General features: G+C 62.5%; 104 protein-coding genes, 3 pseudogenes and 1 riboswitch (1 of these 108 only partly in view). Of the genes and pseudogenes, 48 read left to right on the top strand and 59 right to left on the bottom strand.

Annotated elements, in window-relative coordinates:
- The 3 genes from NKI47_RS04100 to NKI47_RS04090 all read right to left on the bottom strand — a co-directional run.
- A protein-coding gene (locus NKI47_RS04100; protein WP_023676490.1) for an aspartate aminotransferase family protein crosses the window boundary here: on the bottom strand, window positions 1-275 show its 5' portion. It extends 1,105 nt beyond the left edge of the window; the window shows 275 of its 1,380 coding nt (coding positions 1-275); its start codon is at window positions 273-275; its stop codon lies off the left edge, out of view.
- Between the two features lie 240 nt (window positions 276-515).
- Entirely contained in the window at window positions 516-2,585 is a 2,070-nt protein-coding gene (locus NKI47_RS04095) for a prolyl oligopeptidase family serine peptidase (protein WP_352587681.1), read from the bottom strand.
- Window positions 2,586-2,680: 95 nt separating this feature from the next.
- Complete coding sequence (locus NKI47_RS04090) at window positions 2,681-3,841, bottom strand: MFS transporter (protein WP_352587678.1); 1,161 nt, start codon at window positions 3,839-3,841, stop codon at window positions 2,681-2,683.
- 208 nt (window positions 3,842-4,049) lie between these two features.
- Here NKI47_RS04090 and NKI47_RS04085 point away from each other — a divergent pair, with 208 nt between their 5' ends.
- The 4 genes from NKI47_RS04085 to NKI47_RS04070 all read left to right on the top strand — a co-directional run bounded on the left by NKI47_RS04085 (window position 4,050) and on the right by NKI47_RS04070 (window position 11,359).
- Window positions 4,050-5,627 (top strand): trimethylamine methyltransferase family protein, encoded by a 1,578-nt coding sequence (locus tag NKI47_RS04085; protein ID WP_352587675.1) that lies wholly within the window; start codon window positions 4,050-4,052, stop codon window positions 5,625-5,627.
- 132 nt (window positions 5,628-5,759) lie between these two features.
- Entirely contained in the window at window positions 5,760-8,357 is a 2,598-nt protein-coding gene (locus NKI47_RS04080) for a GcvT family protein (protein WP_352587672.1), read from the top strand.
- A gap of 85 nt (window positions 8,358-8,442) precedes the next feature.
- Window positions 8,443-10,020 (top strand): ArnT family glycosyltransferase, encoded by a 1,578-nt coding sequence (locus NKI47_RS04075; RefSeq protein ID WP_352587669.1) that lies wholly within the window; start codon window positions 8,443-8,445, stop codon window positions 10,018-10,020.
- Between the two features lie 25 nt (window positions 10,021-10,045).
- Window positions 10,046-11,359, top strand: coding sequence for a M24 family metallopeptidase (locus NKI47_RS04070; RefSeq protein WP_352588009.1), 1,314 nt, complete (start codon window positions 10,046-10,048; stop codon window positions 11,357-11,359).
- Between the two features lie 108 nt (window positions 11,360-11,467).
- Here NKI47_RS04070 and NKI47_RS04065 read toward each other — a convergent pair whose 3' ends face one another.
- On the bottom strand, window positions 11,468-12,268 hold the full coding sequence (locus NKI47_RS04065) for a phosphate/phosphite/phosphonate ABC transporter substrate-binding protein (RefSeq protein ID WP_023676497.1): 801 nt from the start codon (window positions 12,266-12,268) through the stop codon (window positions 11,468-11,470).
- Window positions 12,269-12,351: 83 nt separating this feature from the next.
- Window positions 12,352-13,362, bottom strand: coding sequence for a fatty acid desaturase (locus NKI47_RS04060; protein ID WP_031211723.1), 1,011 nt, complete (start codon window positions 13,360-13,362; stop codon window positions 12,352-12,354).
- 228 nt (window positions 13,363-13,590) lie between these two features.
- On the opposite strand from NKI47_RS04060, the gene NKI47_RS04055 reads away from it, so the two are divergent.
- Together NKI47_RS04055 and bmt are read left to right on the top strand one after the other, a co-directional pair.
- Window positions 13,591-14,433, top strand: coding sequence for a helix-turn-helix domain-containing protein (locus tag NKI47_RS04055; protein WP_023676499.1), 843 nt, complete (start codon window positions 13,591-13,593; stop codon window positions 14,431-14,433).
- 89 nt (window positions 14,434-14,522) lie between these two features.
- A complete protein-coding gene (gene bmt / locus NKI47_RS04050) occupies window positions 14,523-15,539 on the top strand; it encodes a betaine--homocysteine S-methyltransferase (RefSeq protein ID WP_352454606.1) in 1,017 nt (338 codons plus the stop codon).
- A 148-nt stretch (window positions 15,540-15,687) separates the two neighbouring features.
- Here the strand turns inward: bmt and NKI47_RS04045 are convergent, their stop codons facing one another.
- From NKI47_RS04045 to NKI47_RS04025, 5 genes and pseudogenes are all read right to left on the bottom strand, one after another.
- A complete protein-coding gene (locus tag NKI47_RS04045) occupies window positions 15,688-17,805 on the bottom strand; it encodes a vWA domain-containing protein (RefSeq protein ID WP_023676501.1) in 2,118 nt (705 codons plus the stop codon).
- A 2-nt stretch (window positions 17,806-17,807) separates the two neighbouring features.
- Window positions 17,808-18,368, bottom strand: coding sequence for an RNA polymerase sigma factor (locus NKI47_RS04040; protein WP_023676502.1), 561 nt, complete (start codon window positions 18,366-18,368; stop codon window positions 17,808-17,810).
- 68 nt (window positions 18,369-18,436) lie between these two features.
- A pseudogene (locus NKI47_RS04035) lies at window positions 18,437-19,193 on the bottom strand (dienelactone hydrolase family protein).
- 104 nt (window positions 19,194-19,297) lie between these two features.
- Window positions 19,298-19,927 (bottom strand): hypothetical protein, encoded by a 630-nt coding sequence (locus tag NKI47_RS04030; RefSeq protein ID WP_352587665.1) that lies wholly within the window; start codon window positions 19,925-19,927, stop codon window positions 19,298-19,300.
- A 148-nt stretch (window positions 19,928-20,075) separates the two neighbouring features.
- On the bottom strand, window positions 20,076-21,650 hold the full coding sequence (locus NKI47_RS04025; protein ID WP_352587662.1) for a trimethylamine methyltransferase family protein: 1,575 nt from the start codon (window positions 21,648-21,650) through the stop codon (window positions 20,076-20,078).
- Window positions 21,651-21,958: 308 nt separating this feature from the next.
- Here NKI47_RS04025 and NKI47_RS04020 point away from each other — a divergent pair, with 308 nt between their 5' ends.
- On the top strand, window positions 21,959-22,657 hold the full coding sequence (locus NKI47_RS04020; RefSeq protein ID WP_023676506.1) for a cobalamin B12-binding domain-containing protein: 699 nt from the start codon (window positions 21,959-21,961) through the stop codon (window positions 22,655-22,657).
- An 81-nt stretch (window positions 22,658-22,738) separates the two neighbouring features.
- Here the strand turns inward: NKI47_RS04020 and NKI47_RS04015 are convergent, their stop codons facing one another.
- The gene (locus NKI47_RS04015; protein WP_023676507.1) at window positions 22,739-22,879 is read right to left on the bottom strand and encodes an entericidin A/B family lipoprotein; all 141 of its coding nucleotides are present in this window, start codon (window positions 22,877-22,879) and stop codon (window positions 22,739-22,741) included.
- Window positions 22,880-22,943: 64 nt separating this feature from the next.
- On the opposite strand from NKI47_RS04015, the gene NKI47_RS04010 reads away from it, so the two are divergent.
- On the top strand, window positions 22,944-23,585 hold the full coding sequence (locus tag NKI47_RS04010) for a DUF1638 domain-containing protein (protein ID WP_023676508.1): 642 nt from the start codon (window positions 22,944-22,946) through the stop codon (window positions 23,583-23,585).
- A gap of 15 nt (window positions 23,586-23,600) precedes the next feature.
- Here the strand turns inward: NKI47_RS04010 and NKI47_RS04005 are convergent, their stop codons facing one another.
- Together NKI47_RS04005 and NKI47_RS04000 are read right to left on the bottom strand one after the other, a co-directional pair.
- On the bottom strand, window positions 23,601-24,134 hold the full coding sequence (locus NKI47_RS04005; protein WP_023676509.1) for a hypothetical protein: 534 nt from the start codon (window positions 24,132-24,134) through the stop codon (window positions 23,601-23,603).
- A gap of 41 nt (window positions 24,135-24,175) precedes the next feature.
- A complete protein-coding gene (locus tag NKI47_RS04000; protein ID WP_352587659.1) occupies window positions 24,176-25,087 on the bottom strand; it encodes an NAD-dependent epimerase/dehydratase family protein in 912 nt (303 codons plus the stop codon).
- Window positions 25,088-25,209: 122 nt separating this feature from the next.
- Between NKI47_RS04000 and NKI47_RS03995 the strand changes: the two genes are divergently transcribed.
- From NKI47_RS03995 to NKI47_RS03950, 10 genes are all read left to right on the top strand, one after another.
- Window positions 25,210-25,785 carry a DUF4893 domain-containing protein gene (locus tag NKI47_RS03995; protein ID WP_023676510.1) on the top strand — a complete coding sequence of 192 codons (576 nt, stop codon included), beginning with the start codon at window positions 25,210-25,212 and terminating at the stop codon, window positions 25,783-25,785.
- Between the two features lie 82 nt (window positions 25,786-25,867).
- A complete protein-coding gene (locus NKI47_RS03990; protein WP_352587656.1) occupies window positions 25,868-26,650 on the top strand; it encodes a formyl transferase in 783 nt (260 codons plus the stop codon).
- A gap of 43 nt (window positions 26,651-26,693) precedes the next feature.
- Window positions 26,694-27,605: a fatty acid desaturase gene (locus NKI47_RS03985; RefSeq protein ID WP_352587653.1), complete on the top strand. Its 912-nt coding sequence runs from the start codon at window positions 26,694-26,696 to the stop codon at window positions 27,603-27,605.
- 235 nt (window positions 27,606-27,840) lie between these two features.
- The gene (locus tag NKI47_RS03980; RefSeq protein ID WP_352452105.1) at window positions 27,841-28,143 is read left to right on the top strand and encodes a virulence factor; all 303 of its coding nucleotides are present in this window, start codon (window positions 27,841-27,843) and stop codon (window positions 28,141-28,143) included.
- Window positions 28,136-28,759, top strand: coding sequence for a methylenetetrahydrofolate reductase C-terminal domain-containing protein (locus NKI47_RS03975; protein WP_352454616.1), 624 nt, complete (start codon window positions 28,136-28,138; stop codon window positions 28,757-28,759). Before NKI47_RS03980 ends, NKI47_RS03975 begins: the two co-directional genes overlap by 8 nt.
- Window positions 28,756-29,847, top strand: a complete 1,092-nt coding sequence (locus NKI47_RS03970; RefSeq protein WP_023676515.1) for a methylenetetrahydrofolate reductase — start codon at window positions 28,756-28,758, stop codon at window positions 29,845-29,847. The genes NKI47_RS03975 and NKI47_RS03970 overlap by 4 nt, the downstream gene beginning before the upstream one ends.
- An 80-nt stretch (window positions 29,848-29,927) precedes the next feature.
- Window positions 29,928-30,902: a methyltetrahydrofolate cobalamin methyltransferase gene (locus NKI47_RS03965; protein ID WP_023676516.1), complete on the top strand. Its 975-nt coding sequence runs from the start codon at window positions 29,928-29,930 to the stop codon at window positions 30,900-30,902.
- Between the two features lie 113 nt (window positions 30,903-31,015).
- Window positions 31,016-33,085, top strand: coding sequence for an ASKHA domain-containing protein (locus NKI47_RS03960; protein ID WP_352452107.1), 2,070 nt, complete (start codon window positions 31,016-31,018; stop codon window positions 33,083-33,085).
- A 187-nt stretch (window positions 33,086-33,272) separates the two neighbouring features.
- A complete protein-coding gene (locus NKI47_RS03955; RefSeq protein WP_352587649.1) occupies window positions 33,273-33,455 on the top strand; it encodes a hypothetical protein in 183 nt (60 codons plus the stop codon).
- A 268-nt stretch (window positions 33,456-33,723) separates the two neighbouring features.
- Window positions 33,724-34,707 (top strand): alpha/beta hydrolase, encoded by a 984-nt coding sequence (locus tag NKI47_RS03950; protein WP_352587646.1) that lies wholly within the window; start codon window positions 33,724-33,726, stop codon window positions 34,705-34,707.
- A gap of 6 nt (window positions 34,708-34,713) precedes the next feature.
- Here the strand turns inward: NKI47_RS03950 and NKI47_RS03945 are convergent, their stop codons facing one another.
- Complete coding sequence (locus NKI47_RS03945; protein WP_023676521.1) at window positions 34,714-35,613, bottom strand: LysR substrate-binding domain-containing protein; 900 nt, start codon at window positions 35,611-35,613, stop codon at window positions 34,714-34,716.
- Window positions 35,614-35,842: 229 nt separating this feature from the next.
- Between NKI47_RS03945 and NKI47_RS03940 the strand changes: the two genes are divergently transcribed.
- The 5 genes from NKI47_RS03940 to NKI47_RS03920 all read left to right on the top strand — a co-directional run bounded on the left by NKI47_RS03940 (window position 35,843) and on the right by NKI47_RS03920 (window position 38,647).
- Window positions 35,843-36,028 carry a hypothetical protein gene (locus NKI47_RS03940; protein ID WP_023676522.1) on the top strand — a complete coding sequence of 62 codons (186 nt, stop codon included), beginning with the start codon at window positions 35,843-35,845 and terminating at the stop codon, window positions 36,026-36,028.
- A gap of 335 nt (window positions 36,029-36,363) precedes the next feature.
- Window positions 36,364-36,498: a hypothetical protein gene (locus NKI47_RS03935; protein WP_013894968.1), complete on the top strand. Its 135-nt coding sequence runs from the start codon at window positions 36,364-36,366 to the stop codon at window positions 36,496-36,498.
- Between the two features lie 350 nt (window positions 36,499-36,848).
- Complete coding sequence (locus NKI47_RS03930; protein WP_348625928.1) at window positions 36,849-37,787, top strand: GlxA family transcriptional regulator; 939 nt, start codon at window positions 36,849-36,851, stop codon at window positions 37,785-37,787.
- 81 nt (window positions 37,788-37,868) lie between these two features.
- Entirely contained in the window at window positions 37,869-38,159 is a 291-nt protein-coding gene (locus NKI47_RS03925) for a type II toxin-antitoxin system TacA family antitoxin (RefSeq protein WP_352477597.1), read from the top strand.
- Window positions 38,156-38,647: a GNAT family N-acetyltransferase gene (locus tag NKI47_RS03920; protein ID WP_352568952.1), complete on the top strand. Its 492-nt coding sequence runs from the start codon at window positions 38,156-38,158 to the stop codon at window positions 38,645-38,647. Before NKI47_RS03925 ends, NKI47_RS03920 begins: the two co-directional genes overlap by 4 nt.
- Window positions 38,648-38,673: 26 nt before the next feature.
- Here NKI47_RS03920 and NKI47_RS03915 read toward each other — a convergent pair whose 3' ends face one another.
- The 8 genes from NKI47_RS03915 to NKI47_RS03880 form a co-directional block, all read right to left on the bottom strand.
- Complete coding sequence (locus NKI47_RS03915; RefSeq protein ID WP_352452112.1) at window positions 38,674-39,456, bottom strand: ABC transporter ATP-binding protein; 783 nt, start codon at window positions 39,454-39,456, stop codon at window positions 38,674-38,676.
- A complete protein-coding gene (locus NKI47_RS03910) occupies window positions 39,453-40,229 on the bottom strand; it encodes an ABC transporter permease (protein WP_352587642.1) in 777 nt (258 codons plus the stop codon). Before NKI47_RS03910 ends, NKI47_RS03915 begins: the two co-directional genes overlap by 4 nt.
- Before the next feature lie 71 nt (window positions 40,230-40,300).
- Window positions 40,301-41,251, bottom strand: coding sequence for an ABC transporter substrate-binding protein (locus tag NKI47_RS03905; protein ID WP_352452114.1), 951 nt, complete (start codon window positions 41,249-41,251; stop codon window positions 40,301-40,303).
- A 114-nt stretch (window positions 41,252-41,365) separates the two neighbouring features.
- On the bottom strand, window positions 41,366-42,214 hold the full coding sequence (locus tag NKI47_RS03900; RefSeq protein WP_352587639.1) for a DUF1194 domain-containing protein: 849 nt from the start codon (window positions 42,212-42,214) through the stop codon (window positions 41,366-41,368).
- Between the two features lie 100 nt (window positions 42,215-42,314).
- Window positions 42,315-43,277 (bottom strand): site-2 protease family protein, encoded by a 963-nt coding sequence (locus tag NKI47_RS03895; protein ID WP_352587636.1) that lies wholly within the window; start codon window positions 43,275-43,277, stop codon window positions 42,315-42,317.
- Between the two features lie 7 nt (window positions 43,278-43,284).
- Window positions 43,285-45,846, bottom strand: coding sequence for a GcvT family protein (locus tag NKI47_RS03890; RefSeq protein ID WP_352587633.1), 2,562 nt, complete (start codon window positions 45,844-45,846; stop codon window positions 43,285-43,287).
- 268 nt (window positions 45,847-46,114) lie between these two features.
- The gene (locus NKI47_RS03885; protein WP_023676533.1) at window positions 46,115-46,378 is read right to left on the bottom strand and encodes a hypothetical protein; all 264 of its coding nucleotides are present in this window, start codon (window positions 46,376-46,378) and stop codon (window positions 46,115-46,117) included.
- Window positions 46,379-46,534: 156 nt separating this feature from the next.
- Window positions 46,535-49,024, bottom strand: a complete 2,490-nt coding sequence (locus NKI47_RS03880) for a mechanosensitive ion channel family protein (RefSeq protein ID WP_352587630.1) — start codon at window positions 49,022-49,024, stop codon at window positions 46,535-46,537.
- A 269-nt stretch (window positions 49,025-49,293) separates the two neighbouring features.
- Here NKI47_RS03880 and NKI47_RS03875 point away from each other — a divergent pair, with 269 nt between their 5' ends.
- The 4 genes from NKI47_RS03875 to NKI47_RS03860 are packed head-to-tail and all read left to right on the top strand — an operon-like array spanning window position 49,294 to window position 54,434.
- Window positions 49,294-50,553 carry a sarcosine oxidase subunit beta gene (locus tag NKI47_RS03875; RefSeq protein ID WP_352588006.1) on the top strand — a complete coding sequence of 420 codons (1,260 nt, stop codon included), beginning with the start codon at window positions 49,294-49,296 and terminating at the stop codon, window positions 50,551-50,553.
- A gap of 11 nt (window positions 50,554-50,564) precedes the next feature.
- Complete coding sequence (locus NKI47_RS03870; protein ID WP_023676536.1) at window positions 50,565-50,861, top strand: sarcosine oxidase subunit delta; 297 nt, start codon at window positions 50,565-50,567, stop codon at window positions 50,859-50,861.
- Window positions 50,858-53,854 (top strand): sarcosine oxidase subunit alpha, encoded by a 2,997-nt coding sequence (locus NKI47_RS03865; RefSeq protein ID WP_352587627.1) that lies wholly within the window; start codon window positions 50,858-50,860, stop codon window positions 53,852-53,854. The genes NKI47_RS03870 and NKI47_RS03865 overlap by 4 nt, the downstream gene beginning before the upstream one ends.
- A complete protein-coding gene (locus NKI47_RS03860) occupies window positions 53,847-54,434 on the top strand; it encodes a sarcosine oxidase subunit gamma (RefSeq protein WP_352587624.1) in 588 nt (195 codons plus the stop codon). Before NKI47_RS03865 ends, NKI47_RS03860 begins: the two co-directional genes overlap by 8 nt.
- Window positions 54,435-54,453: 19 nt before the next feature.
- Here NKI47_RS03860 and NKI47_RS03855 read toward each other — a convergent pair whose 3' ends face one another.
- Window positions 54,454-55,152 carry a nitroreductase gene (locus NKI47_RS03855; RefSeq protein WP_023676539.1) on the bottom strand — a complete coding sequence of 233 codons (699 nt, stop codon included), beginning with the start codon at window positions 55,150-55,152 and terminating at the stop codon, window positions 54,454-54,456.
- A 267-nt stretch (window positions 55,153-55,419) separates the two neighbouring features.
- Here NKI47_RS03855 and NKI47_RS03850 point away from each other — a divergent pair, with 267 nt between their 5' ends.
- The 5 genes from NKI47_RS03850 (at window position 55,420) to NKI47_RS03830 (ending at window position 63,095) form a co-directional block, all read left to right on the top strand.
- Window positions 55,420-56,013, top strand: a complete 594-nt coding sequence (locus tag NKI47_RS03850) for a helix-turn-helix domain-containing protein (protein ID WP_031211731.1) — start codon at window positions 55,420-55,422, stop codon at window positions 56,011-56,013.
- A 77-nt stretch (window positions 56,014-56,090) separates the two neighbouring features.
- Window positions 56,091-58,547 (top strand): GcvT family protein, encoded by a 2,457-nt coding sequence (locus NKI47_RS03845; protein WP_352587621.1) that lies wholly within the window; start codon window positions 56,091-56,093, stop codon window positions 58,545-58,547.
- Window positions 58,544-59,443, top strand: coding sequence for a homocysteine S-methyltransferase family protein (locus NKI47_RS03840; protein ID WP_023676541.1), 900 nt, complete (start codon window positions 58,544-58,546; stop codon window positions 59,441-59,443). The genes NKI47_RS03845 and NKI47_RS03840 overlap by 4 nt, the downstream gene beginning before the upstream one ends.
- A complete protein-coding gene (locus NKI47_RS03835) occupies window positions 59,443-60,624 on the top strand; it encodes a pyridoxal phosphate-dependent aminotransferase (RefSeq protein ID WP_352587618.1) in 1,182 nt (393 codons plus the stop codon). Before NKI47_RS03840 ends, NKI47_RS03835 begins: the two co-directional genes overlap by 1 nt.
- Window positions 60,621-63,095 carry a GcvT family protein gene (locus NKI47_RS03830; protein ID WP_352587615.1) on the top strand — a complete coding sequence of 825 codons (2,475 nt, stop codon included), beginning with the start codon at window positions 60,621-60,623 and terminating at the stop codon, window positions 63,093-63,095. Before NKI47_RS03835 ends, NKI47_RS03830 begins: the two co-directional genes overlap by 4 nt.
- A gap of 214 nt (window positions 63,096-63,309) precedes the next feature.
- On the opposite strand, the gene NKI47_RS03825 is transcribed toward NKI47_RS03830, so the two are convergent.
- The 6 genes from NKI47_RS03825 to NKI47_RS03800 all read right to left on the bottom strand — a co-directional run bounded on the left by NKI47_RS03825 (window position 63,310) and on the right by NKI47_RS03800 (window position 69,697).
- A complete protein-coding gene (locus NKI47_RS03825) occupies window positions 63,310-63,891 on the bottom strand; it encodes an NAD(P)H-dependent oxidoreductase (protein WP_352587613.1) in 582 nt (193 codons plus the stop codon).
- 225 nt (window positions 63,892-64,116) lie between these two features.
- Window positions 64,117-65,514, bottom strand: a complete 1,398-nt coding sequence (locus NKI47_RS03820) for an FAD-binding oxidoreductase (RefSeq protein ID WP_352588003.1) — start codon at window positions 65,512-65,514, stop codon at window positions 64,117-64,119.
- Complete coding sequence (locus tag NKI47_RS03815) at window positions 65,514-66,815, bottom strand: cytosine deaminase (RefSeq protein WP_352587610.1); 1,302 nt, start codon at window positions 66,813-66,815, stop codon at window positions 65,514-65,516. Before NKI47_RS03815 ends, NKI47_RS03820 begins: the two co-directional genes overlap by 1 nt.
- Window positions 66,816-67,008: 193 nt before the next feature.
- Window positions 67,009-67,860 (bottom strand): ABC transporter permease, encoded by an 852-nt coding sequence (locus NKI47_RS03810; RefSeq protein ID WP_352587607.1) that lies wholly within the window; start codon window positions 67,858-67,860, stop codon window positions 67,009-67,011.
- Window positions 67,847-68,689 carry an ABC transporter ATP-binding protein gene (locus NKI47_RS03805; protein WP_352587604.1) on the bottom strand — a complete coding sequence of 281 codons (843 nt, stop codon included), beginning with the start codon at window positions 68,687-68,689 and terminating at the stop codon, window positions 67,847-67,849. Before NKI47_RS03805 ends, NKI47_RS03810 begins: the two co-directional genes overlap by 14 nt.
- Window positions 68,690-68,692: 3 nt before the next feature.
- Complete coding sequence (locus NKI47_RS03800; RefSeq protein ID WP_352568967.1) at window positions 68,693-69,697, bottom strand: ABC transporter substrate-binding protein; 1,005 nt, start codon at window positions 69,695-69,697, stop codon at window positions 68,693-68,695.
- Window positions 69,698-69,973: 276 nt separating this feature from the next.
- Here NKI47_RS03800 and NKI47_RS03795 point away from each other — a divergent pair, with 276 nt between their 5' ends.
- A complete protein-coding gene (locus tag NKI47_RS03795; protein WP_352454641.1) occupies window positions 69,974-70,357 on the top strand; it encodes a RidA family protein in 384 nt (127 codons plus the stop codon).
- A 57-nt stretch (window positions 70,358-70,414) separates the two neighbouring features.
- The gene (locus NKI47_RS03790; protein WP_352587601.1) at window positions 70,415-71,218 is read left to right on the top strand and encodes a creatininase family protein; all 804 of its coding nucleotides are present in this window, start codon (window positions 70,415-70,417) and stop codon (window positions 71,216-71,218) included.
- A 156-nt stretch (window positions 71,219-71,374) separates the two neighbouring features.
- Here the strand turns inward: NKI47_RS03790 and NKI47_RS03785 are convergent, their stop codons facing one another.
- Both NKI47_RS03785 and cobD read right to left on the bottom strand, forming a co-directional pair.
- Window positions 71,375-71,884: a tyrosine phosphatase family protein gene (locus NKI47_RS03785; protein WP_352587598.1), complete on the bottom strand. Its 510-nt coding sequence runs from the start codon at window positions 71,882-71,884 to the stop codon at window positions 71,375-71,377.
- A complete protein-coding gene (cobD, locus tag NKI47_RS03780; protein WP_352587595.1) occupies window positions 71,881-72,939 on the bottom strand; it encodes a threonine-phosphate decarboxylase CobD in 1,059 nt (352 codons plus the stop codon). Before cobD ends, NKI47_RS03785 begins: the two co-directional genes overlap by 4 nt.
- Between cobD and cbiB the strand changes: the two genes are divergently transcribed.
- Window positions 72,938-73,909: an adenosylcobinamide-phosphate synthase CbiB gene (gene cbiB, locus NKI47_RS03775; protein ID WP_352587592.1), complete on the top strand. Its 972-nt coding sequence runs from the start codon at window positions 72,938-72,940 to the stop codon at window positions 73,907-73,909. The two genes, cobD and cbiB, sit on opposite strands and share 2 nt — an antisense overlap.
- Window positions 73,910-73,936: 27 nt before the next feature.
- Here the strand turns inward: cbiB and NKI47_RS03770 are convergent, their stop codons facing one another.
- From NKI47_RS03770 to NKI47_RS03750, 5 genes are all read right to left on the bottom strand, one after another.
- A complete protein-coding gene (locus NKI47_RS03770; RefSeq protein WP_051406122.1) occupies window positions 73,937-74,251 on the bottom strand; it encodes a hypothetical protein in 315 nt (104 codons plus the stop codon).
- A gap of 474 nt (window positions 74,252-74,725) precedes the next feature.
- Window positions 74,726-75,343 carry a cob(I)yrinic acid a,c-diamide adenosyltransferase gene (gene cobO / locus NKI47_RS03765; RefSeq protein ID WP_352587588.1) on the bottom strand — a complete coding sequence of 206 codons (618 nt, stop codon included), beginning with the start codon at window positions 75,341-75,343 and terminating at the stop codon, window positions 74,726-74,728.
- Window position 75,344: 1 nt separating this feature from the next.
- A complete protein-coding gene (cobU, locus tag NKI47_RS03760) occupies window positions 75,345-75,866 on the bottom strand; it encodes a bifunctional adenosylcobinamide kinase/adenosylcobinamide-phosphate guanylyltransferase (protein ID WP_352539634.1) in 522 nt (173 codons plus the stop codon).
- Window positions 75,859-76,641: a CbtA family protein gene (locus NKI47_RS03755; protein ID WP_352577104.1), complete on the bottom strand. Its 783-nt coding sequence runs from the start codon at window positions 76,639-76,641 to the stop codon at window positions 75,859-75,861. The genes cobU and NKI47_RS03755 overlap by 8 nt, the downstream gene beginning before the upstream one ends.
- A gap of 15 nt (window positions 76,642-76,656) precedes the next feature.
- Entirely contained in the window at window positions 76,657-76,836 is a 180-nt protein-coding gene (locus NKI47_RS03750) for a CbtB domain-containing protein (RefSeq protein WP_023676561.1), read from the bottom strand.
- A 36-nt stretch (window positions 76,837-76,872) separates the two neighbouring features.
- Window positions 76,873-77,069, bottom strand: a riboswitch (cobalamin riboswitch).
- 141 nt (window positions 77,070-77,210) lie between these two features.
- Between NKI47_RS03750 and NKI47_RS03745 the strand changes: the two genes are divergently transcribed.
- The 3 genes from NKI47_RS03745 to NKI47_RS03735 all read left to right on the top strand — a co-directional run bounded on the left by NKI47_RS03745 (window position 77,211) and on the right by NKI47_RS03735 (window position 80,144).
- Window positions 77,211-78,404, top strand: a complete 1,194-nt coding sequence (locus NKI47_RS03745) for an aromatic ring-hydroxylating oxygenase subunit alpha (protein WP_352587584.1) — start codon at window positions 77,211-77,213, stop codon at window positions 78,402-78,404.
- A 218-nt stretch (window positions 78,405-78,622) separates the two neighbouring features.
- The gene (locus tag NKI47_RS03740) at window positions 78,623-79,621 is read left to right on the top strand and encodes a heparan-alpha-glucosaminide N-acetyltransferase (RefSeq protein WP_352587581.1); all 999 of its coding nucleotides are present in this window, start codon (window positions 78,623-78,625) and stop codon (window positions 79,619-79,621) included.
- A 16-nt stretch (window positions 79,622-79,637) separates the two neighbouring features.
- Window positions 79,638-80,144: a methyltransferase family protein gene (locus NKI47_RS03735; RefSeq protein WP_352587579.1), complete on the top strand. Its 507-nt coding sequence runs from the start codon at window positions 79,638-79,640 to the stop codon at window positions 80,142-80,144.
- A 19-nt stretch (window positions 80,145-80,163) separates the two neighbouring features.
- Here NKI47_RS03735 and NKI47_RS03730 read toward each other — a convergent pair whose 3' ends face one another.
- The 4 genes from NKI47_RS03730 to NKI47_RS03715 all read right to left on the bottom strand — a co-directional run bounded on the left by NKI47_RS03730 (window position 80,164) and on the right by NKI47_RS03715 (window position 83,228).
- Window positions 80,164-80,550: a MerR family transcriptional regulator gene (locus NKI47_RS03730; RefSeq protein WP_023676566.1), complete on the bottom strand. Its 387-nt coding sequence runs from the start codon at window positions 80,548-80,550 to the stop codon at window positions 80,164-80,166.
- Between the two features lie 138 nt (window positions 80,551-80,688).
- Window positions 80,689-82,086, bottom strand: coding sequence for a magnesium transporter (gene mgtE, locus NKI47_RS03725; RefSeq protein ID WP_502894205.1), 1,398 nt, complete (start codon window positions 82,084-82,086; stop codon window positions 80,689-80,691).
- Between the two features lie 345 nt (window positions 82,087-82,431).
- The gene (locus NKI47_RS03720; RefSeq protein WP_254818127.1) at window positions 82,432-82,914 is read right to left on the bottom strand and encodes an SRPBCC family protein; all 483 of its coding nucleotides are present in this window, start codon (window positions 82,912-82,914) and stop codon (window positions 82,432-82,434) included.
- On the bottom strand, window positions 82,911-83,228 hold the full coding sequence (locus NKI47_RS03715; protein ID WP_023720727.1) for an ArsR/SmtB family transcription factor: 318 nt from the start codon (window positions 83,226-83,228) through the stop codon (window positions 82,911-82,913). Before NKI47_RS03715 ends, NKI47_RS03720 begins: the two co-directional genes overlap by 4 nt.
- Before the next feature lie 341 nt (window positions 83,229-83,569).
- Here NKI47_RS03715 and NKI47_RS03710 point away from each other — a divergent pair, with 341 nt between their 5' ends.
- Entirely contained in the window at window positions 83,570-84,499 is a 930-nt protein-coding gene (locus NKI47_RS03710; RefSeq protein ID WP_352588000.1) for a phosphatase PAP2 family protein, read from the top strand.
- 379 nt (window positions 84,500-84,878) lie between these two features.
- On the opposite strand, the gene NKI47_RS03705 is transcribed toward NKI47_RS03710, so the two are convergent.
- The 6 genes and pseudogenes from NKI47_RS03705 to NKI47_RS03680 form a co-directional block, all read right to left on the bottom strand.
- Window positions 84,879-85,946 carry a cyclic nucleotide-gated potassium channel gene (locus NKI47_RS03705; protein ID WP_352587576.1) on the bottom strand — a complete coding sequence of 356 codons (1,068 nt, stop codon included), beginning with the start codon at window positions 85,944-85,946 and terminating at the stop codon, window positions 84,879-84,881.
- A gap of 191 nt (window positions 85,947-86,137) precedes the next feature.
- Window positions 86,138-86,503 carry a 4a-hydroxytetrahydrobiopterin dehydratase gene (locus NKI47_RS03700; protein ID WP_023676573.1) on the bottom strand — a complete coding sequence of 122 codons (366 nt, stop codon included), beginning with the start codon at window positions 86,501-86,503 and terminating at the stop codon, window positions 86,138-86,140.
- A 49-nt stretch (window positions 86,504-86,552) separates the two neighbouring features.
- Window positions 86,553-86,627: pseudogene (locus tag NKI47_RS03695) on the bottom strand (NADH-quinone oxidoreductase subunit D-related protein); the annotation flags it as partial.
- A 42-nt stretch (window positions 86,628-86,669) separates the two neighbouring features.
- Window positions 86,670-88,313: a chaperonin GroEL gene (gene groL / locus NKI47_RS03690; RefSeq protein ID WP_023676574.1), complete on the bottom strand. Its 1,644-nt coding sequence runs from the start codon at window positions 88,311-88,313 to the stop codon at window positions 86,670-86,672.
- A gap of 50 nt (window positions 88,314-88,363) precedes the next feature.
- Window positions 88,364-88,678, bottom strand: a complete 315-nt coding sequence (locus tag NKI47_RS03685) for a co-chaperone GroES (protein ID WP_023676575.1) — start codon at window positions 88,676-88,678, stop codon at window positions 88,364-88,366.
- A gap of 640 nt (window positions 88,679-89,318) precedes the next feature.
- Window positions 89,319-89,756, bottom strand: coding sequence for a hypothetical protein (locus tag NKI47_RS03680; RefSeq protein WP_352587573.1), 438 nt, complete (start codon window positions 89,754-89,756; stop codon window positions 89,319-89,321).
- Between the two features lie 411 nt (window positions 89,757-90,167).
- Between NKI47_RS03680 and NKI47_RS03675 the strand changes: the two genes are divergently transcribed.
- The 6 genes from NKI47_RS03675 (at window position 90,168) to NKI47_RS03650 (ending at window position 96,547) form a co-directional block, all read left to right on the top strand.
- The gene (locus NKI47_RS03675) at window positions 90,168-90,542 is read left to right on the top strand and encodes a DUF1488 family protein (protein ID WP_023676577.1); all 375 of its coding nucleotides are present in this window, start codon (window positions 90,168-90,170) and stop codon (window positions 90,540-90,542) included.
- Between the two features lie 50 nt (window positions 90,543-90,592).
- Entirely contained in the window at window positions 90,593-90,778 is a 186-nt protein-coding gene (locus NKI47_RS03670; RefSeq protein ID WP_023676578.1) for a DUF3606 domain-containing protein, read from the top strand.
- 371 nt (window positions 90,779-91,149) lie between these two features.
- Window positions 91,150-91,806, top strand: a complete 657-nt coding sequence (locus NKI47_RS03665; RefSeq protein WP_031211739.1) for an ABC transporter ATP-binding protein — start codon at window positions 91,150-91,152, stop codon at window positions 91,804-91,806.
- Window positions 91,806-94,214, top strand: coding sequence for an ABC transporter permease (locus NKI47_RS03660; RefSeq protein WP_352587997.1), 2,409 nt, complete (start codon window positions 91,806-91,808; stop codon window positions 94,212-94,214). The genes NKI47_RS03665 and NKI47_RS03660 overlap by 1 nt, the downstream gene beginning before the upstream one ends.
- Window positions 94,204-95,259: a lipocalin-like domain-containing protein gene (locus tag NKI47_RS03655; RefSeq protein ID WP_352587570.1), complete on the top strand. Its 1,056-nt coding sequence runs from the start codon at window positions 94,204-94,206 to the stop codon at window positions 95,257-95,259. Before NKI47_RS03660 ends, NKI47_RS03655 begins: the two co-directional genes overlap by 11 nt.
- A 1,027-nt stretch (window positions 95,260-96,286) precedes the next feature.
- A complete protein-coding gene (locus NKI47_RS03650) occupies window positions 96,287-96,547 on the top strand; it encodes a pyocin activator PrtN family protein (protein WP_352587567.1) in 261 nt (86 codons plus the stop codon).
- A gap of 682 nt (window positions 96,548-97,229) precedes the next feature.
- Here the strand turns inward: NKI47_RS03650 and NKI47_RS03645 are convergent.
- The 11 genes and pseudogenes from NKI47_RS03645 to iolG form a co-directional block, all read right to left on the bottom strand.
- A complete protein-coding gene (locus NKI47_RS03645) occupies window positions 97,230-97,373 on the bottom strand; it encodes a transposase domain-containing protein (RefSeq protein WP_301942484.1) in 144 nt (47 codons plus the stop codon).
- Between the two features lie 847 nt (window positions 97,374-98,220).
- Window positions 98,221-98,713 (bottom strand): annotated as a pseudogene (locus tag NKI47_RS35110) (IS66 family transposase); the annotation flags it as partial.
- Window positions 98,714-99,019: 306 nt separating this feature from the next.
- Window positions 99,020-100,072 carry a Gfo/Idh/MocA family protein gene (locus NKI47_RS03625; RefSeq protein ID WP_352587563.1) on the bottom strand — a complete coding sequence of 351 codons (1,053 nt, stop codon included), beginning with the start codon at window positions 100,070-100,072 and terminating at the stop codon, window positions 99,020-99,022.
- Between the two features lie 210 nt (window positions 100,073-100,282).
- Window positions 100,283-101,287, bottom strand: a complete 1,005-nt coding sequence (locus tag NKI47_RS03620; RefSeq protein ID WP_023676588.1) for a substrate-binding domain-containing protein — start codon at window positions 101,285-101,287, stop codon at window positions 100,283-100,285.
- A gap of 58 nt (window positions 101,288-101,345) precedes the next feature.
- Entirely contained in the window at window positions 101,346-102,446 is a 1,101-nt protein-coding gene (locus NKI47_RS03615; RefSeq protein ID WP_352587994.1) for an ABC transporter permease, read from the bottom strand.
- Window positions 102,439-103,179: an ATP-binding cassette domain-containing protein gene (locus NKI47_RS03610; RefSeq protein WP_023676590.1), complete on the bottom strand. Its 741-nt coding sequence runs from the start codon at window positions 103,177-103,179 to the stop codon at window positions 102,439-102,441. The genes NKI47_RS03615 and NKI47_RS03610 overlap by 8 nt, the downstream gene beginning before the upstream one ends.
- 137 nt (window positions 103,180-103,316) lie before the next feature.
- Window positions 103,317-104,441: a Gfo/Idh/MocA family protein gene (locus tag NKI47_RS03605; RefSeq protein WP_352458349.1), complete on the bottom strand. Its 1,125-nt coding sequence runs from the start codon at window positions 104,439-104,441 to the stop codon at window positions 103,317-103,319.
- Entirely contained in the window at window positions 104,431-105,396 is a 966-nt protein-coding gene (locus tag NKI47_RS03600) for a hydroxyacid dehydrogenase (protein WP_352587560.1), read from the bottom strand. The genes NKI47_RS03605 and NKI47_RS03600 overlap by 11 nt, the downstream gene beginning before the upstream one ends.
- Window positions 105,396-106,211, bottom strand: a complete 816-nt coding sequence (locus tag NKI47_RS03595) for an HpcH/HpaI aldolase family protein (RefSeq protein ID WP_023676593.1) — start codon at window positions 106,209-106,211, stop codon at window positions 105,396-105,398. Before NKI47_RS03595 ends, NKI47_RS03600 begins: the two co-directional genes overlap by 1 nt.
- A gap of 10 nt (window positions 106,212-106,221) precedes the next feature.
- Window positions 106,222-107,658 (bottom strand): NAD-dependent succinate-semialdehyde dehydrogenase, encoded by a 1,437-nt coding sequence (locus NKI47_RS03590; RefSeq protein ID WP_352587557.1) that lies wholly within the window; start codon window positions 107,656-107,658, stop codon window positions 106,222-106,224.
- Window positions 107,659-107,661: 3 nt separating this feature from the next.
- Complete coding sequence (iolG, locus tag NKI47_RS03585) at window positions 107,662-108,669, bottom strand: inositol 2-dehydrogenase (protein WP_352587554.1); 1,008 nt, start codon at window positions 108,667-108,669, stop codon at window positions 107,662-107,664.
- 107 nt (window positions 108,670-108,776) lie between these two features.
- Between iolG and iolD the strand changes: the two genes are divergently transcribed.
- The 3 genes from iolD to NKI47_RS03570 all read left to right on the top strand — a co-directional run bounded on the left by iolD (window position 108,777) and on the right by NKI47_RS03570 (window position 112,487).
- A complete protein-coding gene (gene iolD / locus NKI47_RS03580) occupies window positions 108,777-110,624 on the top strand; it encodes a 3D-(3,5/4)-trihydroxycyclohexane-1,2-dione acylhydrolase (decyclizing) (protein WP_352587551.1) in 1,848 nt (615 codons plus the stop codon).
- Between the two features lie 126 nt (window positions 110,625-110,750).
- A complete protein-coding gene (iolE, locus tag NKI47_RS03575) occupies window positions 110,751-111,650 on the top strand; it encodes a myo-inosose-2 dehydratase (RefSeq protein ID WP_352587548.1) in 900 nt (299 codons plus the stop codon).
- Window positions 111,651-111,653: 3 nt separating this feature from the next.
- Entirely contained in the window at window positions 111,654-112,487 is an 834-nt protein-coding gene (locus NKI47_RS03570) for an SDR family oxidoreductase (RefSeq protein ID WP_023676598.1), read from the top strand.
- A 61-nt stretch (window positions 112,488-112,548) separates the two neighbouring features.
- On the opposite strand, the gene NKI47_RS03565 is transcribed toward NKI47_RS03570, so the two are convergent.
- Entirely contained in the window at window positions 112,549-113,424 is an 876-nt protein-coding gene (locus NKI47_RS03565) for a MurR/RpiR family transcriptional regulator (protein ID WP_245274693.1), read from the bottom strand.
- A 453-nt stretch (window positions 113,425-113,877) separates the two neighbouring features.
- A partial coding sequence (locus tag NKI47_RS03560; protein ID WP_352587545.1) for a hypothetical protein occupies window positions 113,878-114,114 on the bottom strand: 237 nt, incomplete at its 5' end.

Genomic DNA, 114,114 nt, shown 5'->3' with positions numbered 1-114,114 from the left:
CATTTGAAGAAAGAGTTGTAGTAGGGCAATTCCTTCATCTGGGCGTAGGCGGCGTCGGCCAGCTCGTCGCGGCCATAGCCGACATTGACGCACCACAGCCCAGCCATGCCGTCGAGGATTTCCGTCCCTTCGGCATCATAGATGAACGGCCCGTTGGCGTGGGTGATGATGCGCGAGCCGGTCTCGCGCATCTCTTTGTGGTCGGTGAACGGATGAAGGTGATGCGCGGCATCGATCTGCTGAAGCTGCTTCAGCGAATAATTCTGGTAGGTCATGTCTGGTCTTTCCTCTTGAACCAATCCGGCAGCTTTCGCGCCGGGGCGGATTCGTCAGAGGACAGCGGGCGGCGAATAGCCGATGCGAGCGCAGAGCCGCAACAGCTCGGCGCGTAGCGTGCGCGACGACGGCGTCACCGCCACCCCAAATGCGCAACCCGATTTCGCCAGCCGAGCCATGCATGCACCTTAGGCTGCCTCGAGCCCTCAGTTCAAGCCGTGCCGGTCAAGCGACGCCGGTCAATTGGTGCCAGTCAGGGCCCGCTGCAGGAAGACGTACTTCATCGCCGCCTGTGCGGCCTGCGGCCGCCGGTCGCCGCGTCCGCCATGGCCGCCCTCGGTCTCCTCGAAGAACAGCGTCTTGCCGTGGCCGGCCGCCTGCAGCCGTGCCGCCATCTTGCGGGCATGCCCGGGATGGACGCGATCGTCGGCGGTCGAGGTCGTCAGCAACACCGGCGGATAGGCTGCATCCGTGTCTACATGCTGATAGGGCGAATAGGCGGCGAGCCAGGCTGCCTCTTCCGGCTTCGCCGGATCGCCATACTCGGCCATCCATGACGCGCCGGGCGGCAGCTCGGTGTAGCGCAGCATATCGAGCAGCGGCACGTCGATGATCACTGCACCGAACAATTCCGGGTGCTGGGTCAGCGAGACGCCGGTCAGCAAGCCACCATTCGATCCGCCCTGGATGCCCAGTGTGGCGGGCGTAGCGATGCCGCGTTTGACCAGATCTTGCGCGACGGCAGCGAAATCGTCGAAGGCATTCTGGCGATTGGCCTTGAGCGCCGCCTGGTGCCAGTTCGGGCCGAACTCGCCGCCGCCGCGGATGTTGGCCTGCACATAGGCATTGCCCTTCTCCAGCCACAGCCTGCCGCGTACGCCGGCATAGCCGGGCAGCAGCGGCACTTCGAAGCCGCCATAGCCGTAAAGCAATGTCGGCACGGGTCCATGCAAGTCGCGCCTCCTGACGACGAAGTACGGGATCATCGTGCCATCCTTCGAGCGCGCCTCGAACTGTTCGGAGAGCAGGGACGACGCGTCGAAACGCGCCGGCTGCGACTTCACCGTTGCCAGCCCCGCGGCGTTGTCGTCCGACCAGATGATCGAGCTCGGCGTCAGGAAATCGGTGAAGGAGAAGGAGACGCTGGAACCGAAATGCTCGGCATGGCTGATGCCGACATTGCCGTTTTCGGGCAACGCCACGGGCTTGAACTCCCAGCCGCTGTCGCTGCGCTTGCCGGCGACGACCTTGCCGCGCACATTGTCCATCAAATTGATGAACAGCCGGTCCTGCGTGCGGGCAATGCCGGCGATCGAGACGCGGTGCGCCGGCTCGAGCACGGTATCGAGGGATCCGAATAGCCCGGTTTCGATCCAGCGCTCGAAATCGAGTGAATAGAGTCCGTCGGGCTTACACAGCGTGCCGTCCGGCGCAGTCCACGGGGTACGCACGCCAAAGACGAGCTGGCCTTTGAACAGCGCCGTATCGGTGACGTCGTCCGGCAACGGGATGCGCCTGTTTCCGCCGGAAGGCAGCCGCAGGAAGCTGTGCGAGGCGAAGAAGTCGATGGTCCGGGCGAGGAAGACATGACGCTTGTCGCCGTCGAATTCGACGGACCCGCCGGCGGCAAGATCCTGCTTCAGCGCCTCGAAGATCGGCATCGCCGCTTCCAGTGGCGTGCCGCGCCGCCAAAGCTTGACCACGCGCGGATAACCGGACTGGGTCTTGTCGTCCTCCTCGAAGGCGGCGGAAACGATAACCGTGTCCTCGTCCAGCCAGCTAAAGCTCGATTTCGAGGCAGGAGCGCGAAAGCCGCCATCGACGAACGATCTGCTTTCGATATCGAATTCGCGCATCTCGCTGGCATCGCCGCCATCCGGCGACAGGTTGAGCAGGCAGCGGCTGAAGTCGGGGTAGAGCCGGCTGGCGCCGCTGAACACCCATTTCACCCCCTCTTTCGCCGCCAGACTGTCGAAGTCGATGATCGTCTGCCATTCCGGCTTGTCGGTCTTGTAGGAGGCGACGGTGGTGCGCCGCCAGAGGCCGAGTACGTTCGTCCGGTCCTGCCAGAAATTATAGACATAGCCGTTGATAGCGGCCCCGACGGCGATGTTATCCTCGGCTGTCATCAGGTCGAGCGCCGTCTCGAACGACGTCTGATAGGACGGATCACCCTGCAGCTCCCCGACCGTAACTGCATTTTGGTGATGCACCCAGTCGAGCGCCTGCTTGCCCCTCCTGTCCTCAAGCCAGAGAAACGGGTCTTCGGCCGCCGAACCCGGCTGGCCCTTGGTATTCGATTTGGTCATGAGGTCTCCGGTTGAGTCGGGTGGCGACATAGCCAAGATCGACATGGGGCCGCTTACATTCAAGCCATTCGTCAGAAACGGCGGCTTTCTGGCATTCACACCATCCGTCTTCGAATGACCGTTACAACTGCCAGCGCCAGGCAAATGGCACCGAGCGTCATTGGCAGGCCGCCGGCGCCAACAACATCCATGGCGCTGCCCGCCAGCGGCGGCACGGCGATGCCGCCGACGCCCCACATCAGCGAGAAGGCGGCGTTGCCGGCGACCAGTGCCGAGCCGGTGAACCGCTCGCCGAGTTCAATGATCGACATCGTGTAAATGCCGTAGGAAACCGCGCCCCAGATGAAGACGCACGGCCAGATCAGCGGCGTCTCGATGAGAACCGGCAACAGAACGCATCCCAGCACCGTCATCGAAACACAGATGAACCGCACCAGCCGCGCCGTCAGTCGTTCCGCCAGCAGGCCGAGCGGCACCTGCATAGCGATGTTGCCGGCGATCATCACCGACAGCAGCGCCGACATGCGCGCTTCGGCGATGCCGTAATGCGTTCCATAGACCGGCAGCAAGGCGAGCACCGCCTGTTCGAAACCGGCGGCCACGATCACCGCCGATAACAGCAGCCACGCCTGCGGCACGAACCCCAGCACCGAAACGCGGTGCCCGCTCTCGTCGACCTTGGGCAGCCGTGCCAGCACCGAGGCGAGGCAGGCGCCGCAAAACAGGAATGCGGCGATGCCGACCAGAAACGGCGGCCATCCCTCGGTGCCGACCGCAAGCAGGCACAGCGGCCCCGCCGCAAAGCCCGCCGAAATGATCGTCGAATAGATGCCCATGACGCGGCCGCGGCGTGCCGGCGGCGCCAGTGCGATCACCCAGACTTCGCTCAGCACGTAGAGCGGGTTGGTGACGGCGCCGATCAAAAAGCGCAGCGGAAACCACAGATAGACACTTTGCGTCCAGCCGATCAGCGCCAGCACCAGCGCGGAAAGTGCCGCGCAAGTAAGCGCGGTGCGCCCTGCCCCGAAACGCCGCGCCAGCGCCGGAACCAGCGGCGACGAGACGATGAAGCCGATCGGCGTCATTGCCGCCGATAGGCCGATCATGGCCGGCGAGACGCCCTGGCGCTGCAGGATGAAGCTCAACAGCGGATAGCTCAGCCCTTGCGCGATGGCGAACACCGAGACGGTGGCGATCACGCCGGTGATCGCCGCCCATTGCACTGTCTCGCCGCTGTCCTGTTCCGCCCGGTCCATGATGCAGGACTAGCGTTTCGCTTTCATCGCGGTAAGCACCGGCAACGAAAACCGCTTGCGCCAGCCGGAAGAGATAAGAGCCTGACGATCCCTCCGGCTGCCCTTCAGGCATGTCGCTTCCCTCGTCCTAGTGGTCGCCGCCTCCGCAATGGCTGGTCGGCCGGCAGTCCATTATGCCGCCGCATTGCCGCAGCGTACGAGGACTATCATGACCGCCGCCCTTCAGCCCGCCGAACCCGCATTGGCAAACGACCGCGCCCGTCGCGGCGGCCGCGCGGGAAAGCGTGCCGGCGGATCGGCGGCGTTCGAGCAGCCGCCGTTTCGGCAGTTGAAGAACCCGCTGGCGCCGACCCGGCTGGTTTCCGACGACGAGCTGGAATCTATCCACCTCGCCTCTCTGCGCGTGCTGCGGGAAATCGGCGTCGACGTGCTGCATGACGAAGCCCGGCGCATTATGAAGGCGCATGGCGCCGATGTCCGCGAAGGCAGCGAGCGGGTGCGCTTCGACAGTGACATGATCCTGGAACTGGTTGCGCACTGCCCGCCGGAATTCACCATCCACGCCCGCAACCCGGCGCACAACGTGCGCTTCGGCGGCGATAATCTGATCATCTCGATGATGGCGTCGGCGCCCAATTGCTCCGACGTCGACCGCGGCCGCCGGCCGGGCAACCAGCAGGACTACCGCAACTTCCTCAAGCTTGCGCAGATGCACAACATATTGAACTGCACGGGCGGTTATCCGGTCGAGCCGATCGACATCCATCCGTCCGTCCGCCACCTCGAATGCATCCGTGACCTCGCCACGCTGACCGACAAGATGTTCCACATCTATTCGCTCGGCAAGGAGCGCAACGTCGACGGCATCGAGATCACCAGGATCGCGCGTGGCATCAGCCATGAGCAGTTGCTTTCAGAGCCGTCGGTATTCACCATCATCAACACCAATTCGCCGCTCAAGCTCGACGTGCCGATGATGGAAGGCATCATCCAGATGTCGAGCAAGGGCCAGGTGGTCATCGTGACGCCGTTCACCCTGTCCGGCGCCATGGCGCCGGTGACGATTGCCGGCGCGCTGGTGCAGCAGAATGCCGAGGCGCTGTCCGGCATCGCCTTCGCGCAGATGGTGCGCAAGGGCGCGCCTGTCGGCTATGGCGGCTTCACCTCGAATGTCGACATGAAGTCCGGCGCGCCGGCCTTCGGCACGCCGGAATACATGAAGGCCCAGCTGGTCGGCGGCCAACTCGCCCGCCGCTACAACATCCCCTACCGCACCTCCAACACCTGCGCCGCCAACACGGTCGACGCGCAAGCCGCCTATGAAAGCGTGTTCTCGCTTTGGGGCGCCATCCAGGGCGGCGGCAATCTGATGATGCATGCCGCCGGCTGGCTCGAAGGCGGCCTGCGCTGCTCCTACGAGAAGACCATCCTCGATATAGACCTGTTGCAGATGGTCGCCGAGTTCCTGACGCCGCTCGATCTTTCCGAGGAAGCACTCGGTTTCGACGCCATACAGTCCGTCGGCCCCGGCGGCCATTTCTTCGGCACCCAGCACACGCAGGACCGCTACAAGACCGCGTTCTATGCGCCTATTATCTCGGACTGGCGCAATTTCGAGACTTGGGCGGAGGCCGGGTCGCCGACGGCACTCGAAAAGGCCAATCGCGTCTGGAAGGAACGGCTGGCGTCCTATGAAGAGCCTTACATGGATCCGGCAATCCGGGAGGAGCTCAACGCTTTCGTCGACAAGCGCCGGGCCGAAGGCGGCGCGCCGACCGATTTCTGATCATCTGATGAGTAGTCGACCCCCACTCCGTCTTGATGGCAGGCTGGCCGGAAACATCGCTGTATCCGATCTCCGCTTTGTTTTCGCGCCCCGCTCACTCGATTCAATCTCTTCAAAAACGGATCTATCTTCATGAAATCTCATGCAAAAGCGGTTGTCATCGGCGGCGGGGTCGTTGGCTGCTCGGTGCTCTATCATCTGGCCAAGGCCGGCTGGACCGACATCATGCTGATCGAGCGTTCGGAGCTCACTTCCGGCTCGTCCTGGCATGCGGCGGGCGGCTTCCATACGCTGAACGGCGATCCCAACGTCGCCAAGCTGCAGGCCTATACGGTGCAGCTTTACAAAGAGATCGAGGAGATTTCCGGCCAATCCTGCTCGCTGCACCTGACCGGCGGCGTGATGATGGCCGACACGCCCGAGCGCATGGACTTCTTGCGGCTCGCCCACGCCAAGGGCCGCTATCTCGGCATGGACACCGAACTGATCACGCCGTCCGAAGCCAAGGCGATGTTCCCGCTGATGGACGAGACGAATTTCGTCGGCGCCATGTGGGATCCAGTCGAGGGCCATCTCGACCCTTCCGGCACCACCCATGCGTATGCCAAGGCCGCCAGGAAGCTAGGCGCCGAGATCGTACTGCGCAACCGCGTCGTGGAACTGACGCAGGAGGTCGACGGCACCTGGAACGTCGTCACTGAGCAAGGCACAGTCAAAGCCGAGCATGTGGTCAACTGCGGCGGCCTGTGGGCGCGCGAGATCGGTCGCATGGTCGGCGTCGAACTGCCGGTGCTGGCCATGGAGCACATGTATCTGCTAACCGAGCCGATGCCGGAGGTCGAGGAATTCAACAAGTCGACCGGCCGCGAGATGATTGGCGTGCTCGATTTCAAGGGCGAGATCTATACCCGCCAGGAACGCAACGGCATCCTGCTCGGCACCTATGAAAAAGCCTGCAAGCCGTGGTCGCCGGTCAACACGCCGTGGGATTTCGGCCACGAGCTGCTGCAGCCCGACATCGACCGCATCGCGCCGTCGCTCGAGATCGGCTTCAAGCATTTCCCCGGCATCGAAAAGGCCGGCATCAAGCAGATCATCAACGGCCCCTTCACCTTCGCGCTGGACGGCAACCCGCTGGTCGGCCCGGTGCAGGGCCTGACCAATTTCTGGTGCGCCTGCGCCGTCATGGCCGGCTTCAGCCAGGGCGGCGGCGTCGGCCTGGCGCTGTCGAACTGGATGGTCCATGGCGACCCCGGCTTCGACGTCTGGGGCATGGACGTTGCACGCTTCGGCGAATGGGCAACGCTGCGGTATACCAACGCAAAGGTCCGCGAAAATTATTCGCGCCGCTTCTCCATCCGCTTTCCCAACGAGGAATTACCGGCGGCAAGACCAGCGCAGACGACCCCGCTTTACGACACCATGCTCGCCAACAACGCCGTCATGGGCGACAGCTGGGGTCTCGAAACCCCACTCTGGTTCGCGCCGAAAGGCTCGGAGCCGAAGGACGTCGTGTCCTTCCACCGCTCCAATGATTTCCGCCCGATCGGCGAGGAAGTGCGCGCCACTCGCGAGAGGGTCGGCGTCACCGAGATCGCCAACTTCGCCAAATACGAAGTCTCCGGGCCAGGGGCCGAGGACTTCCTCAACCGCCTGATGACCAATCGCATGCCGAAGACCGGCCGCATCGTGCTGACGCCCATGCTGAACGAGTTCGGCCGGCTGATCGGGGACTTCACCATTGCCAAGGCGGGCCCAAGGGGTGGGGAAGACCGCTTCATGATATGGGGTTCTTCGGCAGCGCAAAAATACCACATGCGCTGGTTCGAGAAGCATCTGCCGAAGGACGGTCCAAGGGCGTCAGAGGTGCGCATCCACCGCTTCGACCAGACGCTGGTCGGGTTGTCGATCGCCGGGCCGAAATCCCGCGACCTGCTGCAGAAACTGGTCGATGTCGACATCTCGACCAAGGCCTTCCGCTTCATGGATTTCCGCGAGATGGCGGTCGGCGGAGCGCCCTGCATGGTCAACCGGATCACCTACACCGGCGACCTCGGCTATGAGATCTGGATGGCGCCTGCCTACCAGCGCCTGGTCTACAAGGCGATCAAGGAGGCTGGCGAAGAGTTTGGCCTTGTCGATTTCGGCATGCGGGCTTTGCTCTCGATGCGCCTTGAGAAGAACTTCCCGACCTGGTTCCGCGAGTTACGTCCGATCTACGGACCGTTCGAAGGCTCGATGGACCGCTTCATCAAGCTAGAGAAGAACGACTTCATCGGCCGGGAAGCAGCGGCCAAGGAACAGGCAGAAGGGCCGAAACTGCGCCGTGTCTCCTTCATCGTCGATGCCGCGGATGCAGACGTCATGGGCGACGAGCCGATCTGGGCCAAGGTCGGCGGCAAGGATTACGGCACCGTGGAAAAGCCGCATGGCTATGGCGCGCCGCGCTTCGACGCGGGCGGCAAGGAAGTGCGCGGCTCGAACGCCGCCGAAGGCGCGTCTGCCGTGCGCGGCATTGTCGACGGCGACTGGCGCGTGGTCGGCTGGGTCACCTCCGGCGGCTATGCGCATTATGTCGAGAAGTCGATGGCGCAAGGCTATGTACCGGTAGCGCTTGCCGAGAACGAGAGCGCCGGCCTGTTCGAGATCGAAATCCTCGGGCACCGGCGTCCCGCACGCATCAATGTCGAACCGCCCTTCGACCCGAGCGGCGAAAAGATGAGGACGTAGGCGCAGCCAGCCGGTCGCATTGTGCGGAGCATACTCTTCATGCTAGCGCAGCCGGCAACACTCTGCTGGCAACGATGAGATTTCATTGAAGTACAATCTGAGATGGGCCGAGTGGCTGACCGAGGGACGGATCGGCCCCTTCCCGGCAGCGATCGTCATGGTCGCGGCTTATTTTGCCTTGCAGACCATCATACTGTCCCTGTTGAGCTCTTGGGCGGGAACCGGCGTCGGCATCGATGATGCGGAGCAACTGATCTATGTTCCGTATCTCTGGGCTGGATATGGCGGCTCGCAACCACCTCTCTACACCTGGATCAACTGGCTGGCCGCGCATGTTTTCGGCACCAGTATCTTCACGCTGAAGCTCGTCAAATACTCCGTGCTGTTCCTTGCCGCCTGCAGCGTGTTCGCCGCCATGCGGCGGTTCGGCTACACCAAAGCGACAGCGGCGGCGGCCATGTTCGGCCTGTTTACGATCCCGCAGATCGTCTGGGAATCGCAGCGCGCCTTGTCGCATTCCGTCGCCGTCGTCGGCTTCTGCTCGCTGCTCCTGCTGGCCATGGCCTATCTTCTCGAGCGGCGAAGCATGATCGCCTATGCGGCGTTTGGCCTGGCCACGGCGGCGGCAATTCTTGCCAAATATAATGATGTCTTCCTCGTGGTGGCCCTTGTTGCGGCCGTGCTGTCGCTGCGCGAATGGCGCGGCGCGATCCTCGATCCGAAGTTCGCCATCAGCATAGCAGTCGCGATATTGGTGCTGGCGCCAACCACCTATTGGAGCCTCATGCATCCCGCCGATTTATTGTCGAGAGGCGAGAAGTTCGGAATAGACGCGCAACAAGGGCGCGTGGCGGCGGCCTTTGTCGGCGCCGGCAAGTTTATCATGGGCACCTTCAATTTCGCGGTCTTGCCCGTTCTCGTTTCCGCCCTCACTTTCTGGCTGGCGAAGTTCCGTTTCTCCGAGCGGCACCCGAAAGGTCCGGCAAGGGAAATTCTGTTGTGGCGTACTTTGGCGCTCGGCTTGGCCATGCTGGCAATACTTGTACTTGCCACCGGCGTGACGGTGGTCAAGGACCGCTGGCTGCTGCCCGTCCTGTTCATCTTGCCGCTGGCCATCGTCGCTACAATGGAACGGCTGGCGCCGCGGGGCAGGAATGCGCAGCTTCTGGTGATCGCGGCTGGAGCGATCATCGCCGTGCTGCTCGCGCCCGCCACCTGGTACGTCCAGATAAACGGGACCAGTGGCCTCTCGCGGATGATCCGCGTGGATTACCCCGCCCTCTATCGCCAGCTGACTGCGGACGGACCGGTCAAAACCGCAATATCTGATGGTGCATGGGTCGGAAACCTGCGGTTGGTCGACGAAAAACTGGTCGCACTTGACCAGGAAGTGCCTAATTTCGAAACGCTGATGCAGGAGCCAGCCGTACTCGTCTGGCTTGACCGAGACGATCCGCGTCCGGTCATTTTGGAGCAGCTCAAAGCGGCCGGCTATGAGCCGGACGGCCAACCACGGCAAATGATGGTTCCGCTGTTGCGCGGCACCGGCAAGTCCGCCCGGGCCGGCGCCTATGTAAGATTGAAGAGAATGGCGGTGGGAGAAGCCACGGCGCCCAAGGAAGGCGTTAGCGGAGGAGCCGAGGGTGGACAGGAACCCGACTGACCGGCCCCGTCATCACCGCAAGATCATGCCGTTCGAGCCCGACGGCTCGAATGATGTGCTGCACAAAAAATCGCGGCTGAAGGCCGCTGAACTCAACCAGCATGCGCTGGGCTATGGAGCGCTGGCGGAAGCCGAATGGCAGGCGGCGGGCATTGCTGCTCCTGACCTGCCCGCCATGCGCCGATACCGGCTCGAGCGCATCCGCGCCGAGCTGAAGCGCCGCGACTATGCGGGAGCCCTGCTCTACGATCCGGTCAACATCCGCTACGCAACGGATGCGACCAACATGCAGCTCTGGGTCTCACACAATCGGACCAGGCATTGTTTCGTTGCCACCGATGGCCCGGTGGTGCTGTTCGACTATTTCTCCTGCGAGCACCTTTCCGATCATTCCGGCGTCGTCGACGAGGTGCGGCCGGCGGTGTCGTGGGCTTATCTGTACAGCGGCGAGCTGACCGGTCAAAAAGTCCGCCGCTGGGCAGCCGGCATCGCCGAGCTGGTATTGGAACATGGTGGCGACAATCGCCGTATCGCCGTCGACCATATCAATCCCGAGGGCATCGAAGAGCTCGCCCGCCTCGGCATCTCGACCGGCAATGGCGAGGCGGTGATGGAAAATGCGCGGCTGATAAAATCACCCGACGAGATCCTTGCCATGCGCCGGGCGATCGCCGCTTGCGAGGCGGCAATGGGCGAGATGGAGAAGGCGCTGAGGCCTGGCATCTCCGAGAACGAATTGTGGGCCGAACTCCATCGCGGCAACATCGCGCGCGGCGGCGAATGGATCGAAACCCGGCTCCTGTCGTCGGGTCCGCGCACCAATCCATGGTTCCAGGAGTGTTCGTCGCGGGCGATCGAGGCCGGCGAGCTCGTCGCTTTCGACACCGACCTGATCGGTCCTTACGGCTTCTGCGCCGACCTTTCGCGCACCTGGCTTTGCGGTGACGCGCCGCGGTCGCAGGAGCAGCGCGACCTGTTCCGCATCGCCGCCGACCAGATCGCCCACAACACGGAGCTGATGCGGCCGGGCATATCGTTCCGCGACCTCGTCGAGGGCTCGTCAGTGCCACCGGGAGACTGCTTCCCGGCCCGTTACGGGGTGCTCTATCACGGCGTCGGCCTTGCCGACGAATACCCGACTTTGCCGCATGCTAGCGACTGGACCGACGACACACCGGACGGAGTGCTCGAACCTGGCATGGTGCTGTGCGTCGAGAGCTATATCGGTCGGCTTGGCGGCTACGAAGGCGTCAAGATCGAAGAACAGATCCTGATCACTGAAACCGGCAACGAGAAGCTTTCGACCTACCCGCTCGACAATCGGCTACTTGGCGGCTGAGCGACGCTAATGCATGTCGCGCAAAGTGTGCAGCGGCTTTGCGATAACGACATGCATAAAACAAGAATTTAAAGCGCGTCGCATGAGGCCGACCGAACGCGACGCGCTTTACGTGAGCGCTGCGATCGCCTCGCGCATCGCGGCGACGATCGTTTCCGGCGTCGTCCTGGCGGTGATGAACGGCAAGCCTTTGCGCCGCCTTGTCCAGCCGACGACCGTCACCTTCTGCGCCGCCGGCTCGAAACGCTGCGCCAGCGCCCAGCTCTCGCAATCGATCGCCGCGACGTCCGCCCTGCCCTCGGCAACGGCAACGATCGAAGCACGGTGCCCACAGCTTTCGCTCAGCGCGGAAAAGATATCCAAACTCTCGCCCAATGCTTGCAGGTCGCGGGCTGGCGCGATGATGCCCGACATGGAATCGAGGCTGTTGAAGGTGAAGCGCTTGCTGCGAAGCTGATCGAGCGGAATGACGGCACCGCCGTCGGCCGGCGCCCTTGCCGGCGGTGCCTCGCCCGCCCTCATGACGATGGCGCTCGAATAGAGTTCGCCCTGTCCACCCTCGAAGGCGTCGTAACGCGGCTGGCCGACGAGCTGGACACGCTGCGACAGGCCGAGTTCCATCGGTCCCCAGCAGGTTTGCGCAAAGAGCAGCGCCGGATGCAGCCAGAGCTGGTGAAAATCCAGTTCGTCCGGCGGCAATGTCGCCGGATCGGGCGCGATGGGTTTTCCCTGATCATCGCGAATACCGCCAGGCACGGGGGGCAAATCGCCGGTGCGGCGGATGATCGTCTCCGGCGCATCGATGCCTTTTTGTCTGAAAGCATCGCGCAGCCGCGCCCATTGCGCGTCGACATCGTCCCGCGCTTCCGGCCAGTCGTACATCGGCAAAGCCGCAATGAATTCGCTCATGCCGGGATTTGACCGTTATGCGGGGAAATTGACAAGGTCAGGAAAGCGTCGTCCGCGCGGCACCGCCTGCAACAACGCAAGAATCATTCTTTCGGCGGCTCGGCGGGTACCGGTGCGCTGCCAAGCCCATTGAGGCTGCGTGCCCTGACGCGCGGCTTGAATGCGCGTCCTGGTTCCGGCATGCGCCGCAGCACGGGATGGACGACCGGCTCCTTCGCCTTGAAGGCATAGGCCTTGAGCAGCGCGAAATAGTTCGGATAGGCGTAGCCATTGTTCATCCGCAGCCATTCGTCACGGCGGTCGCGAAACACCTTCGGCAGCCTGTACCAGGCCACCGTCGGGCTCTTGTGATGGACGAAATGCAGATTGTTGTTGAGGAACAGGAAGGACAGCGGCGAGCGCTCGACGATGATCGTGCGGCCTTCCGGATGTTCAGACCATTGGTGCTCGGCGTAGGTGCGGATCGAAATCAGCGATTGTCCCAGCCATACCGGCACCAGAACGTAAAGCCACAACGGCATGCCGAAGCCGAACTGCACGATGGGCAGCACCACGACGAGGCCGATCGCATGCAGCAGCCATGCCTTGCGGATGGAATTGTCGCCCGCGGCAACCTGCCTGGCGTCGTCGATGAAAAAGCCGATGCAGGAAAGCCACGGGCCTAGCACCAAACGCCCGATCATCGTGTTGTTGACCTTCAGCAGGAATTTCATCGCCGACGGCAGCTCCTCGTGCTGCCAGAGAGCCTTGTAATAGCTTTCGGGATCGTCGAGCGGATCGGTCAGGCGCTCGTCTGCATGGTGGCGCAGATGAATGGTCTTGAATCGGCGAAACGGCCAGACAAGGCCAATCGGCAGGAACACAAAGGCTTCGTTGAGCCGCGCATTCCGGGTTGGGTGGCCGTGCAGGACCTCGTGCATCAGCGAGGATTGCAGCGCCGCAATCAGGGTCAGAAAGGCGAGTGCCAGCAGCGGGTAGGATGGCCAGAGCAGGAAGCCGGTAGCGAGCCAGCCGCCGTAGCAGAGAAGTGCGAGAAATACGGTCGGCCATTCGATGCCCGCTGCGCCGTGTCGCCTGTTGCCCATGCTCGTCATGCTATCGACCACTGCCTTCCAGTCGCCGGAACCCGTTTGATTCCTGACAGCATTGTGTCAGGAGCGTTGCATCGCTGCAACGCGATAAAGCGCACAAACTGTTGCGATTGCGCATTTTCAGCTGCAGATGTTATCTATTGTAAACAAGCTCGTAGATTCATTTGCGCTCGAAACGCCATGTAGAGCGCTTCGGCGCAAAATTTTGCTCACGTCAGGGAGAGTAGAGATTTGGACAAGCGCGACCTGTCGACGATCTTTCGCGAGCGCCTGAAAATGCTCTTGACAAGGTCCGATTTGAACCAGTCGGCCTTCGCCGCCGCGGTTGGCATCGACCGTTCGGCACTGTCGCAGCTGCTCTCCGGCGCCTCGACCCGCCTTCCCCGCGCCGAAACGCTGCTCAACATCGCCGCCGAATTCAAAGTCTCGCTCGACTGGTTGCTCGGCCTCAGCCACGACGAGGGTGTTACCGGCGAAATCCGCGAGAGCCTTGAGATCGAGGAGGCGCCGGACGGCTTCGACCGCACGCTGCTGGCTCGCTGGCATGCCGAGGCGGCGGGAACGAAAATCCGCTACGTGCCGGCCGGCATTCCCGATCTTCTGCGCACCGAGGCGCTTGTCGACTACGAAGCCGTCATCGCCAACAAGAGCCGCGAGGCACAGGCCGGCGAAACGCAGTACCGCATCGACTACAACCGACGGCCCGAAACCGACATGGAAGTCTGTATGCCGCGCCACACGCTGGAGATCTTCGCGCGTGGGCTGGGCGTGTGGGACCGCTTTCCGGAGGCCGACCGCCACCAGCAGCTCCTCCATATGGCGACGCTGCTCGACGACCTCTATCCCACCTTCCGCCTGTTTCTCTATGACGGGCGGATGCGCTATTCGATCCCCTACACCATCTTCGGGCCCTATCGCGCCGCCATTTACGTCGGCGACATGTATCTGGTGCTGAACGCCACGCAGCCGATCCGCACCCTGACCAGCCATTTCGACAATCTGATCCGTGCCGCGGACGTCAACGCGCATGAAGCGGCCAGCTTCACACGAAAGCTGGCGGAGATGCAATTTTGACCGGTTGCTCTACGTGCCGACATTGACGGCACATAAAGAATTCTTTATATCCTTATCTCAGTTATTCTTCCGGGAAGGCGTATTTTCACATGACCAATCCGATCGACGCTCTGCTTGCCGAAAAGGGCGTCCTGCTCGCCGATGGCGCCACCGGCACCAATCTGTTCGCCATGGGCCTTGAGGCCGGAGAGGCTCCCGAGCTCTTGAACGAGACCGCGCCCGACACCATCACCAGCCTGCACCAGAACTTTGTCGATGCCGGCGCCGACATCATCCTGACCAACTCTTTTGGCGGCACCCGCCATCGGCTCAAGCTGCACCACGCGCAGGACCGCGTCTATGCGCTGAACAAGCGCGCGGCCGAGATCGCAAGCGCCGTCGCCGGCAACGCTGGCCGCAAGGTGATCGTGGCCGGCTCCGTTGGCCCGACCGGCGAGCTGCTGGTGCCGCTCGGCGCCATGACCTATGACGAGGCGGTCGAAGCCTTTGCCGAGCAGATTGAGGGGCTGAAGGCCGGCGGCGCCGAAGTCGCCTGGATCGAAACCATGTCGGCGCCTGACGAAATCCGCGCCGCCGCCGAAGCCGCCATCCGCGTCGGCCTGCCCTATACCTATACCGGCTCCTTCGACACCGCCGGCCGCACCATGATGGGACTGCTGCCGAAGGACATCCACGGCGTCGTCGACGGCCTGTCGCAGACACCGCTCGGTGTCGGCGCCAATTGCGGTGTCGGCGCCTCCGACATTCTCGCTTCGCTGCTCGACATGACCGAGGCGAAGCCGGAAGCAACGGTGATCGTCAAGGGCAATTGCGGCATTCCCGAATTTCGCGGTGCCGAGATCTACTATTCCGGCACACCCGAGCTGATGGCCGACTATGTGCGCCTCGCCGTCGATGCCGGCGCCAAAATCGTCGGCGGCTGCTGCGGCACCTCGTTCCAGCACCTCGCCGCCATGCGCAAGGCGCTCGATGCGCACACCAAGTCGGATCGCCCGACCGTCGAGCAGATCGTCGAACGCATCGGCCCGATGCGCAACAAGCAGGCTACGGTCAACGTCGCCGAGACCAGCGAAGCCCGCCGCGAGCGGCGCCGCGGACGCGCCTGACGCTTTCGTCTGCGACATGGTCCGCGCGAAGCAGTGCGGCCGCGAAAAAAGGCCGGCAAGGTTTCCCTCGCCGGCCTGCCTCACCCGCCCGTAGGCCGGCTCCCCCTATCAGAACGATCCCATCTGAAGAAACCGGCCGTCATTGCCACTACCGGTTACCGCCGAGCGCCGAGGCAAGGCGCACAAGCGAGAGGAACTCGGACCGGTATCCAAACGGGTCGGCTCCTCTGGCGGCGGTGGCAATCTGCATGATCTTGTCGTAGCCGAACTTCGCGGTCGCATCCTCGTCGCGCAGCTTCTGGCCGAAGGCAGCAACGGCAACGGAGAAACGCTGGTCGGTGCTGGCCTGGTCGAACGACGCCACCTCGTTGGTTGACGTTACCGGCGTGGTGATCAGCTTCGAGGTGTCCTCGTTCGGCAGCTTGTAACGGATCTTGACGAAAGCATATTCGTCGGCATTGGCGACACCGCCATTGTTCACCGAGGCCTGGCCGTAGCGCAGCTGGTCGATCTGTTCGCCGCCGCTGCCCTTAGGCGTGATCTCGTAGATCGCGGTGACTGAATGACCTGAGCCGATCTCGCCGGCATCGACCCGGTCATTGTTGAAATCCTCTCGGTTCAAGGCGCGGGTTTCGTAGCCAATCAGCCGGTACTCCGAGACCTTGTTCGGGTTGAACTCGACCTGGATCTTCACGTCCTTGGCGATGGTGAACAGTGTCGAGGAGGCATCCTCGACCAGCACCTTCTCGGCCTCCGCCAACGTATCGATGTAGGCAGCAGTGCCATTGCCGTTCTGGGCGATGGTCTGCATCATCTGGTCGTTCAGATTGTCGCGGCCGAAGCCGAACACCGACAGGAATACGCCTGTCTTGCGCTCCTTTTCGATCAGCCGCTTCAGGTCGTCGTCGTCGGTCTGGCCGACATTGAAGTCGCCATCGGTGGCGAGCATCACCCGATTGATGCCGTCCTTGACGAAGGATTTCTGCGCCAGCCTGTAGGCTTCCTTGATGCCGGCCTCGCCTGCCGTCGAGCCGCCGGATGTCAGATTGTCGATGGCAGCGAGGATCTTGTCCTTTTCCGAAGCCTTGGTGGGCTCCAGCACGGTACCGGCATCGCCCGCATAGGTGACGATCGAGACGGTGTCGTCAGGTCTCAGCTTGTTGACAAGCAGCCGGAAGGCCGACTGCAGGAGCGGCAGCTTGTCCTGCTCGTTCATCGAGCCCGACACATCGATCAGGAAGACCAGATTGGCCCTGGGCTGCTCGGCCGGCTTCACGTCGAAACCCTTGATTGCGACATGCATCAGCCTGGTGTGCTCGTTCCACGGCGTCGGCATGACGCTGACGGTCGAGTGGAACGGCGTCGAGGCGGAGTCCGGTCCCTTCCAGGCATAAGGGAAGTAGTTGATCATCTCCTCGACGCGAACCGTGTCGGCCTGCGGGATAAAGCCTTCCTTCAGCGAGCGCCGGACGAAGGAATAGGAAGCGGTGTCGACATCGATCGAGAAGGTCGAGACCGGGTCTTCAAGTGCGGCATGCACCGGGTTGGTCTTGAAATTCTCGACGCGGTCGCGGTTTTCCTCTTGCGGCAGCATCTGGTCGGCCGGCGCAGCGGCGGGCTGCTGTGCCATCAGCTTGGGCTCGGCAACCGTGCCAGGCACGCGTCCGACCCGCGCGCCGCCATCGACTGCCGGAGCCGCGGAGCTTGCACCCCCATCCAACGCGAACTCGCCGCTCTGCGCCGGTTCGGGTGCATTGCGGCTGAGCACATCCTGCTGCGTCAGCCCGCCGACCGCGGTCGATTCCGCCTTCGGCGGCGATGTCGGCGCCACAAGCGCCTCGCCGGTGTCGCGGCTTTCACTGTCGGCGTCCGCCTTCTTCTGCTTGTCCGCTTCGGCAACGACCGGCGGTTTGACGGTCGCCGGTTTGTCAGCCAGCGTTTCGGTGATCTTATCCCCGCCGAATTCGGGCCCGCCGAATTTGGATTCCCCCAGCATATAAATGGTAGCGTATCCGGCGATCGGCAGGGCAACGAGCCCGGCAATGGCCGGCGTGGCGAAGAGTTTCTTTTGCATGATTTCGCTCCAGAGCCTTTGTGCTCGCTCTGTGAGACGAAGCCCGCTCACCGATCCTTGGGCGCCCGGCAAAGTTTTTTCTTCCATGTCATAGGCGCGCAGCGCGGCCTGGAGGGCACGCGCCTTTGCGTCCGCGTCCGGCGCCGGTGCTGCGATGTCGCGCAGTCTGTTCAGTTCGTTGTCGTCGACCATGGTCACACTTCCCCGGCTGAACGCATCAGCGTCTTCAGCCGTTTCTTCGCTTCATGGATGTGCCAGGAAACCGTCGTCTCCGAGATCGCCATCGCCTCGGCGGCGGCGGCGTGGCTCAGCCCTTCGCCATAAACCAGCAGCACCGCATCGCGCTGCTTGTCCGGCAGCTTGCGCACCGCTGCCCAGAGCGTCTCGGCCGGGTCTTCCGGCTCAGCCGAGATTTCCCCCGAAATCAGCGCATAGGCGCCATAGGCCTCGGTCTTGACCGTCTCGCGGGCGGTCTTGCGCATCATGTCGCGCGCCGCATTCAGCGTCATGGTGTAGAGCCACGTCGTGAAGGCACCGCTGCCGTGATAGTCGCGGATCGCCCGCCCGAGCCGGACGCAGACTTCCTGGGCGATGTCCTCGGCGTCGGCCTTTTTCCCGCACCAACGATAGGCGGCGCGATAGACGAAACCATAGTGCCTTTCGAGCAACTTGCCGAAAGCACCCCGGTCTCCGCCCTTCGCCCGTCCGATCAGTTCGGCGTCGGAGGCTTCGCTTTCGTCCAGCATCATCGCCATCATTTGCCTGTTGGACGAAGGCTAATGGCGGTTCCTTGGGGCGATGGAAAGAATTTTTTGGCGGGCGGTCACGTCGTAATGGTTGGCGTGCCTTGGCCGAGCGTCTCCGCAAACAGCGTCGTCAGCCGCTTCCAGTGGCGTTCGGCGCCGGCTGCATCGAAGGCACTATGGTCCGGCATGCACCAGCCATGCGCCATGCCGGCATAGTTCTCTATGACATGATCGACCTCGGCGGCGCGCAGTGTTTCGGCCAGCCGCGCCGATTGCTCCGGCGGAAAGCTGCGGTCCACACCGGCAGTGCCGATATAGACCCTTGCCTTGACCGAGGCGGCCTTCCGATGCGGACTGTCGGCTGCGTCACCAGCCAGATTGCCGCCGTGAAAAGTGGCCGCGGCGGCGATGCGATCGGGATTAGCTGGCCGCCGCGTTCAGCGCCCGCGCTCCGCCCATGCAATAGCCGACAATGCCGACCGGCCCGGTTAGGCCCTGGGCAGCGAGCACATCGAGGAAAGCGCCGCTGTCGCGGATCGTCATCTCCTGGGTCGTGCCGCCCAGGAGACCTGTGATGGCGGCCTTGCTCCTCTCGTCGCCGAACGCAGTCTTGGGATCGAACGGACCGTAGGGCGCATTGCGGTAAAAAAGGTCCGGCACAAGCACCGCATAGCCCTCGCCCGTAAGCCGCTCCGCCATCTGATCAAGCGCCGGTCGCGGACCGAAAACGTCCATGTAGAGGATGATCGCTGCCTTGGCTGGGGCCGCCGAACGGTACAGCCGGGCCTTGGCAATGCCGTCGCTTGTCTTGATCTGCATCGCTTGCGTGGCCATCATCCGCTCCGTTGATCTGACGTGCGATAGATACCCGCGGTGACCGTCGCGGCAAGCTGTAATGAGGCGATCTGCTTCAAGATTTCGTGCGGCATTCGGCGACGCTACAGACGCGCGAATGCTGCCATGTGAAAGGCCTGAACCTCGGCCGGATAGCGATAATCGGTAGCGTAAGGACAGGCGTTGCGTTCGAGGCAGCCGCCGGTCCGGCAGGGCGCGCCGTTTTGCCCGCGCACATGGGCCAGACAGGTTTCATGTGCAAAACCATTCGCAGAATAAGCCTCGACCGGACAGGATTTCAGGCAAGGTTTTTCCAAACATGTATCGCAAAGGTGAATCACGTCGTGGGGTTCTTGGAGCGCAATCTCATTTTCGAACAGCAGCGCGCCGCGATAGGCATGCCAGAGCCCGTATTTCGGATGCATGAGAATGCCGAGCGGCGACGGCTTCAGCCCCTCCGCACGCATCGCCCATTGCTGGAACGGCAGATAAGGCCTGTCGGACGGTGACACGGCGCGCGCCCCGAATTTTCCGGCCACCGCGCCGATCACTTCGCGCGACCATCTGTCGAGCGGATCGTCGATCGGCTGTGACTGTTTCTCCAACCAGCGCAGGAAGTGCGGCCAAGGTGCGGCACCCGCCTGCCCCACCAGCAGCACGGATTTGGCGGCGACGCCGGAGAGACCGGAGGGTGTTTCTTCACCACCTGCAAAATTGAAGCCGCCGCGAAGCATGAGGCCGGAGGCGGAAAGCGCTGCCGCGATGGTTTCAGTCATGCCGCGCTCGGGATCACCCCTTCTTGTCCGGGTCGGAGAAGGCACTCCGCCAGACTTCCTTGTGGATGATGTTGGCGACTTTAGCCCCGCCTGATTCGGGCTCCTTTCAGGTGAAGGCGTCGGCCATCGACGACTTCTTCCTGGCGATGAAGTCCTTCAGCCCATCGTCGATGCCCGGATCGAGATACGGCGCCTCGTAGCTTTCGAGCCAGCGGCGCGCGAGCTCGTTGGCGCGCTGCGGCGCGGTTTTTTCGCCTTCGGCCAGCCACTGCTCGTAGGAATTGTTATCGGCGATGTTGGAGCGGTAGAACGCGGTCTGGAAATTGGCCTGGGTGTGATCGCAGCCGAGATAGTGGCTGCCTGGGCCGACCTGGCGGATGGCATCCATCGCCTGGCCGTTTTCCGACAGGTCGACACCCTCGGAGAACTTCTGCGTCATGCCGAGCTGGTCGATGTCCATCATGAATTTTTCGTAGCAGGAGGCGAGACCGCCCTCGAGCCAGCCGGCCGAATGCAGCACGAAGTTGGTGCCGGCGAGGATCGTCGAGTTGAGCGTGTTGGCGCTCTCGTAGGCGGCCTGCGCATCGGGGATTTTTGAAGCACAGAGCGAACCGCCGGTGCGAAACGGCAGGCCGAGCCGACGGGCAAGCTGTGCGGCGCCATACGAGACAAGCGACGGCTCCGGCGTGCCGAAGGTCGGCGCGCCAGACTGCATTGAGATCGACGAGGCGAAGGTGCCGAACAGCACCGGCGCACCCGGCCGGATCAGCTGTGTGAACGACGCCCCGGCCAGAACCTCGGCCAAAACCTGGGTCAGCGTGCCGGCGACCGTCACCGGGCTCATCGCACCGGCAAGGATGAACGGCGTGACGATGCAGGCCTGATTGTGGCGCGAATAGACCTTCAGCGCTCCCAGCATGGTCTCGTCGAAGACCATCGGCGAGTTGGCATTGATCAGGCTGGTCAGCACCGTGTTGTTCTCGACGAAATCGTCACCAAACACGATCTTGGCCATCGCCACCGTATCTTCAGCGCGCTCGGGCGCGGTCACCGAGCCCATGAACGGCTTGTCCGAATATTTGATATGGCTGTAGACCATGTCGAGATGCCGTTTGTTGACCGGCACGTCGACCGGCTCGCAAACCGTGCCGCCCGAATGATGGATCGACGGCGCCATATAGGCGAGTTTCACGAAATTCCGGAAATCCTCGATCGTCGCATAGCGCCTGACGCCGTCGAGATCGCGCACGAAGGGCGGTCCATAGACCGGCGCGAACACTGTCGCGTTGCCGCCGATCTGCACCGAGCGCTCGCCGTTGCGGGCGTGCTGGGTATAGACGGACGGAGCGGTCTTCAACAGCGAGCGGCAGAGGCCCTTGGGGAAATGCACCCGCTCGCCCTTGACGTCGGCGCCCGCCTCTTTCCAAAGCTGCAGCGCCTCGGCGTCGTCGCGGAAGATGATGCCGATCTCCTCCAGCACCGTGTCGGTGTTCTTTTCGATCAGCGCCAGCCCTTCCTCGTCCAGCACTTCATAGACGTTGATCTTGCGCTTGATATAGGTGAGCTGTGTGCCGGGGCCGCCGCCCGAACGTGCAGCCCGTCGGGCTGCGGCGCCACCGCTGGCAGCGCGCCCGCGCCGTGCGTTTGACGCTTCCTGATCGACCGGCGCGTTCTCACTCATAATCGTTCTTCCCTGGCTTTCGTTCTGGCCTGATTTACTCCGGCCGGGCTCTTGCACCGGCCTGAAATCCGTTTGCGGCCGCATATTGCGGTCTCTGGCCGGATCGTAGCCATGCACCCTATTCGAAACGGCCCGCCAGCGCCAACGCCTGTCGCAAAATCGACAAGAATTCCAAGAGATTTACGGTCGCTTTCGTTTTGCGGGAAGTCGCAAATCAGCTATGGACAACCGGCCCGTGCGGGTTAGGTATTGACGCGATATTTTTAAGCTGCCGCAACAGTTGTAGCCGGCAAGGAGCCTGAGAAAAAATGGCCGACGACGAGATCATCCTTTCGGAACTCTCCGACGACGAGTTGGTGCAGCAGATGCACGACGATCTTTATGACGGGTTGAAGGAAGAAATCGAGGAAGGCACCAATATCCTTCTCGAGCGCGGCTGGGCGCCTTACAAGGTGTTAACCGAGGCTCTGGTCGAGGGCATGCGCATCGTCGGCGAGGACTTCCGCGACGGCATCCTGTTCGTTCCCGAAGTGCTGCTGTCGGCCAACGCGATGAAGGCCGGCATGTTCATCCTGCGTCCGCTGCTTGTCGCCACCGGCGCGCCGAAGCAGGGTAAGATGGTGATCGGCACCGTCAAGGGCGACATCCATGACATCGGCAAGAATCTGGTCGGCATGATGATGGAAGGCGCCGGCTTCGATGTCATTGACCTCGGCATCAACAATGCGGTCGAAAAATATCTCGATGCCATCGAAAAGCACCAGCCCGACATCATCGGCATGTCGGCGCTGCTGACGACGACCATGCCTTACATGAAAGTCGTCATCGATACGATGAAGGAAAAGGGCATTCGCGATGACTATGTCGTGCTGGTCGGCGGCGCACCGCTCAACGAGGAATTCGGCAAAGCCGTCGGCGCCGACGCCTATTGCCGCGACGCCGCGGTGGCGGTCGAGACCGCCAAGGACTTCATGAAGCGCAAGCACAACGTCCGCGCTTCGGCCTGAGCCAATAAGTCCGGCACCGACGAGAAAAGCCGCGCCTTGCAGTGCGGCTTTTTTATTCCCAAATATTTAGAGCCGTGCGGATCAGGGTTTCTTGACGGTATCGTCAACAGCCTTCGCAGTGGATTTGATATCCTTACCGACGCCGCGCACCGTGTTGGCGCAGGCCGAAACAGCCAAGGCGCAGGCGAGAATAGCGATTGGCGCGACGCGGAACAATTTCATGAATGGTGTCTCCCTCAGGATATAAATTCGCTGGACAGCAACGAAGATGGATTAGACTGGTTCCATGACTACCGCGCGAAAACAACAATCCGATCAAGGCGACAGGCTGCTCGTCATCGCCTGCGGGATGATTGCGCGCGAAGTTTTGGCGGTCAAGGAGCAGCTCGGGCTCGACCATCTCGACCTGACCTGCTTGCCGGCGGAGTTCCATTTCTATCCGGACCGCATCGCGCCGGCCATGGACAAGGCTATCGAGAAGGCCAAGACCGACGGCTACAGACACATATTCGTCGGCTATGCCGATTGCGGCACGGGTGGCCTGCTCGACCGGATCTGCGAGAAGCACGGCGTCGAGCGTATGGCCGGGCCGCATTGCTTTGCCTTCTACCAGGGCATGGATGCCTATGCGAAGGTCGCCGATGACGACATGATGTCGTTCTACATGACCGATTTCCTCTGCCGGCAATTCGATGCCTTCTTCATGAAGCCGCTCGGTCTGGACAAGCACCCGGAGCTGATCAAGGACTATTTCGGCAATTACGAGAAGCTGATCTATATCGCCCAGACCGACGACCCGGAACTCGACAAAGTCGCCGAAAAGGCGGCGAAAATGCTCGGCCTCGCTTATGAGCGGCGCTCGACCGGCTATGGTGACCTGACGGGCGAACTTAAGCGGGTGGCCTCACATCCGGAGGACGTCCGTTAGACGCCCCGCTTCGGATTATTTGCTCGCCGGTTGCGGATCCGACACGAAATCGACAACGCGGCCGTTTTCTAACCGGATCGGTCCCCTTGCAGTTGGATCCTTGCGCAACGCCTCTGCAATCAGGGCTTCGACGGTGTCGAGGTTGACTTGCAGAATTGAGGAGTCGCCCAGTTCCCAGTACTCGCCTTCATCAAAGACATCGAGCTTGTCGAAAAGAGGAGCAACTTTGCGGAGCAGCTCGATGATTTCGATATGCGCGTCCGACCCGGCAAACTGGGTCTTACAAAATTGCTGCATGAAGAGGTGCCTGTCGAACTCGAACCGAAGGGGCTCCGACTTGGGATGCGGCAGAAGCTCTATTCCTATAACCGGGCCGAGATAGTCCACGCTGCGTTCATCAACGACCCGATGGAGAACCATTTCGGCTTCGTCTATTTTCCGAAACGGCCAGCCTCGAGTGACAGCAAACGCCTCCACTTCCCGCAATAGCACAGCGTAGTGCTCGTCTTCGCGCAGCTGTCCCTCAAAATGGATCGTCACCCCCAACATGCACCTCCCCGCGCAAACGTTTTGCGATGATAGCCGCGCTTCTATTCGATCGCCAGGGCGGCAAGCACATCGGCAAAGCTCGTCTTGCAGACGAAACCCAGCCGCTTCCTCGCCCGCGACGCATCGTAGACCCGGTCGATCGACGAAAACATCGTCCAGCCTTTCTTCGTGTAGAGTGCCGGATAATCCGGAAAATAGCGCGCGACGACCGACGGCGCGTCGGCGATCAAGGCCGCGCAATCTTCGGGCTGGAAAGGCGTCGGTGCCGAGATGATGAAAGTGTCGAAGCCCAATTGCGGCGCTTTCTCCAGGGCAGCGATGTGGGCGTCGGCTGCGTCCTCCACCGTCAGCCGGCGGAACAACAGCTCATTGGCCTTGGTGTTGGCATCCGACTGTTCGATCACGTGCGCCATGTCGTCCGCCTCGGGAAAAAACCGGGCGGTGCGCAACACGATCACCGGCAGGCCGAACTGCAAATGATAGAGCCGGCAGAGCTGTTCGGCTGAAAGCTTGGTGACGCCATAGATGTTGCGCGGTTCAGGCGACATGTCTTCCGTCAGCCATGCCGCCTTGCGCGCCCCGCCGGTGAAGCCGGTGCGTATGGACTCGGAAATCATCAGCGATGTCGTCGACGTAAACACGAAGCGCTGAACGCCAAAAGCTGCTGCCGCATCGAGCAGGTTGAGCGTGCCGCGCACATTCGTCTCGACGAAATCCTCGTTGCGATGACGTTCGATGTCAGGCTTGTGCAGCGCGCCGCTATGGATGATGGCCTCGATGCGGTTCTCCTCGACCGCCCTCATGACCAGGTCGCGATCGGCGACTGAGCCGACGATTCGCGTTTCCGAGGATGGGACGGGATCGAGGCCGGTGACGTCATGACCAAGAGCCCGCAGGCGCGGCGCCAAGGCGCTGCCCAGCCAACCGGACGATCCCGTCAGCAAGATCCACATTCTTTTGCACCTCGTTTCTGCTGTCGATGCTCAGGCACGGATGACAGAACGCGGCGAAACATTAAGGTATGCGCCAGACAAGAAAACAGCCTGCTCCAGCCAACAAAAGGGAAACGCCACCGATGATCGCTCGCCTCATGTTTGCCGCAGCAACTGTCCTCTGCTTGACCATGCCCGCGTTGGCCGATGGCGAGGTGCAGAAGCTGATAACGGCTGCCGACAAGGCGCGGCTCAACAAATATGGCGAGACGCGCAAGGCAGCGCTTGACGAGGCGAAGGCCGGCGATCCCGCCGAGGTCAAGCAGCTCGACGCTTTGCTGGCAAAGCCGCTGGTTCCCTTCTCTGACAGGGACCTGACCGGCAAATGGCAATGCCGCACCATCAAGGCCGGCGGATTGAGCCCGCTCGTCATCTATGGCTGGTTCAAATGCAAGGTGAGTGACGACGGCTCCGGCTGGAGACTGGAAAAGATCACCGGCTCGCAGCGCACCAAGGGCCGCTTCTTCGACGATGGCGAGAAACGCGCGATCTATCTCGGTTCCTTCCACGTCAACGACGATCCGGCAAAGCCCTACGGCAGCGGCCCGGAAAGCGATCAGGTCGGCTATGCCTTCCGCAACAGCGCCAGTGAATGGCGCATCGAGTTCCCGGCGCCCTATTACGAATCGAAGCTCGATATCCTCGAATTCAAGCGCTGAGCCCCGATCACCAGGGGTTAACCCGGTCAGCCTAGCATTCGCGCGCAAAGAACAGGTTCTTTGCGGGGGGGGGTCGCAGAGCATGGCACTGTCGAAAACAAACCAACGGCCGATCGTCGTCGTCACCGAAGGCGGCCCGCATATCTGGGCGATCGTCAACGCCGTCGCCGATCAACTCGGCCCGGTCAGCGTCATCCTCGAAGCTCCTGAATCCAAAAAGCAATTGCTTCTCGCGCGGGCGCGGCGGCAAGGCTGGACCTCGGCCATCGGTCAACTCGGCACGATGGTGCTGACGCGCCTCGGCAAGCGCTTCTTCGCCGGCCACGCAGCACGGCTTGCCGCCGGGCAGAAGCTGCAAACCGAACCGAAGCCTGGGCAAAAGATCATTTATGTCTCGTCGGCCAACGCGCCGGAGTGCCTGCAGGCGATCGCGGAAATCCAGCCGGGTGTGGTGCTGCTCGCCGGCTGCCGCTTGCTGTCGCGGCAGACGCTGGCGAAAATCCCTTGCCCGGTCCTCAACTACCACGCCGGCATCGCCCCGAAATATCGCGGCATGAACGGCGGCTACTGGGCGCTGGCTTCAGGCGATGCGGAGAACTTCGGCACCACCGTACATCTGGTCGACGCCGGCGTCGACACTGGCGGCGTGCTGCGGCAGACGCGTGGCAAACCGCAGCCGGGCGACACAATTTCAAGCTACGCGTTGCGGCAGGCGGCCTTCTCGCGCGACATCTGCGTCGAAGCGGTCAGGGATGCGCTGGCCGGCAAGGTCGGCACGGTGGATCCCGGCCTGCCTTCGAAACAATGGTATCATCCGACGGTATGGTTTTATCTCTGGACGGGGATAAGGAACGGCGTCTGGTGACGCGCCGATTTACCGGACAGCCACCCGCCACTAACATTGCATCATGAGCGACATCGACCACCGCACCATCATTGCCGGCCTTTCGGTCGAGGACCGTCGCGACCTCACCGCCAGGGTTGACCGGCCAGGCATTGTCCGGCTGGCGGTCCATGCCGGGCTGGTTATCCTGCTAGGCGCGCTGATCGCCGCCCGCATCCCGTTCTGGCCGCTGCTCGTCTTGCCGCAGGGAATCCTGATCGTCTTCTTCTTCACGCTGTTGCACGAGACCATCCATGAAACGGCGTTCAGGACGGCGTGGCTCAATCGCGCTGTTGCCGCCGTGGCCGGCTTCCTGATCCTGCTGCCGCCGGAATGGTTCCGCTATTTCCATTTCGCCCATCACCGCCATACGCACGACCCGGACAACGACCCCGAACTGATGGCCCCGAAGCCGGAGACCATCAGCCAATATCTGCGCTATCTGTCAGGCGGCCCCTATTGGATCGCCATGGGCCGTGTGATCGCAACCAATGCGGCGGGCCGCAACCGCGACGGCTTTGTGCCGGAAAAGGGCCGCGGCAAGGTGGTTGCCGAAGCACGGCTGTTCCTGATCGGCCATGCGGCATTGCTGGCCGCATCGCTCGCCGCGCAGTCGGCGCTGCTGTTGTGGGTCTGGATCTTGCCGGTGCTGGTCGGACAGCCGTTTTTGCGTGCCTACCTGCTGGCCGAGCACGCGTTGTGCCCGCATGTCGCCAACATGCTCGAGAACACCCGCACCACCTTCACCACAAGGCTGGTGCGCTTCGTGGCTTGGAACATGCCGTACCATTCCGAGCACCATTCCTATCCGGCCGTTCCCTTCCACCGCCTGCCGCGCTTCCATGACATCGTCGCGGAGCATTTACGCACGACCGAACGAGGTTACGTGCGCTTCCACAGGAAGCTGGTCGGCAGCTACGATGGCCGCGCCGGCTGACCAGTGCTGGAAGAAACTCCGCTTTCAACCGCGGCCGTCGATTGCGTCGCTTTTGAAGGCCCCCGCGTCGTCCCATAACAAGCAGCCCAACAGCGCTTCCGGCAATGCTCGAAACCACTGCATTGGCCAAAAGATCGGAATCGATCTTCGGAGAGCACGATGCAGCGGAGTTAAATGGTAGAGCATCGTTTGTGCGTCCGATTGGACGCACGGCGCTCTGCAGGAGCAGGAAATTATGGCCGATCTGATCGTCGTCTACTGGCGCGACATCCCCGCCCAGGTCATCGTCAAGAAGGGCCGGCAGAACGCCAAGCGCGAACTGCCGCTGCGCTTCACCGAGGCGATCGACATGTGCGCCATGCGCACCGGCGCTGGCGGCACCGACGACTATCTTGCCGAATGGCGCAAGGCAGAACCCCTCCCGGTCAGTGACGATCTTGAAGCCGAGGCCGAGAAGGCTCTTCAGGAACTTGATGCGAAATACGACCGTGAGCGGCTGGTCGCTCTGGTCAAGGCGGGGGGCAAAGAAAATGTCTGATCCCCAATCAATGCCGGCGACGACGGCTCAAGCCGGCGTGACCCAGGCGACCATCGTCAAGAAGGCGGCGCCGAAATCCGACTACAAGCCGGCCGACGTGTCGCCACAGCGGCGTGTGCAGCGCTCTTTCGCGGTGCGCCTTTGGTCTGTGCGGCATTCGCGGCTGCTCGAATGGTTCTATGGCAAATTCGCCGACATGTTCCTGCTCCTCCATCCGCTGTGGAAGGGCATCGGCTACAGCCGTGTCGAAGGGCCTGTGAAATTCGTCGAAAAGCGCGTCAAGGGTTTCATGTTCGACTGCCGCATGTGCGGCCAGTGCATCCTTTCCTCGACCGGCATGTCGTGCCCAATGAACTGCCCCAAGCAATTGCGCAACGGCCCTTGCGGCGGTGTCCGCGCCAACGGCAATTGCGAGGTCGAGCCTGACATGCCTTGCGTCTGGGTCAAAGCCTGGGAAGGTTCGCGGAACATGGTGCATGGCGACAAGATTTTGGAAGTGCAGAAGCCGGTGGATCAGTCCTTGCGCGAAACCTCCGCGTGGCTGCGGGTCACCGCGCAGGCCGCGGCCGCCCGCAATGCGGCCCGGAATACTACGAAGACCGGAGCGTCGGCATGATCGGCCGTCAGCCAGACGAGAATCCGGCCGGCATCCATTTGCCGCTCGATCCCCTGCCCGGCCACACCTCGCGTGGCCGGCTGGAACGCGTCCTCAGGCGCGGCGAGTTCGCAGTGACGACCGAGCTCAATCCGCCTGACAGCGCCGATCCGGAAGACGTCTACAACCGCGCCAGGATTTTCGACGGTTGGGTCGACGCCATCAATGCCGTCGACGCTTCCGGCGCCAACTGCCACATGTCGTCGGTCGGCATCTGCGCGCTGCTGACCCGCATGGGCTATGCCCCGATCATGCAGATCGCCTGCCGCGACCGGAACCGCATCGCCATCCAGGGCGACGTGCTTGGGGGTGCTGCGATGGGCGTCGCCAACATGCTGTGCCTGACCGGCGACGGCGTGCAGGCCGGCGACCAGCCCGGCGCCAAGCCGGTGTTCGATCTCGACTGCATGTCGCTGCTCGAAACCTGCCGCGTTATGCGCGATAACGGCAAATTCCTGTCCGGCCGAAAACTCACGACGCCGCCGCAGCTTTTCCTTGGCGCGGCCATCAACCCGTTCGCGCCGCCGATCGATTTCCGGCCCTATCGGCTGGGCAAGAAGATCGCCGCCGGGGCACAGTTCGTGCAGAGCCAGTACTGCTTCGACGTACCGATGTTCCGCACCTACATGCAGAAGGTCCGCGATCTCGGCTATACCGAGAAATGTTTCATCCTGTGCGGCGTCGGGCCGCTGGCCTCGGCCAAGACGGCCAAATGGATCCGCTCCAACGTACCGGGCATTCACATTCCCGATCAGATCGTCAAGCGCCTGGAAGGCGCCCAGGATCAGAAGAAGGAAGGCAAGCAGCTCTGCATCGACATCATCAATGAGGTGAAGGAAATTCCCGGTGTATCCGGCGTCCATGTGATGGCCTACCGCCAGGAAGAATACGTCGCCGAGATCGTCGACGAATCCGGCGTGCTGAAGGGTCGCCGGCCGTGGAAACGCGAAATCCGCCGCGACGACCAGCTCGTTGCCGACCGGCTCGACCACATACTGCATGACGACCTCACTGAAACCCAGGTCGACATGGTCAAGACCGCGCATTGACAGCGCGAATCGTCAGCATTCGCTTGATCAGAAACAGATAACGATATAAAGAACTCTTTATATCACGATGGAGAGATTTCATGACCCGGACCATCGTCGCCTCGGCGACACGAGAAATCATCATCGGCTTCGATCAGCCCTTCTGCGTGATCGGCGAGCGCATCAACCCGACCGGCCGTAAGAAACTGGCCGCCGAAATGATCGCCGGCAATTTTGAGACCGTCATCAAGGATGCGCTGGAGCAGGCCGCCTGTGGGGCGACCATGCTCGACGTCAATGCCGGCGTCACTGCAGTCGATCCCAACGCCACCGAGCCGGCGCTGCTGGTGCAGACGCTGGAGATCGTGCAAGGCCTGGTCGACCTGCCGTTGTCGATCGACTCCTCCGTGACTGCGGCAATCGAAGCGGCGCTGAAGGTCGCCAAGGGCCGGCCGCTGGTCAATTCCGTCACCGGCGAGGAGGAAAAGCTCGAAGCCATCCTGCCGTTGATCAAGAAATACAACGTTCCCGTCGTCGCCATTTCCAACGACGAGACCGGTATTTCGATGGACCCCGATGTGCGCTTCGCCGTCGCCAAGAAGATCGTTCAGCGCTGTGCCGACTTCGGCATTCCGGCGCATGATGTGGTCGTCGACCCGCTGGTCATGCCGATCGGCGCGCTGGGCGATGCCGGCCGCCAGGTATTTGCCCTGCTACGCCGGCTGCGCGAGGAGCTCAAGGTCAACACCACCTGCGGCCTCTCCAACATCTCGTTCGGCCTGCCGCACCGTCATGGCATCAACGCCGCCTTCATCCCGATGGTGATCGGCGCCGGCATGACCTCGGCGATCATGAACCCGGTGCGGCCGCAGGAAATGGAAGCGGTGCGCGGCGCCAACGTGCTGAACGGCACCGACGAGAACTGCACCAACTGGATCAGGACCTACAAGGACTACAAGCCTGCTGAAGGCGGCCAGGCCGTTGCCGCCCGGACGCAGGTCAACGCGCCGGGCGATGGCAATGGCAATGGCGGACGCAGGCGCGGCGGCCGCGAAGCGCGTATGGCGCGGGGTTGAGCCAGGTCTTGGCCGACACGATATGGGGCCTAGGACTGGGGAGGAACCGAGACACAGCGGCATCGCTGCCGTGGCCAAGACCCGAGCTGCGTAGAAAGTAAAGTCTGGAACGTATGAACTCTCCCGTCAACATCACCGATCCGCTCGTGCTGTTCATGCCGTCGGGCAAGCGCGGGCGGTTTCCGGTCGGCACGCCGGTTCTGGATGCCGCGCGCCAGCTCGGTGTCTATGTCGAGAGCGTGTGCGGCGGGCGTGCCACTTGCGGGCGTTGCCAGATCGAGGTGCAGGAAGGCAATTTCGCCAAGCACAAGATCGTTTCCTCCAACGATCACCTCTCGCCCAAGGGCGCCAAGGAAGAGCGCTACGAGCGCGTACGCGGCCTGCCCGAGCGCCGCCGGCTGTCCTGCTCGGCGCAGATTCTCGGCGATCTTGTCGTCGACGTGCCGCAGGACACCGTCATCAACGCGCAGACCATCCGCAAGGACGCCGACACCAGGGTCATCGCCCGCGATGCGGCAATCCGCATGTGCTATGTCGAGATCGAAGAACCCGACATGCACAAGCCGCTCGGCGACCTCGACCGTCTGAAGATCGCGCTGATGAAGGACTGGGGCCTCAAGAGCCTCGATTTCGACTTCCATCTGTTGCCGCAGGTGCAAGGTATTTTGCGCAAAGGCAACTGGACCGCGACCGCCGCCATCCACAAGGACACCGACAGCGAGACCGCACGGGTCATCGCTTTGTGGCCCGGCCTCAAGAACGAGGCGTACGGACTTGCCTGCGATATCGGCTCGACCACGATCGCCATGCATCTGGTGTCGTTGCTGTCGGGCCGCGTCGCCGCCTCGTCGGGCACATCCAATCCGCAGATCCGCTTCGGCGAGGATCTGATGAGCCGTGTCTCGTACGTGATGATGAACCCGGACGGCCGTGAAGGTATGACGGTCGCCGTGCGCGAGGCCATTTCGGGGCTTGTGGACAAAGTCTGCACCGAAGGCAACGTCCAACGCAACGACATCCTGGATTCCGTGTTCGTCGGCAATCCGATCATGCACCATCTGTTCCTCGGCATCGATCCGACCGAGCTCGGCGGCGCCCCCTTCGCGCTAGCCGTCTCCGGCGCCGTGCACATCAAGGCATCGGATATCGGTTTGAAGCTCAACCAGGGCGCCAGGCTCTATATGCTTCCTTGCATTGCCGGCCATGTCGGCGCGGACGCTGCCGCAGTGACGCTGTCGGAAGGGCCGCACCGCCAGGACGAGATGATGCTGATCGTCGATGTCGGCACCAATGCCGAGATCGTGCTCGGCAATCGCCACCGGGTCGTGGCGGCCTCATCGCCAACTGGCCCGGCCTTCGAAGGTGCGGAAATCTCCGGTGGCCAGCGCGCCGCACCGGGTGCCATCGAGCGCGTCCGCATCGATCCTGAAACGCTGGAACCGAAATACCGCGTCATCGGCTCGGAACTCTGGTCCGACGAGCCGGGCTTCCTCGACAGCGTGCAGGCGACCGGCGTCACCGGTATTTGCGGCTCCGGCATCATCGAGGTGGTCGCCGAGATGTATCTCGCCGGCATCATCTCCGAGGACGGCGTCGTCGATGGATCGCTGAGCGGCCACTCGCCTCGCGTCGTCGCCAATGGCCGCACCTTCTCGTATGTGCTGAAGGAAGGCGAGCCCAAGATCACCATCACCCAGACTGATGTGCGCGCTATCCAGCTTGCCAAGGCCGCCCTTTATGCCGGCACCAAGCTTTTGATGGAAAAGCAGCACACCGATCATGTCGACCGCATCCACTTCGCCGGCGCATTCGGCTCGTTCATCGACCCGAAATACGCAATGGTGCTGGGCCTGATTCCGGATTGCGACCTCGACAAGGTCTCAGCCGTTGGCAATGCGGCCGGCGCCGGCGCCCGCATGGCGCTGTTGAACCGTGGCTATCGCCGCGAGATCGAGGAAACCGTCAGCAAGATCGAGAAGATCGAGACGGCGCTGGAGCCGAAATTCCAGGAGCACTTCGTCTATGCCATGGCGCTGCCGAATAAGATCGACCCGTTCCCCAAGCTCTCGGCGGCGGTGAAACTGCCGCCGCGCAAGACGGTGAGCGAAGACGGCATTGCCGGCGACGCCGCTCCGCGGCGGCGTTCGCGCGAAGGCCACGCCGCGCGGCGCGGGCGGGGATGACTCGCCTCCGATAGGCCGTCAGACCTTCCATTTTTCATTTGTATGCAAATGTTTCCAGATCGCGCCGATCTGGAAACGAAATCGCGTTTTCGTGAAATCCGCCAGATACATAGGCGGAGCATTTAACCGGCATCGAACGGCAGGCGGAAACAGTTTTCGGCCACCGCAACGCTCCAAGGAGATCAAGATGTCGATGTTCGAAAGCTTCGGCCGCTATGGTGCGGCCTTCAAGAAAACACGCGAAGCGCGCAAGTCGCTGCGCATCCTCAACAGCTTGCCGCCTGAGATCCAAAAGGACATTGGCTGGCCGGTGTCGCCGCGTTCGAGCGAAAGGCAGCTTTCGGTCGGATGGGGCATGCAGCGCGGATGAAATTCATCGACAATGCAAGCTGCTCGGTATTCGCCGGAGCCGCAATGCGGCTCCGGCTGCACCCAGCAATTGGCTGCGCGCCGCGTTGCTGCCGCGGCGTTGAGCTGCGCCGGTAGGCCAGAGACTTCATGGCCGGACGCTTTGTCGACAGCTGGGATCAAACGACCGTGTTGAGATTGCATCAATCTTGACTTTTTTGGTGGCGACACAATCTTCGAAATAGTCGGGGGGTTCTCTTAGTCGGCTCAGCCGAAGTCCGTGTATCTGCATGCCCAGTCTCAAAAGCCATGTCGTGTCGTTCGTCCTCAGGTACAGCCGCAAGAAGGCGTTTTCCAGCCCCGAGAACCTGCAGCGCTGGATCGCCTATGCGCGCAAGACGGAAAACCATCAGCCGCCTGCGTCGCTGCGGTCACGCCTGGAGATCACAACCCGCACGATCAACGGCTTTCCCGTCTACGAGATCGCGCCCAAGGCTGGCGAGCGGAAGCGGATTCTCTACCTGCACGGCGGCGCTTACGTCTTCGAAATCACCCCCTATCATTGGCGGCTGATCGCCGACATGGCCGACCGTCTCGGGTTCGGTATCACTGTGCCGATCTATCCCATTGCTCCCGAACACGATTTCCACGCCATGTTTGGTATGGTCGGCGCTGTCTACCGCCTGATGTTCGGCGAAACCAGCGCGAATGACATCATCTTCATGGGCGATTCCGCCGGCGGAAACATGGCCGTCGTGCTGACGATGATGGCTGCGCAAAATGGCCTGCCCTTGCCATCACGCCACGTGCTGATTTCGCCCGGTCTCGACGTGTCGCTCGCCAACCCAGAAATGTATGAGGCCGAACGCAACGATCCGTGGCTGGGCATTGCCGGCGGCCGCGAGGCGATCCGACTTTACAGCGCCGGCATAGATCCCACCGACTGGCGGATCAGCCCGGTTTACGGCGACCTGTCGGTGCTGCCCAAAACGCTGCTGCTGACCGGTTCACGCGATCTGCTCACCCCCGACAATCTGATCTTCGCGGAAAAGGCGCGCGCGGCCGGCGTCGAAATTGAGATCGTCCACGAGCAAGGCATGTTCCATGTCTGGCCGTTGATCGACATGCCGGAGGCGCGACGCGCGCGGGACAGTATAGTGGCCTTCTTGACCAACGAAACTGACAGTTACCATGCCAAGGCAGGAGAGTTGTCGCTGCAGAGGACAGGCCGCGACGGAACCCCTCGCGATCTGGTTGCGCCGCTCAGGTCGTAGTTTGGGTCAGAACTTCCCAGTTTCCCTGAACATCTCAAACGTCGCGCGGATATGGTCGGCGACTGCCTTCACCGGCGCGCTGGCGTCCGGCGTCACCACCATGGCGAGGTTGTAGGTGCCGATGTCAGGCATGCCGTCCTTCGGGCACAGCTCGACCATGTCGCTGCCGAGGAAGGATTTCGGCAGCGGCGCCACCGCAAGATCCGCCATGATCGCGGCGCGCTGGCCGGCCGTGTGCGCGCTCATATAGGCGATACGGTAATTGCGGCCCTCGCGGCCAAGCGCCTCCAATGCCCCTGCCCGCCAGGCACAGCCCTCTTCCCACAATGAGACCGGCAGCGGCTCGCGCAGATGCGCGCAACCGCCCTTGGCACCGGCCCAGACGATCGGCTCTGTGAGCAGCACTTCGGCGCCGATCGCGCTGGTCTTGTAGGAGTTGGTGAGCAGCGTGATGTCGAGCGCCCGGTCGTCCATGCGCCGGCGCAGATTGACGCTCTGGTCGATGGTGACGTCGACCGCGATCGATGGATGCGACTGTGCGAACCGCTTCAGCACATGCGGCAGCACACGTTCGCCGTAATCGTCCGGCGAGCCGAGCCGCACCACCCCGACAATGTCTGGAATGATGAACTTCGACACCACCTCGCGATTGATCGACAGCAGCCGGCGCGCATAGCCGAGCAGCATCTCGCCATCGGTGGTCAGCGTCACCGAACGGGCGTCGCGCGCGAACACCGAGCGGCCGAGAATGTCCTCCAGCTTCTTGATCTGCATGGAGACGGCCGACGGCGTGCGGAAGACCGCATTGGCCGCAGTGGTGAAGCTGCCGGTCTCGGCGATCGCGACGAAAGTGCGCAGAACATCCAGATCGAGCAGCGGCAGCGGATGATTGAGTGGGGCGTTCATGGCAAGCGACCTTCAATTTTTCTGATGCAAACCATCATTCCATTTCGTTTGATTGAACATCAGTTTGGGAGGATAGTCAACTCCATCGAAGGCAGGACGCATCGAAGTGGTCCCGAAACAACCATGACACGGACCTGCAATCGACACGAAATGAAGCTGAAACAAACCCGGTGTACCGCCTGACGCTGCAAGCGCCGGGACAACCCGGCCCAACGCGAAGGAGAATGAGATGTCTATCCTGTTATCCATCGGTCGGATCGCGACCGAGTTCAGCGAGGCCCGTGCCCGCTACCAGACGGAACGCGCCATCCGCGCGCTGCCGATTGAACTGCAGAAGGATATCGGCTGGCCTGAAGCTGCCGATGCCAAGGCCGGCACTCGCCATGGTGTGGGATCCTGGGCTGGAGCAAAGTAAACCGTGTGTATCAACAGCTGAAGGCCTGCCGCGCAGATCAGCCCGGCAGGCCTTTTTGTTTGTACTCCAATGATTTTCCCGAGCCATGTCGCCGTCGCATGCCGCATATGAGCAAGTCGCATAGCAGCCCGCACTGGCAATCAACACATTGTAAATAATCGAAAATCCGGGGCAGAATGCCCAAATTTGTCGCATTCCGTGTCGCTTTTCATATCAAGTGCTTCGCTTTTGCGATTTAGTTTCCCCTCACGTAAGCCTATATCATCATCAACAAACGAGCTGCCCCACTCCATCAAGCGAAGGCGACCCGTCTGAGCAACCGAATGGAGATGATCATGAAGCTTTTTGCCCGCCTCTTTGCCCGTCGCGAAATGAACCTGACGACCGCGCTCGAGCGCCAGCGCCTGGCCAACACCATGCCTGGCCAGACCGGTGCCATGGCTGCCGCGCGCCTCGGCTTCGTCGCCTGAGACGCGGCAATCCCGGCGGAAGCAGCCTAGCGCTGCTTCGAAGTCGATCCAGCGCCGCTTCGGTTTTGCCGAGGCGGCGTTTTCGTGTGCGCAGACTGCGTAGGCTCGTTTGGTCGATCCGGCGGCATGTCGCGTCCTTCGCCGCATAGCGATTGCCCATTTGCGACCCGTGTCGCAAATAAAGTCGCTCCGTTGCCATCTAGCCAATTGACAGGAAACGTCTTTCCTGATGTCGCTATGCTAATCGCGACATCCTGTTCGCGCCATTGCAGCGTGAGGATCTACCCGTGAACGTCGTAAAGCACCCGATCCGGCGATCGTTCGTATTCTTCCTGGTCCCCGATTTCACCATGATCGCCTTCGCGACGGCGCTCGATCCATTGCGTTCGGCCAACCGCATGCTCGGCTATGAAGCCTATCGCTGGCGGCTCGCCAGCATCGACGGCAAGCCGGTGCGCGCCTCGAACGGCGTCGAATGCGCCGTCAACACCTCGCTGGAGGAAGAGCGCAAGAAAATGTCCGGACCGGACCGGCCGAACATGGCCATCGTCTGCAGCGGCATCAATGTCGAGCGCTACCAGAACAAATCGGCCTTTGCCTGGTTGCGCGAGGAGTACAATCGCGGCGTTGCCGTCGGCGGCCTGTGCACCGGCGCGCATATCCTGGCCGCCGCAGGCCTGCTGTCCAACAAGCGCTGCGCCATCCATTGGGAGAACCTGCCAGGCTTTTCCGAGGCGTTCCCCAAGGCCAATGTCTTCGCCGACCTCTTCGAGATCGACCAGAACATCTACACCTGCGCCGGCGGCACCGCCGCGCTCGACATGATGCTGAAGCTGATCGGCGACGATTTCGACGAAAGCCTCGTCAACCGCGTCTGCGAGCAGGTGCTGACCGATCGCGTGCGCAGCCCGACCGACCGCCAGCGCCTGCCGCTGCGCGCCCGCCTTGGCGTGCAGAATTCCAAGGTTCTGACCATTATCGAGCTGATGGAAGCCAATCTCTCCGAGCCGCTCTCGCTGATCGAGGTCGCCGACCATGTCGACCTGTCGCGCCGGCAGATTGAGCGCCTGTTCCGCACCGAGATGGGGCGCTCCCCTGCCCGTTACTATCTGGAGATCCGCCTCGACCGCGCCCGGCACCTGCTGATCCAGTCGTCGTTGCCGGTGGTCGAAGTGGCGGTCGCCTGCGGCTTTGTTTCCGCCTCGCATTTCTCCAAATGCTATCGCGAGTTGTACGCCCGCTCGCCGCAACAGGAACGCGTCGACCGCAAGCAGCTTCTGGCGGCTTGATCCAGCACGTTTCGCGGGCGCGGCCGAAATTGTCATGACATTGTCTGGCGAAATGTGGTATCCCTCAATCGAGAGGTACCAATGACGACCAGAACCACCAGATCGGAAAAACTGGACTTGCGCCTTACCCCCCAGGCAAAGCGTACACTCGCAACCGCCGCCGCGACTGAACGCCGTTCGCTCAGCGATTTCGTGCTTGAAAGCGCGCTTGCACGAGCCGAAGAAACATTAGCCGACCGGCGCAGCTTCCATCTCGACGCCGAAAAATGGGTCGCGTTCATGGCAGCGCTCGACGCGCCAACGCGTGATCTCCCCCGCCTCAAGCGCCTATTGAACGAACCAAGCATCTTTTCCGGTCGCGATCCAGCGTGAGCGAATTCCAGATCGAGAAACTGGCCCGCAAGCATTTGGTGGACATGTTCGACTGCGGTGAAGAACCGCTCAATCGCTTTCTCGTACGCTATGCATTCCAAAACCAGCAAGCCAATGCTTCGCAGACCTACATTGGTCTCTCTGGCGAAGATGTGATCGGCTTTTATACCCTGGTCGTTGGTGAAGTTAAATATGAGGGTGCGCCCGAGCGATTGACGAAAGGTCTCGCACGCCATCCGGTGCCTGTAATGCTGCTGGCGCGTCTTGCGGTCAGTCTGGACTGGCAAGGCAAAGGCGTCGGCGGCGGACTGTTGCGCGATGCCGTCCTGCGCAGTTTGCAGGCGGCCGATATTGCAGGTATCCGCGCGGTCGTCGTCCACGCCAAGAACGACGGCGCCCGCACGTTTTACGAGCGCTACGGATTCGCGCAATCGCCGACGGACCCGCTGCATCTTTACGTGCTTATCAAGGACTTACGAAGTCTCTGAGCCGTTCAGGCGCCTTGCTGACCCGACTATATCTGCGCCGTGCGCATCGCCTCGACGCGGATATCTTCTGTCAGCCGCGCCTTCAGTGCCGAAAACTCCGGGCTGGTCTTCAGCGTGTAGTGGCGCGGATGCGGCAGGTCGACGGCAACGTCCGATTTGATGCGGCCCGGCCGTGCCGTCATCACGACCACGCGCGACGCCATGAAGATCGCCTCCTCGATGTCGTGGGTGACGAACAGCACCGTTTTTTGCCGGCGCTCCCAGATGCCGAGAAGCAGTTCCTGCATCAGCCCGCGGGTCTGGTTGTCGAGTGCGCCGAACGGCTCGTCGAGCAGCAGAATCTCCGGATCGTTGGCCAGTGCCCGGGCAATCGCGGTGCGCTGCTGCATGCCGCCGGAAAGCTGCTTCGGCCAATGGTTTTCAAAACCTCTCAGCCCGACGAGATCGACGTAAGAAGCGACGATTTCGCTGCGCTCGTGCTCGGCCATTCCACGTTCGCGCAGGCCGAAGGCGATGTTCTCGGCGACCGTCAGCCACGGAAACAGCGTATAGGACTGGAAAACCATGCCGCGGTCTGGACCGGGCCGGTCCACCACCCTGCCGTCGAGCAGAACACGTCCCCCACTCGGCGCTTCGAGGCCGGCGACGATCCTGAGCAGCGTCGACTTTCCACAGCCGGATGGCCCCAGGATGGTGATGAAGTCGTTGGCGGCGACCGCCAGATCGATCGGCATCAGCGCCTTGACCGGCTGCCCACCGCCGACACCGGCGAAGGTGCGCGAGACGCCTTCGATGAGCAGCTTGCTCACGCCAGGCTCCATGGAAACAGCCAACGGTTAAGCGCCTTGAAGGCGAAATCGGACAACAGCCCGATCAGGCCGATGACGATGATGCCGAAGATGATCTGCCCTGTCGCCAGCCGCGACTGGCTGTTGATGATCATGTAGCCGATGCCCGACGACGAGCCGATCAGCTCGGCGACGATGACATAGGTCCAGGCCCAGCCGAGCACCAGCCGCAGGGTCTCGGCAATCTCCGGCGCATTGGCCGGAATGATCACGCGCCGCACGATGCCGTTGTCGGACGAGCCAAGCGTGTAGGCCGCCTCGACCAGGTCGCGCCGTGTGCCGCCGACCTTGACCGCGATGATCAGGATGATCTGGAACACCGAGCCGACGAAGATCACCAGCAGTTTTTCGAGCTCGCCAACGCCCGCCCACAGGATGAGCAGCGGGATGAAGGCCGATGCCGGCAGATAGCGGGCGAAGGAGACGAACGGCTCCAGGAACGCCTCCACGGGCTTCCAGGCACCCATCACGATGCCGAGCGGCACGGCAACGATGGCCGCCATCAGGAACCCGCCGAAGACGCGCCAGATGGTGATAAGGATGTCGAGCCAGAAGCGGTCCTCGACCAGCAGCCGCCAACCGTCTCTCACCATCGACAGCGGATCGGCAAGGAAAATGCGATTGACGTGGCCGCCAAGCGTGATCCACGCCCAGAACGCCACGAACAGCACGAAGAACGAAATGCCGAGCACGGTTCGAATGCCCGGCGAGACCGGATGCAAGGGGCGCGGCATCTTCGACCGTCCTCTGATCTGAATGAAAAAGCGGCGGCGCACGCGCCGCCGCCGGGCGACAATCCTGCCGGTTAGTCGGCGACGGCGCTGGTGTCGGCCAATGTCGAGACGTCAGGCGCTTCCTTGATCAAACCCATCTGCAGCAGAAGCTCGCCGGCGGTCTTGGAAAAGTCCTGGAATTCCTTGGTGAAGAACTGCTTGTTTTCAGCCTTGTCGGCCCATTTCAGGTATTTGGCCGACTCTTCGAATTCCTTGGCCGACTGCTTCACGTCGGCACCCATCGTCTCATAGGATTTCGCCGGATCGCTCTTGATCAGGTCGAGTGCCTCGAAATAGCTGTCGGCAAGCGCCTTGCCCGCATCCGGATTGGCCTTGAGGAACTCCGGCGTGCAGCCGACCGTATCGAGCACCATCGGATAGTCGAGAGTGGTCACAAGGATATGGCCCTGGTCGGACTTTTCGCGCACCGCCGAGATGAACGGCTCATAGGTGACCGCCGCATCGTTCTGGCCGGCGAGAAACGCCTGCGCCGCCGCATCCGGCTCCAGGTTGACGACCGTCACGTCCTTGGTCGACATGCCGTTCTTGTTGAGCACCCAGGCCAGCATGAAATAGGGCGAGGTGCCCGGCGCCGAAGACGCGACCGACTTACCTTTGAGATCGGCGACGGTCTTGATGTCGTTGCGGGCGACGATGCCGTCGGCGCCGTAGGATTTGTCGAGCTGGAATATCTGCTTGGTCGTCACGCCATTGGCGTTCCAGACCAGCCAGGTCTCGACCGTGGTGGCGGCGCATTGCAGGTCGCCGCTGGCGATGGCGAGCGGCCGGCTGGCTTGCGGCACCTTCTTCAAGGTGACGTCGAGGCCGTGCTTTTCGAAGATGCCGGCCTGCTTGGCGAGCGTCAGCGGCGCAAAGCCGGTCCATCCACTGATGCCGATGCTGACCGATGTGGCGGCCATCGCCGGCGCGGACAATCCGACGGCAAGCGTCAAGCTTGCGGCAAGAATTCCGATCCTGTTCATGTCGGTTCCCCTTTTATGTGTTCGGATGGGGAATTGTGTCACAGACGCCCGCAGGCTTGTCAATGAAGCAGATGCTGCACTGCGGTATGTCACCATCGACAGCAAACTCCGCCATCAGCGGCTGTTGTACATCCAGCTGCGGTCGCGCCACATTTTTTCGCCGACCAGGCAGTCGGTGACGGGGATGTCCTGTGCCAGCACCAATGGCGGATGCGCCGCCTCTTCCGCCGCTCGCTGCGGCGAGGCCGGACCGGCAAGCTCCAGCACCAGCTTGCGGCGGATGGCCTCCGGAAACTGCGTCCAGTCATTGACCGGGATCATGAAGGAGCCCGGCCCGCCGATGACGCAGTCGCTGTAGTAGCGGTCGAGATTGTTGACATCGTAAGCGCTGCTGAACCCGCCCCTGGTCATCAGCGGCAGGCCGTTGACGGTGATGCCTTGCTTGATCACGGCGTCGCGGGTGATATCGACAGGTGCGCCCTGGTTGTTGGGGCCGTCACCCGAAATGTCGATCACCCGCTTGACGCCCTGGAAGCCGCTTTCAGCAAAGAGATCGCTGGCGAATTCCAGCGCGCCGGAGATCGAGGTGCGCCTGGCACTGGCCGGCGGATGAGCGGAAAGCTGCGCTGCCAGCCGCTCGGCGTCGGCACGATTGGCGATCACCGTCCACGGCACGACGACCTGCTGCCAGGTCGCGCCAGCCCATTCGACATAGGTGACGGCAATCTTGCCATGAGCGCCTTCGCCGATTGCCTGCAGGACATCGTCATGCGTCAGCGCCGCCGCATAGCCATGACGCTGGATTTCGAGCTCGTCCGGCGACATGGACAGCGAAACGTCGACTGCCAGTACCAGTTCGATGTCGACCGGCTCGGCGGCGCGGGAGTTTGCAGTCAGCCATAGCACCGACGCCAGCGCGGCGGCACCCGAGACGAGATGTCTTGCACGGGCAAAACCAGACACGCCGCACGGTAAGCGAAAATCGCCGATCGACAAAGAGAAAAGCCCGGTGGAGAGCCGGGCTCATCCGGTCACATTTTTGCGAACCGCCGGAAAACGAATTTCATTTGTGGATGCGGTGCCCGCCCCGTCCCCGCCACTCCACGGCCTTCTCGACATCCGTCTCGGAGGATGGGTCCGGCTTCGGTTTTCTAGCACCGACCCCGCGCGCTGCCCTCCAGTTCGGCTTGAATGACGGCGGAAGCCACAACAGAATACCTGCAACCGCGGCAGGCAAGATGATCGCAAAACGCAGAATTGAAAGTACGATGCCGCAGATGCCGACGATCTGCGCGGCCCGGCGGACGCCGAAGCGTCTCAGGAACAAATGTCTTGCAATCACGCCGCCATCCAGATCGTAGGCGGGCAGGATGTTGAGAATGATAAGTGACACGTTCAACAATGCGCCAATCCAAAGCGTCCATTCCAGAGGACCGGCCGATCTTGACGGCAGCCACCCGAATGGCCTTTCGGGCGCAACTGGGATGAGTTCTCCAAAAACCAGATAATAGGCCGCATCGAAAAACGCGGCGAGCGCGACGTTCGCCAGGGGACCCGCTATCGCAATCCGCGCCCAGGCAGGCGATGGCGCTGCGGCGCGTTTGAAACGCGTGAGCCCGCCGAAGAGATATAATTCTATCATGTCGGTGGCGACGCCTTGTCGGCGTCCGATCCAGGCGTGCGCCAGTTCGTGCAGAAATATCGACGCAAACAGAAGCGCTGCAAAGATAGAGGTATGGATCAGTGCATCCTTGGGTCGGCTCGCCCACTCGTTCAGGAAGGGCAGCACAATGGGAATTGCGAAGGTCCAGCTGACGCGAACCGGGATATTCCGGTTCAGCTGAAACACAAGCGCATCGTTTTTTCTGTCCCAGCCGATCCGCCGCAAAGGCACCCCCCAATCGCAGCGCGACGGAAAGCGAGAATCATCGCTCCACAAAGCGAAAAGCCCGACGATGAATCGGGCTTCTGCATTCAGGTCCTGCTGGCACTGCTCGGCTTGCCTGTGTGGAGAATCGGCAGGCAAGCAACGCTTAGCTGCGCGGATTGAGGTTCTCCGGGTCGTAGAGCGGCCTGTAGCCGACGGCGGCCACTTCGACCGGGTACTTCTCGCCGAAATATTCGACGCTCAGCTTGCGGCCCTCCTGGCAATACGCCCAGGGCAGGTAGGCGAGCGCGATGTTCTTGCCGAGGGTCGGACCATAGGCCACCGAGGTCGTGAAGGAGCGGCGGCCGAGCTCGTCGACGAGCGTCTCACCGGTTTGCGGGTCCATCACCGGCATCGTGCCAACCGGATAGCGGGGAACACCATTCGAATCTGTATTGTCCGTCATGATAAGCGTGCAAAGCATGGCCGGCTGATGCACCCGGGCGCGATATTCCAGATGCTTTGCCTTGCCGCAGAAATCGGCCTCCTTGACTTTCGGACGGGCAAGGTCGGCTTCCAGCAGATTGTATTCGGTCAAGAGGTCCGCGTTTTGCAGGCGCAGGCTCTTCTCCATGCGGCGGCTGTTGGCATAGGTCTCGACGCCAAAGGCCATCACGCCGGTCGACCGCAGCGCGTCCCAGACAGCCAGGCCGTCCTCGTAGCGCATGTGCAGTTCCCAGCCTTGCTCGCCGACATAGGAGATGCGGAAGGCGGTCACGTCCTTGCCGGCGATCCTGACCGGCTTGATCGCGGCAAAGGGAAAATTCTCAGGCGTCAGTCCGTCGAGGTTTTCCACGACCTTGCCCAATGTTGCCCGCGCGTTCGGACCCCAGATGCCGACGGTCACATATCTCTCGGTCACATCGGTGACGGTAACGTCGAAGCCTTTGTCCTCTGCCGTCCGGCGCATGTACTGGAAGTCGCGCGGCCCGGCATCGGCGCCGTCGATGACGCGGCAGCGGTCGGCCATGCGGATGACGGTCAGGTCGGCGCGCACCATGCCTTCCTCGTCGAGGAAATGGGTATAGATGCCCTTGCCGATATTGCCGTCACCGCCGATCTTTGCCGCGCACAGCCATTCCATCAGCGCGACATGGTCCGTGCCTTCCACGTCGTACATGGCGAAATGCGACAGATTGACGATGCCGCAATCCTCGCTCATCGCGAGATGCTCGGCGTTCGAGACGCGCCAGAAGTGGCGGTTATCCCATTCGTTTTGGCGCACCGGCACCCGGTTGCCGTATTTCTCGAGCAGATGCTCGTTGGCGGCGTAGCCATGGGCGCGCTCCCAGCCGCCGAGCTCCATGAAATAGCCGCCGAGTTCCTTCTCGCGCTCCCAGAAGGGCGAGCGGCGGACATTGCGAGCCTTGGAGAAGGGCTCGCGCGGATGGACCGCCGGGTTGTAGACCTTCATCGCGGTTTCGATGCAGCGATCCCAGATGAACTGTTCTTTCGTCTGGTGCGGATAGAAACGCGAATAGTCGATGGCGTGGTGGTCGATCGCCGTGCGGCCGTCCGTCATCCAGTCGGCGATGAGCTTGCCCATGCCGGGGCCGTCCTTGACCCAGATCGCCACGGCATACCAGAGGCCCCTGACCTTCTGGCTTTCGCCCATCGAGGGGCCGCCGTCCGCCGTCACCTGCAATAGGCCGTTGAAGGAATGGCTCTCATTGTAGCCCAGCTCGCCCAGGATCGGCGTCAGTTCCATGGCGCGCTCGAGCGGCGCCAGGATCTGCTCCATGTCGAGATCGCGTTGCGACGGCGAAAGCCGCGCCTCGTTTTTCTCGAGAATATCGCGCGGATGGCAAAGGCGCGGATTGGTCTCTTCGTAATAACCCCATTCGATCTGCCCGCCTTCGGCGGTCTTGGGATCGCCGGTATCGCGCATGTAAGCCGAGTTGCCCTGGTCGCGCAGCAGCGGCCAGCCGATCTCCTTGCCGGTGCCGGCGAACTCGGTGTACGGCCCGAAGAAGGTAAGCGGATGGTCGATCGGCATGACCGGCAGGTCCTCGCCCGCCATTTCCGCGATCAGTCGTCCCCAGATGCCGGTGCAGACCACGACATAGTCGGCCTCGATGGTGCCGCGGTCGGTCACCACGCCCTTGATGCGGCCGTTCTCGATGACGAGCGACCTGGCGGACGTATTGGCAAACGCCCTGAGTTTGCCGGAAGCTTCCGCCTGATCGACAAGCTTGCCGGCGACGGTCTGCGAGCGCGGGATGACGAGGCCGGCGTCGGGATCCCACAGGCCGCCCTGTACCATCTGTTCTTCGATCAGCGGGAATTTTTCCTTGATCTCGGCGGGATCGATCAGGCGGGCGCGTGTGCCGAAGGCCTTCGCCGAGGCGATCTTGCGCTTGATCTCCGCCATGCGGGCGTCGTCGCCGACGCGGGCAACCTCGAGGCCGCCGATGCGCGCGTAGTGACCCATCTTTTCGTAGAAATCGATGGAATAGAGCGTCGTCCAGCACGACAGGAAATCATGGCTGGTCGTGTAGCAGAAGTCGGAGGCATGCGCCGTCGAGCCGATATCCGTCGGGATGCCCGATTTGTCGATGCCGACTATATCGTCCCATCCGCGCTCGATCAGGTGATGGGCGACCGATGCGCCGACGATGCCGCCCAGCCCGACGATGACGACCTTCGCCTTTTCCGGAAACCCTGCCATTGCCCGCGACTCCAAGATGCCATTGCGAGCAGACTATAGGGCGGCGCGGCGCCGCGCTTGCAGCCTGTTTGCGACATCGTCAAAAAAGCCCGCGCCACCAGCCCGTCGAATGCAGTTAGACCTACGCCTTCGCCCTGCTCGGTATGAAGGCGCTGCTAGAGCCCGTCCTGCGCAGCTTCGAAGAAAAGTGCATACCTTCATCGCCGATTACCGGAAGCAAATAAAAGGCCGGGCGTTTGCCCGGCCTTCAAAAATCATGGCGTCGACTTTACTTGATGCGCGCGACGCCGCCCGAGATCTCAATCGTCTCCGAACCGGTCAGCGCCTCGAGGTCGCCATTCGGCAAGGTAACAAAACAGCCGCTCGGGCAAAATTCCACGGTTTCGCCAGCGGCCAGCGCCAGCTCGGTCTTGCCGCCGCCTTCCGTCACGATCAGCGTGCGGGTCTCGGCGTCCTTGTTGACCGCGCTGGCGGCATGGGCCGAACCGCCCACGGCCAGAAAAGCGATGGCGGCGACGAGAGACTTCCACATTTTGCAGTATCGGTGTTGCCACCGCCTCTGTTGCATTTCGCAAGGCATTCTCGCCGTTTGCAGGTGAGCTTATATGCAATGCAAGCTGAACGGCAACTGAATGCCGCATTCATGCCGCAATTGGTTTCCGAGGGCTTGAAGGCAAGCTCCAATCAGCTAGTCAGGATCGGGCTTCCGCACCTTGCGTGCTGATTTGGCGAGACGTTTCGCCTCGGCCACTGCCAAGGCTTTTGCTTGCGCTCGCTCGGCGAATTCGACTTCGATCTTGTCGTCGTCGATCGGCCACGCTTCGTGCTTCTTGGTCTCGACGACGGCGCGCGGCGTCGACGGAATTTCGATATGCTGGTCGGCGAACACATCGAAGATTGCAAAGCGGATGTCGTTCTGGACGATATTGCCACTAAGAACGTCTGCCAGGAACACGCGAATCTCGAATTCGAGCGCGGCGGGGCCGAAATTGGAAAACAGCACGAAGGGTTCGGGGTTTTTCAGCACCAACGGATGACTGCGCGCGATCTCCAACAGGACGCCATGCACGTGCTTGATGTCGCTGCCATAGGCAACGCCGACCTTGATATCGATGCGGCCGAGCTTGTTGCGGTGCGTCCAGTTGCCGACCGCATTGTTGATCAGGTTCGAATTGGGCAGGATCACCGACTGCCGCTGGAACGTTTCGATCTCGGTGGCGCGTACACTGATCTTCTTGACCGTGCCGCTGATGTCACCGGCGACGATCCAGTCGCCGACCTTGAACGGCCGCTCGGCCAAAAGGATCAGGCCCGAGACGAAGTTGGAGACGACATTCTGCAGGCCGAAACCGATGCCGAGAGACAGGGCGCCGGCGACCAGCGCGAGATTGGAGAGGTCGATACCGGCCGCCGAGATGCCGACCAGTGCCGCGACCGCGACGCCGGCATAGCCGACCGCCAGCCGGATCGAATTGCGCACACCGGTGTCGACCCGGCCGCGCGCCATCACCGAACCGTCGAGCCAGCCCTGGAACCAGCGCGTCAGGAAATAGCCGATGATGAAGACGACGACGCCAGTGAGGATGCCGGTGACCGAGATCGTCACCGAGCCTATGGTGAGGCCCGTCGCCAATTTGTAGGCCCAGGCCTGGATGTCGCCGGGCTGGAAGCCCCACATCAACAGGATCAGCGGCAGGAACACCAGCACGATCATGATGTTTATGGCGGCGCTGACGACAAGCCCGAGCTGGTCGAGCGCGGTCTCTTCGTAGCTTGAATTGGCCGCTAGCCAGCGCCCGATCGAAGTGTTGGCGAAACCACCTTCCATGCCGATCGCCCGCGCCGACAGGAAGCCGATATAGGCGGTGACCAGGATAGTGCCGGTAACCACGACCTGCACCGAGACGAAAATAGCAAGGCCGATAAAGCCGAGCAGCGCCGACGCTATGGTGAATAGCCCTAGCGCGACGGCGGTGTAGCGCAGCCATGCCGGCCACGGGCGCCAGCTCCCGTCGGCAGCCTTGAACGGCTTCAGCAGCCCCATCAGGATCAGGATGACGCCGACGCTGATGGTGGCGACAAAGCTTCTGGCGATGGTCAGCGATAGCGGCGAGCCCATCTTGTCGTTGACGACCGACAGGAAATAATTGATGCCGATGGCGACGGCCATGGCAGTCGTCAGCCGCACCAGCCAGCGCGCCGGGCCGGTTTCGACAGGGATCAGACGCCAGTTCGGCAATCGCGGTTCCAGCGCCGCATTGGTCAGCCGGTTGACGCAGAACACCACCGCGATAACGGCAACCAACGAATTCAGGAAGATGCCGATGTCGCCGCGCAAGACATTGTAATAATTGAAGAAGAAGACCGTCGAGATAAGGAAGGCGCCAACCGCCAGCGACGGCAGCAATGTCGACCAGAACGCCACCGACAGGCGGCTGAGATAGGATGGATCTTCGATGGAAGGATCGGCTTCGAAGACGCGGCCGAACAGGCGCCGCCCGCCGACAAAAAGCACGGCGGCCAGCGCAAGCGCCATCAACGTCGCGGCAAGAATTGCCTGGAACTTGAACTTGAAGGCGAAGCTCAGCCAGGACGACACCGCTTTGTAGAAACTGGTAAATTCGTCGTTGGCATCGGAGATGACCTCCGGGCTCAATGCATCGGACAGCACGTAGCGCTTGGTGAGCTGATTGCGGAACAGCTCGCTGCGCATGTTGCCGATCTTCTCGATCAGCCCGCTGATGCGGATCGACAGGTTCTGCGCGCTGGCAATGACGGCGTTGATCTCGGCTTTTTCGGAAGCCAGCGCCTGGCGTTCACCGGTCACGATGTCGGGCTCGGTCGGCTGGCCCGCGGCCGGCGGAGGTCCCAGCGTCTCGATCCGATCGTTGATATCGCCGAGACGCGAGCGGAACGCCAGCGCGCTGGTGAGCGCCGCCCGCGACAGATCCTCCAATTGCAGGCGGATTTCCACGAGGGTGGCATCGTCTTGGCCATCCTGCTGTATCTTCTTCTCGAGATCGTCGGTTTTGGCCGTCAGGCTCTGGATGACCTTCTGCTGGTCTGTAACCAGCCCGGCGGCACCCTGCCCGAGCGCCTGCGCCATCGCGTCGAACGACGGCGGCGCCAAGACAACAAGCGCAACGATCAGGACCAGGCGGAGTAAACGAAAGAACATGATTTTTCTGGCGACTCGCGGGCGGCATCGGCAGTTTTGAAGCACGTCCTTGATAAAGACGCTCATATCACGGGGCAAGTCATGCCAGGCGGCTCGTTTTCGAAGTCCGCCAATCGAAGTCGGCCAATCCAATCGAAGTCGGCCAATCCAATCGAAGTCGGCCAATCCAGTCGAAGTCGGGGAGTCGAAAAGCGATGGCGCAATCTTGGCTTTGCGTTGGCGGCCTGCTCTATAGTCTGCCGCAAAGCCTGAAATGGATGACAATAAGAATGGCGGAATATTCGGCCTTTTCGCTTCTCAAGAACGCGCTGACCGGAAACAAGGACTGGAGGCCGGCCTGGCGCAAGCCCGACCCGAAGGCGTCCTACGACGTGATCGTCATCGGCGGCGGCGGCCATGGCCTGTCGACCGCCTACTACCTAGCCAAGGAGCACGGCATCACCAATGTCGCGGTGCTGGAGAAGGGCTGGCTCGGTTCCGGCAATGTCGGCCGCAACACCACGGCGGTCCGTTCCAACTATCTCCTGCCGGCCAACACGCGCTTTTACGAGCATTCGATGAAGCTGTGGGAGAACCTGGCCCATGACCTCAACTACAACGTCATGTTCTCGCAGCGCGGCTGCCTGAACCTCGCCCACACACCTGCTCAGCTCGACGACTATGCCCGGCGCGGCAACGCCATGCGCCATCTCGGCGTTGACGCCGAACTGATGACCACGGCCGAAATCGCGCGCCTGGTGCCGGCGCTCGACGTCTCAGCCACCGCGCGTTTCCCGATCGTCGGCGGCCTGATGCAGCGGCGCGCCGGCACCGCCCGCCACGACGCCGTCGCCTGGGGCTATGCGCGCGGCGCAGATCGCCGCGGCGTCGACATCATCGAAAATTGTGAGGTCACCGGCTTCCTGCGCGACGGCGACCGCATCACCGGCATCACGACAACGCGCGGCGAAATCCGCGCAAAAAAGGTAGCGGTCGCGGTTGCCGGCAGCACCGGGCGGGTCATGCGGCTTGCCGGCATCGAGACGATGCCGATCGAGAGCCACGTGCTGCAGGCCTTCGTCACGGAATCGCTAAAACCGTTCATCGATACGGTCCTGACCTTCGGCATGGGCCATTTCTATATGTCGCAATCGGACAAGGGCGGCCTTGTCTATGGCGGCGATCTCGACGGCTACAACAGCTACGCCCAACGCGGCAGCCTGCCGATCGTCGATGAGGTGATGAGCGAGATGCTGGCGCTGTTCCCTGGGCTGGCCCGTGTCCGCATGCTGCGCTCATGGGGCGGCGTCTGCGACATGTCGATGGACGGCTCGCCAATCATCACCACCGGTCCGCTGCCGGGCATGTATCTCAACTGCGGCTGGTGCTATGGCGGCTTCAAGGCGACGCCGGCTTCCGGCTGGTGCTTTGCCTGGACCATTGCCAAGGACGAGCCGCACGGTCTCAACGCGGCCTTCACGCTCGACCGCTTCTACCGTGGCCTGGTGATCGACGACAAGGGCCAGGGCGCCACGCCCCGGCTGCATTAGGTTAGAGATCCATGCTCATCACCTGCCCCTATTGCGGCCCGCGCGACGTGATCGAATTCACCTATCAGGGCGACGGCAATCGCCAGCGCCCACAGCCCGCCTCGCAGAACCTCGACGCCTGGAACGCCTATGTCTACGACCGGCTTAATCCAGCCGGCGACCACAATGAGATCTGGCAGCATTCCGGCGGCTGCCGCGCCCATCTCAGGGTCGTGCGCAACACGCTGACGCACGAGATCTCCAGCACCGCGTTCGCGCGCGGCGACCACAACTCGGTTGCGCGGCACCGGGCCGAGGACAAGCCATGAGCCCGCGCCGTACAGAGGCCGGGGGCCGCATCGACCGGCTGCGGACCATCCGTTTCACCTTCGACGGCGCGCCTTATACCGGCCATGCCGGCGACACGCTGGCTTCGGCGCTGCTGGCCAACGGCGTCACCCTGTTTGGGCGTTCGTTCAAATATCACCGCCCGCGCGGCGTGCTGACCGCCAGCGTCGAGGAACCGAACGCGCTGGTCACAGTGTTGAGGGGCGAGGTTCGCGAGCCGAACATCCCCGCCACAACGGTCGAGATTTATGACGGACTGGCCGCAATCAGCCAGAACCGCTTCCCTTCGCTTGCCTGGGACGTCAGTGCCGTGAACCAGCTCGGCGGCAAGCTTTTGTCGGCCGGCTTCTACTACAAGACCTTCATGGGACCGGTGATCGGTCCGCTGAAGGGCACTCGCTTCTGGATGTTCTGTGAGCATTTCATCCGCCGTGCCGCCGGCCTGGGCAAGGCAGGCACGGCTCCCGATACGGCGCGCTACGAACGCATGAACGCGTTCTGCGATGTGCTGGTAGTCGGCTCCGGCCCGGCGGGGCTGATGGCCGCCAGGGCGGCTGCCGATCAGGGTGCACGCGTCATCCTGGCCGAGCTCGAGCCGCATTTCGGCGGCTCGGCCAATTGGTCGGGCGAGACGATCGATGGCATGCCGGCCGCCGACTGGGCAGCGCGCGCCGCCGGCCAGCTCGAAGGCCGTGACAATGTCCGCCTGCTGCCGCGCACCACCGTCTGGGGCTATTATGACGGCAACACGCTTGCCGCGCTCGAACGTGTCACCGACCACAAGGAAACGCCCGGCAAGGGCGAATCGCGCCATCGCTACTGGACGATCCGCGCCAAGTCGGTGGTGCTGGCCACCGGATCCCTGGAGCGTCCGCTGGTCTTTCCAGGCAATGATCGGCCAGGCGTAATGCTGGCGCATGCTGCCGAGCGTTATGCCATTGAATATGGCGTGCTGCCCGGCGACAGGATCGGGCTGTTCACCAACAATGACAGCGCCTATCGCGCGGCCCTGGCGCTGAAGAAGGCCGGCGCCGTGGTCGTCGCCATCATCGACGTGCGCCCTGAGCTTTCGAGCGAAATGCGCAAGCTGGCCGGCGAGACCGAGGCCGAGATCCTTTCTGGCCACGCGGTGATCGCCACCGAGGGCGGCAAGGCGCTTTCCGGCTTCAAGGTGCAGCGCTTCGACATGGTCAACGGCGCGCTTTCCGGCGATGCGCGCAGCATCCACGCCGATTGCCTATTGATGTCGGGCGGCTGGTCGCCGACCATTCATCTGGCCAGCCAGGCCGGAGCCAAAGCGGAATGGAACGAAGCATTGCAAGCGTTCCTGCCGCCCAAGCCGACGACACAGCAATGGATCGGCGCCGGCGCCTTCACCGGCAGTTTCTCCACCGCCGAGGCGATCGCCGAAGGTCGCGCCGCCGGTCTTTCCGCTGCGGGCGCAACCGCCACGCCGGCGGCCTTGCCTGCCGTCGAGGCAGCACCTGGCGATCCCGATCCGGCGCCGGTGTTCGAGATCAAGGCCGAAGGAAAAAGCTTCGTCGACTTCCAGCATGACGTGACGGCGGATGACGTGCGGCTGGCGCATCGCGAAGGCTTCGTCTCGGTCGAGCATCTGAAGCGCTACACCACGCTCGGCATGGCAACCGACCAGGGCAAGAGCTCCAACATACCCGGCCTGGCCATAATGGCCGAGGCGCTGGGCAAGCCGATCCCGCAGGTCGGCACGACGCGCTTTCGCCCGCCCTTTTCGGCGGTGTCGATCGGCTCGCTAGCCGCCGAACGCTTCGGCGATCTGAAGCCCGAGCGGCTGACGCCGATGCATGACTGGCACGTCGCCAACGGCGCCACCATGTATTCCGCCGGCCTGTGGTATCGGCCGATGATCTACGGCCATCCCGGCGAGACGATCGAGCAGGCCTATGTCCGCGAAGCGAGAGGCACGCGCGAGAGCGCCGGCATCGTCGATGTCTCGACACTGGGCAAGATCGCGGTGCAAGGCCCCGACGCGGCGGAATTCCTCGACCGCCTATACACCAACATGTTTTCGACGCTGGCCGTCGGCAAGGCGCGCTACGGGCTGATGCTGCGCGAGGACGGTCTCGCCTTTGACGACGGCACCACGTGGCGCCTCGGCGAGCAGGATTTCCTGATGACCACCACCACCGCCAATGCCGGCAAGGTGATGCAGCATCTGGAATATTTCCTCGACGTGATCTGGCCGGCGCTGAAGGTCCACGTCACCTCGGTGACCGACCAATGGGCCGGTGCCGCCATCGGCGGGCCGAAGGCAAGGCAGATACTGGCTGCTTGCGTCAGCGGCACTGCCGTCGACAATGCCGCCCTGCCCTTCATGGGCATCGTCCACGGCGAAATCGCCGGCGTGCCGGTGATGATCTGCCGGCTGTCCTTCTCCGGCGAAATGGCCTTCGAGGTCTATTCCGGCGCCGGCTACGGCACCCATGTCTGGGAGGCGCTGATCGAAGCCGGCAAGCCGTTCGGGCTGGTGACCTACGGGCTGGAGGCGCTGGGCACCATGCGCATCGAGAAAGGCCACGTCACCGGTGCCGAGATCGACGGCCGTACCACGGCACGCGACCTGCATCTCGACTGGATGCTGTCGAAGAAGAAGCCGTTCATCGGTTCGGCGATGATGGACCGCGAGGGGCTGATCGCGCCCGACCGCCTGGAACTCGTCGGTATTGTTTCGCTCGACAACCAGCCGCTCAATGGCGGCGCACACATCGTCGAGGAGCTTGACGAAGCCAATCCGCACGGCTCGCTTGGCCACATCACCGCTTGCTGCTATTCGCCGGCGCTGGGTAAATATATCGCGCTTGCCCTGGTCAAGGGCGGCAAGGCGCGGCGCGGCACGCGCGCTTATGTCTCCGACCCGCTGCGCAACCGGTTCGGGCCGGTCGAGATCGTCTCCAACCATTTCTTCGATCCGGACGGGAGCCGCATGCATGGTTGAACGCCAATCGCCGCTTGAGCCGGTGCTGCATCCGGGCTCGCATGGCAATTTCGAGCATGGTGTCGAAATCATCCTCTCCGAAACCAGGCCGGGTTCGATCCTGCAGCTCGCCGCCTGGCCCGGCGAGGAGAAGAAGTTGATGGCCGGCATCCATGCGGTCACCGGCCTGGCTTTGCCCGACGGCGCCGGTGGCGGTGTGACGAACGGCGCCAGGTCGGTGTTCGGCTTTGCGCCGGGAAAGTTCACTGTGGTCGATGAAGCCGAGGGATTGGCGCCGGCCTTTGCCAGTGTCGTCACTTCGGCCATCGGTACGGTGACCGACCTTTCGCACGGCCGCACCGCGATCCGTATCGCCGGGCCGAAGGCCGAGTGGGTGCTGGCGAAATTCTTCGCCATCGACTTCGCGCTGCCGGCCTTCCCGATCCGCGCCGGCCGCTCGACCATGCATCACGACATCTTCGCGCAGATCCAGCGCACCGGCGCCGATCAGTTCGACATCTATGTGTTCCGCTCGTTTGCCCGCTCGTTCTGGAAAGCGCTCTGCCATGCGAGCGAGGAAGTCGGCTACGAAGTGCAGTAGAGCCGGACGGCGCTTCACGTCACTCCGCGAACGTCACCCACTCTTCCAGCGGCGCGCGGTCGGTGCGGAAGGCATTTTCGGGCTTGGACGTATCCTCATGGCCGAGCGCCATGCCGCAGACGATGATCTCCTCGTCGGGAATGTTGAGCACCGGCCTGATCTGCCGGTGATAGGGCGCGAAGGCGGCTTGCGGACAGGTGTGCAGGCTCCTGCCCCGCGCGGCGACCATGATGTTTTGCAGGAACATGCCGTAGTCGATCCACGACCCCTTGTTCAGCCGCCGGTCGACGGTGAAGATCATGCCGACCGGCGCGTCGAAGAAGACGAAGTTGCGGTCGTGCTGCGCACGCATCCTGTCGACCTCGCGCCGGCCGATGCCGAGCACGCCGTAGAGGCCGAAACCGTTGGCCCGCCGTCGCGTCAGATAGGGTTCGAAGAACTGGTCGGGATAGTAGCGATACTCGTCCCACTCGGCCTTTTCGGCGCGGATGCCCGAGCTGAGGATGGCGTCGGTGATGCGCTGCTTGACCTCGCCCTTGGTCACATAGACTTTCCAGGGTTGCATATTGGTGCCTGAGGGCGCGCGCGCGGCAACGGCGAGAATATCGCGGATGGTCTCGTCGTCGACCATATCGGGCAAGAAGGCGCGTACCGACCGCCGCGAGGTGATCGCGTCATCGACGATCGCCGCCGCAATCCGGGAGTTGTTTTCCAGCATGGGCCGTCCTTTTGCGTATGATCCCGAACCGATTTTCCGGAAGGATCATGCGCCGACTAGAAGTGATGGAGCATCCTTGCGCGTCTTTTTGAACGCCCGATAGCCTACCCGCCTCGACCGGACGCCCCACTCGCCGCTTGCGCCGAGCCTTTGCCCGAACCGTCAAAATGGCGCAAGTAAATCTTGTGGTTGCGTGAAAATCCTCTTGATTTTTTCATGAACCCGCCATCAAATGAAATTTGCTGAGAATTTTTCACCAAGACAGGGATGGCTTTGCCCTCAACCGCCGCCAGATCGGAACAGGACAGCGGCGAACGGCTGCTGGCCGGCGACATTCGCGCGTTGCGCAAGGCGCGCGGCTTGACGCTTGCTGAAATCGCACTGAAGCTCGGCCGTTCCGTCGGCTGGGTCAGCCAGGTCGAGCGCGGTCTGTCGGTCCCGTCGCTCGGCGATCTCAGGGCCTTCGCCGAATTGTTCGGCGTGCCGGTCAGCCTGTTCTTCAGCCATGACGTGCCTGTCGAGACCGAGCGCGGCGTGGTCGTGCGCGCCGGCAACCGGCGCACGCTTGGCACAAGCGATTCCGGCCTGGTGGAGGAGCTTCTGTCGCCCGATCTCGGCGGTAGCTTCGAGATGCTGCGTTCGGTCTTCGCTCCGGGTGCCGAGATGAAGGCCGAGGCGCGCCGGCCGACCGAGGAAGCCGGCTACGTCGCTTCGGGCAGTTTCGACATCGAAATTGCTGGCATCTGGCACCGGCTTGGCGAAGGCGACTCCTTCCGCTTCGACGGCAAGCCGTTCCGATGGCGCAATCCTGGAGCCGAGCCGGCTGTCGTCATCTGGGTGGTTTCGCCGCCTGTCTATTGAACGAATGCATGTCGCCCAAAAGTGCGTGGCGGTTTTGGGACAACGACATGCATCAAAACAAATAGTCGGAGAAGAACATGGCCGGTTTGCCGACCACGGCACGCGTTGTGATCATCGGAGGTGGTGCCGTCGGCGCCTCCTCGCTCTACCATCTCGCCAAGGCGGGCTGGACCGACTGCGTGCTTCTGGAGAAGAACGAGCTGACCTCCGGCTCGACCTGGCATGCCGCCGGCAACGTGCCGACTTTCTCCTCGTCATGGTCGCTGATGAACATGCAGCGTTATTCGACCGAGCTCTATCGCCGGCTGGCCGACGAGGTCCGCTATCCCATGAACTACCACGTCACCGGCTCGCTCAGGCTGGCCCATAGCGCGGAGCGCATGCAGGAATTCCAGCGCGCCAAGGGCATGGGCCGCTACCAGGGCATGGATATCGACGTGGTCGGGCTCGACGAGATTAAGCGCCGTTACCCCTTCATCGAGACGCATGAGCTGAAAGGCGCGCTCTACGATCCGAATGATGGCGATATCGACCCCGCGCAGCTGACCCAGGCACTGGCCAAGGGCGCGCGCGACATGGGCGCGAAGATCATCCGCTTCTGTCCGGTCACCGGCGTGAGCCGAGACAATCACGAGTGGGTGGTCGAGACGGCGCAAGGCAAGATCCGCTGCGAGATCGTCGTCAACGCCGCCGGCTACCGCGCCGCCGAAGTCGGCAGGATGTTCGGCCGCGAGGTGCCGATGATGGTGATGAGCCATCAATATATCCTGTTCGAGGAAATCCCCGAACTGGCGGCGTGGTCGAAGGAACAGGGCAAGAAGCTGCCGCTGCTGCGCGACGTCGATACGTCCTATTATCTGCGCCAGGAAAAGAACGGCATGAATCTCGGCCCCTATGAGCGCAATTGCCGCGCCCACTGGGTCGGCCACAACGACCCGATGCCCGACGACTTTTCCTTCCAGCTGTTTCCCGACGATCTCGATCGGCTGGAACATTACCTGGCCGATGCTGTCGCCCGCGTGCCGATCCTCGGCACCGCCGGCCTTTCAAAGGTCATCAACGGGCCGATCCCCTATGCGCCGGACGGCAACCCTCTGATCGGGCCGATGCCCGGCGTGCCCAACGCCTTCGAGGCCTGCGTCTTCACCTTCGGCATCGCCCAGGGCGGCGGCGCCGGCAAGGTGCTGGCCGAGTGGGTGACCGAAGGCCAGACCGAATGGGACATGTGGTCCTGCGATCCACGCCGTTTCACCGCCTTTGCCTCGGCCCCGGATTATTGCGTCGCCAAGGGCATGGAGATCTACGGCAACGAATATGCCATCCAGTTCCCGCGCCATGCCTGGCCGGCCGGGCGCGACCGCAAGCTGTCGCCGCTCCACGACCGCATCAAGGCACTCGGCGCCCGGTTCGATGCTTATAATGGCTGGGAACGCGCCACCTGGTATACGAACGCAGGCGACGACATCTCCGAAGAATCCACGCTGACCTTCCGCCGCGACGGGCCGTGGCAGCATCGTGTGCGCGAGGAATGCCTCGCCGTCCGCGATGCCGCCGGCATTCTGGACCTGCCGGGGTTCTCCCGTTTCAATCTCGACGGTCCGGGTGCCGCCGAATGGCTGAGCCTCCAGGTGACCGGCCTGGTGCCGAAACCCGGCCGCATCGGCCTCGTCTATTTTGCCGACGACAAGGGCCGCATCGTCACCGAAATGTCGGTGGTCCGCCACGACGAGAACCTGATGACGCTGATCACCGCCGCCGCTGTGGCTCAGTGGCATGATTTCGAATGGCTGAAGTCGCGCATCCCGAAGGACGCCACATTCAAGCTGATCGACAGGACGGAGGAATACTCCACCCAGATCCTCGCCGGCCCCAACTCGCGAAAAATCCTCGCCGAACTCTGCGCAGCCGACCTCACCCTGCCCTGGCTGACGCATCAGGAAACCAGTATCGCCGGACGTTGGGCAAAGCTGGTGCGCGTGTCCTTCGCCGGCGAGCTCGGCTGGGAAATCCACAGCAAGGTCGACGATACCGCAGCCATCTTCGACGCCGTCTGGGCGGCCGGGAAGAGGCATAGACTAAAACCGTTCGGCATGTACGCGCTGGATTCGCTGCGGCTCGAAAAAGGCTACCGTACCTGGAAGGGCGACCTGTCGACCGACTACTCGATCCTGCAGGGCGGGCTGGAGCGATTCGTCAGATGGGATAAGCCCGACTTCCGCGGCAAGACGGCGCTGCAAAACGAGAAGCAGCAGGGCATCAAGAAGCGCTTCGTCACGCTGGTTGTCGAAAACCCCGGCGACTGCGATGCGCCCACCATGTCGACGCTGTGGCATGACGGCCGGATCGTCGGCGAGACGACATCCGGCGGCTGGGGTCATCGCATCGACAGGTCGATCGCGCTCGGCATGCTGCGCGCCGACCTCACCGAGCCGGGAACCGCGGTCGAGATCGAGATCTTCGGCGAACGTTTTCGGGCGGTCGTGCAGAAGGATGAGCCGTTATGGGATCCAAAGAACGAGAGGCTCAGAGCATGAAGAAAGTGATCCTCACCGATGGCGGCATGGGCCAGGAGCTGGTCCGCCGTAGCAGTTCCGAGCCGACGCCGCTGTGGTCTGCCAGGGTGCTGATCGACGAACCGGATCTGGTGCGCGACCTGCATGCGGAATTCATCCGCGCCGGCGCCCGCGTCATCACCATCAACACCTATTCAGCCACGCCGGAGCGGCTGGCACGCGAAGGCGCGGAAGAGCTGTTCAAGCCGCTGCAGAAGCGCGGCATCGAACTGGCAAGGCAAGCCCGCGACCAGGCCGGCGACGCGGCGATCGCCGGCTGCCTGTCGCCGCTGTTCGGCAGCTATGCGCCGGCGCTGACGATATCCTTCCAGGATACGCTCGACATCTATCGCCGTATCGTTGCCGAGCAGGCGGACGGCGTCGATCTGTTTCTGTGCGAAACCATGGCGTCGGCCGAAGAGGCGCGCGCCGCCGTCACCGCGGCGTCGGAAAGCGGCAAGCCCCTATGGGTGTCGTGGACGCTTGCCGACCACGGCACGCCGCGCCTGCGCAGCGGCGAAGCCATTGCGGCGGCGTCGGGCGCTCTTGCCGGCCTGCCCGTCGCGGCCCGGCTGATCAATTGCTGCCGGCCCGAAGCGATCGCTGCAGCGCTGCCCGAACTGATCGCTCTCGGCGGTCCGGTCGGCGCTTATGCCAACGGCTTCACCTCGATTGAGGCGCTCAAGCATGGCGGTACCGTGGAAGTGCTGCACGCCCGCCACGACCTTGATCCGGATGCCTATGCCGGCCAGGCGGTCGGTTGGGTCGAGGCCGGCGCCGGCATCGTCGGCGGCTGCTGCGAAGTCGGACCGGCCCACATCGCCGCGCTGCGCGACCGGCTCGAACAGGCCGGTTATGAAATTTCGGGAGCAGCATAATGCCCAGGCCATCATCGCGCATTTCCGGCATCGTGCCTTCGGGCAAGGATGGCTGGGAGGTTCATTCCGCTACCTGGGCGCGCAAGCAGGCCGGCGAGGACATCATCATGCTGTCGGTCGGCGACCACGATTTCGACACGCCGAGCGAGACGATCGAAGCCTGCGTGACGGCGGTTCGCGCCAGCAATCACCACTACACGCCGCTTGCCGGCGTTCCACGCCTGCGCAAGGCGATGGCGGCGGCCTCGATGCGGTGCACCGGCGTTGCGACAAATCCCGACCAGGTCATCGCCACGCCGGGCGGGCAGGCCGCGCTTTACGCGGCCATTCAAGCGGTTCTCGACCAGGGCGACCATGCCATCGTCGTCGCGCCCTATTACGCCACCTATCCCAACACCTTCAGTGCGGCGGGCGCCGAGTTCAGCGTCGTCGAGACCCCCGCCGAGGATGGCTTTCAGCCGCGCGCCGCCGACATTCGCGCCGCCCTTCGGCCGAACACCCGCGCCATCCTGATCAACACGCCCAACAACCCCACGGGCGCCGTCTATTCGCGAGAGCGCCTGGAGGATCTGGCGCAGATCTGCCGCGAGCATGACCTATGGCTGCTGTCGGACGAGGTCTACTGGACGCTGGGCGGCGGCGAGCACGTCTCACCACGCTCGCTGCCCGGCATGGCGGAACGCACGCTGGTCATCAATTCGATGTCGAAGAGCCACGGCATGACCGGCTGGCGCATGGGCTGGCTGACCGGGCCCGAGGAGATGGTCTCGCTGCTGACCGACCTCAATCTGGTGATGACCTACGGCCTGCCGGCCTTCATCAGCCTCGCCTGCGCTGAGGCGCTCGAAAATGATTACGGCGTCAAGGAGATCGCCGAGCGCTATTCCGCAAGGCGCGCCGTCGTTCTCGATGCCATGCGCGGTATGAACAACATCACCGTGCGCGGCTCCGAAGGCGGCATGTACGTCATGCTCGACATATCGGCGATCGAGCCGGACGACGAAAAATTCGCCTGGGCCTTCCTCGACCAGGAGAAGGTCGGCGTCATGCCCGGCTCGAGCTTCGGCCAGGCTGCAGCCGGCCACATCCGCTTCAGCCTCTGCCAGCCTGAGCCGGTGCTGATGGAGGCCGCCACACGCCTGCGCCGCTTCGCCTCCTTCTATCGCCGTGAGGCCGCATGAGCGCCTCACCCACCAAAACCATTCCGACCAAGGCCATTCCTCCCAAAGCGAGGGCGGTCATCATCGGCGGCGGCGTCTCCGGCTGCTCGGTCGCCTATCATCTGGCCAAGCTCGGCTGGACCGATATCGTGCTGCTCGAGCGCAAGCAGCTGACGTCGGGCACGACATGGCACGCCGCCGGCCTGATCGGCCAGCTGCGCGGCTCACAGAACATGACGCGGCTGGCGAAATACTCGGCCGACCTCTACGTCAAGCTGGAGGCCGAGACCGATGTCGGCACCGGCATGCGCCAGGTCGGCTCGATCACGGTGGCGCTTACCGAGGAGCGCAAGCACGAGATCTATCGGCAGGCGTCTCTCGCCCGCGCCTTCGATGTCGATGTGCGCGAGATTTCGCCTCGTGAAGTCAAGCAGATGTACCCGCATCTCAATGTGTCAGATGTGGTCGGCGCCGTGCACCTGCCGCTCGACGGCCAGTGCGACCCGGCCAATATCGCCATGGCGTTGGCCAAGGGCGCGCGCCAGCGCGGTGCGACGATCGTCGAGAATGTGAAGGTGACCAAGGTCCACACCAAGGCCGGCCGTGTCGCCGGGGTGTCCTGGGCACAAGGCGACGAGCAGGGCGCGATCGAAGCCGATATCGTCGTCAACTGCGCCGGCATGTGGGCACGCGAACTTGGCGCCCAGAACGGCGTCACCATCCCGCTGCACGCCTGCGAACATTTCTATCTCGTCACCGAGCCGATCGCCGGGCTGGCACGCCTGCCGGTGCTGCGCGTGCCGGACGAGTGCGCCTACTACAAGGAAGATGCCGGCAAGATGATGCTCGGCGCTTTCGAGCCGGTGGCGAAGCCTTGGGGCATGAACGGCATAAGCGAGGATTTCTGCTTCGACCAGTTGCCGGAGGACATGGACCATTTCGAGCCGATCCTCGAAATGGGCGTCAACCGCATGCCGATGCTGGCCACCGCCGGCATTCACACCTTCTTCAACGGTCCCGAGAGTTTTACGCCCGACGACCGCTACTATCTCGGCGAGGCGCCGGAGCTTTCCGGCTACTGGATGGCGACCGGCTACAATTCGATCGGCATCGTCTCCTCCGGCGGCGCCGGCATGGCGCTGGCGCAATGGATCAATGACGGCGAGGCGCCTTTCGACCTCTGGGAGGTCGACATCCGCCGCGCCCAGCCGTTCCAGAAGAACCGCCGCTATCTCAAGGAGCGCGTCTCCGAAACGCTCGGCCTGCTCTACGCCGATCATTTCCCCTACCGGCAGATGGCGACCTCGCGGAACATAAGGCGCTCGCCGCTGCACGAACACCTGAAGGCGCGCGGCGCCGTGTTCGGCGAGGTCGCCGGCTGGGAGCGCGCCAACTGGTTCGCTAGGCCCGGCCAGGAGCGCGAATACCGCTATTCCTGGAAACGGCAGAACTGGTTCGACAACCAGCGCGAGGAGCATCTTGCGGTCAGGAACGGCGTCGGCCTGTTCGACATGACTTCGTTCGGCAATATCCGCGTCGAAGGCCGCGACGCCTGCGCTTTCCTGCAAAGGCTCTGCGCCAACGACATGGACGTGGCGCCGGGCAAGATCGTCTACACCCAGATGCTCAACCAGCGCGGCGGCATCGAGAGCGACCTCACCGTCTCGCGATTGTCCGAAACAGCCTTCTTGCTCGTCGTGCCCGGCGCCACGCTGCAGCGCGACCTGGCCTGGCTGAGAAAACATCTTGCCGACGAGTTCGTCGTCATCACCGATGTGACGGCAGCCGAAGCCGTGCTTTGCCTGATGGGCCCGGATTCGAGAAAGCTGATCCAAAAGCTGAGCCCGAACGATTTCTCCAACGAGAACAACCCGTTCGGGACGTTTCAGGAGATCGAAATCGGCATGGGGCTGGCCCGCGCCCACCGCGTCACCTATGTCGGCGAGCTCGGCTGGGAGCTTTATGTCTCGACCGACCAGGCTGCCCATGTCTTCGAGGCGATCGCGGAGGCAGGCACCGATGTCGGGCTAAAACTATGCGGCCTGCACACACTGGATTCCTGCCGCATCGAAAAGGCCTTCAGGCATTTCGGCCACGACATCACCGACGAAGACAATGTGCTGGAGGCCGGCCTCGGCTTCGCCGTGAAGACTGCCAAAGGAGACTTCCTCGGTCGCGAAGCGGTGCTGAAGAAGAAAGAAACCGGCCTGTCACGCCGGCTGGTGCAGTTCCGTCTGAAAGACACGCAACCCCTGCTCTTCCACAATGAGGCGATCCTGCGCGACGGCACGATCGTCGGTCCGATCACCTCGGGCAATTACGGCCATCATCTCGGCGGCGCGATCGGGCTTGGCTACGTGCCGTGCCAGGGCGAGAGCGAGGCGGACGTGCTGGCGTCGTCCTACGAAATCGAGATCGCCGGCGAGCGCTTTGCGGCGGAAGCGTCGCTTAAGCCGATGTACGATCCGAAATCTGAGCGGGTGCGGATGTAACTCTTTTCTTTCTCCCCTTGTGGGAGAAGGTGGCCGAGCGAAGCTCGGTCGGATGAGGGGTGTTGGAAGGATCGCTACCTCAACGGAATTAGCGTTTAGCGCTCCCGTCCCAATCGTCCCACGCCGCGTTTCTTCCAGCACCCCTCATCCGGCTCGGCGCTACGCGCCGATCCAGCTTCTCCCACAAGGGGAGAAGGAAAAGTCCCCTCCCGCATCAGAACGCGTCCATCCTGGCCGCGACCTTCGCGATGAACCTCGTCCGCGTCTCGTCCGTCGACAGGTTCATCGAGTAATGCGCGAGATAGGAGACCGACCCGCCGGGTTTGATGGTGGCGCGCAGCACCCGATTGACCAGCTTGCGCGGCGGGTCGCCCATCAGCATGGCGCGGAATCGGCTGCCGCCATAGGTGGTGACCGCCGCGACCTTGTGAATGTTGTGCAGCGACGGCTGCACCTTGCCGTTGACCAGCTTGAACGACACGCCGGGCAGGAAGACGCGATCGAAAAAGCCTTTCAAAATGGCCGGATAGCCGAAGTTCCACACCGGAAACGACAGCACCAGCGCCTCGGCCCGCAGTAAGCGCTCGACATAGGCTGACGCCGGATCGCCGTCGCTGCGTTCGTCGTGATAGGACAGCCGTTCGGCCCGCGTCAGCCTGGGATCGAAACCCTCCGCATAGAGATCGCAGTCGTCGACGACATGGCCGGCGGCCTTCAGCCGCTCGATGATCGTCCGGTGCAGATCGGCGTTGAAGCTGGTCTCCACAGGATGAGCGTAGAGGACGAAGACGTTCACAGGAGAACATCTCGCAAGTCGGCACCAAGCACCCCCCTCTGCCCTGCCGGGCATCTCCCCCTCAAGTGGGGAGATCGGCTGTCAGTATCGCTTTCGCCAGTTGACGACGTTGGAAGATGGTCGAGACGATGGAACTGCCAATCTCCCCCCTTGAGGGGGAGATGCCAAGTGGTGGCAAAGAGGGCAGGCCAGAGGGGGGTACAGCGCCACACGCCCGTCATCGTCTCAACCTGTCTTCTCCAGCCCCTTGAACAGGAACGACTTGCCCGAGCGATAATCATAGTCCGGGTTCTCCCAGGCGATCATCTTGCCGGGATTGAGCAGCCCTTGCGGGTCGGTCTCGCGCTTGAAGGCGAGCTGCACCTCGTCGGTGCGCTTCATGCCGCCTTCTTCCAGCGTGTAGCGGTGCGGGTTGAAGATCCAGCAGCCATTGTCCTCGTGGATGCGGATGATCTCGTCGAGCCGCTCCGCCGTGGTGAAGCGGACCAGCGGCAGCCCTGCGATGCCGATGGCGCCGTCGAAGCGGATGAATTCGAGATGTGCCGGCACCTCGTCGCCGAAGCGGTCGACCATCGCCTTGACGTGGCCGAGGTGGTCCGGCGACGGATAGCGGGTCTGCAGATAGGTGATCGTCGGATCGACCCGGATGGCACGCAGCGTCGTGTGGTTCCAGGTCAGCTCATAGGCCGGCGGCAGCCCCTTGAGATCGGCCTCCTTGTCGGCGCGAAAGACGATCTCGCCCTTACTGCGCGCCGTGAAGGCGAGGAAGGCATCCATCGCATGCGGCGCGATCATCAGGACGACGATGCTTTGGCCGCGCCGGAAAAACCGCTGGTGGCGCTTGAAGTAATCGTAGGGGATGGGTGCTGCGATCGGTGTGATCAGTTTCGCCAGGATGCCGTCCTGGATGGCGAGATCGTTGCCGAAGCCGGCCGCATCCATGAAATCGTCGAAGCCGACGATGACGTCGATCCAGTCATAGCTGGCGGTCAGCGGCATCTCGACTTCGGTGATGATGCCGTTGGTGCCGTAGGCGTGCATCACCTTCAGCACGTCCTCGCCGGTGAGCTCCATGACCCGCGGCTCAGCCTCCATCGTCACGGTCCTCAGCCGGATGACGTTGCCGAGGTCGCGCAGTCCGCCCCAGCGGATCGAACCGATGCCGCCGGAGCCGCCGGCGACGAAGCCGCCGATCGATGCGGTGTTGTAGGTCGACGGCGACATGCGGAGCTCCTGGCCGGAATGCGCCCGCGTCGCTCGGTCGATGTCGGCGAGCACGGCGCCGGGGCCGGTGACGACACGGCCCGGCGCGATCATCTTGACCGCGTTCATCTCGGCGAGATTGAGCACCACGCCGCCGGACAGCGGCATCGCCTGCCCGTAATTGCCGGTGCCACTGCCGCGCGGCGTCACCGGGACGCCGTGCCGGTGGCAGGCGGCGAGAATGCGGACGACCTCGTCTTCGGTTTTCGGCGTCACGATCAGGTCACCGGTGACGTGCTCGAGCTGCTGCTTCAGCACCGGGCTGTACCAGTAGAAGTCGCGGCTCTTCTGCTGGACGATGGCCGGATGGTCATCGACCTTGAGGCCGTCCAGGTCGCACTTGAGCGCCACAATATCCATCATTCCACCATCAGATCATCGAGTTCGGCATAATCGGGCAACTGGCGCTCGATCGCCTGGCCGTCGCGCACCACGATGCGGTCCGATTCTGGTCGCGACAGCAATTCCGTCCAGCTTCGCCCCCTGAAGACGACGAAATCGGCCGGCGCTCCGGCGGCAAGCGTGCCGAAACCATCGAGCCGCATCACCTTGGCCGGCGTTGCGGTGACAGCTTGCGGCCAGTCCGCGACGGGATGGTCGAGATGCAGGATGCGCGTCGCCATGCGATAGACCTCCAGCATATCGAGATCGCCATAGGCATAGAACGGGTCGCGCGTATTGTCGGAGGCGACGGCGACGGCAATGCCGCGCGCCTTCATCTCGTGCAGCAGCGTCACCCCGCGCCAGCGCGGCGTTGTCCTGTCGCCTCGCCGGTCCTGCAGATAGAGATTGCACATCGGCAGCGACACCACCGCCAAGCCGGCCTTGGCGACCTTATCCAGCGTGTCGAGCACGTCGAGGTCGGGCTGGCGCGCCAGCGAGCAGCAATGGCCGACCAGGATGTTCCCGTCAAAACCGTTCCAAAGGGCTGCTTCGGCGATTTTCTTCAGCGAGATCGCCGAGACATCGTCGGTCTCGTCGGCGTGGAAATCGAGGTCGAGGCCATGCTTGATCGCCTGCGCAAACACCTGGTCGAGCAGTTCTTCGAGATCCGGCACCATGTAGGTGACGACGCCGAGGACACCCTTGGCGGCAGCCACCCGTTTGGCCAGCCTCTCGAACCATTTCCTGTCGCGCACGCCTTCGATGCCGAGCAGGCAGGCCGCCTGCAGCTCGATGCGGCCGCGCCATTTCTCCCGCATCGCCTCGAACACCGGCCAGGAGATCTCTTCCTGCGGCGCGACGCTGTCGAGATGCGTGCGCAGCGCCCTGGTGCCGTGCGCGTAGGCGCAGCGCAGCGAAAAATCCATGCGGCGGGCAACGTCGTCGGCGCTCCAGCGCGCCGCGCGGTCGGCACCGGTGGCGTTCAAAGCGCCCATGAAGGTGCCGTCCGGGTTGGGCTTTCGGGGCCAGATATGGCCCTTGTCGATATGGGTGTGGCAGTCGACGAAGCACGGCAGCACGATGCGGCCGCCGAGGTCGAGGGCGGCTGCCGGTGCTGCCGATCGCCGATGCGCCGCAATGCTGGAAATCCTGCCGTCGGCGACGGCGATGTCGGCGAGTGCAAAACCGTCGGCGTCGGAAGGAGCGGCAAGGCCGAGCGTCAGGGAGGCATGAAGCCGGACCTTGGAGAGATAGTAGGAACCAGAAGCCGGTATCAAGGCGTACCCCCCTCTGTCCTGCCCTCTTTACCACTACTTGGCATCTCCCCCTCAAGGGGGGAGATTGGCAGCCTCGCCCATGGCGCTCGTCTTGCAACGTTGGCGATTAGCGAAATCCTGGATAGCATCCAATCTCCCCCCTTGAGGGGGAGATGTCCGGCAGGACAGAGGGGGGTGCTGGCGCTGCTCACCATCACCGCTCCTGCCTCAGTGCGCTCTCGTGCCAGCGCCGCAAAATGAGATGCGAAATCAGCGACAGCACCAGGAAGATCAGGATGCCGGTGAGCGAGATCAGGATCAGCGCCGCGAACAGCCTTGGCGCGTTGAGCCGGTAGCCGGCCTCGATGATGCGCGAGGCGAGGCCGGACGACTGGCCGGTGGCGCCGGCGACGAACTCGGCCACCACCGCGCCGATCAGCGACAGGCCGCCGGCGATCTTCAGCCCGCCGAGGAAATAAGGCATCGCCGCCGGCAGCCGCAGATAGCGCAATTGCTGCCAGCGGGTCGCACCGTTGAGCTTGAACATGTCGCGCAGATTGCGGTCGACGGAATTGAGGCCGAGCGTGGTGTTGGAGAGGATCGGGAAGAAGGCGACGATCCAGGCGCAAAGCAAAAGCTTCGTCGTCTGGTTGTCGACATAGATATTGATCAGCGGAAAGATCGCGACGATCGGCGTCACCTGCAGCACGATGGCGAAGGGAAAGAACGACATCTCCACCCATTTCGACTGAGCGAACAGCACTGCCAGCCCGACACCGCCGACCACGGCGAGAAGCAGGCTCAAGAAGGTGATCCTGAGTGTCACCAGCAGCGAGGAGAACAGCAGCCCGGCATCGTCGTGCAGGGTTTGCAGCACCACGCCGGGGCGCGGCAGTATGTATTTCGGAATGTCGTTCCAAACACAGATGCGGTCCCACAGCCAGATGGCCAGGATCATGATCGCCAGCGGCAGCAGCCATCTGCCGATGCGCTCGAAGCGCTCCTGGCGGACGCGGCGCGCCTCCTCCGGGTCGAGCGCCGGGATCTGTTCTTCAATGGCCGTCATGATGCGGTCCGGCAGTTGAGTTGATAGCGCCGATCAGCACGTCGGATGCCTGGCGGCAGAGCGCGGCATAGTCGGGCGAGGTGCGAAACGCCTCGTCGCGCGGATAGGATGCATCGACGGCAAGCTCGGCAAACACCCGGCCCGGCCGCGCCGCCATGACGACGATGCGGTTGGAGAGGAATACGCTTTCGAAGACGCTGTGGGTGACGAAAACGACGGTGAAACGCTCATCCTGCCATAGCTCGAGAAGGTCGTTGTTGAGCTTGAAGCGGGTGATCTCGTCGAGTGCGGCGAACGGCTCGTCCATCAACAGAATGCGCGGCTTGGTTACCATGGCGCGGGCGATAGAGACGCGCATCTTCATGCCGCCCGACAGTTCGCGCGGCACCGCCTTCTCGAAGCCGGTCAGGTGAACCCGCGCCAGCATCTCCATCACCGCCGGCGCCGCCTTGGCACGCGACACGCCCTTCAGCCGCAGCGGCAGCCAGACATTGTCGAAGACGTCGGCCCAGGGCAGCAGCGTCGGCTCCTGGAAGACGAAGCCGATATTTGAACGGTCGCCGATATTCGAACGCTCGAGGGCGCCGCTGCCGCGCCAGTCGAGCACGCCCGAGGTCGGCGTCGACAGGCCGGCAATCAGCCGCAGCGCCGTCGACTTGCCGCAGCCCGACGGCCCGAGCAGGCTGAGGAAATCGCCTTCCCGGATCGTCAGCTCGACATTGCTGAGCGCGGTGACGCCGTTGGAAAACACCTTGCCGACACCGCGCAGCGCCAACAGCGTCGGCCCTGGTACACTTCCTGGCTGTTGCGCCACTTTCTCCAGCTTCACGGCCTACTTCTTCAGGTCGAGCCCGACGCTCTTGTTGACGAAGGCCAGCGTGTAGGCCTTCTTGATGTCGATGCCCGCCGGCGTGACCTTGGCCTTGACCATCTTGTCGTAAAAACTCTGGATGCGCGCATCGGTCATGGCGCCGATGCCGAGCTTTTCGCTGTCGCCGGAATCGACCACGCCGAACTTCTTCAGCTGCTCGATCGAGAAAGCGATCTGCTCATCCGTCATATCCGGATTTTCCTTCTTGATCATCTCGTTGGCGGCCTTGTTGTCGCCGTAGAGATAATTGTACCAGCCCTTGGCCGAGCCATCGACGAAGCACTGGACCACCTCGGGCCGCTTGTCGACCGTCTCCTGCATGGTCTCGACCGTCGTTGCATATGTGTCCCAGCCATAGTCGGCCAGCAGGAACTGGTTCGGCGTGAAACCGCCCTGCTTCTGGACGGCGAATGGCTCCGAGGTGACGTAACCCTGCTGGATCGACTTCTTGTTGGCGATGAACGGCGCCGGATTGAAGGTGTAGGGCGCGCGCTTGGCGGCATCGAAGCCGAGGTCGGTGACCATCCACTGGAAGAAGGTCTGCGCACCTTCGTCGCCAAGGATGTACTGCTCGGCGTTCTTCAGGTCTTCCCATTTGTCCAGCCCCTGCCCGGGATGGGACATGATGACCTGCGGGTCCTTCTGGAAGTCGGCCGCCACGACGCGCATCGGTATGCCTTGCTGCACGGCATCGAAGGCCGACAGCAGATTGCCGCCCATGTAAAAATCGATCTTGCCGGCCAGCAGCAGCGGCCGGCCGCTGACCTGTGGGCCGCCCTGCATGATCGTCACGTCGATGCCGCAGGCGGCATAGGTGCCGTCCACCACGGCCTGGTAGTAACCCCCATGCTCCGGCTCAGCCAGCCAGTTGGTGCCGAAGGTGACTTTTTCGTTCGCTGCCGCGGCAAGCGTGCCTGCGCCAAGCAGCACGATCGCGCCCGCCGAAATCTTGAGTTTTCCGTACATCCACACCACCCTTTGTTCGCTCCGGCGCGTCACGCGCCGGGCTCGACACCATTGTTTCAAGAAGCAAGACACATGCCACCGGCGCGTTGCGCCGGGACCGCCCGCTTGTGCAATGCCCGCCTGAGCAATGGCGGCGCGAAGGCCGGACGGGTCATGCTGTACGAAAGGCATCGTGCCTATTTTTTGATCGCCTGTCCACAATCGCCCTCGTGACATGCACCGCCATCTTGATGCCCGCATCGATCCCGCTTTAGGCTGCCGTGAACGGAGATTGCCATGTTCAAATTTCTCACGCCGAAGTCGATCAAGCCGCCCTTCGCCCGCTACAGCCATGGCGTCGAACTGCCGCCCGGCAAGCGGCTGGTGCTGTGTTCGGGCCAGGTCGCAATCACCCCGGACGACCAGATCCCCGAAGAGGCCGGCGCACAGGCCGAGCTCTGTTTCCAGAACATATCGGCGATTCTCGGCGAGGCCGGGCTCAGCCTGTCCGACATCGTCCGCATCAACGCCTACGTCACCGACCGCGCCTTCCTGCGCCCCTATATGGAGGTTCGCGACCGGCTGTTCGCCAGCCCTGCGCCGGCCTCGACGCTGATGATCGTTTCTGGTTTTGCCCGGCCGGAATTCAAGATCGAGATCGAGGTCATCGCGGCGGGATGATCGACAGCCGATCGTTCCCGCGTTAGGTCTGGGCTTGTCGGTTCAAGAGGGCATGACATGACCGCTGCAAAAAAACGCGTATGGTGGGGTGACTACCGGACCACCGAATACGCGACCGTCGATCCTGAGGCGACCATTGCCGTTCTGCCGCTGGCGGCGATTGAGCAGCACGGCCCGCATCTGCCGGTCTCGACCGACACCTCGATCATGAACGGCATGCTGGAAACGGTGATCGCGCGCCTGCCCGGCGATCTCGACATCCGCATCCTGCCGGTCCAGGCGGTGGGCAAGTCGAACGAACATTTGCACGCACCGGGCACCCTCACCCTGCCGGCGACGACCTTGGTCGAGGCGTGGACCGAACTTGGCCTGTCGGTCGCGCGCGCCGGCGTCCGAAAACTGATTGTCGTGAACTCGCATGGCGGCAATGAAGAGATCATGGGCATCGTCACCCGCGAGTTGCGCGTGCGGGCAAAGATGCTGGCGGTAAAGACCAGTTGGCAGCGTTTTGGCCGGCCGGCCGGCATGTACACCGAGCTCGAGGACCGCCACGGCATTCATGGCGGCGACGTCGAGACCTCGCTGATGCTGCATTTCCGGCCCGACCTCGTCGATATGGGGAAGGCCGACAATTTCGTGTCCAAGGTCGCCCGCGCCGAAAAGGAATTTTCGCTGCTGCGCCACACCGGAACGCACGCCTTCGCCTGGATCTCCAGCGACCTCAACCCGAATGGCGTGGTCGGCGACGCCAGCATTGCCACCGCCGAAAAAGGCCGGCTGACCGCCGAGCATCAGGCCGACGGCTTCATCGGCCTGCTGAGGGACGTGGGCAAGGCAAAGCTGGCGGATTGGTTGGCGTAGGGTTGTGTTGATATTCAGCGAAGGCTTGGACGCTCAGATGTAACGGCATAGATCCTAGGGTCTCCGCTACGTCGCGGAGACCCTAGGATCTATGCCGTTACCGTGGCCGAAGAGTGCGGCGATCCACGATTGCCGCGCCGTCTCGATGGGCCGATTCTAGCCATCGATCCCCAAGGCAAACGGCGTGCCTTCGAAAGCATCTGCGCCGCGCCCGATCGCCTGGATCGCTTCGATCATCCGGCCCCTGCGATCGAGCAGCGTGTCGGCAATTGCGATCAGCCGCGGATTGGGTGTCGCCGTGGGCGACAGCGCGCGCAGCGTCTCGGCCAACTCGGCCTCGTCGCGCTTCGGCGCCAGCGCTGCCGCGATGATGTAGGCCGAGGCGGTCGAGCGGCTGATGCCGGCATAGCAATGCACCACCAGCGGCCGCGAGCGATTCCATTGCCGTGCGAAATCGAGCAGGTTCAGAACATGCTCCTCGCCCGGCATCGTCATGCCCTCTTGCGCCACCGCAATGTCATGCATGACCAGATGCAGATGGTTTTCCCTGGTGATCGAGGCCGGTCGCATCACCTCCGTTCCGGCGGCAAGCAGCGAAAGCAGCCGGCCGGCCCCGGTCTTCGTTACCGTTTCCTCGACTTTGGACAGCGAGCAGACATGGATCATTGGGTCGTTTCTCCCTTGGCATTATCGTCGCGCCGCGAGGCCCAGCCGGCAAGTGCGGATTCGAGCCGCCGCCATTCTTCGTCGGCTCCCGGCAGGCCGGCGCGCAGCACATCCGGACGATCGGCGAAATGCCGAAGCAGGATGCCGCGCTGGCCAAGCGCCGAAAACAGGCCGGCAGCGTTCGCCAGCCTGATATAGCGGAACAGCGCGGTGCCACCGGCGACAGGCACGCCGAAGCGGCCGAACAGCGTATCGAGCCGTGCGGCATCCTCGGCCAGACGGCGCCGCATCCCGGCCTGCCAGCCGGTATCGGCAAGCGCCCTTATGCCATATTCGAGCGCCGGCCCGGCAACCGCCCATGGCCCGAATTGCGCCTCCAGCCGCTCGACCGTCAGCGCATCGGCCAGTGCAAAGCCAAGCCGCAGGCCGGCCAGGCCGAAGAACTTGCCGAACGAACGCAGCACGACGATGCCGCCCTGGTCGACGTCGCCGGCCAGGCTTTCGCTGCGCGGGCCGACATCCATGAAAGCCTCGTCGACCACCAGCAGCCCACCTCTGGCTCGTAATGTCCCGGCAAGTCGAAGCAATCTTTCGCGCTCGACGACACGCCCGTCCGGGTTGTTGGGATTGACGACGACGGCAAGGTCGGCCGCCGCCAGGGCTTCGAAATCATCGACTTCAGCCGCCGCATGGCCGGCGATCGCCGCTGCCCGCCGATGCTCGGCATAAGTCGGCCCGAGCACCAGCGCCGTGCCCGGGCTGACCAGGGAAGCGACGCGCGGCAACAAGATCTGCGTGCCGGGCGCCGCTGCGACATTCGCCGCCGACGGGGCGCCATAGGCGCTTGCCGCGCGTTCAGCCAAGTCGCGGCCGCGCGCTGTTTCCGGCAATCGCGACAGGGCGGTGGCGGGCAAATCGAAAAGCGGGTAGGAGTGCGGATTAATCCCGGTCGAGAGGTCGACGAAAGGCAGCGGCGCGTGAGGGAAAAGCGCCCTCGCCCGGCCAAGGCTTCCGCCGTGGTCCACTGCCGCCGTCACTCCATCAAGAGCCTTCATGCCGATCCTGATCACTTTCCTGTCGCTGGCCATCGAACTTGTACTCGGCTACCCGGCCCGGCTCTTCGATGCCATTGGCCATCCCGTCACCTGGTTCGGCAGGCTGATATCCTTTCTCGACCGCAGGCTCAACCGCGCCACTGATTCCGACGCCCACCGTCGCGGCTGGGGCGTCGTCACGCTGCTGGTGATCGTGCTGGTGCCGGCCGCCCTCGCCCTCTGGCTCGAAACCTTGCTTTGGAGCATTCCCCTCGGCTTGTTGGTTACCGCAATCCTGGCGACGTCGCTGCTGTCGCAGAAGAGCCTGGCCGAGCATGTCGAAGCCGTCGCCGACGCCCTCGACAGCGGCGGACTGGATATGGGCCGCATTGCCGTCTCGCGGATCGTCGGTCGCGACCCGGAAAAGCTCGACAGGGCCGCTGTCTGCCGCGCCGCGATCGAAAGCCTGGCCGAGAATTTCTCCGACGGCGTCGTCGCTCCGGCCTTCTGGCTCGGTATCGGCGGGCTCGCCGGCGGCGTCGCCTACAAGGCCGCCAACACCGCCGATTCGATGATCGGCCATCGCACCCCCCGCCACGAAGCCTTCGGCTGGGCGGCTGCGCGCTTCGACGATTGGATCAATCTGCCGGCGTCGCGGCTGACGGCGCTGCTGATCGTACTCGCCGCTTTTCTGGTCAAGGGCGCCGACGCCAAGGGCGCCTGGCACGCCGTGCGGCGCGATGCGAAAAAACACCGCTCGCCCAATGCCGGCTGGCCGGAAGCAGCGATGGCCGGCGCGCTCGGCCTGGCGCTCGCCGGCCCCCGTTCCTATGACGGCGTCATGGTCGAAGACGCATTGATGGGCGAAGGCGGCCGGCGCGATGATGTCGAGAGCACCGACATCCGACGGGCGCTGAAACTCTACCGCGTCGCCGACTTACTGCTGATCGCGCTGTTCGGCGTGGTCGCGGTGATCGTCATCGCCGCGTGAACGTCCGAATGGGTCGGCAAACCCGACCTACCAGGTAACACGGACTTCCTTTGCGCTCGGATCGGCTTCCACGCCAAACCTTTTGATCGCGTACCCACCGGCAGCTACGGGAGAAGATTTCAATAAGGGTTCGACTACGACAAAAAGTCGTTCAGCGTTTGGCCCATACATGTAGAGGATGCATTCGCCTTCACCAAACAAGTCACCGTCAAACTCGCCGACCGATGCATCCTCGATAGCTTTCTCTAGCCGATTCTCGAGCGCATAAATGGATTCGCGTTCGTCAGCGGCACCAAACTGACCATCATTGAGAATAAGATAGACGATTACCGCCTGGTCCACGAACAATCTCCAGCTTCGCAAGCGACCAGAACTCTATCCCTGACATCCGGCGGCACTGAAACTCTACCGGATCGCCGACTTTCTGCTGATCGCACTGTTTGGGGTAATCTCGACGGTCGTAATTCTGTTGTGATCTTCGCCCGATCCCAGGCGAAACAAAAACCCACCATGCGGCGGGTCGTTGGAGCCAATTAGCACCATACCGAAATTAGTAGCATAGCTGCCGGCACAAAGCAAGAACAAAATAGGGCGCCTTCAGCCTTGAAGGTTCGCAGCTTAGTTCCAGCTTGGGTTCCTCGCCCCACGAAAGTGGGGAGAGGTGGCTCGGCGAAGCCGAGACGGAGAGGGGAACCGCGCTCTACGAAAGCCCCTCTCCGGCCGCTTCGCGACCACCTCTCCCCCGCTTCGCGGCGGGCGAGGAACCCAAATCTTGAGAGGTCGAGACACCGCGCCTCTGCCTCCCCAGCAACCCCCTCAGAACTCGATCCCCTGCTGCGCCTTCACGCCGGCGGAGAAGTGGTGCTTAGTCACGCCCATCTCGGTGACCAGATCGGCCGCCTCGACCAATACCGGTTTGGCGTTGCGGCCGGTGACGACGACATGCAGGCCTTCGCGACGCGCCTTCAGCGCCGCGACCACCTTTTCGAGATCGAGGTAGTCGTAGCGCAGCGCGATGTTCAGCTCGTCGAGCACCACGAGGCTGATCGACGGCTCGGCCATCAGCTCCAGCGCTTTCGCCCAGGCAGCCTCGGCCGCCGCGATGTCGCGCTTCAGATCCTGTGTCTCCCAGGTAAAGCCCTCGCCCATGGCGTGCCAGACGACACGGTCGCCGAAGGCGGCAAAGGCGTCTTTCTCGCCGGTGTGCCATTTGCCCTTGATGAACTGAACGACGCCGACGCGCTTGCCATAGCCGAGCATCCTGAGCGCCAGCCCAAAGGCGGCCGTGGTCTTGCCCTTGCCCGGTCCGGTGTTGACGATCAGCAGTCCCTTCTCGACCGTCTTGGCCGCGACCTCGGCGTCCTGCACCGTTTTGCGCTTGGCCATCTTGGCGCGGTGGCGTTCCTCGTCCTTGGGATCGATAGTATCAGCCATGTCATTTCACCTTGAGCGGCAGCCCCGCCACCATCAAAAGCACGGTGCCGGCAACAGCTGCGACGTCCTGGTTCAGCCGGCCGGCGGCGTCGCGAAACCGTCTTGCCAGCGCATTGTCCGGCACGATGCCCTGGCCGACCTCGTTGGACACCACGAACCACGGCCCACGCGGCCGCGACAGCACATCGGCCAGCCTCCGGCATTCGGCCTCGACATCATGGTCGGCCAGCATATGGTTGGTCAGCCACAGCGTCAGGCAGTCGATCAGCACCGGCTGGCCGTCAGGCAGCGCTCCGATCGCGCCGGCAAGGTCGAGCGGCGCATCGATGGTCGTCCAGCCGGCGCCGCGGCGCGAGCGGTGCAGCGCGATGCGCTGGCGCATCTCGTCGTCATAGGCTTGCGCCGTGGCGATATAGCTCCAAGGCGGCGGGCCGACCGTCACCAGGCTCTCGGCATGCGCGCTCTTGCCGGAGCGCGCACCGCCGATGACCAGGGTCAGTGCCCCGGCAGCGCGGTCAGGCAAAGCTGTCGCGCAGGCTGGTCGCCGTGCCGGTGAAGCGTCCGCGCACCACGCCGACGACCGCGCCGAGCACCAGCCAGAACACCAGATTGGTCAGCGTCACCGCCACCACGAACTGGTGGTGCAGGCCTTCCGGGATCGCCGTCTCGAAGCTATCGGGCTGCGGCGCGCCGACGATATGCGGCGCAACGATCAACGCCACGGCAAGAGCCACCAGCGGCAGCGATCTGCGGAAGACTATAAGGCCGAGACCGGCCGCTGTCGCCACCACTGTTGCCCACCACCAGATCTGGCGTTGGACAAGGTCGGCCGCCGGCATCGCCGGCAGTTCCGGCGGCAGGCCGAGGCCCGGCGCCAGCGTGAACGCGGCAAAGCCGGCCAGCCCCCAGAACAGGCCCTGGCGCCAATTGCCGATGCCGCCGGCGAATTCCGAAACCGCAACCAGGACCAGCGCAAAGCCGATGCCGGTGACGATATTGGCAACGACGCTGAAGCCGAAGCGTTCGAAACCGTCGGCCGGCGCCCAGCCTTCGTCTTCCGCCGGAGCCATTGCTTCAGCCGGTGCCGGCGCGGCGCTGCTCATAGCCGTCATGCCCGCGGCGTTTTCAGCCGGTGTCGCAGGTGCCGCGGCATGGTCATGGCCGCCGCCGGCCTGTTCGTAGACTTCCGCCTTTAGGATGAGCGGCACCGTGGCATAGGCTTGCATGCAGGCGAGAGCCACGCCGGCCACAAGCCCTGCGATCGCCGCGATGAACACGACGTTGCGAAACAGTGTCATGATGTCAGCCCCTTGTTAGTGGCAGGGAAAGCCCATCGAATGGCGATAGTCGTGCGCGGCATTGTGGACCGCATCGATATGCGAGAAGCCGACAAAGCCCATGACGAAAATGCCGAGGAATGCAGCAAGCGCCAGCTGCATGAGACGCGACTGCGAGGAGGCGGAAGCGCCGAGCGAAACGGAAGCGGTATTCATGTCTTGTCCTTTCGCCCTCCACCCGAGGGCATAGAAGTCAGTTTCCTGTCGCCGGCAGGTCTCCTGGCTCGCGGATCAGCGCCCTTCCCCACCTTCCCGAAGGCGAACCTTCAGTGGCATATGGAGAGGACTACCGCACACAGTTGCGGGGGCAGCCACGGCATTGGGCAAACAACTTGCCCTCACCGCATTCCCTCTTGGTTCCAAACGGAACCGACGACATCAGTGACTATAGGCAGAATCGCCGCGCCCGGCAAACCAAATTCCGCCGGATCGTGTGGCGAATGCGCCGCCTCGCCAAGCCCGGTCGGCCGGCGCCGCGATTGACAATTTTCGCAGCCGGGTGTCGGCTGGCGGATGGGGAGGAAGCCGGCATGCAACCCAGCCCGAATGAGCGCGGTCCCTACAACGGCCTGACGCGGGCCGAGCCGACGCTGCCGTCATCAGCCTATTGGGACATCGCGGCCTATCAGCGCGATCTCGAGGCCATCTGGTATCGCAACTGGCTGCTCGTCTGCCGCGAGGCCGACCTTGCCCAGCCGCTGGCTTTCAGGACGTTCCGCATAGGCACGCAGGAGGTCGTCGTGCTGCGCGACGAGACCGGCGAGTTGCGCGCCTTCCACAACACCTGCCGGCATCGCGGCTCGCAGCTTTGCCAGCAGAGCGAAGGACGGCTGAAGGCGCGGCTCATCACCTGCCCATACCATGCCTGGTCCTATTCGCTGCACGGCGATCTGGTGCGCGTGCCGTCGAAATCGCTGCCGGACGGCTTCGACAAGGCCGATCATCCGCTCTACCGGGTCGCGCTTTCGGTGTGGCGCGGTTTTGTCTTCGTCAATCTGGCGGAAGACGCTGCCGGCTCGGCTGAAACATCCTTCGATCCGGCATCCGGCAGCCTCGCCAACTGGCCGTTGGAAACGCTGCTGAGCGGCCATGTGCTGCGCAAGGTGATAAACTGCAACTGGAAGGTATTTTGGGAAAATTTCAACGAGTGCCTGCACTGCCCCGGCGTCCACAAGGACCTGTCGCGGCTGGTGCCGATCTATGGCCGCGGCCTGATGGGCCGGCACGACGACCCCGAATGGGCGCGCCACGCCGACAATGACGCGCCGGAATTTGCCGGCGGCTTGCGGGCCGGGGCCGAAACTTGGTCGCGCGACGGGCGCGTCCACGGCTCGGTCTTTTCCGGCCTGACGCCGGGCGAGCGTGCCGCCGGGCAGACCTATGCCACCAGCATGCCGTCGATGTTCGTCGTCGGCCATGTCGACTATGTCAGGACCGTGCGGCTGGTGCCGCTTGGGCCGGAGCAGACCGAACTTACCGCCGAATGGCTTTTTTCGCCCGAAGCGCTCGCCGATCCGGCCGCGGATATCGACAACATCGTCGCCTTCGGTACCCAGGTGCTGGAGGAGGATGCTGATATCTGCGAGGTCAACCAGATGGGCCTGCGCTCGATGCGCCACAAGGCCGGCGTACTGATGCCCGAGGAATACGACTTGCACCGCTTCCACAACTGGGTGCGCGAGCGCCATGCGGCGCTCGAACATCAAAGCGATTTGGGCAGATAGCGCCAGGTGACGAAGCCGCAGGCCGCCGCCAGCAGGCCGAGTGTCGCGAAAACCGCGCCCAGTCCGAAAAACGCCAGCACGCCGGCCAAAGGCTTTCCGGCTTTGGCCTAAAGCAGCTCTGATGCCGACCGGTACCAACGCGACGCAAGGCCCTGCTTCTTTTGACGGTGGCAACCGTGATAGTCGTCTTGCCGGGGCTGAACCAAGACAGCGAGACCATGAGCATCGACACGCCGACCGCAGCCGTTCAGGATCAACCGAAGTCGAAGCGCATCGCCGCTATCGACATTGCACGCGGCATCGCTTTGCTTGCCATGGCGAGCTATCATTTCACCTGGGACCTCGAATTCTTCGGCTACACCGATCCCGGCCTCACCGCCTTCGGCTGGTGGAAAATCTACGCGCGCTGCATCGCCTCGAGCTTCCTGTTCCTGGTCGGCATCAGCCTCTATCTCGCCCATGGCAAGAAAATCCGCTGGACCGGCTTCTGGAAGCGCTTCGCCATGGTTGCCGGGGCAGCGCTCGCAATATCGCTGGTCACCCGCATCGCCACGCCCGACGGCTTCATCTTCTTCGGCATATTGCACGAGATCGCGCTCGCCAGCCTGCTCGGCCTGGCGTTCCTGCGCCTCCCGGCGCTGCTGACGCTTGCCGTGGCGGCCCTCGTTATCGCTGCGCCTTTCTACCTGCGATCCGAGCTTTTCGATCATCCGGCTTTGTGGTGGGTCGGCCTGTCGGCGACCAACCCGCGCTCCAACGACTACGTTCCGCTGCTGCCCTGGTTCGGCGCCGTACTTGCCGGCATCGCGGTTACCAAGCTCGCCGCCACCTCCGGCGCGCTGACGCGGCTGTCGGCCTTGGCGCCCGGCCGCTGGGCAAATCCGCTGGTCTTCATCGGCCGGCACAGCCTTGCCTTCTATCTGATCCATCAGCCGGTGCTGATCGGCTCGGTCTGGCTGTTTTCGCAATTCATGCCGGCGCAGGCCGAAACCAGGGAGGTGAGTTTTCTGAAATCCTGCCAGATATCCTGCGAGCAGGCACGCGACACCGAGTTCTGCTCCAGCTATTGTGCCTGCATGCTGGACACTCTCCAGGGCGAAGCCTCGCTTGACCGGCTCTACAGCAACGACCAGTCCCCGGAGTGGAAGGCGCATATTGGCGAGCTCGCCGGCACCTGCACCGCCCAAACCGAGGCGGCGGAACCGGGAACGCGCTAATCGAGGGAGGACAATAATGAGCGACAGTCACCCGAAACCCGTGCAGCAAAATCCTGGGCAGCCGAGGCTGGGGCACATCCCATGGCCGCCGCTGATCTATATCGCCGCCATCATCGTCAGCGTCGCGCTAGGGCTGTTCTATCCGCTACCGTGGATCGGCGATCTTCTCGGCGACATCCTGTTCGCCGCCGGCCTTGTGGGGTTGGTGGCGGTTGCCGCGCTCTGGTTCACGGCAATCCGCACCATGATCCGCGCCAAGACGACGCTCAACCCGAACGGCGTGCCTGACCATCTGGTGACTACCGGACCCTTCGCCGTCAGCCGCAACCCGATCTACCTCGCCAACACGCTGCTGCTGGTCAGCCTCGCCTTTGTCACTGGGATCGCCTGGTTCCTGCCGCTGGCGGTCATCGCGGCGTTCCTGACGCAGAAGCTGACGATCGAGAGCGAGGAGAAGGTGCTGACGGCCAAATTCGGCAAGAAATACCGGGACTACGCCAAAAGGGTGCGGCGCTGGATTTGAGCCGGCGCTGACGCCACGCTCATGTGGTGACGCCGAGTTCCACCAGCCGCTCGACGCAGGATTCCTCTGCCTGATCGAGCTCGGCCAGCGTCTCTTCGAGGTCGCGGCGTTTCTGGCGCAAATCCTCGCGCTTTTCCTCGATGCGCTTGATCATCAATTTGAGTTGGCCGACCTCGCCGGGCGGCTCCCTGTACATCTGGATGATTTCGCGGATCTCGTTGATCGAGAAGCCGAGCCTCTTGCCGCGCATGATCTGGCGGATGAGATGCCGGTCCGACGGACGAAACAGCCGAGTGCGGCCGCGTCTTACTGGCTGCACCAGCCCTTCGTCCTCATAGAAGCGCAACGTCCGCGTCGACACGTCGAATTCGCGGGTCAGCTCCGTGATCGAATAATATTCCCGCATCGTCACTCCAATGCCCCGGCCACGCCGCGAGTTCCAACTGGCCGGCGCCGCCGGCGCCCAGGCGCGTACCAGAATCGGCGGACAAGGCACCTTCAAAGCCTCGCATGGCATTTACGTAAAAGTCAATTGAGGTGACGTTCAGCGCACGCCGAACCACCATGTGGCGAGCCCGAGAAAGGCAAAGAAACCGACGACATCGGTGACCGTGGTGACGAAAACCGCCGAAGCCACAGCCGGATCGATCTTGAAGCGGTCGAGCAGCAGCGGGATAAGGATGCCCGCCAGAGCCGCCACGAACATATTGATGATCATCGCAGCCGCAATGATGCCGCCGAGATTGCGATCGTGGAACCAGGCAGCAGCGACGAGGCCGATCAGGATGGCAAAGATGATGCCGTTGATGAAGCCCACCCCGATTTCGCGGCGGATGATGCGGCCGGCATTGTAGATGTCGAGGTCCCTGGTCGCCAGCGCCCGCACCGTGACCGTCATGGTCTGCGAGCCGGCATTGCCGCCCATGCCGGCGACGATCGGCATCAGCACCGCCAGCGCCACGATATGCTCGATGGTGCGGTCGAACAGGCCGATCACCGAGGCCGCCAGGAAAGCCGTCAAAAGATTGACCAGCAGCCAGGGCACGCGCGAGCGCGAGGTCGAAAAGATGCTGTCCGAGAGTTCTTCGTCGCCGACGCCGCCCATGCGCAGCAGATCTTCCTCGGCCTCCTGCTGGATGACGTCGACGACGTCGTCGATGGTCAGCACGCCGACCAGCCGCTCGTTCTCGTCGACGACGGCGGCGGACAGAAGATCGTATTGTTCGAATTCGCGTGCCGCCTCCTCCTGGTCCATGGTGGCCGGGATGGCATGCCTGGTCTCATGCATGACCTCTTCGACCTTGACCGAGCGCTTGGTACGCAGGATCTGGTCGAGGTCGATGGCGCCGAGCAGCTTGAAGCTCGGATCGATGACGAAGATCTGGCTGAAACGGTCGGGAAGATTGTTGTCCTCGCGCATGTAGTCGATGGTCTGGCCGATCGTCCAGAACGGCGGCACCGCGACGAACTCCGTCTGCATGCGGCGGCCGGCGGTCTCTTCGGGATAGTCAAGCGAACGCCGCAGCCTGATCCGCTCGGTGAACGGCAGCTGCGACAGGATCTCGTCCTGGTCCTCCTGGTCGAGGTCTTCGAGAATGTAGACCGCGTCGTCGGAATCGAGATCCTGCACCGCCTGGGCGATCTGCGCATTGGGCAGACTGTCGACGATGTCGCGGCGGATCGCCTCGTCAACCTCGGTCAGCGCGGAAAAATCGAAATCCTTGCCCAGCAATTCGACCAGCGCGCGTCGCTGTTCCGGGTGCAGGGCCTCGAGCAGGTGGCCGAGTTCCGACTGGTGCAGATCGTCGACTTCACGCTTCAGCGTCAGCGTATCGCGATCGGCGATCGCGGCACCGATCTGGGCGAGGAACGACGACAGGATGACGCCGTCCTCGTCATAGATGTCGGCGCGGCGCTCCTCGGCTGCCCTGGCGCCGGTCATCTGTTCGTCCTGGCCTTCCACCAGCGCCTCCCGCCATCGGATTTCCGGATAAGGTGCCTGTCAGGTCTAACGCATGACCCTGACAATCGGAATCGATTTTGCGAAAGGACCATGCACAACGACAAATTGCTACAGCGCCGTTCGCGCGTCCAAACGACGCGGCGCATACCGGATGGTAGGAGGAGAGGACGTTCTACAAACCTGCGGCGCTGCAAACCTTCGCGGCGGCAGGTAAAGGGCAGCGTATCCCCCCGGTCAACCAGATGGGCAGATCGACACTGATTCAAAAACGGCGAGGCCGACAGTGCGAGGGCCTCGCTGGTATTGGACTGGAAGGCTTCCCGATCAGGCGGCGTGGCGCTTGGCCTCAGCCGCATAGCGGTCCAGGAGACCGCTCCAGCCACCCTCGGATTCGAAGGCCTCGCGCATCGCCTCTGCGGTTTCGCCCATGTTCTCCAGAAGCCTGTGCTCGAGTTCCACACGCGTCGCGTTCTCGCCGAGCGCGACAAAGCGGATCTCGACTTCGGTCAGCAATGCCGGATCGTAGCGCCAGCCGGCTCCAATGCGCCAGGCGAGCGTCAGCCTGGACGGCGGATCCCAGGCGAGAACCTCGCCCCAATCGCATTGTGACCCATCCTCGCCGATCTCGTACCAGCGGCCGCCGGCTTTCGGTTCGATCACCGCGGTCGTCAGGGCGGATTTGCCGATCGAGTGCGAAGCCGGCCACCAGCGCCCGAATCCTGTGGTGAACACATCGAATGCCTTGTCGAGCGGCACCTCCACCGTCACCGACTTCCTGACCGGCGCGGGCTTGATCATGGTCGTCATTTCCTCTTCTCCTTGCTGTTGTCGACTTCCCGTTTGAAGGCGTCGAGCGCATCGCCCCACATGCGGTCGAGCCAGGCACGCATCTCGCCGAGCCCATGCGGGTCGAGATGATAGATGTTGCTGGCACCTTTCGGCTCTGCGCGGACCAGCCGGGCTTCCTTCAAAACCTTGAGGTGCTGCGATACCGCCGGCTGCGAGACCGGAAGCACTCGCGTCAGATCGATGACCGAGCGTGGCCGATCGGCGATGAGCTCGAACACCTTGCGGCGCGTCGGATCGGCCAAGGCCACCATTCCTGCATAATCATAAACCATGACTTATGATAAGCTAAAACTTATGATAAGTCAACCGAGGGAGCGGTGGACCCGTGTTTAAGCAACCGGCCGGCTCGAGGCTCTGGGGGAATTCCTTGACGCGGGGGCATGGACAGCAATGCGGATGCAAGATTGTTCAGGGGAATCAATCCACCGCATGCGGGCCAGCCGGCAAATGTCGACCACCGGGGAAAAGTAAACCTGGCGGCAAGGTTTTTACCTTATCGGTGTACGTGTCTCTCCGGCGAAACGTTAAGAACGGGTAAATTGGTTTGGCCCTAACCACGGAAGCCTCTCGCTACAGGCCCTCCGCCATATGGCAATTGCGCCTCTCCTTGTTCATGGCGACATACGTATTAGGCGCATCTGCACTATATCCAGAAGTATTCTATACGTCAGCCTCAATCTATTCTCACAAGTTTCTTGTTGGCATTCCGGTGTTGTTTATCGGTGGCGTCTGCTGTACCGCGCTAATCCATGGCCGGCGGCAACCGGTTCGCTACGCACTGGATTTGGTTCAAGGGCGCTGGCGCGGTTGTCTGCTGGTGCTGCTGTTCTTCTTTGCCAGCTTGACCGCGTTCTCTACCTACAAGATCGCCATCCCGTCCGTCGTCCCATACTATGCCGACAACTGGTTGGCCGACGCTGATGAATGGCTGCACGGGATGCCGCCATGGGAGATCGTCCATAAGCTCGACAGCAACAATTGGTCGTTCGTCGTCTTCAACAGCTATGAAGTCATTTGGTTTTACCAGTGGTTCGGCACCATCCTTTTCGTGTCGCTCTGGTCGGACGAGATTGCCCGCATCCGCTATCTCTGCGCAGCAGCGCTGACGTTGTCCGTCCTCGGAACGGTCTTGGCCCTGGCGCTGGCATCGGTCGGACCGGTTTACTACCACCACTTTGTCGGCGTGGATCGCTTCCACGGATTGAATGCGGCCCTGGACAGGCTGGACCATAGTTACATGGTGCGGGAACCCGCGGCATATCTCCTGATGGCTTACCAAAGCGGCCGGGCAAGTCTTGGCGGCGGCATCTCGGCCATGCCAAGCATGCATGTCGCCTTTGCCGCATTGAACGCCTATTTGCTGTCATCGATCAATCGCTGGCTTGGCGTTCTGGGTTGGACCTTTGCAGCCCTGATCCTGTACGGATCGGTGTTCACTGGCTGGCACTATGCCGTGGACGGCTACGCATCGATCATTGTTGTGTCGGTGATCTGGTGGGCGACCGGACGCCTGGTGCGAATAGTCATGTGCGCTTTTCGATAGATGGCCATGCCCGCCGATGGCCACTTCGCATAACCCAAACTCGCGACCGCAATCAGCCAAAAAGCACGTGCCCCGACAAGGACGCTCCCTGCCGTGCTCGAATTCAACGGGCAAGAGATTCCGCTTTCGAATTTAATGGTGCGGTCGAGATGCAGCGCCGCAACGCCAAGAGCTGTTCTCGCCGAGCCAATGTCGCGTTTGGGGCCGAAGAACGAACCCGCTGCGCGGGACGGGGATGAGGTGGAGATCACGAACCGAATGTCGCGCTCGCATTGAGGGTGGTTCGGCAGCGGCAACGCATGTAGTTCCAGCCAGCCACCATCGGCAGGCAACTGGCAGCCTTGCCATCACATCCTCCTCTGACGAACACCTAGTACGGTCAACCCTTAGGTGCCGCGCCGCGCCGCTCGAGCGCGGTCTTGCGGATGGTTTCTGCGATCTCCGGGCTGCTGCTGCACAGCATCTGGAAATCCGCCGAGTGTAGCGACAGGAGTGAGACCACCGTTGTGGCGCTGACGGTCGCCGAGCGCGGTTCGCCGGTGATCAGCGCCATCTCGCCGAAGAAGGCGCCAGGGCCCAGATCCACCGGGTTCGGCGTCGCGACGCTGACGCGCCCCTCCACGACGAAGAACATCTGGTCACCGGTCTCGCCATTGCGGCAGATCACAGCGCCCGCCGGCACGATGCGAGGTCGTAATGCGCGCACGATCTCGACTAGTGTGGCCGGGCCGAGCTTCTGAAACAACGGCACGGCGGCGACCAATTGCCAATTGCGGACGAAATCCTCGCGACGGACTTCTTGATAAAAGCCGGTGGCAAGAATGCCAGCCCAGAGCGCGAAGATGCCGATGCCACTCATCATGACCGCCCCGGCAAGGACGCGGCCGGCGAAGCTTTCCGGAATAGCGTCGCCATAGCCGGTGGTGGACAGCGTGACCACGGCCCACCACATTGCCTGGGGGATGCTGCCGAACTGTTGCGGTTGGACGTCGCGCTCGATGACATAGGCTGCGAGCGCAAAACCGAAAAGAACGATGCCGAAGACCGTGGCGACGCCGATCAGGTTGCGCGCTTCGTTGGTCAGGATTCTGCCCAGCAGCGGGAAGAAAGTTGAATCGCGCAGCGGTTTCAGCAGCCAGACAGCACAGTAGAGGCTCCGGTCGGGCGTGCCGACGAGCAGAAATGCGGCGAGTGGAACCAAAACCGCGAGCACATCAATGGCGATTGCCGGCGTCCTGTCCCGAACGTCTCCCGCCCGGCGCTTGAGCAGTTTCTCGGCCAATTCCAGGAGATAGACGCCCCAAATGACCGCGAGCACGGCAGCCAAAGCCAGTCTGCTTCGTCCGGACAGGTCCGGTGTCGTGAGCGTAGCCACCGCCACAAGCCCAGTCGCAGCCAGCACCGCGTTGAGCGGCGCGTAAATTCTTAAGGAAGGCAGTACCGACATTCTATGCCCACGAGCGGATACTACCCTCCAGAATAGGATGCCTTCAAGGCAAGCGCAAAGGTGCTTATTTTCGCTGCGATCGTCGCTGGACCATAAGGCCATGAACCATCCGATCAGGGTCGAGATCGAGCTGCCCCTCGACGGATGTGTGGCATAAACGACCTCACTTGATTGGCAATGGATTTGCCGTGTCACCGTTGGCGGTCGAGGGGCCGCCCCGCGCGATCGAGCATCCGATCGATCTTGCTCGCCATGATGAAATCGTTCTCGTGCAGTCCTTTGATCTTCTTGGTGCTCAGGGAAACCGTCACATAACCCCAGCCGAAGCTGATGTCGGGGTGATGGCCCTCGGTTTCGGCGAGCTCACCGATCTCCTGAACAAGGGTGAGCGCGTCCCGGAAATTGCGGCATCGAAAGCTCCGCTGGATGCGGTGGGCATCGTCACCCAGCTCCCAATCAGGAGCCTGTGCCTGGAAGCGTTGGGCTTCATCACGCGTGAGCGGCGGGACGCCGCCGCGACAAGGCGTACATGTTTTCTCGGCAAGAGTGTCGGTCATGTTCTTGTCTCCAAGACCATTTTTAGCAGCAAATACGACAGCGACGAGCCTATCGATCGATCTCCCCGAACACGATGTCGAGCGAACCGATGATCGCCGAGATATCGGCTCGCATGTGCCCGCGTCGCTGGCCTTCCGTCGTCCTGGCTATAGTTTCAGGCGCCGCTCAGTAGTCCATTCCGCCCATTCCGCCCATACCTCCCGCGCCACCCATAGCGGGCGAAACCTTCTGCCGAATGTCCGCGATCATTGCTTCAGCGGTGATCAGGAGCGCGGCAATCGAGCCGGCATCCTGCAGGGCCGTCCGAACGACCTTGGCGGGGTCGACGATACCGGCCTTGATCATGTCGACATAGACTTCGTTCTGGGCGTCGAAGCCCTGATTGTGATCCTTGCTGTCGGAGAGCTTGCCGACGACGATCGAACCTTCAACGCCGGAATTCTCGGCAATCTGGCGGATCGGCGCTTCAAGTGCTCTCAGCACAATCGAAATACCTGCCGTCATGTCAGCATTCGCGCCAGTAAGCTCAGTCAAAGCTGCCTTGGCGCGCAAAAGCGCAACACCGCCGCCGGCAACGATGCCTTCTTCCACGGCTGCACGAGTGGCGTTCAGCGCATCATCGATGCGGTCCTTCTTTTCCTTGACTTCCGTCTCGGTCGCGCCGCCGACGCGAATGACAGCAACGCCGCCAGCCAGCTTGGCGAGACGTTCCTGGAGTTTCTCCTTGTCGTAATCCGAGGACGTTTCCTCGATCTGCAACTTGATCTGCTGGACGCGCGCCTGGATGGTGGCTTTCTCGCCGGCGCCGTCGATGATCGTCGTCGTATCCTTCTCGATGAGCACGCGCTTAGCCCGCCCGAGCATGTCGATCGTGACGTTCTCGAGTTTGATGCCGAGATCCTCGGAAATCATCTGGCCGGCGGTGAGCACGGCAATGTCTTCCAGCATCGCCTTGCGCCGGTCACCGAAGCCTGGCGCCTTGACGGCTGCGACCTTGAGGCCGCCGCGCAGCTTGTTGACGACCAGCGTTGCTAGCGCCTCGCCTTCGACGTCTTCCGAGATGATCAGCAGCGGCTTACCGCTTTGCACCACAGCTTCGAGGATCGGCAGCAACGCCTGCAAATTGCCGAGCTTCTTCTCATGGATGAGAACGTAAGGGTCCTCCAGCTCCGCGCGCATCTTCTCGGCATCGGTGACGAAATAGGGCGAGAGATAGCCACGGTCGAACTGCATGCCTTCGACGACATCGAGTTCGGTTTCGGCTGTCTTGGCTTCTTCGACGGTGATCACGCCCTCATTGCCGACCTTGTTCATCGCCTTGGCGATCATGGCGCCGACCGACGCGTCGCCATTGGCGGCGATCGTACCAACCTGGGCGATCTCGTCCGAAGATTTGACTTTCCTGGCCCTGGCTTGAATGTCCTTCACCACAGCAGCCACAGCAAGATCGATGCCGCGCTTGAGATCCATCGGGTTCATGCCCGCGGCAACGAATTTGGCACCTTCGCGCAGGATGGAAGCGGCCAGCACCGTGGCTGTCGTCGTGCCGTCGCCGGCGAGGTCGTTGGTCTTCGAGGCCACTTCGCGCACCATCTGGGCGCCCATGTTCTCGAACTTGTCGGCAAGCTCGATTTCCTTGGCGACGGCGACACCATCCTTGGTGATGCGCGGCGCGCCATAGGCCTTGTCGATGACGACATTGCGGCCTTTGGGGCCGAGCGTCACCTTAACGGCGTTGTTCAGAATTTCGACGCCGCGAAGCATCCGGTCGCGGGCATCGGTAGCGAATTTGATTTCCTTGGCAGACATGATTTTACGTCCAGTTCAGTCTTGAAATTGCGGGATCGGAAATCGCCCGGTCAGGCGGCTTTCTTGGCCGCTTTGATCTTCTCGACGATGCCCAAAATGTCGCTCTCCTTCATGATCAGGAGGTCCTCGCCGTCGATCTTGACCTCGGTGCCGGACCATTGGCCGAACAGGATGAGATCGCCGGCCTTGACGTCGAGCGGGATCAGCTTGCCGCTCTCGTCACGCGAGCCCGGGCCCACGGCGATCACTTCGCCTTCCTGAGGCTTTTCCTTGGCGGTGTCGGGAATAATGATCCCGCCCTTGGATTTGGTATCGCCTTCCGCGCGCCGAATGACGACGCGGTCGTGGAGTGGCCGGAATTTCATTGGGGGTTCTTTCTGCCGCCGCACATAGAGCGACTGCAACACTTAACATAGCCCCTTTGGCACTCGAATGATAGGAGTGCCAAATTTTTAATTCCTCAAACCGAAAATATTTGAAATGAAATCAGTCGTTTTTACCGGCGCTTTTGGCCGTCCGAAAGGCGGAGCCATAAGCAATTTTATTGTAATTCATCCCTCTTAATTTTGCCGACAACAGACTATATTAATCCGCAATTACGAGACAAACTTATCGAGCCTTGATTGAATGTGCATCGAGAGATATATACAGTTCGCGAAAATTTGGCACGATTTGGCTTTCCCGGTCCCGATCGACATAGGTCCGCGACCTTCGACCCACCATGAAGCACCGAATTTTCGACAGCGAATGTATAGCGCTTATCCGGCGCGCATGTCGCTCTGTTCGAGCCTTTGAACCACGGCGCTGACCACGGATGTACTGGCAGCATTGGGATCTTTCCGGTTCGGATGGAAAAGATGCAGGAGGGGCGTCGGCGTGCTCCTGCGGAAAGCCGCACCCCCTCATGCAACGCAGCCTCCCCGCGTGGGGAGCGCTTGCCCGCGCTACGGCGGCGGCTTTCCATGCGAGCCGCTTCAAAAATGATGCTGCGAAACGGCTCCGGCTTTATCCGACGAACGCCTCACGCATCCGAGCGAACATGCCGGGCTGTCTCCGGGCAATCGCCGCACGGATGTGACGGGCGGCCGTTACGGCGCTCACCGTCGCGCCGAAATGACAATAGCAGATGATCTCATGCAATTGCCTGTCGGTCAGTTCGAAGAACCGCTTCGCTTCGCCGTAGTTGTCGCTTTCCAACCCGGCGGCGCGGAGGACAGGATCCTCGAAAGCGACTGAGATCGGCGAGCCGTCGCCGCGCATGGCCCCGCGTGATCTAACCGGCTGATACTCGGTTTGGTGTAGCGTCGAGAGTCGCCGGTCAGGGTTCCGTTCAAGGAGCTCCGCCCAGCGTTCAAGACGTTCGCTGCGCGACATGGCCTGGCGCAGGTAGTCCTGATCGATCTCGGCGACGATCTGCAGTTGCTCAACCGTCTGGTGCTTCATTTTAGCCTCCTATTCGGACGATAGTTGGCCCACCCATATCCTTCTTATACCTGCGGCCAGCGTGACTCCGACCGATCGTGAAGTCCAATCACGATGATGCTGGGAGGGCTTCCCCCCACAAAAATGCGGAGGCTTCGCAAAGATCCGGCCATTAATTTGGCGAACGCGGTCAAATGCGCGGCTGTTCGACGATGTCGGTCTGGAGTCCGTGCCGATCGAGGTGATCGACGGCAGAGTCTGTGCTGGAGTAGCCCGGCTCCATCGCTGGCCGGGCAGCGGGATCAAGCGAGTGGCAGTTTAGCTTCGAAACCGCCGTAATTCTGAACGCGCACAATGCGAAGAGACGCAAGGCCGCGAGCCTGCAACAGACGTTCGCTACGCGGTTCTTGACGGCTTGAGGTATGTTCAACCTTGGCGCTGACTTTTCCGAACCGAAGCCGCAGCTACGACGAGGCCGGACAATACCTCCATTTTCTCGGCTACGATGGCATGTTTGAAATGCCGTTCTTGATTGAGATTGAAGCGCTCGCGAACGCAAAACCGGAAGCAGCCACAGCCGAAGCGGGTTATTTGGCGACCTTCGATGCATCAAGGGACTCCATTCGTGATGTCGCGCGGAAAGCTTCCTCCCACGGCCGCAAGAACGTGTACCAGCCCAGAAGACCTCGACGCTTCGAACGGCGGACGAGCAAAGCGTTCCCCGTAAGGGATCGGCTTATCCCTGCGACCGCGGAGTTGTGCGGTTTCGACATGGTTGGCGACTACGTCCTTGTCCCCGTCGATTAGAGGATTATCCTTGACACGTTTGGGCGAGGCGATCGCCCATGGAGGTTGTCATGGCAGACGACAAGTCAAAGCGTGGTCCGCAAGACAGAGCACGGGTCGACGGTGGCGAAGACTATGAAGTCGGGTACCTCATGAAGAAGCACCATCTCGAACGGGCTGATGCCCTCAGGCTGGTAAAAAAGTATGGAAACAACCGCGCAAAGATCGAAGAGGAACTCTTTGCCCGAAAGGTTTGATCGCGTATTCCCGTGAGGCTGGCATAGAGCCAAGCACGCCTGAGTGTGACCAGGCTGCAGGCATAATCATGGCGCTTTTCAGCAACGGCATCGGCACTGCTGAGGAATTGAAGGCAGCGCTCCAGTTCCGTTTGGAGAGTGAGTTGCGACGGCACGGTCAACGCCTATCCCGCCTAGCTGAGAACCGCTCTAGATCGTAATTGTACATCGAATTCCAAGTGGAGGTCGCGTTAGATGCAAAACGCGAGCCTCTGAAGAAAACCATTGTCCAATTAAGGCAGTGGGTTTGGAGGCTGTATGAAAGGGGTCGTTGTTTGGCGCTATTTCACTGGCATGCCGTGTCAGAAGCACGCGGGCCTCCGGGGAGTAACATGCTGCTGAGGCTGGACCAGATCGACAAATTCTACCCCACTGGCGAAGGGCCGTTGCATGTTCTGCACGGGATCGATCTTTCGCTGGAGGCGGGCAAGAGCCTTGCGCTGACCGGCGAGTCTGGCAGCGGCAAGAGCACGCTTTTGCACCTCGTTGCAGGGCTCGACAGCCCTGATGCGGGAGAAATCCACCTTGGCGGTACCAATATTGTGGGGCTGAACGATACGGCCCTTGCCGCCCTGCGGCGGGGAACAGTCGGACTTGTGTTCCAGCAGTTCAACCTGATCCCTTCGCTTGATGTGGCAGCCAACCTTGCCTTTCAGGCTCGACTTGCCGGCCGTCCTGATCCGGCGTGGCTGAAGGTCCTTGCTGAACGGCTGGGCCTGGCCAAGGTCCTAACGCGCTACCCTGAACAGCTGTCGAGTGGGCAACAACAGCGGGTGGCGATTGGGCGGACCCTAGCCGTTCGGCCCCGGCTGGTTTTGGCCGATGAGCCCACGGGCAATCTCGATGAGGCAACAGGGGACGCTGTACTCGATCTTATGCTGTCGCTGGTGGCTGAAACGGGTGCCGCCCTGTTAATGGTTACCCATTCCAACCGTCTGGCAAACCGGCTGAACGCCCACGTTCACCTGCACGCGGGACGGCTGGCTTGATGGTGTGGACCGGGTTGTCAGCGCTCTTGTCGCATTGGCGCAGGCGGCCTGTCCAACTGGCGATGCTGCTTTTGGGGCTATCGCTGGCAACGGCGTTGTGGTCAGCGATTCAGGCGATCAACGGTGAGGCGCGGGCGAGCTATGACCGTGCAGCGGCGATCCTTGGGCAGGACCGGCTCGCGCAACTGGTGCGTGAGGACGGGACCCGGATGGATCAACAGGTGTTTGTGAGACTGCGGCGAGCAGGCTGGCTGGCTTCGCCGGTGATTGAAGGTGAAATGCGGTTTGGGGATGTGCGGTTGCGCGTCCTCGGCATTGACCCACTGACTTTGCCGCCGCAGGCGCAGCAGGTGGATGTTGCAGTGGGTGATGAGCTATTGCCGTTCATCACGGCGCCCGGGGTGCTCTATGCAACTCCGGAAACCGCGGCACGACTAACCGAGCAAGCAACACCTCCCGTGCGCGTGGCCGAGGGTTTGCCGCCTGGCACAGTCCTCACCGACATCGGGCAGGCGCAGGTCTTGCTTGGGGCAAAGGACAAGATCTCTCGTCTTTTGCTCTGGCCGGACCAACCGATTGGCCGTGCCCCTCTAGAGGTGACAGCCCCCGGCCTGACCCTGCGCGAGCCGAGTGAAACGGGGGATCTTGCCAGGCTGACCGACAGTTTTCACCTGAACCTGACGGCTTTCGGTTTTCTTGCCTTTGCGGTGGGGCTCTTCATCGTGCATTCCGCCATCGGTCTGGCTTTTGAACAGCGCCGCCCGGTGTTTCGCACGCTGCGCGCACTGGGCTTGCCGGCCCGCGTGCTGGTCCTTTTGCTGATCGCCGAGCTGCTGATCTTCGCCCTCCTCGCGGGATTGGTGGGCGTGGCACTTGGCTATGTAGTCGCCTCGGCCCTTTTGCCCGACGTCGCCGCCACCCTGCGCGGACTTTACGGGGCCGATGTGCCGGGAACGCTGTCGATCCGCCCCGCAGTGTGGGCAGCGGGGCTGGCGATCGCGGTAATCGGCACGCTGGTAGCGGCCGCACAAAGCCTCTGGCGGCTATGGCACCTGCCGCTGCTTGCGCCGGCCCAGCCTCGGGCCTGGGCGCGGGCTTCGGAGCGGGCCCTGCGCGCGCAAGGCGTGGCTGCGATGGTGCTCCTGTTGACGGCGGCGGGAATTGCACACTTCGGATCCGGCCTCGAGGCGGGCTTTGCGCTTCTGGCGGCACTGCTGTTGGGGGCGGCACTGGCGCTGCCGCTCGTGCTGACGGGGATATTGCACCTTGGCGGCCGCTTGGCGCGTGGACCATTGGCTGAATGGTTTTGGGCCGACACGCGTCAACAGCTTCCCGGCCTGTCATTGGCGCTAATGGCACTGCTGCTTGCGCTGGCCGTCAATGTGGGCGTCAGCACGATGGTGTCGAGCTTTCGGCTGACCTTCACCGGCTGGCTCGATCAGCGTCTCGCCTCAGAGCTTTACGTGACCGCCCGCACCGAAGCAGAGGCCACGGCGATACGCGACTGGCTGGCCCAGCGCAGCGACGCGGTCCTGCCGATCTGGAGCATTGAGGGCCGGGTCGCAGGCCAGCCCGCGGCAATATACGGCGTGGCCGATCATGGCACCTATCGCGACAACTGGCCGATCCTCTCTGCAGTGCCGGGGGTGTGGGACCGGATCGCCACAGGCGACGGCGCCCTGATCAACGAACAACTGGCGCGGCGCCAGGAGTTGGGCTTAGGGGACCAGATCACGCTGCCCGGTGGCTGGCGGGCCAGCATCGTCGGCGTCTATGCCGACTATGGCAACCCGATCGGCCAAGTGATCATCGGGATCGACACACTGCTCCAGCACTATCCTGACGTCTCCCGCCTGCGCTATGCCATTCGGATTGCCCCTGGCAAGGCCGAAGCACTGGCTGCGGGTTTGCGGGCGGAATTCGGGCTGCCCGCGCAGAACGTGATTGACCAGGCCGGGATCAAGGTCTTTTCGCTCAAAGTGTTTGAGCGCACATTCAGAGTGACAGCCGCGCTGAATGTGCTGACGCTGGGAGTCGCGGGGCTGGCGATGTTTGCGAGCCTCATGACCGTGTCGGGGATGCGCCTACCGCAACTGGCGCCGGTCTGGGCCATGGGTCTGCCCCGCCGCCACCTCGTATGGCTGGAGCTTTGGCGCGGCTTGTTGTTGGCAGCCTTGACCATGCTGGCCGCTCTGCCTGTAGGTATCGGGCTCGCCTTTGTTCTACTGGCGGTGGTGAATGTGGAGGCTTTTGGCTGGCGTCTGCCGATGCACCTTTTTCCCGGTGACTGGGCGCGGCTGGCGGCGCTCGCGTTGCTGGCGGCCGGACTTGCAGCCGCCGTGCCTGCCTGGCGGCTGGCGCGTCTTTCGCCATCGGATTTGCTGAAGGTATTTGCACATGAGCGTTAGAGCATTGCTGATCTACATGAGCTTGGCCGCACCTGCCTTTGGCCAGGGTTTTGCTGGGCTTGGCACAGAGGCTGACGGGTTTTCAGTGCCGCAGCCGGGGACTGCATTCAACTTTCCGGCAGACCACGGCCCGCACCCCGGTTACCGGATCGAATGGTGGTATTTGACGGCCAACCTGCAAGCTGCGGATGGAGCGGACTATGGCGTGCAATGGACTCTTTTCCGATCCGCCCTGGCCCCGGTGGAGCGGTCCGGCTGGTCCAGTCCGCAGCTTTGGATGGGCCACGCCGGGCTGACGACGCGAACGCGCCAATTCGTGGCCGAACGGCTGGCACGGGGCGGCATCGGCCAGGCGGGGGTTTCGGCTGCACCCTTTGCGGCCTGGATTGACAACTGGCAGATGGCAGGTCGGGCCCTGCCAGAGGCGGATGCGCTGTCGGCGCTCGATCTGCACGCGGCGGGACAGGCGTTTTCCTACGAACTGGCACTGGACGCCAAAGGCCCTCTGGTGCCGCAGGGAGTGCAGGGCTACTCGGTGAAATCCGAGAAGGGGCAGGCGAGCTATTACTACTCGCAACCATTCTACCACGTGACCGGTACACTGACCCTTCCGGCGGGCGTGATCGCGGTGTCCGGTCAGGCGTGGTTGGACCACGAATGGTCCTCGCAGCCGCTGGCTGAGGATCAGACCGGGTGGGACTGGTTCTCCTTGCATTTCGACAGCGGCGAAAAGATGATGGGCTTTCGCCTGCGCGACGGAGGCGCGGGCTTTACATCGGCCACATGGATCAAGGCCGACGGCAGGCCGCAGCCGCAGGCCCCCGGCGCGCTAAGGGTGACGCCGCTCGAAACGGCGGCAGTCGCGGGACGTAGCGTGCCGATCCGCTGGAGGGTGCAATTGCCGGAAAACGGAGTGGATGTGACCATCCGGACGCTAAACCCAGAAGCCTGGATGGACACACGCTCTCCCTATTGGGAAGGCCCGATCCGATTTGAGGGCACCCATGCCGGGCGCGGCTATCTCGAGATGACAGGCTATGAGTGACTGGAGGACACTGCTCAATCGCGAGATCGCGACGGTTGGCGAATTGCCGAAAATGGAGAAGGTTAGTTTCCAGCGCCCTTCCCTCTACCACCACCTCAAACCCACTATCTCAGGTAATGGCTCTGGCGATGTAGCGGTCCTGCGCCGCCACCTACCACTACATGGCTCCGAATTGCGGATCGATGTTGCGTGGCCGGAGATGGGCGCGCATCTGCGTAGTGCAGAGTTGCCGCGAGCGTGTTTTCCGATTTCTACGTCGAAGCACCACCGCTGCACGCGTCAATCTTGTCGGTGTCGATCTCCATGCCAAGCAGTCTAACACGCGAAACGGCGTCTGCCGCGGTCCACACCGGATGGTTACGCTGCACGGCGCATTCTGCCGATGATTGAGGTTCATGAAGGCCTTCCCGCAAAATATGCGCCTTAATGCCCGGCCTCACGGCCTCACGCAATCCAGACATTTTCAAACTCGCCACACGAAAAAACCGCCTCGGTTAGACCGAGACGGTTATCGTACTATGACAGAAGTGGTTGCGGGGACACGCAACCACCGATACCGACATCATTAACGTGACGATTTGACAGGTCCAGGCCAGCATTGCAGGGAGGCGACTTGGTGGGCTCGGAGGGATTCGAACTCCGCGCTTGGAAAAGCGTCCCTCTCGTCTTCACCGTGCAGGCCGCTTACTCTGGGCGGCAGAGTGCCCTTCCGCGCTTCGCCAAACCTGCCGTGGGAAAAGCCTTGCCGTTTTTTCCGGCGGGGCTTTGATCAGATCGCGACTATTAGTGATTTATGCTGGAACTGGTTGCGGAGGTTGGAGTCGGACCGATTTGCGCCGATTAAGAAGCCCGTCAGCAAACGAACTCGGTCACAGCACTGTATTGGCGGTATCCCTCTAGCGACTTGAACGCCCCGGCCGTTGCTTAGGTCGCGCCCACCCTTTTGCACGCGCCCCCCTGCCCGGCCGTTGAACCCGTTGGGCGGCTTGCTAGTCTGCCAAGCTCCTAACAGGGATAGCAACCTGGAATGAACACAGCACTGCTTTTGATGGCTCAGTATGGTGGCAAGGCCATCATCCCGATCGATGAGGTCTGCCGAGACTATTTCTCCCACCTGACGCCGCCGAAGTTGGTCCGAAAGATTTCCATGGGGGAAATTGCCCTTCCGCTCGTGCGGATCGAGGACAGTCAGAAGTGTGCCAAGGGCGTCCATCTCGCCAATTTGGCCAAATACCTTGAGTTCCGGACTGAGGCTGCGAGAAAGGAAATGAGGGGTCTCACGGAGTAGCGAGGGAGCGTGAATGAGGTTTCGTTCAGCCCTGCCGTACACAGCCGCCCGCGGCTTATGGCCTGATGAGCGACGAACTGGATCAACCGTTTCAAGGCCGGTACTGCATTTGGTACAGCACCACTTCAACAAAGACGCGTAATCGACTGTCTGAACTGCATGTTTGTTGGGACTGCGTCCCATCTGATGTTGGACACGATGGTACAACTTTGCAGTATCAAACGAGGCGTTTCTCGAAATGATCCTACAGAACACGCACGTGTCCCTGCGACGAGCCGAAGCAGCGCACCGGCTGCGTGGAACACGCTGACGGGAGGGGCCTGAAAAAGAAGATTATTAGTCGGCTGCCGAGGTCATTATGAATTCAAATGCCGTCAGCTATTTGTACAGTTCTGGCTTACTCATTGCGCCAATAACTGCCTTTCGCCCTTCTGATAGTGATTGCAGACCCGCCTCGGCAGCGATTGCAGCCCGGTATCCGTCCAGCAGCTTGCTCCGGCCGGAATTCCGCTGAGTATTGAATGGATCCAGGCCTGGGCCTGCAGGCGATAGGCATCGGTGAAGCGAGGACGCCAGTCCGCGGGATAGGCCGTTCCTCGCGACAGACCCGAATTGATCTCGGTGCGCAGGGGCGAAAGCAGCGAGACCGTTGCGGTGGAAGCGTAAGCGCCTCGCGGATCGCCTATGGATTTGGGCTTGACGTTTTCCGGAATCGCCAGGGCATGAGTTCCTCGATCTGGGTTTGCGGATGGCCGTTGATGATGGCGTCGAGGGTTTCGGCGAGGTAGGCGACCGGGTTGACGTCGTTGAGCCTGCAGGTGGCCACGATGGAGGCGAGCAGCGCCCAGTTGTCGAACGTAGTGCTGTGCTGCGATTGTCGACAGTGTCCCAGGAGCCTCTTAGGGACTATTGCCTCCAACGATCCGTTGCTTTCCCCACCCCAACTTTCAAAATTGTGGTAAAGTCTCGACGTTGTTATTGGCTTTGAGCGAGCGGTGTGAGGGCGCTGGAGGCTACCATGCACTTCATTAAGCTCCTGGTTGGCTCAGCAATATTGACAGCATCGGGGGCAGCGTTTGCGGCAGAGGAGGTGTCTGTCGAGAGAGGACGGCTGGTTTCCATCATCGGCAGCTGTCACGACTGCCATACTGACGGCTACAGGGAAGCCGAAGGCGCACTCGACCCCACCAAGGCATTGAGAGGGAAAGTAATAGGTTGGCGGGGGCCGTGGGGCACAACGTATGCAAGCAATCTGAGATGGAGCGCGCAAGACCTTAGCGAAGACGGGTATGTAACCTACATCAAGACACTTCGCACATTGCCGCCGATGCCTTGGTACAACGTTCGCGTCATGCCGGAGAGCGACATTCGGTCATTCTATCGATATGTGAAGTCGCTCGGTGATCCCGGCGCCTTCCTCCCGAGAACGGCGAGACCGGGGGAAGAGCCGAGGACGCCCTTCGTCACGCTGGAGCCACCGCAAATGCCGAAACCTTGTTCACGCGACCTGGACTGCGGCGTGGGCGAAGTTTGCTCGGCCGCACCAGTCCGCCAATGCGTTAAGAAGTAGGCACCGTGGGCAGCGGCCCTCTTAAGACAGCCGACCCCAATTACGCGGTAGGGCGAAACCTTAAGTTTCGGAATAGTAGCGAACGCCGCCCTCGGGCCAGACGTCAAGTCAGACCGTCAATGATAAAACTTAGGGTGAGCGCCTCGCGGATCGCCTGTGGATTTGGGCTTGACGTTTTTCGGAATCGCCAGGGCATGAGTTCCTCGATCTGGGTCTGCGGATGGCCGTTGATGATGGCGTCGAGGGTTTCGGCGAGGTAGGCGACCGGGTTGACGTCGTTGAGCCTGCAGGTGGCGATGGAGGCGAGCAGCGCCCAATTTTCGGCCCCGACTTCGTGACCTGCAAACAGGGCATTTTTTTCTGGTCAGGCATACTGGCCTGATCGCGTTTTCAACCGGGTTGGTGTCGAGTTCCAGGCGGCCATCGTCCAGGAAGCGGGTCAGGCCTTGCCAGTGGCCGAGCCCATGCCGGATGTCTTCGGCCAGGCCAGAGCCGGAGGAGATCATCGATAGCTGCTTTTCGAACCATGGTTTCAGGGCAGCGATGAAGGGCGCGGAATGCTCCCGTCGGGCGGCAAGCCAGGCTTGAGGTGATGCGAGCATCCGCGCGTGATCCGCACCCATTACCCCTACGCCGATAATTCCAACGCGTATACTCAAGTTGACCTCCGTATTATTCCAATGCGTTCAGTCAAGCCAGCCGGTTGTCCGGGCTTTTCCGGCCTCGTGCGAGTCGGCGGCCGCCTGGATGAATTTCACCCAGCGCAGCCCGTCGAGCACGTTCGGAAACAAGATCGTGACTGCCTCCGCATGAACGGTTGCACGGTACAACGCGGTACGCGATGCCGTTTCGTGAGACGCTTCTCGCAATGAATCCTGGCCGGCTCCGCGGGCGAAAGCGCGTCAGAGAAGCAGCCGCTGGTCCGTTGTAGGCAAGATGCGGATCATATCCGCAGTAGGATGAACCTGCCGTGCCGGCGTGTCTATCTTCTGAGGCTGACCGGTGCTGGCGGCGCGCTCAATGGCAAGCAGGGCGCGCACGTCGGCAAATCCTTCTCCACCGTCGGCTTCAGGCGGTTGTGCATTCAGGATGCAGTCGGAGAAATACGCGGTCTGTCCGGCGAAATGGTCTGTCTGCGGGAACGTCTTTTCGGTTCTGATGTCGCCATGCCGAAGCTTCATTTGCACGGCAGTCTCGAAACGGAAGCCAGGGTCGGCCGTTACGCTCCCCTTCGTTCCGGCCACGTGGTAAAAATCCGAATTGTCCGCGCCGAAGCTGGCAATGAACTGTGCAAGCCGGCCCTCGGGGAAGCGCAACGTCACGGCAATGCTTTCCTCTACCTCCCCGACTGAGGCGCTGCCGAAACTCCTTACCGCGACTGCCTCGATCGGCTCAGTGGCAAAGATATGGCGCGCGGCATTCAGGCAGTAGACGCCGATGTCCTGCAAGGGACCGCCCCAATAGGCGGCCTTGAGGCGGTGATTGTCGGACGACGCTACGAAGGAGAAGACCGCGGCAAAGATGCGGGGATCGCCGATCTCACCGCTGCGGATGCGCTCCAGCACCTCGACAGTGCCGGGCTCGTTGTGCAGCCGATACGCCGTCATCAGGTACGCTCCGCTCTCATTGGCGGCGGCGATCATCGCCTCGCATTCCGCCTCGGTCGTGGCCAGCGGCTTCTCAACGAGCGCGTGCTTGCCGGCTCTCAGGGCTCGGATCGCATAGTCGGCATGCATGGAGTTCGGCAATGCCACGTAAACTGCATCGGCGACGTCCGATGCGAGCATCTGGTCGTACTGCTCATAGCTGAAGACGTGTTCCACGCCGTAGAATTCGGCGAGCTTGGCGGCGTTTTTTTTGGCCGAGCCGCTGACGATCGCCGTGATTGTCGAGTTTCCGGTCTGGGACACACCGGGCATAAAGGCTTCCTGTGTGATCCAGCCCGCGCCCACCACGGCATATCGTATCTTTCTCAATTGCTCCTCCCGAATGGGATCACTCCCGGCACTCGTCTAAAAATGGTCACGCCGTGGCCAGCGGAGCGTCTCTGAGGCCTGACGGCAGCGGTCGATTTGAGCCAGTCGCTCGATGGGTCTGTTGTCGCCTCTCAGGGGCAAAGGCGGGCAAGAGTCATCCCTCGCCCGCCGCAGAGTTGCGCCCCCCGCCTACTTTCCGATGCAGGTGTCGGCGGTTTCGGGGGTGCAGACGTCGAGACCGGTGTAGGTCGGGTCGGCCGGCGCGGGCTTGCCGTCCTTGATGTCCTTCAGCGCCAGCATGGTCTTGTAGCCCATTTCGAACGGCCGCTGTCCGACCTGGCCGAGCGACAGGCCTTCCTTCATCTGGTCCATCTGCACCGGCAGCGTGTCGGCGACGACCAGAGCCAGCTCCTTCTTGGCGATCTTATCCTTGTACGGCTCGACCGCAGCGCGATTCGCATCCGGTATGAATTGCGGAAAGCCGCCTGTCGGCACGAAGGCGTCGAGGTTTGGCGTCTTCGCCATGAAGTCCTGGAACTGCTGAACCGACAGAGGGAAGTCGTCGTTGGTATAGAGAGGGCAGCCCGGTGCTTCCGTCCAGCCGTTCTGGCCGGTCAGGGCATCACCTGGCGAGGCGGCCGACTCCTTGCCGGCCAGCGTATCGCGTATACCCTTCATGCGCTCATTGTGGTTGGCCGCGGCAGCTCCGCCCGACTGGATACAGATGGTGCCGCCTTTCGGCTTGATGGTCTGCACGATCTTGGCGAGGTTGACGCCAATTTCGTAATTGTGCGTGCCGATATAGGCGACACGCAGGTCCTTGTTCTCCGGTAGCACATCCGAGTCCCAGGTAAGCACGGGAATGCCCGCTTCCTTGGCGGCCTGAAGCGCGACGGCCATTGCCGCGGCGTTCGACGGGGCGACGGCGATGCCGTCGACCTTCTTGGCCACCAGGTCCTGCACGATCTGCACCTGCTCCTCGCCGCCGCCATGCTCGCCGGGGCCGATATACATGCATTCGATCGCGCCGCTGGATTCGGCTTCGGCCTTCTTGCAGCCGTCACGAGCCTGGTCGAAGAAAGGATTGTTCATGTTCTTCGGCACAAGGGCGAAGACGTATTTCTGCTGGGCATAGGCCTGCCCTGCCATCAGCGCGGAAAACGCCACGGCCGCCGTCAGAATGTATTTTTTCACCTGTTCCTCCACTTTGTTTTGACGTCCACTATCCCCGACGGCTTGCGGCCGCCGGATTCTATTTGCGCTTCCAGGTAAACATATCCTCCAGCGTCGCCCGCAGCGACTTGCCCGAGGTCTGCATGCCGAGAAGCACGGCAAGAATGATGAAGGCCCCGACAAAGGCGCCCTGCCAGTTCGAATCGATCCCGGCCATCAGCAGCGCGTTGCGGATGACCTCGAGGAAGGCCGAACCGATCACAGCGCCAAACGCGGTTCCGTAGCCGCCCATCAGGCTGGCCCCCCCGATGACGGTGCCGGCGATCACCCTCAACTCGTAGCCGGTTCCCATCGCGTTGATGGCCGAGCCGCTGTAGCCGAGCAGCAGCAGGGACGCGATCGATGCGGTAAATGCGCAGAAGACATAGGCCTGGAATTTGATCCAGTCGACGGGGACGCCGGTCATCCGCGAGGCGTTCTCGTTGCCGCCGATCGCGAAGAGGTGGCGCGCCCAGGCGGTGAAAATGAAGACGGAGCCGACGATGAGCGCGAGGATCACCATCACCCAGAACTGCGAGGACAGTTCCGGGATCCAATGAGGCACCCAGCCGTCAGGCGTGTGCCTCGGCCATTTGGCCTGGCCGATGGCCTTGACGATCGGCGCATCGGGTCCGAACTGGTAAAGCATCTGGTTGCCGGACAGCACGACCGCCAGCGAGCGCGCGATCGACAGCATGCCTAGCGTCACCACGAAGGACGGCATGCCGATATAGGCCACGAAGAAACCGTTAAAGGCTCCGCAGGCGATGCCTGCGAGCAGACCCGCGCCAAACGCCACATACCAAGGCTGGTGCCAAGTGAGCAGCAGGCCGGCGACGATCGCGACCAGCCCCATCACCGAGCCGACCGACAGATCGATGCCGCCGGTGATCAGCACCACCGTCATGCCCAGCCCCATGATGGCGATAGGTGCAAAATTGCGGGTGGTGTTGGTAACGTTGTCGACCGTGCCGAAGCTGGGCTCCAGCCACGTCATGAAGACCACCAACACGAAAAGCGCGATCGCGACCCAGAAGGCCTGGCTGGCGATCATCTTCTGGAAAACGCTCTGCTCTATTATGCCGACCACATCACCGATGGACGCATGGCCTTCCTTCAGCATGTCGCTCTGGCTATGCATCACGGATCGCTCCCGTAATTAGGCCGGTGATCTCCTCCGGCGATGTCTTCTCCGTCGCCTTGTCGGCCACTTTCGAGCCGCGTCTCAGCACGATGATGCGGTCGCAGACCGCGAACACATCGGGCATGCGGTGGCTGATCAGCATTACCGACACATTTTGCGATTTGAGCCGCCGGATCAGCTCCAGCACCTCGGCTACCTGGCGGACCGAAATCGCCGCGGTCGGCTCATCCATCAGCACGAGCTTGGAGTTGGATAGCCGGGTGCGGGCAATGGCGACCGCCTGCCGCTGGCCGCCTGACATTTTTTTGACCAGATCGCGCGGCCGCGTCTCCGACTTCAGCTCCGCGAACAGTTTTGCCGAGCGGTTGATCATCGCCTGCTTGTCGAGCACTCGGAGCGGCCAAAACCCCTTCTTCATCTCGCGGCCGAGAAAGACATTTTGGGCGGCCGTCAGATTGTCGGCCAAGGCCAGATCTTGATAGACGACCTCGATCCCTTCGCCCCGTGCCTCGATCGGCTTGTGGAAATGGCAGACCTTGCCGTCCACCGCGATTTCGCCGTCGGAGGGTGGGAAGTTCCCCGCAATCAGCTTCACCATGGTCGATTTCCCGGCACCGTTGTCGCCCATCAGGCCAACCACCTCGCCGGCAGCAACCGCGAAGCTAACATCTGACAAGGCACGGATAGCACCAAAGCTTTTCGAGACGCTTCGTACGTCCAGCACAGACACATTCTCCTCCCTGTGCGACGTCGACTTGAGCACTCAGCCGACGTACCTCTCTCCGGCTGCAATCTATATTGCAAAATGTACAAACATGCAACGTTTATTTCAGACGCATGCGGGGCGGCGACCAACTCTCCCTCGCATCAGTCTGTTCGCAGCCACTTGCTCTCCCGGGCCGAGCCCTGAATTGCCTCCACGAGTTCCTGGATGCGTTGGCCGGCCCGGAAGCCGAAAGACTCGTCTCGCTTCCCGGCGATCGCATCGACGAACCGCGCAATCTCGATAGCCTTCAGATCGTTGAAGCCGAGCTGATGGCCTGGTGCGACGCAGAAGAGTCCATAGGGATCGTGATCCGGACCGGCCTCGATGCGCCGAAAGCCACGCCGGCCGCCGGGATCGGCCGTGCTGTAGAAATGCAGCTCGTTGAAGCGCTCCTGGCTGAAGACGAGCGCCCCCTTGGTGCCATAAACCTCGAAATCGTGCTGCATCTTGCGGCCGGTGGCGACCCAGCTCGCTTCGATGCTGCCGGATGCACCATTGGCAAAACGCAGAAATGCGCGACCGATGTCGTCGACCTCGATGGTCCGGCGCCCGCCTCGGCCATCCGGACGGCTCGCTATGACGGTGACGGAATCGCCGAGGACCCGTTCCACCGAGCCAAGCAGAAACTCCGCCGTGGCCAGAGCATGGCTGCCCAGATCCGCCAATGCGCCACCGCCGACAGGATCGTGCCGGAAGGTAAATGGGCTTTCCGCATCCGCCATGTAGTCCTCGGCGTGAATGCCGCGATAGCTGCGGATCTCGCCCAACTCGCCCGCGCGGATCATCTGCCGCGCCAGCGCGAGCAGCGGGTTGCAGAGATAATTGAACCCGACCTGCGTCCTGACGCCGGCCGCTTCCGCCGCCTCGGCCATCCGTCGGGCATCCGCCGCAAGGGGCGCCAGCGGCTTCTCGCAATAGACGTGCTTGCCGGCGGCAATGGCGGCGAGCGCCATCTCCTTGTGGAAGCCGTTCGGCGCCGTGATATCGATCATATCGATCTCCGGGTCCTCGACCAGACGCCTCCAGTCCCCGCTCGCCCGCGCGAACCCCAAGGCCTGCGCCGCCTGCGCGGCGAGGTCCTCGGTTCTGTCCGCAACCGTGTGGAGCACCAGTTCGTAGGGAAGATCGAAGACACGTTGTGCGGCAGCAAAGCCGAACACATGGGTCTTGCCCATGAAGCCGGTGCCGATCAGGCCGATTCTGAGTTGAGGTTTTTCACCGGCCATTCAACTCGGCTCCGTTTACCACCAGCGCTGCGTCGATCCGCCCGGCGAAAAAATCGAGCACGTTCTGCACGGACGAGATTGCCATGAGCTCGCCGCACTCGGCGGTGAGCCCGGCAATGTGCGGCGTCAGAATCACCTGGTCGAAGCCGAAGAGCGGATGGTCCGCGGCGGGTGGTTCATCGTCGAAGACGTCGATACCGGCCGCTGCGATGCGCCCCGCTCGCAGCGCCGCGATCAGCGCCGCCTCGTCGACGATGCCGCCCCGCGCTGTGTTGATGAGAACAGCAGTCGGTTTCATCGCCGAGAGTTCCACGGGGCCGATCACCGGGCGCTCGGCCTTGGGTACGTTGACGGAGATCGCATCGGCCCAGGCGAGTCCCGTTTGCAAATCGCTCACCGGCGCGACCGGCCCCTCCGGCCAGCCTTGCCTCTCAAGGAATGGATCATAGGCACGCACGTCCATGCCGAATGCCGCCGCCATGCGCGCCAGGTGGCGGCCGATCCGGCCGAACCCGAGGATCAGAAGCCGCTTGCCCGAGAGTTCGCTTGGCTCCAGCCGGTTGCGCCAACCCCATTCGTTACCGCGCACCGAACGATCCGCTCGGATCAGCCGCTTGGTTGCCGCCAGCAACAGCATCATGGCGTGCTCGGCCACCGACACCGAGTTCACATCGCCGACGATCGCGAGAGCGATCCCGCGCCGATTGAGGGAGGATAGATCCACAGCGTCGTAGCCGACGCCATGGCGCGAGACGATCTTCAACCTCTCGGCGCGTGCTACGGTCGGAGCCGACAAGGGCTGGGTGCGAATGACGAGGCCATCGGCCTTGCCGATCAGAGGTGCGTAGCTTGGTTCGGAGACATCTTCGACATAGTCGTAGGTGACGCCGGGCGACGCATCGAGAAGTTCGATGCCGCTCGGATGAAGTTTTCCGGCGACCAGAACGTGCGGCATCAATAGCCTCCCTTGCCGGCTTCAAGAGAGGCGGGCTTCGCGCCGGTCAATTCGCGAAAGCGGGCAACACACGCCTGGGCCGCTGCTGCGAGCAGGCGGGAGTCGCCTGACACGGTGGTCATGTCGAAACCCCATTCGATGGCACGTGCGGCGTAGTCGGCCGTGCCGCAATGGAGCGCGGCGCGTTTGCCGTTCCTCTTGCAGGCTGCAACGATCGTCCGCAGAGCGGCGATCATGTCAGGCTCCTCGCGATCGAAGGACGGCGCGAGACGCCCCTGGTGCAGGCTGAAGGTCAGGTCTGCGGGACCGACATAGATGCCGTCGAGCCCTGGCGTTGCGGCGATCGCATCGAGATTGCGCATCGCCTCGGCGGTCTCGACCATGGCGAAAGCCAGGATCTCGTCATTGGCTTCGGCCGCGTAGTTGGCACCCGCCGAGAAGTTGGCACGCGTCGGCCCAAAACTGCGCTGGCCGGCCGGCGGATAGCGCAGGTAGCTGACGAGCTGAGCCGCCTGTTCCGGCGTGTTGATCATGGGACAGATCACGCCATAGGCGCCGGCATCCAGCACCTTCATGATGATGCCCGGCTCCAGCCACGGCACGCGCGCCATGGGCACCACCCTGGATGCACGCATCGCCTGGAACATCGGAAGCAGCATCGAATAGTCGAGCGCGCCGTGCTGGACATCGATGCTCACGCTGTCATAGCCCTGCGCGGCCATGATCTCGGCGGTGAATGGACTGCCGATCGAAAGCCAGCCATTGATCGTGGGCCGCCCTTCGGCCCAGATCTGCTTGAGCTCGTTCTTGATCAAGGCGGCCTCCTCAGAACACAATCTGCGCAAGCTTGGTGTCGAGGTAGTCACCGATACCTTCGCTGCCGCCTTCGCGACCCATTCCGGAATATTTCGTGCCGCCGAACGGCGCTTCCGATGCGGCGAGAGCGAAGCTGTTGATGCCCACCATGCCTGCCTTCAGCTCGGCTACCGTGCGGCGCGCACGCTTCGGGCTCGACGTGAAGGCATAGGCCGACAATCCCATTGGCGAAGCATTCGCCCGCTCCAGCGCCTCCTCATCCGAGGAAAACCGGGTGATCGCCGCGATCGGCCCGAAATTCTCCTCGGCAAAGACCCTCATGTCGTCGGCAACATCGGTCAGGACCGTGGGCTCATGAAAATGGCCGGCATTGAACGCCGCAACCCGATGGCCACCCGCGACGAGCTTCGCACCGGCTTTCATAGCGTCGGACACGATGTCTTCGATCTCGGAAAGCCGGCCGGCATTGATGAGCGGGCCCATCTGCACGGATGGGTCGAGCCCGTCGCCCAGTTTCAACGCTTTGGCGCGTTGCACAAAGCCCTCGACGAAGGCGTCGTGCAGGCTTTCGTGGACGAAGAAACGATCCGGTGTGACGCAGACCTGGCCGGAATTGGCGTATTTGGTCGGCACGGAGACGTTGAGCGCGGCATCCAGATCGGCGTCGTCGAAGACGATCAGGGGCGCGTTGCCGCCAAGCTCCATAGACACCTTCTTCACCGTGTCGGCAGCATCGCGGATCATCTGCTGGCCGACGCGGGTCGAGCCGGTGAGGGACACCTTGCGCACCGCCGGCGAAGCCATGATCGGCGCATAGGTCGTGCTCGTGGGCCCAACGACCAGGCTGACGGTGCCGGCAGGAAGATTGCAGGCGCGGATGCAGTCGACCATCAGCATCGCCGTCCCGGGCGTCTGACTTGACGGCCGGACGACGGTCGAGCAGCCAGCGCCAAGCGCCGGCGCCACCTTGCGGGCGACCAGTGCCGCCGGAAAGTTCCAGGCGGTGAAGGCGGCTGCGATCCCGACAGGCTCGTGCAGAACTTCGAAACGACCGCCGGGCACGCGCGATTCGATGACGCGCCCATAGATCCGGCGGGCCTCCTCGGCGTACCAGCGGAACTGATCGACCGCCAGCCCCCATTCGCGCTCGGACTGGGCAATAGGTTTGCCGGTCTCGCTGGAGATCATCCGCGCGGCTTCGTCCTTGCGGCGGATCATCTCGTCCGCGATAGCATGCAGGGCGGACGCGCGCTCAAAACCACCCTTGGATTTCCATGCGGAAAACCCACGGGCGGCGCTAACCAGCGCCTCTTCCGTGTCCGCGCGGGTGGCGACCGGAGCCTCGCCCAGCGGCTTTTCCGTCACCGGGCTCGTCACCGGCGCCGTCCCGCCGTCGGATGCCTTGCGCCACTTCCCGTCGATGAACAGTCCGTAGTTCGCGTACATGGCTTATCCGATCTCGCTGACCTTCACGAAGCGGCCTTCGACCGCCGATTTCATCGCCGCTTCGGCCAGGACCAGAGCGCGGCGCCCGTCCTCGAAACCGACCAGCGGCCGCTCGGCCTTCTCGACGCAGGTAACAAAGGCGTCGATCTCGGCATCGAACGCTTCGCGATATCGCTCGATGAAAAAGTCGAGGTAGGGCGTGGTGGCTTCGGCCCGCGCGGCCGAGTAACGGAGCAACTCATGAGGCTTCCGGTTGCCGCTGATCACCATGCCGGTGCTGCCCAGCAGTTCGACGCGCTGGTCGTACCCATAGGTTGAGGTGCGGGAATTGTTGATGTGGCACTGCTTGCCGCTTTTGGTCCACATCACGACCATGACGCTGTCATAGTCGTTCAGTTCCTCCATCATCGCCGGGTCGATCAGCCGGCCTCCGATGGCGAACACCTCCTCCGGCTCCTCTCCCAGCATGAAGCGGGCGAGGTCGAAATCGTGGATCGTCATGTCGCGAAAAAGCCCGCCCGCGACCTCGTAGTAGGAACGGGGCGGCATGCCAGGATCACGCGAGGTGATGATGACCTGGTGCAGGTCGCCGATCTCGCCGGATCGTACGGCGTTCCACGCCGCACGATGACCGGGGTCGAAACGTCGGTTGAAGCCGATCTGGACCGGCACGCCCTTGGACAAAATTGCTTCGGCGCAACGGTTCACCCTTTCCAGGCTGAGATCGATCGGCTTCTCGCAGAGCACGGGTTTGCCAGCGGCCACCGCCTTTTCGATGTAATCGGCATGCGTGTCAGTCACCGTCGCGACAAGGACCGCATCTACATCTGCCGAGGCAAATACCTCGTCGGCGGATCCCGAAGCGCGAACGCCGTGCCGCGCCGCGACAGCCTCCGCGGACAATTCGTCGATGTCATAGACGGTGGCCAGTTCTGCACGGGGATGCGCGGCGATGTTTGCCGAATGCATCCTACCTATCCGACCGCAGCCGAGCACAGCAATCCTGAGCAAGAAATCCTCCCGGTTTGAATTTTTGCAATGATCGTTGCAAACATATTGATTTGTCAATGGGCATTCCCTATAGATTTGGAAAGACCGTCGTTAGGGAGGAAACAAAGATGACCAGGGCCACCGTCCGTCTGACCATGGCACAGGCGCTCGTGCGCTATCTGTGCAACCAGTTCACGGTCGTCGACGGCGAGAAAGTTCCGCTTTTTCCGGGAGTCTTCGCCATCTTCGGGCACGGCAACGTGACGTGCCTTTCTGAAGCACTCGAGGCGGTGAAGGACGTGCTGCCGACCTGGCGCGGCCAGAATGAGCAGTCGATGGCGCTTGCAGCGATCGGCTTTTCGAAGGCGAAGCGCCGGCGCCAGATCATGGTTGCGGCGACCTCGATCGGTCCGGGTGCGCTGAACATGGTGACGGCGGCGGGTGTCGCCCATTCGAACCGGCTGCCGGTGCTGATGCTCTCAGGCGACACCTTCGTCAGTCGCCGGCCCGATCCGGTCATGCAGCAGGTCGAGCACTTCGGCGACCCGACCATCAACGTCAATGACGCCTTTAAGGCAGTCACGCGCTACTGGGACCGCATCGTCCATCCCGAGCAGATCATCTCGTCGTTGCCGCAGGCGGTTGCGGTGCTGCTTGATCCGGCCGATTGCGGGCCTGCCTTCATCGCTTTGCCGCAGGATGTGCAGGAGATCGCCTGGGATTATCCCGAAGCCTTCTTCGAACAGACGGTGAATGAGGTGCCGCGCCCCCGGCCCGATCGCAGCCGGCTCGCCGAAGCGACGCGCCTCCTCAAAAGCGCAAAGCGGCCGCTGATCATCTCGGGTGGTGGCGTGCGTTATTCGGGTGCAGAGAAGGTTCTTGGCGATTTCGCCGAAAGGCATGGGATCCCGCTCGCGGAGACGATTGCCGGCAAGGGCACGGTTACGGACGACCACCCCGCGCATGTCGGACCGATCGGCATCGTCGGCTCAACCTCGGCCAACGCGCTGGCGGCGGAAGCCGACGTGATCATCGCCGTCGGCACACGGCTCATGGACTTCACCACCGGATCCTGGAGCGCCTTCTCGGCCGACGCAAAGTTCGTCTCGATCAATGCCGCACGCTGGGATGCCACCAAGCACCGGGCGCTCGCCGTCGTCGGCGACGCGCTGGAGACGATGAGCGAACTCGAAGGTGCCCTCGGCGACTGGAAAGCGGAGAGGGCCTGGACAGACAAGGGTCGCATCGAGTTCGCCAAGTGGAACACGATGCTTGACGGCTTCCAGAAGCCGACCAACGAGCCGGTCCCGACCTATGCGCAGGTCGTAGGCGTGGTGAACGCCAAGGCGGGCGAGCGTGACCTGCTGATCACCGCGGCCGGTGGACTGCCCGGCGAGGTGATGAAGAACTGGCGGGTGAAGGAGCCCAACACTTTCGACTGCGAGTTCGGCTTCTCCTGCATGGGTTATGAAATCTCTGCCGGCTGGGGCGCGGCCATGGCCGACCCTACCCGCACGCCGATCGTCATGATCGGCGACGGCACCTACATGATGATGAACTCCGACATCTATTCGTCGGTGCTCGCCGGCCATAAGATGATTCTCGTGGTATGCGACAATGGCGGCTATGCGGTGATCAACCGGCTGCAGAATGCCAAGGGCGGCGCCTCCTTCAACAACCTTATCAAGGACTGCCGGGTCAAGGAGCCGTTCTCGGTCGACTTCGCCAAGCACGCGGAAGCCATGGGCGCGCTGGCGCGGCGTGTCGAAAGCCTTGCCGATCTCGGCCAGGCGATCGAATGGGCGAAGACCACCGACCGAACCACCGTCATTACCATCGTCTCCGACGCCTTCATCTGGACGCCCGGGGATGCGTGGTGGGACGTCGGCGTACCGCAAGTCAGCGATCGCGAACAGGTTCGCCAGGCCCATTCCGTGCAAGCCGAAGGCCGTAAACGCCAGCGCATAGGTGTCTGAGTTTGTCGGACGCCCCTCGGGGCGTCCTCTGCCGGAACGATGCGACACTCCCTGAGCATTGTTCCGGCAGTTTTTTCGTGGCGCAAGCAGCCGGCACCGGCCGGAAAATCATGATCGGAGATGAAAATGAGAGCCAAGCTTGGCATCGCGCCGATCGCCTGGTGGAACGATGACCTCCCCGAATTGAGCGACGACGTCTCGCTGGAAGAGTGCCTGCGGCAGGCTCGCGAGGCCGGCTTCACCGGCATGGAGACTGGCCGCCGCTTCCCGATGGACGCGACGGTGCTTGAGCCCACCCTGAGGCAGCACGGCATGAGTGTCTGCGGCGGCTGGTTCTCCGGTCGCTTGCTGGTCGGCGACATCGATGAAGAGAAGGACCGCATCGCCGCGCAGATGGAGTTGTTCAAGGCGACTAACGCGCCCTGCATCGTCTATGGCGAGACGGGTCGCACCATTCAGGGCGACCGCGGAACGCCGCTGGCTATGCGCCCGCGTCTCGACGACGATCAGATCAAGGCCTACGGCCGTAAGCTCACCACTTTCGGCGAATGGTGCGCGGGTCAGGGCATGCCGATTTGCTACCACCACCACATGGCCGCGCCGATCGAAATCGAACAGGACGTCGATCTGCTGATGAAGCATTCCGGCGAGGGTCTGCCCCTGCTCTACGATGCCGGCCATATGGCCTTTGCCGGCGGCGACGTGCTGCGGGTGGTGGACAAGCACCACGCCCGCATTTCGCATGTACACACCAAGGACATCCGCCAAGCGGTCGTGGACGGGCTCGACCGCAGCCGGGAAAGTTTTCTCGACGCAGTGGTAAAGGGGGCCTTCACCGTACCCGGTGACGGCTCGCTCGACTTCGAGGCGATCGTGAAGCGGCTGGCCTCCTACGGTTACGAAGGCTGGTTCGTCGTTGAAGCCGAGCAGGATCCCGTCAAAAGTCCGCCACTCGAAATGGCGAAGATCGGGCATAAGGAATTGCGGCGCGTCATGGCCGCGGCTGGCTACACTGTGGAGAGCTGAAGTATGAATCGCATGGATGGAAAGGTCTGCGTTGTCACGGGTTCAACGCAGGGGTTGGGAGCGGCCATTGCGCGCCGGCTGGCGGAAGCCGGCGCTGCCGGTCTTGTCACTCTCGGCCGCAACGAGGCGAAGGGCCGTGCCGCGGCCGAGGCGATCACGCACGACACCGGCGTGCCTGTCCACTTTGTCAAGGCCGATCTCGGCAAAGTCGAGGATTGCCGAAGCGTGATGGCGGAGGCCGAGCGCGTTTATGGCAAGATACATGTGCTGGTGAACGCCGGTGCCCGCACGGACCGTGGCACCATCCTCGATACCTCGCCCGAACTTTTCGACGCCCTGTTCGCCGTCAACGTGCGCGGACCCTACTTCCTGATGCAGGAGGCCATCCGCCGCATGATCCGCGACGGCATTGAAGGCGCCATCTGCAACATCGGCTCGATCTCGGAACATGCCGGCCAGCCTTTCATCAACGTTTACTGTGCCACTAAGGCGGCGCTGGCGACGCTGACCCGCAACACGGCGTTTTCCGTCATGAAGAACCGCATCCGCGTCAACCAGCTGGATGTCGGCTGGATGGCGTCTGATAACGAGCGAGAATTGCAGGCGAGTGAGACGGGCGATCCCAATTGGGAAGCGAAAGCCGTTGCGAACCTGCCTTTCGGCCGGCTGGTCGATCCGGCCGAGGCCGCCCGCACCGTCAACTTCCTCGTTTCGGACGATGCCGGGCTCATGACAGGTGCGGTGGTGGATTACGACCAGACAGTCCTCGGTGCCGCATCCGGCCCCATGGCCGTGCCTGAAAAGGCGATGGCGCTCTCGCCTTCCGACACTGATTGAGAATCGACGGCCGGCGGTCCGAAAATGCTGCAATGAGGCCAGGTTTCGCGGTTCGCAGTCCCTACCGCTCGGTAACCGTTGGAATGCGGGGATCGACTGCGTTGTTCTGAAGCCTGGCCGCCAAGGCCACGGTCAAAGCCTGCGCAAGACACATAGGAGCCGCCAGCGAGCGCGAGAAAGTGTATTCGTGCTCCGGTACGGCGAACAGAACGCGCGCGCTCTTGGCCAATGGAGACAGCGTGCTGTCCGAGATCGCCACGATGGGTACACCTCTCCCCACGGCTTCTTCCACAACATTGACGACCTCGTTCGCATAGAAGCGGAACGACACCGCAAACAGCAGGTCCGTCTTCCGCATCGCGCGGGCCATATGCGTGGCCAGTCCGCCGCCCGGATCCAGGAGCACGCAGCGCTTACCTAGCATGGTCAGTATATAGCGAAGGAGTTCGACGACCGGTGCCGAGCGAAGTTGTCCCATCAGATAGATGACGTCGGCCTTCTCGAGCAGGCTAACGGCTTCTGCCAGATCCTCGGGTTGAAGATCGGTGAGCATCTCTTTCAGGGACGCGATGTCACGGACGACCAGGTCGTGCATCAATCCCATCTCGCTGCGATCTGTCCGCTCCCCCAGTTCCTTCTCCAACGCCTTGACGCGGGCTTCGAAGCCGGGAGCCGCGGTGGACAATCGTTTCTGGAAGAGGCTCTGCAGGTCCTTGAACCCTTCATACCCCAATGCTTGGGCAAATCGGACGAAGCTGGACGCGTGAACGCCGCTGCCTTCCCCGATCGAGTTCACCGATCGCACCGCGACGTCATTCGGATTTTGGGTGAGGTACAACGCAATCTTCTGGTACGACTTGCTCATCCCATCATACCGGTCGTGTATCACGCGGATGAGATCCTCATAGTCCTTGGGAGCCTCGACCTTCTCGTCCACGATGCACATCCTTGCAATTTTTGTTGCATGATGGCGTCTTTGAAGGTTTTTGACCAGCAGAGAGTTGTCAACTCTGTTATCGGGTCTGTTATCGGGCCACAAGTTGTGTGCGCACCGCGCGTCCGCGCACCAAGAGGGCTGCGACAGCTCCGTGCGAAGGAGAAGCGTCAGAGGAGCAGCGGTTTCGGACCCTTGAGCGGCTTTACGGCGATGTTCTCGAAGTTTGGCGACCGTGGACGGCGGCGAGACTGCAGGGGAAGTGCCTGGACTGTGGTCACCACATGGCTGAGGAAGCACCGGATGCGCTCGCGGCCGAAATCCTGCGATTCTTGGGACCCTGCTAGGCTCTGCCTGCCGTGGCACGTATCGAAGCATTGACGCCCGGCAAGCCATGTTGTCCGCTTCGCCCGCAATGCGGACCCAATGTGAGGGCTTCGGAACTTCGACTTTGGGTCAAATGCCGAATTTGGTCCGCTGTAACATAGCTCCGACTTCCTTGCGCGCCGAGCACGAAATACCACCGATCCTGCCGACATCATGGCCCACCTCGAGTAAAGCCTTCGTCTCGAGCCCCTCGCCCCGATTTTGTTCGCGCGATAGAAGCGGCGGTTGGCGATTGAGCAGCATGGAATCGCCGAATTCATGCGCGCGGTATCGATACGCGATGAAGGCTGCGGAGGCCTTGGCGAG

The sequence above is a fragment of the Mesorhizobium sp. M0633 genome (assembly GCF_040320645.1).
Classification (GTDB): domain Bacteria; phylum Pseudomonadota; class Alphaproteobacteria; order Rhizobiales; family Rhizobiaceae; genus Mesorhizobium.
Note: the sequence above shows the minus strand (reverse complement) of the source record. Positions and strands in the feature narration are given on the sequence as shown.

What these genes read in the sequence shown, in the direction of transcription:
- NKI47_RS03975 (WP_352454616.1), top strand. Translation starts at nt 28,136, where the DNA reads ATGTCTGATCCCCAATCAATGCCGGCGACGACGGCTCAAGCCGGCGTG.
- NKI47_RS03605 (WP_352458349.1), bottom strand. Translation starts at nt 104,441, where the DNA reads ATGGCCGGTGAAAAACCTCAACTCAGAATCGGCCTGATCGGCACCGGC.
- NKI47_RS03855 (WP_023676539.1), bottom strand. Translation starts at nt 55,152, where the DNA reads ATGCTGGAAAACAACTCCCGGATTGCGGCGGCGATCGTCGATGACGCG.
- NKI47_RS03700 (WP_023676573.1), bottom strand. Translation starts at nt 86,503, where the DNA reads ATGACCGACACTCTTGCCGAGAAAACATGTACGCCTTGTCGCGGCGGC.
- NKI47_RS03870 (WP_023676536.1), top strand. Translation starts at nt 50,565, where the DNA reads ATGCTCATCACCTGCCCCTATTGCGGCCCGCGCGACGTGATCGAATTC.
- NKI47_RS04070 (WP_352588009.1), top strand. Translation starts at nt 10,046, where the DNA reads ATGCCGTTCGAGCCCGACGGCTCGAATGATGTGCTGCACAAAAAATCG.
- NKI47_RS04015 (WP_023676507.1), bottom strand. Translation starts at nt 22,879, where the DNA reads ATGAAATTGTTCCGCGTCGCGCCAATCGCTATTCTCGCCTGCGCCTTG.
- NKI47_RS04010 (WP_023676508.1), top strand. Translation starts at nt 22,944, where the DNA reads ATGACTACCGCGCGAAAACAACAATCCGATCAAGGCGACAGGCTGCTC.
- iolE (WP_352587548.1), top strand. Translation starts at nt 110,751, where the DNA reads ATGAGAGCCAAGCTTGGCATCGCGCCGATCGCCTGGTGGAACGATGAC.
- NKI47_RS03740 (WP_352587581.1), top strand. Translation starts at nt 78,623, where the DNA reads ATGAGCATCGACACGCCGACCGCAGCCGTTCAGGATCAACCGAAGTCG.
- iolD (WP_352587551.1), top strand. Translation starts at nt 108,777, where the DNA reads ATGACCAGGGCCACCGTCCGTCTGACCATGGCACAGGCGCTCGTGCGC.
- NKI47_RS03660 (WP_352587997.1), top strand. Translation starts at nt 91,806, where the DNA reads ATGGTGTGGACCGGGTTGTCAGCGCTCTTGTCGCATTGGCGCAGGCGG.
- NKI47_RS03865 (WP_352587627.1), top strand. Translation starts at nt 50,858, where the DNA reads ATGAGCCCGCGCCGTACAGAGGCCGGGGGCCGCATCGACCGGCTGCGG.
- NKI47_RS03795 (WP_352454641.1), top strand. Translation starts at nt 69,974, where the DNA reads ATGTTCAAATTTCTCACGCCGAAGTCGATCAAGCCGCCCTTCGCCCGC.
- NKI47_RS04030 (WP_352587665.1), bottom strand. Translation starts at nt 19,927, where the DNA reads ATGCTTCGCGGCGGCTTCAATTTTGCAGGTGGTGAAGAAACACCCTCC.
- NKI47_RS03990 (WP_352587656.1), top strand. Translation starts at nt 25,868, where the DNA reads ATGGCACTGTCGAAAACAAACCAACGGCCGATCGTCGTCGTCACCGAA.
- NKI47_RS03940 (WP_023676522.1), top strand. Translation starts at nt 35,843, where the DNA reads ATGTCTATCCTGTTATCCATCGGTCGGATCGCGACCGAGTTCAGCGAG.
- NKI47_RS04025 (WP_352587662.1), bottom strand. Translation starts at nt 21,650, where the DNA reads ATGAGTGAGAACGCGCCGGTCGATCAGGAAGCGTCAAACGCACGGCGC.
- cbiB (WP_352587592.1), top strand. Translation starts at nt 72,938, where the DNA reads ATGCCGATCCTGATCACTTTCCTGTCGCTGGCCATCGAACTTGTACTC.
- NKI47_RS03860 (WP_352587624.1), top strand. Translation starts at nt 53,847, where the DNA reads ATGGTTGAACGCCAATCGCCGCTTGAGCCGGTGCTGCATCCGGGCTCG.
- NKI47_RS03830 (WP_352587615.1), top strand. Translation starts at nt 60,621, where the DNA reads ATGAGCGCCTCACCCACCAAAACCATTCCGACCAAGGCCATTCCTCCC.
- NKI47_RS03890 (WP_352587633.1), bottom strand. Translation starts at nt 45,846, where the DNA reads ATGGCAGGGTTTCCGGAAAAGGCGAAGGTCGTCATCGTCGGGCTGGGC.
- NKI47_RS03735 (WP_352587579.1), top strand. Translation starts at nt 79,638, where the DNA reads ATGAGCGACAGTCACCCGAAACCCGTGCAGCAAAATCCTGGGCAGCCG.
- NKI47_RS03745 (WP_352587584.1), top strand. Translation starts at nt 77,211, where the DNA reads ATGCAACCCAGCCCGAATGAGCGCGGTCCCTACAACGGCCTGACGCGG.
- NKI47_RS04060 (WP_031211723.1), bottom strand. Translation starts at nt 13,362, where the DNA reads ATGACGAGCATGGGCAACAGGCGACACGGCGCAGCGGGCATCGAATGG.
- NKI47_RS03750 (WP_023676561.1), bottom strand. Translation starts at nt 76,836, where the DNA reads ATGAATACCGCTTCCGTTTCGCTCGGCGCTTCCGCCTCCTCGCAGTCG.
- NKI47_RS03730 (WP_023676566.1), bottom strand. Translation starts at nt 80,550, where the DNA reads ATGCGGGAATATTATTCGATCACGGAGCTGACCCGCGAATTCGACGTG.
- cobO (WP_352587588.1), bottom strand. Translation starts at nt 75,343, where the DNA reads ATGGCTGATACTATCGATCCCAAGGACGAGGAACGCCACCGCGCCAAG.
- NKI47_RS03810 (WP_352587607.1), bottom strand. Translation starts at nt 67,860, where the DNA reads ATGACGGCCATTGAAGAACAGATCCCGGCGCTCGACCCGGAGGAGGCG.
- NKI47_RS03835 (WP_352587618.1), top strand. Translation starts at nt 59,443, where the DNA reads ATGCCCAGGCCATCATCGCGCATTTCCGGCATCGTGCCTTCGGGCAAG.
- NKI47_RS03850 (WP_031211731.1), top strand. Translation starts at nt 55,420, where the DNA reads ATGGCTTTGCCCTCAACCGCCGCCAGATCGGAACAGGACAGCGGCGAA.
- NKI47_RS03790 (WP_352587601.1), top strand. Translation starts at nt 70,415, where the DNA reads ATGACCGCTGCAAAAAAACGCGTATGGTGGGGTGACTACCGGACCACC.
- NKI47_RS03985 (WP_352587653.1), top strand. Translation starts at nt 26,694, where the DNA reads ATGAGCGACATCGACCACCGCACCATCATTGCCGGCCTTTCGGTCGAG.
- NKI47_RS03590 (WP_352587557.1), bottom strand. Translation starts at nt 107,658, where the DNA reads ATGTACGCGAACTACGGACTGTTCATCGACGGGAAGTGGCGCAAGGCA.
- groL (WP_023676574.1), bottom strand. Translation starts at nt 88,313, where the DNA reads ATGTCTGCCAAGGAAATCAAATTCGCTACCGATGCCCGCGACCGGATG.
- NKI47_RS03755 (WP_352577104.1), bottom strand. Translation starts at nt 76,641, where the DNA reads ATGACACTGTTTCGCAACGTCGTGTTCATCGCGGCGATCGCAGGGCTT.
- NKI47_RS03885 (WP_023676533.1), bottom strand. Translation starts at nt 46,378, where the DNA reads ATGTGGAAGTCTCTCGTCGCCGCCATCGCTTTTCTGGCCGTGGGCGGT.
- NKI47_RS04045 (WP_023676501.1), bottom strand. Translation starts at nt 17,805, where the DNA reads ATGGTCGACGACAACGAACTGAACAGACTGCGCGACATCGCAGCACCG.
- NKI47_RS04020 (WP_023676506.1), top strand. Translation starts at nt 21,959, where the DNA reads ATGGCCGACGACGAGATCATCCTTTCGGAACTCTCCGACGACGAGTTG.
- NKI47_RS03800 (WP_352568967.1), bottom strand. Translation starts at nt 69,697, where the DNA reads ATGTACGGAAAACTCAAGATTTCGGCGGGCGCGATCGTGCTGCTTGGC.
- NKI47_RS04040 (WP_023676502.1), bottom strand. Translation starts at nt 18,368, where the DNA reads ATGGCGATGATGCTGGACGAAAGCGAAGCCTCCGACGCCGAACTGATC.
- NKI47_RS03905 (WP_352452114.1), bottom strand. Translation starts at nt 41,251, where the DNA reads ATGAACAGGATCGGAATTCTTGCCGCAAGCTTGACGCTTGCCGTCGGA.
- NKI47_RS04065 (WP_023676497.1), bottom strand. Translation starts at nt 12,268, where the DNA reads ATGAGCGAATTCATTGCGGCTTTGCCGATGTACGACTGGCCGGAAGCG.
- NKI47_RS03820 (WP_352588003.1), bottom strand. Translation starts at nt 65,514, where the DNA reads ATGGATATTGTGGCGCTCAAGTGCGACCTGGACGGCCTCAAGGTCGAT.
- NKI47_RS03615 (WP_352587994.1), bottom strand. Translation starts at nt 102,446, where the DNA reads ATGCATAGCCAGAGCGACATGCTGAAGGAAGGCCATGCGTCCATCGGT.
- NKI47_RS03840 (WP_023676541.1), top strand. Translation starts at nt 58,544, where the DNA reads ATGAAGAAAGTGATCCTCACCGATGGCGGCATGGGCCAGGAGCTGGTC.
- NKI47_RS03670 (WP_023676578.1), top strand. Translation starts at nt 90,593, where the DNA reads ATGGCAGACGACAAGTCAAAGCGTGGTCCGCAAGACAGAGCACGGGTC.
- bmt (WP_352454606.1), top strand. Translation starts at nt 14,523, where the DNA reads ATGACCAATCCGATCGACGCTCTGCTTGCCGAAAAGGGCGTCCTGCTC.
- NKI47_RS03970 (WP_023676515.1), top strand. Translation starts at nt 28,756, where the DNA reads ATGATCGGCCGTCAGCCAGACGAGAATCCGGCCGGCATCCATTTGCCG.
- NKI47_RS04000 (WP_352587659.1), bottom strand. Translation starts at nt 25,087, where the DNA reads ATGTGGATCTTGCTGACGGGATCGTCCGGTTGGCTGGGCAGCGCCTTG.
- NKI47_RS03935 (WP_013894968.1), top strand. Translation starts at nt 36,364, where the DNA reads ATGAAGCTTTTTGCCCGCCTCTTTGCCCGTCGCGAAATGAACCTGACG.
- NKI47_RS04095 (WP_352587681.1), bottom strand. Translation starts at nt 2,585, where the DNA reads ATGACCAAATCGAATACCAAGGGCCAGCCGGGTTCGGCGGCCGAAGAC.
- NKI47_RS04080 (WP_352587672.1), top strand. Translation starts at nt 5,760, where the DNA reads ATGAAATCTCATGCAAAAGCGGTTGTCATCGGCGGCGGGGTCGTTGGC.
- NKI47_RS04005 (WP_023676509.1), bottom strand. Translation starts at nt 24,134, where the DNA reads ATGTTGGGGGTGACGATCCATTTTGAGGGACAGCTGCGCGAAGACGAG.
- NKI47_RS03980 (WP_352452105.1), top strand. Translation starts at nt 27,841, where the DNA reads ATGGCCGATCTGATCGTCGTCTACTGGCGCGACATCCCCGCCCAGGTC.
- NKI47_RS03930 (WP_348625928.1), top strand. Translation starts at nt 36,849, where the DNA reads ATGATCGCCTTCGCGACGGCGCTCGATCCATTGCGTTCGGCCAACCGC.
- NKI47_RS03965 (WP_023676516.1), top strand. Translation starts at nt 29,928, where the DNA reads ATGACCCGGACCATCGTCGCCTCGGCGACACGAGAAATCATCATCGGC.
- NKI47_RS03715 (WP_023720727.1), bottom strand. Translation starts at nt 83,228, where the DNA reads ATGGTTTATGATTATGCAGGAATGGTGGCCTTGGCCGATCCGACGCGC.
- NKI47_RS03785 (WP_352587598.1), bottom strand. Translation starts at nt 71,884, where the DNA reads ATGATCCATGTCTGCTCGCTGTCCAAAGTCGAGGAAACGGTAACGAAG.
- NKI47_RS03925 (WP_352477597.1), top strand. Translation starts at nt 37,869, where the DNA reads ATGACGACCAGAACCACCAGATCGGAAAAACTGGACTTGCGCCTTACC.
- NKI47_RS03945 (WP_023676521.1), bottom strand. Translation starts at nt 35,613, where the DNA reads ATGAACGCCCCACTCAATCATCCGCTGCCGCTGCTCGATCTGGATGTT.
- NKI47_RS03720 (WP_254818127.1), bottom strand. Translation starts at nt 82,914, where the DNA reads ATGACGACCATGATCAAGCCCGCGCCGGTCAGGAAGTCGGTGACGGTG.
- NKI47_RS03680 (WP_352587573.1), bottom strand. Translation starts at nt 89,756, where the DNA reads ATGAAGCACCAGACGGTTGAGCAACTGCAGATCGTCGCCGAGATCGAT.
- NKI47_RS03910 (WP_352587642.1), bottom strand. Translation starts at nt 40,229, where the DNA reads ATGCCGCGCCCCTTGCATCCGGTCTCGCCGGGCATTCGAACCGTGCTC.
- NKI47_RS03650 (WP_352587567.1), top strand. Translation starts at nt 96,287, where the DNA reads ATGAACACAGCACTGCTTTTGATGGCTCAGTATGGTGGCAAGGCCATC.
- NKI47_RS03710 (WP_352588000.1), top strand. Translation starts at nt 83,570, where the DNA reads ATGGCGACATACGTATTAGGCGCATCTGCACTATATCCAGAAGTATTC.
- NKI47_RS03685 (WP_023676575.1), bottom strand. Translation starts at nt 88,678, where the DNA reads ATGAAATTCCGGCCACTCCACGACCGCGTCGTCATTCGGCGCGCGGAA.
- mgtE (WP_502894205.1), bottom strand. Translation starts at nt 82,086, where the DNA reads ATGACCGGCGCCAGGGCAGCCGAGGAGCGCCGCGCCGACATCTATGAC.
- NKI47_RS03845 (WP_352587621.1), top strand. Translation starts at nt 56,091, where the DNA reads ATGGCCGGTTTGCCGACCACGGCACGCGTTGTGATCATCGGAGGTGGT.
- NKI47_RS03880 (WP_352587630.1), bottom strand. Translation starts at nt 49,024, where the DNA reads ATGTTCTTTCGTTTACTCCGCCTGGTCCTGATCGTTGCGCTTGTTGTC.
- NKI47_RS03570 (WP_023676598.1), top strand. Translation starts at nt 111,654, where the DNA reads ATGAATCGCATGGATGGAAAGGTCTGCGTTGTCACGGGTTCAACGCAG.
- NKI47_RS04085 (WP_352587675.1), top strand. Translation starts at nt 4,050, where the DNA reads ATGACCGCCGCCCTTCAGCCCGCCGAACCCGCATTGGCAAACGACCGC.
- NKI47_RS03995 (WP_023676510.1), top strand. Translation starts at nt 25,210, where the DNA reads ATGATCGCTCGCCTCATGTTTGCCGCAGCAACTGTCCTCTGCTTGACC.
- NKI47_RS03955 (WP_352587649.1), top strand. Translation starts at nt 33,273, where the DNA reads ATGTCGATGTTCGAAAGCTTCGGCCGCTATGGTGCGGCCTTCAAGAAA.
- NKI47_RS03655 (WP_352587570.1), top strand. Translation starts at nt 94,204, where the DNA reads ATGAGCGTTAGAGCATTGCTGATCTACATGAGCTTGGCCGCACCTGCC.
- NKI47_RS03600 (WP_352587560.1), bottom strand. Translation starts at nt 105,396, where the DNA reads ATGCCGCACGTTCTGGTCGCCGGAAAACTTCATCCGAGCGGCATCGAA.
- NKI47_RS03950 (WP_352587646.1), top strand. Translation starts at nt 33,724, where the DNA reads ATGCCCAGTCTCAAAAGCCATGTCGTGTCGTTCGTCCTCAGGTACAGC.
- NKI47_RS03960 (WP_352452107.1), top strand. Translation starts at nt 31,016, where the DNA reads ATGAACTCTCCCGTCAACATCACCGATCCGCTCGTGCTGTTCATGCCG.
- NKI47_RS03665 (WP_031211739.1), top strand. Translation starts at nt 91,150, where the DNA reads ATGCTGCTGAGGCTGGACCAGATCGACAAATTCTACCCCACTGGCGAA.
- NKI47_RS03705 (WP_352587576.1), bottom strand. Translation starts at nt 85,946, where the DNA reads ATGTCGGTACTGCCTTCCTTAAGAATTTACGCGCCGCTCAACGCGGTG.
- NKI47_RS03875 (WP_352588006.1), top strand. Translation starts at nt 49,294, where the DNA reads ATGGCGGAATATTCGGCCTTTTCGCTTCTCAAGAACGCGCTGACCGGA.
- cobD (WP_352587595.1), bottom strand. Translation starts at nt 72,939, where the DNA reads ATGAAGGCTCTTGATGGAGTGACGGCGGCAGTGGACCACGGCGGAAGC.
- NKI47_RS04090 (WP_352587678.1), bottom strand. Translation starts at nt 3,841, where the DNA reads ATGGACCGGGCGGAACAGGACAGCGGCGAGACAGTGCAATGGGCGGCG.